This window comes from Chitinophaga sancti (assembly GCF_034087045.1).
Classification (GTDB): Bacteria; Bacteroidota; Bacteroidia; order Chitinophagales; family Chitinophagaceae; genus Chitinophaga; species Chitinophaga sancti_B.
The window spans coordinates 230,686-346,028 of record NZ_CP139247.1 but is presented as its reverse complement, the minus strand read 5'-3'; the positions used below and the strand labels follow the sequence as shown (position 1 = coordinate 346,028).

Sequence of the window (115,343 nt, the reverse complement as noted above, 5' to 3'; positions counted from 1 at the left end):
ACCGCACTTTTGAAAGATGCATAAACAGAAGATCCAGGGAATGATACACGTGTCAGGCCAGATGAGATATTTACGATACCACCACCGTCATTCAGAAGCGGGAGGAGTTTTTGTGTTAAGAAATACACGCCTTTGTAGTGAACATTCAGCAGGTCGTCGAAGAAGGCTTCGGTGACTTCGGTAATGGCGCTGTATCCACCCTGACCAGCGTTGTTGATCAGGTAATCGAAGTGGTCTGTACCGAAGTGGGTAGTTAAGGTGTTTTTTAGCTGTGTGGCGAAGTCTTCGAAGGTGCTGATCATGCCGGTGTTTAGTTGAAGAGTAGCGGCTTTTTGACCTTTTGCTTCGATTGCAGAGACTACGGATTGTGCATCTTCGATGCGGGTATTGTAAGTGATGATGATATCCAGTCCTTTATCAGCAAGGTTTAAAGCTGAGTCGCGGCCTATGCCGCGGCTGCCGCCGGTGATGAGTGCTATTTTGTTTGCCATTGTTTGTAATGTTTACAGCAAAGTTAACGGCGGATGGGCGGGTGGTGTTTAAAGGAATCAATCTGTTTTTTGCAAAAATCAAATCATTCTGGAAAATGATTTGATTTTTGCTTCAGTTATTGGAGGTAGAATTAAATAGTTTTTTGAGAATGGTCTGAATGTAACAGCAGTTCATGGCATTCATTCACTCATTTCCTGGGAATGGCCTGGATGCAGCAGCCGTTCATGGTATTCATTCAATCATTTCCTGAGAATGGCTTTGATACAGCAGCAGTCAGTACTATTTCTTGTGAATACTATACAACCTGCCCCCATCTGTAATCGCATACAAAGCTCCATCTTTCCCTTCAGTAATATCCCGGAATCGCTGTTGCTCATCAGCCAGCAACCTTTCCTCTCCTACTACTTTATTATCTTTAATCACCAAACGGGCAATGTGCATACCACTCAGTGCGCCAATGAAGAGGTTATTTTTCCACTCAGGAATCGCGCTGCCGGAATAGAAAGTAATACCACTTGGACTGATCACCGGATCGTAATAATAAACGGGTTGTTCCAGACCAGCTTTCTGCTGAATACCTTCGCCTACTTTTTCACCAGAATATTCAATACCGTACGTGATCGTTGCCCAACCATAGTTTTTACCTGGTTCGATGCGGTTTACTTCATCCCCGCCACGTGGACCAAATTCAGTTTCCCACAGATCGCCGGTTTCAGGATGGAAAGCTAATCCCTGTACATTCCTATGTCCATAGCTCCATATTTCCGCACGTTTATCAGTCTGACCGGCAAATGGATTGCCTTCTACAGCCTGACCATCTTTCGTTATGTGTAAAACTTTGCCAAGGGCGGAATTCAGTTGTTGAGCCTGTGGTCTGGTCTGAAGGTCAGAGCGCTCACCGGTGCTGATGAAGAGGTTACCGTTTTTATCAAAAACGATTCTACCGCCATAGTGGAGGGTGCCATTGTAGGCAGGTGTCGCTTTGTAAATAACGGTGGCACCTTCGATGGTTTTTTCATCGGCGGAGAGTTTGCCTTTGGCTACGGCGGTCAGGTTACCTTCTGGCAGTGGATCAGAAAATACCCAGTACACCATTCTGTTTTTGCTGAAATCAGGGTCTACCCGGATGCCTAAGAGACCTCCCTGGCCAGCAGAATTCACAGCTGGCAGACCAGTGATGGGAGCGCTGAGTTCACCGGTGGTGGTGGCTATGCGGAGATCGCCTTTTTTCTCTGTGATGAGGAAACGGCCATCTGGTAGTTGGGTGATGCCCCATGGATTCTCGAGTCCGGTAGTAAGGACTTTGAATTCGTAAGGGATTTGGGTTTTTACACCACCAATACGGGTTTGGCCTTTGAAGGCGGGTTTGTAATCGGAATTGGGTGCTTTGGTTTCCACAGGTGCGAGGAGGCTGTCGGTACCTGTACTGTCAGTTGGGTTATTGACATGCTCGCCAACTGAAGAGGAGCACGACACAAAGGTAAAAGCCAGTAGAGTCGCACAGAGTTGAATAGGTCTGATCATATTGATGGAATTTAAGTATGAAGTGTAGCAAAAATCGGGCTTATCCAATTACCCCCAAAATCTCCTCCGTCCAATTCAAATTATCTTCACTCACGATTATAGTCCGAAAATTAAAATGATTGCCTTCCATCTCCACTCCTTTTGAATCATCTATATGCAAATCAATATTAAACGCAGGTGGATATTTGGATGGCTTCGCCGGCAAACGTACAAATTTATTATGCACCTGCTGATTAATCACCCTGTCCAGTTTGATCCCATATAAGTAAAACATCCACCAGATCTTGCGCGGTGGCCGGTAAGATGTTGTGTATACATATACCTTATGCCCTTTGGCCTGACAGGTTTTCATCAACTCAATCGTACCAATACGCAGCCTCTCTGCTTTAAAGAGTTTCTGTAAAAATGTACGCTCCTGTGTATCGAATTGCTTATTACCGGGTATCAGCGTATCATCAAGGTCAAATGAGATAATCATATTGGGTCACCAGCTTTTATAGGGATGTGTGGTCAGGTTAGCGTTGTAGTATTTCTCCTCTCCTGTTACTTCTTTTGTTACCCATGCTGGCAGGTCGAATGCCTCGTCTTCACTTTGCAGTTCTATTTCTGCAACGAGTAATCCTTCGTTGGCACCAAGGAATTCATCTACTTCCCATATTTTATTGTGGTAATTGATGGTATATCGGATCTTGGAGAGTTCAGAAACAGCGAAATTATCCAGCAGCTCTTTGGCTTCGGTGAGTGGAATTTCGTATTCATATTCCAGTCGGGTGGCGCCAACAGAAATCCCTTTGATAGTGAGATAACCGGAGGTATCTGTCAGTCTAACCCGGATCGTTTTTTGCGGGTCGGTGACCAGGTAACCTTGTCTGAAATGCTCTCCCTTTGGCTTTTCAACTTGTTGCCATAGGGAGAGGTTGAGAAGGAATTTTCTTTCTATTTCTTGTGCCATGCTTACAAAGATAGGGCATCTTTGAAGAAGAAATCCCAGATAACGACTGGGACATCTATGTCTTTATTGATGTGTCCTAACTTGCTGATAGGAATGCGGAAATGCTTGTTTGGAATGTTATGACCACCGTCTTTTATAGTGACGAAACTTACTTTTTTGTTGTTAGCCTTGTTGTAGTAATTCGTTTGAACAGCGTTGTCACCATAGTGTATGGTTGATAGCTGCGATGCATTGCTGGCAGCGCGCCAGTGTTCGGCGGTGAATGGCGCACTTTCTGAGTAGCCGAAGCTTTTGCCATCGAGGGTGACTTCGCCGCCATCGTAAGGGACAATGTTGTCTTGCTGACCGTTGATCAGGATGATAGAGACGGGTTGTTGTGTGATGTCTGCACAAAGGTTATTTGCTGGTACAGGTAAGGTGGCGCCTATCGTGGCAAAGCCTGTGAATAGATCCGGAACGGTAGCAGCGAGTCTGAAGGCCATTTGTCCACCGTTGGAGAAGCCGATGGCGTAGACCTCGTTGATGTGGTATTGTTCTTTGAAGTAGTGAATGATTTGTTTTGTGAAAGAGATGTCATCTATATTGAGTTGTTTGGCGGGGAAAGGAGCGGTTTTCCTACTATCATTCCAGTTATTCAAAAAGCCTTGTGGGTAAACGATGATGGCATCCTGGGTTTTATCTGCTAAGAGATCGAATTCATGGCCGGTCAGGATTTGCATCATGAAGGATTTGAGGCGGGAGCCGTGGTAGACGATGATGAGTTTGGGATTGGGTTTTAGATGTTTGGGTACATGGTAGATGAATGTACGATCACCCAGGGTGTGAGATTTGTTGGGATGTAAGAGGTTCCATCTGTATGAATAGAGAAACAGGGCCGCGATGGCGGTAATTAATAGTAATAGAGCACCTAAGATCATTTTTTTCATGATTTTATAGGGATAGACGGGGAGCGGGGGAAAAAGACGCAGGATTTTGGAGATAATTTTTGGAGTGGGAGATTAAATTTTTTTTACGGGGTATAATTGGAGGGATTACCTGGATTTATTGGTATTAAATAATTGCATTTTAATACGGAATCTTTGAAAGCTTTAGATGAGATATAATGGAGTAGATTGCCTGGATTTATTGGTATTAAATAATTGCTGTTTAATACGGAATCTTTAAAATCTTTAGATGAGATATAATGGAGTAGATTGCCTGGATTTATTGGTTTTAAATAATTACTGTTTATTACGGATTCTTTAAAATCCTTAGATGAGATATAATGGATTAAATTGCCTGGATTTATTGGTTTTAAACAATTACAGTTTAATACGGATTCTTTAAATTCCTTTTGGCGGATTATAATCAGTCACATTCCCGAATTTATCCATTCTTAAATAACAGCTACTCATCACCGTTTCTTTGATTTTCTTTCTGGCCCTTTGTATACGGGATTTCACCGTACTGAGGGGAAGATTATATTGCTCAGCATATTGCACCTGGGATATACCTGTAACTTCTATCGCTTCCATAACGTGCTTTTGCTCGTCAGGGAGGCTTTTAATGAGCAGGGAGATGCATTTGATAAGGGATTCATTTCCTTCATTCAGGGTGTTTTCTGTATCGATAACAGGGGTAGCGCGATTCGTTTTTCTAAAATGATCGATAACGGCATTGTAGGTGATGACCTGCAGCCAGGAGATGATTTTGTTATGATCTTTGAGAGTGTCAATAGAATCATGGGCTTTGAGAAAGATATCCTGACGGATGTCTTTCAGGATACTTTCCTCTACTTTTAATTTTTGAAGATAAAAGGTGATGTGATCGTATAGTGCTATTTGAATCTCGTTCGTCATAAGATAATCTTTTAAGTCACTTGGACCTTCAAAGCAGATAATCATTTTTAGGTAAGTTGTATACGAAATTATGTCGGTTTGGTTGATCAGGGTAAGCCATATCTATTTCTGCTACTTTAATTGCACCAAGACGGGTTACAGCTATCTGCGAACGGAAATTTTGTGCGCCTACATGGAAGCCTACGTTATCTACAAATTGAAAGGCATAATCCAGCATGAGTTTCTTTACTGATTTATTAAAGCCGGTTCCCCAGTATTTGGTAGCGTAAAAAGTGTAGCCGATATGAATGATACTTTGGGCAGGATCGAATTCATAGTAACGGGTACTACCAGCTATTTCGCCAGTGGTTTTGTCTATGATTTTGAAAGCGCCGTGGCTTTTGATGGCTGTATCAAAAAAGTCACGGAAGACATCTTCTTTCCAACGGTCGTTTTGTGGGTGTTGTGCCCAGATTGCGGGGTCGGCAGCTACGGCGTATAAGGCGTCGTAGTCAGTTGGCTGCAAAGGTGCCAATAGCATCTGATCGTTTTCTAAGGTGGGTTGGATATTGAAACTCATGGGACAAATTTAATACTTGACTGCATGATTCATGTAGTCCATTTGTAATAATGGGCGTAGTCCAGATAGGAGATTGCTTTAGTTGTGCATGACAGATTTGGCTAAATTGTCCAGGTAGGTCGTCCAGACTAGAGATTGTATTAGTGGTGAATAGTGGATTTGGCTAAAAGTTCCAGGTAAGTCTTCCAGGTTAGAGATTATAATAATGGTGCATGGTGGATTTGGCTAAATTGTCCAGGTAAGTCATCCAGGTTAGAGATTATAATAATGGTGCATGGTGGATTTGGCTAAATTGTCCAGGTAAGTCGTCCAGGTTAGAGAATTCTATAAGTTCTATTTAGCGGATAAGGATTTCAATCTAAATAGTCCAGCTTAGTGAGATTGTTTCAGTTGGGCATGGCGGATTCTACTGAGGGTTTCTCTCGATACGCCGAGGAAAGAAGCGATCAGATGAAGCGGTACCCTATTAAGTAAATCAGGAAACTTATTCACAAACTCCTGGTATTTCTCTTCGGAAGTTGCACTGATATTACTCAGGATCCTTTCATAACTGGAATAGAGGCTTCGGCTGATGAGATCTTGCGTATAGGCTTTTAACCCCGAAATGGTGTTGACCAAATGGCTGATGTGCTCATGTGTCCATAATAAAACAACGGAATCTTCCATGGCTTCAATATTCAGCCTGGACACCGTTTGGTTCTTAAGACTTTGGCCGTCAGTAGTCCAGCTGCCTTCGTTGGCGAATCCGAGAATATGTTCGGAACCGTCGTCCTTTATATAATATGTCTTGAGCAGGCCTTCGGCCACAAACATTTTATAAAGACATATCTCTCCTTCCTGGAGCAGGAGTTGTTTTCTGCGTACTTTTCTGACCAATGTACGCGAATTGATTTCCTGCAACTCTTCAGGTGTAAAGGAATGTTGCGCAGTTAATAATGCTTCCAGACGATCAAACATACCTTGAAAGTAGTAAAATTGTGTCAAATGACCTTGTTTTGAGCACCTATTCTGTGTCAAATTTGTTGCATAAAATCAAAATTTTATGCGGGTATTTTTGACCGGGGCTACGGGCTTTATTGGCTCAGCCATTGTAAAGGAATTATTAAAGGCAGGGCATTATCCTATTGGATTGGCACGTACCGATGCCGCTGCGCAGAAACTGGAAGCTGCAGGGGTGGAGGTACATAGCGGACACCTGGAAGATCTGGAAAGTATTAAGCGTGGAGCGGCAAAGGCGGATGCTGTGATACATACCGGGTTTATTCATGACTTTGCTAATTTCAAGAAATATTGTGAGCTGGACCGGCAGGTGATTGAGGCAATAGGGGAAGTTGTAAAAGGGCCTATAGTTGTGGCTTCAGGAACGGCTTTGATAGCCCGGGGAACCGTGACGACAGAGCAAGATCAACCATTGGTGAGTACTGATGTAATTCCCAGAATTGCTACGGAAGAGGCGGTTGCTGCGGTGGTGGCCCGTGGAGGGAATGCTTCTCTCGTGAGATTGACACCGACTGTGCATGCTGCTGGTGATCAGGGATTTATTCCAATTATTATCAATGCCGCAAAGACAGGTGGTGCAGCTTTTTATATAGGTGAAGGGCAGAATAGGTGGCCGGCGGTACATCGGAATGACGCGGCGAGGTTGTTTGTATTGGCGATGGAGCAATCTACCCCAGGGGCGATATATCATGCAGTGGCAGAGGAAGGTATTACAACGAAGGAACTGGCGGGTGTGATGGCGAAGCACCTGGATATTCCTTCAAAGAGTATTCCAGCCGAAGAGGCAGGTGCGAGCATGGGATTTTTGGGGATGATGTGGTCTATGGATCAGCCAAGTTCAGGTAAGGTGACGCAGGAGAAATTGGGATGGCAGCCGAAGGAGGTGGGACTGATTGAGGATATGGAGGAGAATTATTTTAAGTAAAAGAAGCGGTAGGGACCTTTTAGGCAAATGAAGAGATAAAATCCTTTAACTAAAAGGGCTTTTTGAGAATAAAAGTGAAAATTCTGTTTCAGTAAATGCAAGGCCGTCTTTTATTTTAGACGGCCTTTTTTCTTCCTGCAAATCTTATTACTGTTCCCTCCCCATTGTGATATTTCCCTTCTTCCAATCCAACCACTTCTTCTTTCAACAGTAATATTTCATAACCAGGAAAATCCTGTTTTATTTCCTCTTCTGAGAAAAGCCATGCTATTTCTGTAGGGCCTCCTACCTGCGCATTCGCTTTGTGGTTTTTACTGAATGCTTCAAAGATGATCGTACCACCGGGTTTTAAATAAGTATCTAACTGCTGGTGTAAAAGTGATTTCTTTTCAGGAAGAAAATGTGCATAAATCAAACCGATGGCCTCAAATGATGCGGGTTCAAATTTGATAGTTTCAAGATCACCTACGATGTAGGTAAGATTCGTATTTAATTCACCGGCTAGTTGTAATGCTTTGATTTTCCCTTCCGGACTCAGGTCTGTAGAGGTTACCTGCCAGCCATTGGCAGCTGCGTATACACCATTTCTGCCTTCGCCATCTGCGGGCATGAGGAGGCTGCCTTTTTCAAGGCGATCTAACCATTCTTTGAAGAATAGATTCGGTGTTTTGCCATAGGCGAAATCAGCTTCGCGATAGCGGTTATCCCACCTGGTTTTGTATTGCTCGTTTGTCATGACACAAAATTACCCTTTGATGAGCGCTTGCTGATAGGACAAAAATGAAATTGAATCGGATCTATTTAAAGTTTTGGCGGAAGGATTCGGGGGTATGACCTGTATGTTTTTTGAAGAAACGAATAAAGTAGGAAACGTCTTCGTAACCTAGTGCCCAGGAAATTTCATTGACAAGGTTAGTCGTGGCGAGGAGTTGGCGTTTTGCTTCGAGGACGATGTGGTCATTGATCAGGGTAGAGCAGGTTTTGCCGAGGGATGATTTGGTAATGGCGTTGAGTTGATATGGGGATAAATGGAGCATGGTGGCGTAGTCTGCTACCTGTTTATGTGTGGTGATATTAGTTGCAATGAGCGTCTGTAAGGTTTGTAACTGATCATTGGTAGTGGGGGCTTTTTGTGTGCGAAGCAGGTGGATGAAAAATATATGTAGTAATGATTTGATGACATCTTCGTATTTTTCTTTAGCATGGGTAAATTCTTCAAAGATTTGTGTGCATACAACAAGTGTATTTTCCAGTTGATAAAAGTTTTGCTGTGCAGCAGTGTGCAATAAAGGACTGGGATCGAAGCTTTGATTGAATTGTAAGAGATACCCTGTGCTGCTGGAATGAAGGTGGATGGCATGCACCTGGCCGGGGCGAAGGAGGAAGATGGAATGGTCGGTAATCGTATAATCTGTGAAGTCAATACCATGTGTACCTGCACCTTTTTCCAGCACTAACAAATAGTAAAAATCATGACGATGGAGCGATTGAATCATATCCTGACCGGACATATACTCGTTGATATCCCGGATGCTAAAGCTTGTATTTGTCCTGATGGGGATGTGTTGCATGATGAGATAAAGATAGGGGAAATTTCACCTATCTTATATATTCGTGGAGAACGCCAGCTCTTTCTATGCAACCAGTACTTCGGGGCTGGCCGGATTGTCCATGCACTCATTCCATTTGTCCATGTACTGGTTGTGGTTATCGTTGCAACTTTGTAGCATGAAATTTACATTAGAAACAGCCTTACAAAAGGTACAGAAAGCAGAAGACGCCTGGAATTCAAAAGATCCTGAACGCATAAGTTTAGCTTATACCGTGGATACTGAATGGCGTAACCGGCATGAATTTATCAATGGCCGGGAAGCGGTCAAAGTATTTTTGCAGCGCAAGTGGGAACGGGAACTGGATTATAAATTAAAGAAGGAATTGTGGGCGTTTATGGATAACCGCATTGCTGTACGATTTGAATATGAATGGCATGATGCACAGGGACAATGGTTCCGGAGTTATGGCAATGAGAATTGGGAGTTTGATGAGAATGGTCTGATGCAAAGGCGATTTGCCAGTATAAATGATTTGGCGATTGCAGCATCGGAGCGTAAACTTTTCTAACTTTAGGGTATGTATACATTGATCAGTTCGCGGACGGGTAATATGGCTTTCAGGGTGTCTCGCCTTGAAGAAGGGGTGTTATTGCAGGAGCAGAAAGGATATAATTATTATTCTATCCTGTTGGTGACTAAGGGAAGCGGACAGCTGTATGAATATACTTTCCAGGAGAACGCGTTGTTGGCGTTGGGGTTATATCAGCCTTTCCAGGTGAAAGGGGATATGGAAGGTGTGTTGATCAATTTTCATCCTGACTTCTTTTGTATTTATCAACATGAGGAGGAAGTGGCTTGCAATGGTGTCTTGTTTAATAATATCTATGCGCCACCATTGATGCAATTGCAGGTGGATGAAATGGCGTCTTTGATGAATATTGTGAAACAGGTAGAACAGGAGATGTCCCGACCGGCATTGGCACAGTATGAGGTGGTGATGGCGTTTTTAAAGATCTTGCTGATCAATGCATCCAGGATGAAGTTGGATAGGCAGGAAGCCGTGGTGCCTGTAGGAAATGAGCCTTTTATTTTGCAATCATTGAAAGATGCGATTGAGCAATATTATAGGAAGGAACATAGCCCGGGGTATTATGCAGGGTTATTAAATATTACACCGAAGGCGTTAAATAAATTGAGCAAAACTCATTTTAATAGAACATTGGGTAACCTGATTGCGGAGAGGATTATGACGGAGGCGAAACGGGAATTGTATATGACTGCGAAACCGGTGAAGCGGATTGCATTTGAGTTGGGGTTTAATGATGAGTTTTATTTTAGCAGGTTTTTTAAGAATAATGCGGAGGTGTCGCCGGTGGTGTATAGGGAAACGCTCGTGTATGGAACGGGACAATAATATTATTGTTTATTCCATTCTAAAAGGTTGAAATCGTTGAGGAATCTACAGATTTCAACCTTTTCATTATAGCCTATATAATAACCATCGTCCAGGTCTTTGCTGAAAACAACCGTCCGTAAAAGTTCAGTCTACTTTTGGTAAGTTTTTCAAAAACCAAACCGGTATGTCACCTGCTGCTTATAAGCAAGGTTCCGACTTTTAACCCAATCTTCCCATCTTTCAGCCCTTATCAGGAAACCTATTTCGATAGATCTTTGTCCTATAAAAAATAATTCGCCATGCACATTGTTATCACTGGTTCCCTTGGGAATATAGGCAAGCCATTGACGCAGGATTTATTACAGCAGGGACATCGGGTTACTGTCATCAGCACGAATCCCGAAAAACAGCAGGATATAGCAGCGTTGGGTGCAAAGGCCGCTATCGGCAAACTGGAAGATGTTGATTTTCTTACAAAGACGTTGGAAGGAGCAGATGCGCTATTTGCCATGGAGCCGCCTAATTTCGGTGCACCTGATCATATTGAATATTATTCCACCATTGCGCGTAGTTATGTGGCGGCAGTAAAGGCTGCTGGAGTAAAACGTATTGTACACCTCAGCAGTTGGGGAGCGCATTTAGAAAAAGGAACTGGTTTTATTACGGGATCTTATCATGCAGAGCAGATTATTAATACGCTCAATGAGGTTGCTGTCACACATTTACGTCCCGGGTCATTTTTTACCAACCTGTATAGTTTTGTGGGCATGATCAAACATGCAGGATTTATTGGTTCTAATTATGGTGGTGATGATAAGGTCGTGATGGTACATCCAAGAGATATTGCCACTGTTGCGGTGGAGGAGTTAGTAAAAAAAGAAAGCGATCTGGTACGTTATGTAGCCAGTGTGGACATCACTGCCAGTGCTGCTGCAAAGGCGATTGGTGCAGCGATCGGGAAGCCTGATCTGCAAAGGGTCACTTTATCAGATGAGGAGGTAACAAAGGCGCTGTTAGAAAGAGGAATGCAACCATTCCAGGTAACGCCATTGGTAGAACTGGGCGCAGCGATTCACAGTGGTGCTATGAGGTCTGATTATGACCTGCATCCACCCAGGGAAATGGGCCGGACAACTATTGAAGAATTTGCAAAAGAGTTTGCTGCTGCTTTTTAAAAGTAGTTGCAAACTCTTTTGCAGAGAGGCATTTGTAGAAAGGATCCATTTCAGGAAATTTTTTATGCAGACCACCCTTTGAAGAAAGCAACTATCCCAGGTAATATTTATCCGCAGCAGTATGCTGGTAAACCGGCCAGGTTAAAAGCAATTATCCGGTTGGCATAAAAATTTTTATTTTTATGGTATGAAAGGATGTCCAATACAGGCAATGTTCAGTTCAAACAAGGACTGCAACCAACAACTGGGAGTCGCACACGATATCCTGGATGTGCTGAATGGCAAGTGGAGAATGGAAGTGATCCTCCAGCTCTTACAACATGAGAAGCGTCGTTTTAAAGACTTACAGACAGCCATTCCAGGTGGGGTTTCTGCCAAGGTATTGTCTACTGTACTGAAAGATCTGGAAGAACATCAAATTGTAAAACGCGGTCTTGACGATGTCACTGTAGAATACGAACTGACGGAGTATGGACGGTCAATGAGAGGAGTGATTACAAACCTTGTAGAACTGGGGTTAGCGCACAGAAAAGAAGTAATTGGAAAATAGGGAGGTTGTGGTGTTTGGTGCACCACAACCTTTGTTTTTTTAAAAGCTCCACATGGTGGTCTTCTCTTTCAGATATAAGTCTTTTTTCTTATGGTACTTCAATATGTGTATGAAGGGGTACATGCGGTGGTTTGGGTAGGTATTGGGGGGGTAGGTGGGGCGTTTTTGGAAGGGGTTTATTCGAACAAGCGTCGAACAAGCGTCGAACAAGCGTCGAACAAGCGTCGAACAAGCGTCGAAGAACACTCGAACAACACTCGAACAACGTTCGAACAACACTCGAAGCGCATTCGAACAATGGTCGAACAACACTCGAAGCGGACTCGAACAACATTCGAAGGATTAAGCGGTTATTTTGGATTGGATAAATGCCATTTGTTCGGGTGTGAGCAGGTCTTTATCGAAGAGGGTACCATTGGTTCTTGTTGTTTTGAAGAAAAGAAGGTGCTTCATTACCTTCACATTACGAATGGCAGACCATTTTAATTCGGTTTTAAAGTCTTCCCCCTGGATAAGTATGGCTTCGTCAGTAAAGGTATACTGTAATGGGGCGTAAACGTACCTTTTTACGCCTGGTTTCTTCAAAGTGAGGTATATCATCAAACTAGGAAAAATAACGCTGAAAATGATAAAATAAAACTCAAATGAAGGGATTCCTGCGGTGTCATTTATGATACGGGTAAGAAAGTAGAAAGCAAAGAGGTAAAGAACGAGGATTGTTGGCTTTTTATAGAACTGGGCATAGAGGAATTTTATATAGGCTGCAGGGGATATTTTAGAAGTATGTGAAAAAGACGTCATTCAAAATATTTTTAATAAAGGTAGAGAATTATGACAGAATTCTGGGAAAAGAGTTTTAATGAAAAGCAGGAGATGTGGGGCTTTGAGCCTGCTCAATCAGCTGTGTTGACAAAGGATTTCTTCCTGCAGCAGGGGGTGAAAAAAGTGTTGGTGCCTGGGTATGGTTATGGCCGGAATGCAGAGGTCTTCAGGGAGAATGGGATGAATGTGACGGGGATTGAGATCTCTCAGACTGCTATTGATATGGCGCGGAAGCATTATGGAACGGAGATGACGATTTATCATGGTTCTGTTACGGAGATGCCATTTGATCAGGAGAAATATGACGGGGTATTTTGTTATGCACTGATCCATTTATTGGATGGAAGTGAGCGGGAAAAATTGATCCGGGATTGTTATGAACAGCTGGAAACGGGTGGGTACATGGTGTTTACGGTGATTTCGAAAGCTGCGTCTACTTATGGGCAGGGTACCTGGTTGAGTGAGGATAGATATGAAATGTTTGGTGGAGTGAATATGTACTTTTATGACAGGGAGTCTATTCAGGCGGAATTTGGGAATGCGGGGTTGTATGAGGTCAATGAGGTTACGGAGAACTACCCGTTTTACCTGATAACGTGTAAGAAGTTATAGTTTTTTTTCGCGTATCATACTGAGGAATGCGGGGTTGTATGAGGTCAATGAGGTTACGGAGAACTACCCGTTTTACCTGATAACGTGTAAGAAGTTATAGTTTTTTTTCGCGTATCATACTGAGGAATGCGGGGTTGTATGAGGTCAATGAGGTTACGGAGAACTACCCGTTTTACCTGATAACGTGTAAGAAGTTATAGTTTTTTTTCGCGTATCATACTGAGGAATGCGGGGTTGTATGAGGTCAATGAGGTTACGGAGAACTACCCGTTTTACCTGATAAAGTGTAAGAAATTATAGTTTCTTTTCGCGTATCATACTGAGGAATGCGGGGTTGTATGAGGTCAATGAGGTTACGGAGAACTACCCGTTTTACCTGATAAAGTGTAAGAAATTATAGTTTCTTTCCCCGTATCATACTGAGGAATGCAGGCGTAATGCCGAGATACGAAGCGATTTGTTTTTGGGTGATTCTTTGTTCCAGGCCGGGGTATAGCTGACTAAAACGGGCATACCTTTCATCTGCCGCCAGAGATAGATTGGAGGTGATACGCATTTGATACATGCTGAAGCCGTTTTGAATTAATATACGAAAAAAGCGTTCGATCTTTGGAACGGTGAGATAGAGTTGTTCTAATTCATCATGAGTGAAGTAGAATATTTCTGAATCTTCTAGAGCGCTGATGCTATAGAATGCAGGTAGTTGTCCCGAAAAACTGGTGATGTCTGTGATCCACCAGTTTTCGGGACAGAATAAAATATTGTGATCTTCACCTTTGCTATCTGTGTGGAATAATCTGATACAACCTTCATTGACAAAATAAAATTGTCTGCAGATGTCTCCTTCCCGCAGGAGGTAGGTATTCTTTTTTACCTGCCGGGAATGGAGTTCGGCCAGGATGAGGTCTGTTTCAGATGGATCCAGGGAGATGTGTAGTGCTAAATTGGTGAGGAACCGGTTGTGCATGGAGCCTTTTAATTCAAAAGGTATTAAAAAAAGCTGACAAGGCGGGTGATCTGGAATTGGTCATTGAATTCAAAATAGTCGAGGCCTTGACGGGGCCCTTCCGGTAGGGCAACGGTCCAGTAATATCGGCCACTGTTGTGGTGGAAGACGGGGCGTTTGAGGATGTTGAATATTCTGCCGGGGACTTTGTTCCAGGAGCCTTGGGCGAGGTCGGCAAGGGCGTCTACACCTTGAATGAGGGCATGGTTGGGGTCGGTGTAAATGGCGTCCGGCGCCCAGCAGGAGGTGAAGCCTGTTTTGTAAGCGTCGAGGTTGGATGCATTCCAGGTGTTGACGTATTGCTCTATCATGGTTTCAACTGATGGTATCATGTGTTGTTGATTTTGTTAGGGCAAAGGACGGGAATGCGGCGGGGAGAAATGTTTAAGTAGTTGAATGGTTTTATGAGAAAAAGAGTTATACTAACAGATCTTCTATCTGGCCATGCGCCACACTATAAGTTTGATGTGCTGTAACCTCAAATGGCGGATTGATCAAAGGATCTATTATTTCAGCTACAAGTGGTATAGGATCGCCAATGTGTATAAAACGTCGATAGATGACCTGGTCATGCATACCATAGCCGGTGATAATTTCGAAATCATCTGTTGGTTCAAATGATGTCTGCATATGCACCAGAATGATCGTATCATCTGCTAATTGAAACAAATATAGGTCACCATCCCCCAACTTTTCTCTCACTTTTAAATATCGGGTGGCGCGGATAGGGAGTACTGTGATTCGATTTTTTTGTAAGAAACACCGGACTTCGCGGTAATGAAAATTGATAAAAAACGTGAGCCACGTACCGAGTGCCAGAAAAAAAATAATCCCTTGCCAGGCTTGTGTCAAAATACCTATTAATATGCCCAGTAATGGCCAGATGGCTATTCTGCAACAGTTGCGGTGTCTTAGTCTGCTTTTAAAGTAGGCTGCTTCCTGTTCGTTTAGTGGCCGTTCATAAGTCATCTTTCATCCATGATTTCTTTGATGGCGTCATGCAGATGTGGATTTTTTATCCGCTGAATCACCTGCGTTTCATATCGTTGATCTTTGCGCCTCAAAGCTATCAAATGTTGTGCGTAATATAAATGTGATTCATATCGCATGTCACCCAGATTAGAATCAATTTCATCGATGATCTCTGCCCCTAATTTGCCATCCATATAGAAGCGGGTCAGGAGGTCGAGGGCATTTGCCTGAATCCAGTCGTATTCGCCAAAGGCAATCTCCTTGAGCATAGGCACTGCTGGGGTGCCAATATGATAAATGACTTCAAAAATGGTGTACTGACAGGCGGATAACCATCCTGTGAGGCCCAGTTGTGACTGATCTACACCGTCGGGAACGGGTAAGTCAGCATGGAGGTGACTACGTAATAACGGGAGTGTTTGAGGAGACATTGTTGCTGCGACCGTTTTAGTCTGGGCAAAGAATTTGTCGGGGGCAGTAAACATCAAACCGGTCAGGTGGGGGATCACCTGATTGATGACAAGATTGTTGCTCATAGGAATAGGTCTTTATGGGGATAAATATATAAAAAAATGTAATACTGCGCAAAAAAGCTGCGCAGGAGGGGGGGATATTTGGGTATTAAAAATTTAATAAGATGAACAAATTTGAAAGATTAAAGAGTGAATTGGCCCAAAATGGGACGGGAAAGATGAAAGCCTTTGGCAGTTCGATGTTACCGATTTTGAAGAGTGGGAGTAATTTGACGTTTGAGAGAGCGGAGGGGTATAAGATTGGGGATATCGTGTTTTGTAAGGTGAAAGGGAGGTATATTGATGCACATAAGGTGATTAAGATAGATGCACATAAAGGATATTTGATTGCGAATAATCATGGGCATGAGAATGGGTGGACGAGGATTGTGTATGGGAAGGTGGTGCTGGGGGAGTATCAGCACCAGGTGATTTATAGGAGTGAGGTGAAAGGGGGGAAATAGCTGTTGGGTTAATTACATAAAGCTATTAACTACCAATGTGTTTCTGGAAATTTACAGGGAGTGAAGTGGCAGATACGAAATAGCTATTGGGTGATTTACACAGAGCTATTAACTACCAGCGCGTTTCTGGAAATTTACAGGGAACCAACACCATTCCGTTATTCCAGGAATTCTCTCAGTAAAATGCACTACTATTTCAGGAATTCTCTTAACAAATTCACCACTGCTACCGGCTGTTCTTCCGGGATATAATGCCCACAGTCCGGTATCACCACTGTCCTCCCCTCTTCTGACAACTCTTCCGCTACAGCCCGCATATTTTCTCCTACTGCATACTCCCCTCCTACAGCCATTACCGGTATCTTCAATTTTCTTAGCTGCGCCTTGTTTTGTTCTGCACTTGTATTGAATGCCCTGTAATAATTAAAACCTGCTGCCAGGCGCTCCTTTCCTTTGTAGGCATGGTAATAGACTTCATTGTCTATCGTACCTTTTACAAATGATTTGTGACTGAAATACCAGTTTAAATATTCCTCTTCTTTGCTTAGCACCAATATTTCCGGAATATCGGCCACCGCATGGAAATAGAACTGCCATACCTTTCCCGCATTGCCGGGTTGGAACATCTGCAAAGGCATCAATCCGGGAATTCCTGCATCCATCACTGTCAGTGATAAACAGCTTGATTCAAATTGTAAGGCAAAGGCGACGGCTACCCAGCCCCCGATATCATGGCCTACTATATGGCACTGTTTTACCTGTTGGGCATCGAGGTAATCTTTTATTAATTGAGCAATGTACCCAGTATCATACTGTGTTGCAAAAGGACTAGTGCCTAGTCCAGGCAGATCTGGTGCCAGTATACGGTATTGTGTAGAAAGTGTAGGTATTACATGCCGCCAGATATGCGAGGTCTGCGGCCATCCGTGTAGTAAAAGAATTGTATCCATGTAGCAAAAGTAAGGGGAACGATTGAATGGCAGGAAGACAAAGAACCTGCAATTCCTGCCAAAATGGTTATTTTTGTGTTTGTGAAGGGGAGTGCCAGGTGGGTAACTTTATGTTCGTAAGGCACATTCCTATCAACTACTTTTTTGTGAAGGACATTTCCAACCATTTACTTTTGTTTTCGTGAAGCACATTGTCTTATTAATTACGCACAATTCCACCCTGCTCGATTTTGCCGGGCCACTGGAAGTATTTACCAAAGCCATCGACAAGGCGGGGTCGATATACCAGACACATATTGTGTCTTTGGAAGCAACGAACCAGATCCGGACTTCATCGGGTATGCATATTACCTGTGAGCATAACTATGCGACCTTTCATCAAGCCATTGATACTTTGATTATAGCCGGCTTGCCTAAAGACCTGCCAGCAAATATTCATCCTAAAGCAATTGAATGGATTCAGCAGCAAGCTCCCCGGATCAGAAGAATTTGTTCTGTCTGCTCAGGAGCTTTTATTCTTGCGGAAGCTGGGTTATTAAATGGTAAAAAAGCGACTACCCACTGGAGCTTGTGTGAGCGATTAGCGGCAGCTTATCCTTCAGTTAGCGTAGATATTGCGCCGATTTTTGTCAAAGATGGAAATGTATATACTTCAGCAGGGATTACTACTGGTATGGACCTCGCGCTGGCATTGCTGGAAGAAGATATGGGGAAACGGTTTGCTTTGGAGATCGCCAGACAAATGGTGTTGTTTTTAAAAAGACCTGGTAACCAGGCGCAATATAGTATGGTACTTGCTGCGCAGGCAATCGATCATGCCCCTGTGCGGGAGGCAGTAGATTGGATCATGGATAATTTGCAGGTGGAAATAACTGTGGAAGAATTAGCAGAAAAAGTGTTGATGAGTCCAAGGAATTTTGCCAGGGTGTTTGTGAAGGAAATGAACATTACCCCTGTGAAGTTTATGGAAAAAATGCGTGTGGAGGCAGCGTGTAGGAGTTTGACAGCGCAACATCTGACCCTGGAAGAGATCGCTGTTGCATGTGGGTTTAAAAATGCGGAGAATATGCGCAGGGTGTTTTTGAAGGTATTTGATGTGACGCCGTCTGAATACAGGAAACGTTTTCAGACGGCGCTGTAGGAGGTCCACTTGGTCAATACTGAAATTCATATGGCGCTATGGGAGGTCCAATTCGCCAATATTAAAATTCATACGGCGCTATAATATTTACACCTCATCTTTATTAATCCACTTACCCACCGCAGGTGCCACATAATTCTTCATCTTATCCAACAAGGTATCAATATCATCACTCACCAAAATCATATCCTGATTGATCTCTTTCAAAAACCCTTTATCCACCATATTTTGCACTAATGTGATCATCGCATCATAATACCCGTTAGTATTCAATATGCCTATCGGTTTTTTATGCAGACCCAACTGCGCCCAGGTGAGCATCTCAAAAAACTCCTCCATCGTACCATACCCACCAGGCAGTGTTATCACCCCTTCGCACAATTCATTCATCTTTGTCTTACGTGTATGCATACTATCTACTATCAACAATTCTGTTAAACCAGTATGCGCAATTTCTTTTGCTCTCAGAAAGTCCGGAATCACCCCCGTCACCCTACCTCCGGCTGACAATGCACCATCTGCTACTGCGCCCATAAGGCCTACTTTTGCACCTCCATATATCAGTCCGATACTATTTTCTCCAAGTGTTTTACCCAGCTGAAATGCTTGTTCCATAAAGATGCTATCGGTACCAGCGCTGGATCCACAAAAGACAGTTATACTTTTCATTATTTTGAAGGGTTTGATGTGGCAAAGGTACTAGGATTTGTTGTATTTTAATTCCATTAAAATCACAACTTATGTCTGGAGGAATTGTTATCGTAGGCTACCAACCCAAACCTGGCAAGGAAAAAGAATTAGATACATTAACCCGTAAACATTACAGCTTATTAAAAGACGCAGACCTTGTTTCTGACAGAACTCCCATTATCATGAAAGCAAAAAATGGCACTGTCGTAGAAGTTTTTGAATGGAAATCTGCTGCTGCCATTGAACAGGCACATACTCATCCGGTCGTATTAAAATTATGGGAAGAATATGCCGCTGTATGTGAATATGTACCCGTAGGCGGACTGGAAGAGATGGGGGACCTGTTTTCAGCATTCACTCCTTTCGAATAGACGTAACCATGGCATAGTTTCTGCGCTTATATAGTATAGTCCTGTGTTTACTGAAACAAGTAATACTATGCAACGTCTCATTTTTCTTGCCGCCATTTTCTTTTATTTACCTGCATTTGCCCAGAATACGCCACAACTCTTTCATGTTACCACTGCTGCTACTGCACCCGGGGAAACTGTGTTAATTAGAGGAGAAGGTATTGACCTGATTTCAAAAATTGAAGTGGGCCGACTCACGGATGACCGGGTGGATAACTCACCTCCTGCATACGTGCCATTGCCGGAAGCAGATCATTTACCCGATTCCAAAGGAAGAAAGATGATCGCGGCCGACAGAATGATGCCTGTGGATAAGATACAGCAAAATGAAAAGTCTGTAAAAGTAATCATACCCGATGCATTCCAACAGGGAGTGTATTGCGTGCGTATGACGGACAATAAAGGTGCTGTCAGTGGTTTTTATGTAAATGTGCCGATTGTAAATTGGGTGATTAGTGAGGATGGATATAATGCAGCTGCTGCAGGAGATGTATTGCGGATACAGGGGAAGAACCTGTTTCGCAAAGGTGGTAGCGGACAGATGGTATTGGCTGGCAATGGGAAAATGTTTAAAGTAAAGGTAGATAGTATCTACGATGATTACTCTGTGAAAGTAACCCTCCCCGCTACTATCCAGCAAGGTAAATACCAGTTATATTATCACAATGGTCTTGGTGGCAAAACAGCATGGAGTGCACCGCTCACTGTCAATATCGTGAACAAAGCTATGTGGCCTGCGCAGGCATTCAATGTAAAGACATATGGTGCAAAAGGAAATGGCTCGCAGGATGACACCGAAGCTTTTAAAAAAGCATTGGCAGCTGCACATGATGGTGGCATTGTAAATGTCCCCACGGGCAACTATATATTATCAGAGGGTTTAGTTATCCCCAATGGGGTGATGGTAAAAGGACAAAAGGGAACGGTCCTCAATTTTGGACCTGTTGCCGCTGCAAGCCTTATCAGTGGCGCCGATCACTTTGGTCTCACGGATCTTACTATTCGGGCATCCCGTGCACTGGGCATTATTATGAATAGTGGCGATGGACATGTGATTTTAGAAAGACTCTTCGTACAACAAGACATTGGCAACGCCCTTGCTGAACTGGATAGCAAATGGAATAAGACAGGCATTCAGTTAAAAGGACATGATATCAGGGTAAGAGATTGTGTGTTTAAAACCGCGGGCATGTTTTCATTTGTAGGTGTGAGCGGATTTATTCAGCGTTGTAGATTTGAAAAAGCCGGCGGTAGTGTAAAGACGTATATGAAAATTCATCCGCAGGGTTTGATCTTCGAAGACTGTTATAAACAAACTAACGGTTATGGGTATGGAGCTACCATCAATGAAAGTTATGATCTGTACGAAGCCAGAAATGTGACTCCCTTCAATTATATCAATGACAGGGAAGTGATGACACTGGATGGTGGCAGTGGCGGGTATTTTGGAAAGGTCGGCGGCGCCAGTGGCAATCGTATTTCTCTCAGAAAAGATGGCAACACTTTTCAATGGACGGCTAATAAATGGATTGGTGGTGGGCTTTTTATCATCGATGGCAAAGGGTCGGGACAATTCAGAAGAATCGTACAGCATACGATGGACCAGATCGAACTGGATGAACCATTTCTTGTGCAACCAGATACCGGTTCAGTTATTAGTATCACAACAATCCGCGACCATTTATTTTTTGTGAATAACACCGCTACAGATGCAGGTGCTTTTCAATTCTATGGCTCGGCCCAAAACTGTGTGATAGCAGGATTGAAAATGCAACGTAGCGCAGGTATCATAGGCAAAGGCTCTTATGTGAATTATGGCAGACAACCGAATTGGTACATTGACATCGTGGATTGTGAATTGAGCGACGGTACCTATACTCCACAGTTAGATCAGAAAGATAGATTCCGTGGAGATCAACAGATTAACATAATTGGTTCAGGATGTTCCGGATTAAACATAGGATCTTTGGTCAGAAGAAATGTCTTAAGTGGTAAAAGCTATATCCGGGTATCTCCGGGTGGCGAAGTGAATGATGTACAGGATGCGATTATAGAGCGAAATAAAGTAAGTGGGGCTAAGAATGGCCTGGCCGTTTACGGCGTGGGGCGGGTGGTGAACAATTTATTTATCCATGATAATCAATTTGGTACGATGGATATCCAGAAAGCCTTGAAAACAGAGGGGTACCAGGTGAGGTAAGCTGATGGGTTCAGGTGTTTTATAATAGTATGTACCAGGCACTGCTTGTGAAATAACTGGGAGGTTACCCATATAGGATGGAGTTATAAAATAAATAAAAAAAAGGCGCTCGTGTGCCTTTTTTGTTGTTTATTTGTGCAAGCAAATGCTTGCGTATTTATGGAAGCCAGAAGAGATGTGTTTCAGGCAATAGCAGACCCTACCAGACGGGAAATCATTCACCTGATATCCCGCGAGCCCCGTCATCTCAACGCGATTGCGGAGAACTTTGATGTGAGCAGGCAAGCTATTTCCCTGCATATAAAGATCTTAGTAGAATGTGGTTTGATTGAGATCAGACAGCAGGGCCGGGAGCGGTATTGCGCTGCCCGGTTGGAGAAATTAGAAGAAGTACAGGAATGGATCCGTCAATATGAATCGTTCTGGAAACACAAGATGCAGGCATTAAAAAGCTTTCTTGAAGACAATTCATCACCCCGTAAATCCAAAAAGAAATGAGCAACCATGTTATTGTAATTGAAGAGACATTCAATGCACCTGTGGAAAAGGTGTGGGAGGCACTTACAGATAAGGATAAGATGAAACAGTGGTATTTCAACCTGGATGATTTTAAAGCAGAGAAAGGATTTCAATTTAGTTTTCCGGGACAGGGGCATAAGGGTGAGCAATACATTCATCTTTGCGAAGTAACGATTGCAGAGCCGCTACGGAAATTACAATATAGTTGGCAATACAAGGATTATGAAGGTTACTCTACTGTGACGTTTGAACTATTTGATGAAGGCGATCAAACAAGATTAAAATTGACGCACGAAGGATTGGATAGCTTCCCGCAGCATCCTGATTTCGCTGTAGACAGCTTCAGAGGCGGATGGACACATCTCATGACCATCTCTTTGAAAGATTATCTGAACAAGTTAAGTTAAATTATCATTAAACTTTCAGGTGTTTTGCATATCAAAGGTTCTTTAACAATTTGTTATGCAACTATACCGATTACCTTTTTATGTAGCGCTGTTTGCAGCAGCCCTTGTGTTTACTACCGGTTGCTCAAAGAACGACACAACAACGACATCTGGCTCCGGTTCCAGCATTGACAGTACATTTACGACAGGTACGGCCGAAGGCTCGACTGAGACGGCTGCTGATGAAGATGACCTGGTGGAAAATTCTACATTTTCCAGTACGGTGACTATTGACTTTGGAACAACCATTACAGTTACGAATCCGTTGGATGGCAATGGTGTGACAGTGACGACCAGTGGTAACGATGTAACCGTTACTGCCACGACTTCGAAAGTAGCGTTTGTTATTTCGGGTACTACTACCGATGGATCTGTGAAGATCTATAGCGACAATAAATATCAAGTGACATTGAATGGTGCGACTATTACCAATAGTGACGGACCTGCATTGAATTTGCAATCAAAGAAGCGTGCTTTTATCGTATTGGCAGATGGTACAACGAATACACTGGTAGATGGTGCGAGCTATGCTACTTCTACAGAAGATCAGAAGGGGACATTGTTTGCAGAAGGGCAGGTTATATTTAGTGGTACAGGAACATTGAACCTGACGGGTAAATATAAACATGCGATTTGTTCTGACCAGTATGTACGTATTCGCGAAGGGAATATTACGGTGACAAGTGCAGTAGGTGATGGTATTCATACAAATGATGCATTCATTGCGGATGGAGGTACCGTGAATATTACATCCAGTGATGATGGTATTCAGTGTGAGGAAGGGTATATCGTGGTGAATGATGGTACGTTTGTGATTAATACTGCCGGGAAAGGTATTGGTGCTACTTATGAGGATGGGGATGAGACCATAACGCCGTATGTGACGATCAATGGTGGAAACATTACGATTACGACAACAGAGGGTGAGGGTATTGAGAGTAAGAGTGTGTTGACGATCAATGATGGGTATGTGTCAACTAATACAGTGGATGATGGGATGAATGCAGGTACTGCTATGTATATAAATGGGGGGCATATTTATAGTATCAGTTCTGGTAATGATGCAATGGATTCTAATGGGACGTTTACGATTACGGGTGGTATTGTAGTGGCGGCAGGTAGTGAATCGCCCGAGGCGGGGATAGATGTGGATGCACGTACATTAAAGATAACTGGTGGTTTGGTAGTAGGTATTGGTGGTGCGACGAGTGCGCCGACTGCAAGTGTGTCTACAGTGAATTCATTGGTGATGGGGAGTGGTAGTGCGAATAAGATTGTGCATATAGAAGCGGCGGATGGAACAGAGGCGATGACGTTTTTGGCACCGAAGGCGTTTAGTACTTTGTTGTTTGCAGGGAGTAAGTTGAAGTCTAATACTACTTATACGGTGTATACAGGTGGGAGTGTGACGGATGGAAGTAGTTTTAATGGGTTGTATTTGAGTGGTAGTTATTCAGGGGGGACGAGTGGAACGACGTTTACAACTAGTAGTACGGTGACGCAGATTGGGGGTAGTATTTCGAAAGGGTAAATATTTTAAAAATGGCTTTCACCTTCGGCGAAAGCCATTTTTATGTGTGGCGCTACAATTCCACGTTACTGTACCTGCGATATTTTGTATAATAAAGCAGTTAGTTCTTTTGGCATTGTTATCATCGCATCGTGCCCGGTTGGCAATTCATAATAACTCCAATCCTTACTGCTTTTTGTTTTATCTCCGAATACCTTTAACTGCGCCATTTGTGGCTTTATACAGGCAATGTAAATGAGTGGCAGATGATTGCCGTAAACATGCTTTAATGATAATGTTTGATCAAAGCTTCTGAATGGTTGTGGTGTCAGTCTTTCACTCACCCATTTGATCTGTGCAGGATCAGTTACCCCAAAGACTTCAGGAGACCATACGGGTACTGATAATCCATGACTGGATGCGGTGGCTGCTCTTACATTGTCAGATAGATTGGAGGGTTGTGATGTGAGTGCACTCTTCCCGTTTTCAATGAGCATCGCATCTAAGAATATTAGCTTTTTCAGTCTTGCCGGAATGCGATCTGCCACACCTGCGATGACGGCGCCTGCATAGCTATGGCCTACCAATATTACATCATGCAGATCCTGCATGTTAATAAAATTGACAATATCCTGGATATGTGTTTCCAGGTTAATGCTGGTATCGAGTACATTTTGGTGCTCCCCCAATCCGCTTAAGGTGGGTGTGTATACTTCTGCTCCTTGTGCCTGCAATTCTTTGGCTACTTCTTTCCAGCACCAGCCCCCATGCCAGGCACCATGTACCAGCACGAAAGTCTGGGCATGACTTAACCCCGTCACTGCAAAATATAGCAGTAGACAATAGAAAAATTTTCCTTTCATTTTTGTGATATTTTTGTACCTCAAAAGTAGACGTAGTCATTTGGGTATTCAATAGCTCACCCGAAAGTGAGTCGCACAATGAATGATTTAATTATGGCAACAAAAGTCAAGACCAGCTCCATGAATGCTCACAATCTGCAGGTACTGGCAGAACATTGTCAGGTGTCGGAGGTATTGGAGCTGATTAGTCCAAGATGGAAAATGCAGGTGCTATTTTGTATTTCCCAGGAGGTGTACCAGTTTAGCCAGCTGAAAAAGGTGTTTCCTACTATTTCGGACCAGGTACTGTCAAAGCGGTTGGGAGAGATTGTGACGGAAGGGCTGGCTGTAAAGTTGAATGTGCCGGATACGATGCCTTGCCAGGTGAAGTATGAGGTGACGGAGAAGGGGGCGGCGCTGTTGGAGATTGTGCAGGATTTGCATGAGTGGGGAAAAAGGGAGTGGGAATAATAACTTTTAATTTTTCGCTTAGAAAATTCCCATTTCGTTTGTAGTTTTAGCGCCTGTTTCGGGGAGCTACCCCCACTGAGCGTAGCTTTAAACCAATTGATCTGTGAATAAAAACTATTACATTATTGATTTCGACAGCACTTTTACGCAGGTCGAAGCATTGGATGAGCTGGCGCGCATTTCATTACAGGACCACCCGGAGCGGGAGGCCATCTACAAGAAAATTGAAGATCTGACCAACCTGGCCATGGAAGGGAAACTTTCTTTCAGGGAGAGCCTTTCCGGCAGGGTCAAGCTCCTGGAAGCCAGCAGAGAGCACCTGGGATTGCTGATTAAGCACCTGAAAAAGCAGGTATCTGTCTCTTTTTCCAGGAATAAGAAGTTTTTCAAGCACCATGCGGACGATGTATTGATTGTATCTGGTGGGTTCAAGGAGTTCATTACCCCTGTAGTACTGCCCTATCATATCAAAAAAGAGAATATATACGCTAATACTTTTGTGTTCGATGCTGATGGTAAAATCATTGGTTTTGATGAAACCAACCCGCTTTCTGACGAAGGTGGTAAGGTAAAGCTGTTGAAAGACATGCAATTATCCGGCGATATCTATGGTATTGGGGATGGGCATTCTGACTTCCAGCTGAAGGAGTTTGGGATGATCAAGAAGTTTTTTGCCTTTACGGAGAACATCCGGCGTAAGGCAGTGGCGGAGAAAGCGGATCACGTGACACCGAGCTTTGATGAGTTCCTGTATGTGAATAACCTACCAAGTGCGTTGTCTTATCCAAAGAATAGGATTACCTGTGTGGTAGTGGGTGAGGTAGAGCAGGAACCTGTACATTTTCTGAAAAAAGATGGGTTTGCTATTGAGACATCTCAGGAAGCGATTGGCGATGCAGGAATACTTTTATTAGCAGCAGGTGTAAAGGTAGATCAGGCACTGTTAGACCAGGCTCCTAAGCTGAAAGTAATAGGTTATATGGGAAATGGTAGTGCACACATTGATTATGATGCTTGTACGACCCGTGGGATTGTGGTATTTGATAACCTGAAGAAACCATTGTCAGTAGCAAAACGCGTAGCAAAGTTTATTAATAATGGCGATACTTTCAAGAGTAGTAACTTCCCTCATCTGCAATTGCCGGCGGTGGAGAATGCACATCGTTTGATTGGTATTCACCGGAATGTACCGGGTATGATTGCGAAGGTGAACCAGGTATTTGCGGAGAGAGGTATTAATATTATCAGTCAGTTCCTGATGACGAATGATAAGATCGGGTATGTGATTACGGATGTGACGGCGGAGTATGATAAGCAGGTACTGAAGGGATTGAAGGAGATAGAAGGAACGATTAAGTTTAGATATTTATATTAGGATGCAAGCTGAATATTGAAAAAGCTCTTGTCGTAAGACAGGAGCTTTTTTTTTCTCAAATATAGTACTGTTGCCCCTCTCGTACGACTACTGTGCATACTCATAATAACCATTCCTAAAAAACCAAATAAATGACAGCAAAACAAATGATAAGAGCAGGAATACTATCCTGTTTGTTACTTATCACCTCCTTTTTGTCCCATGCACAGTTCAAAGTAATCGGTTACATGCCCTCCTGGCAGGGAGATGTGAACACTGTACAGTACAGCAAACTGACGCACATCAATTACGCCTTCTTATTACCTACCTCCACGGGTGGATTACAATCCATTGATAATCCGTATAAATTACAGAGCCTTGTATCACTGGCACATGCCAATGGTGTGAAGGTGCTGATCTCTGTAGGTGGCTGGAACAATGGCGATGACAGTGGTTTTGAGACACTGGCTGGCAACAGTACTTACCGTTCTGCATTCGTGACGAACATCATGAACTTCGTTAACCAGTACAACCTGGATGGCGCTGACATAGACTGGGAATACCCGGATGCAGGTACTTCTGCGAACAACTATGTATCTCTCATGACAGCGTTGGCGACATCACTGCATGCACAGGGTAAATTATTAACCGCTGCCGTAGTAGGTACTGGCGGCGATGGTGTATTGAGTAGCGTATTTTCACAGGTAGATTTTCTGAACCTGATGGCGTATGATTACAATAATTATGATCACTCTACCTATACCTATGCTTCTCAATCTATTTCTTACTGGAAAGGCAAGGGTTTGCCAGCAGCTAAGACAGTATTAGGTGTTCCTTTTTATGGACGTCCTTCATGGGAAAGTTATGCTGCGCTGATCGCAAGAGGAGCCAGCCCTTATGCTGATACTTATAATGGTGTGGGTTATAATGGTATTACTACCATCAAGAGTAAAACTGACCTCGCTTATGACCAGGGAGGTGGAATCATGATTTGGGAATTATCTATGGATGCAACGGGTACCTATTCATTATTGTCTGCTATTCACGATGAAGTGTTGGTGAAAGGCGGTGGCAATACTGGTAACAAGTATCCAACAGTCAGCATTACCTCTCCTGCTAACAACGCTACTTTTACAGCTGGTGCTACAGTCAGCATTACTGCCACTGCTGCTGATGCAGATGGTAATGTAACGAAAGTGGAGTTTTACAATGGATCAACCTTATTAGGTACGTCAACCGCTTCTCCTTATACTTATAGCTGGGCAAATGTAGCAGCCGGCACTTATTCCCTGACAGCCAAAGCGACTGATAACAGTGGTGCAGCTACAACCAGTTCTACAGTAACGATCACCGTGGGTGGTGGTAATACAGGTAATTGTAGTGGCGTAGCTACCTGGACGGCGACAGATGTTTACCTGGGTGGTGCACAGGTCGTATACAATAGTAAATTATATACTGCTAAATGGTGGACACAGAATGAACAACCTGATACACATACGGGTGATGGTCAGGTGTGGTCTTATGTAAGTGATTGTGGTTCTTCTTCAGGTTCAAACAAAGCACCTACAGTGAGTTTGACGGCTCCTGCATCAGGTGCTTCTTACACAGCGCCTGCATCTGTGAGTATTACAGCAAGTGCTGCCGATGCGGATGGTACCATTGCGAAGGTAGAGTTCTACAATGGATCTACCTTGTTAGGTACATCTACCGCTTCTCCTTATAGCTATAGCTGGACGAGTGTAGCAGCGGGTACTTATTCGCTGACAGCAAAAGCGACTGATAATGGGGGTGCTGCTACTACCAGCAGTGCGGTGAGTATTACAGTTTCGGGTTCTACCAGCACGGGTAATTGTGCAGGAGTGGCTACTTACCAGCCTTATCCTGCTGTGTATAATGCGGGTGATAAAGTGGTGTACAATGGTTATCTGTATGTGTCACTGGCCAATGGTTTGTACAATGTAACACCAGGTACTGCTGATTATTGGTGGCAGCCACTGGGTGCTTGTAGCAGCAGTGCAAGAGTAGCGAATACTACTTATGAAACAGCTGATTCTATTCCTGTGACGGTGTATCCGAATCCTGTGACAGGTAGTACGCTGCAGGTGAAAGTAAGTGCGGCGGCTGGAGAGCAGGTGGTGCTTGAGTTGTGGAGTGTGGATGGTACTGGACCTGTGGTGAGAAAAATTTATACAGCAGGTGCGAAGGGTGCACAGATGATAAGTGTAGATATTAGTAAGGTACCGGTAGGTACATGGATAGTGAAGCTTTCTAACGCAGTGGGTACGCGGAAAGAGAGTGTGAAACTGATACGATTGTAATCTTAATTGACAAAACCCGGAAGCGCTTTTGCCGTATGGTGAAAGCGCTTTTTTTTCTGAAAATGGTTTTCATTCCACGTTGGTGAATGCCCTTTTTCATGAATGTTTTATTGGGGGATGCTATCGTTTTTTCTCTACGAGTATCACAGTCAGAATGCCTAAAGTATATGCAACCAGGTCACTCCATGCAAAGCTGGTGCCTATAATGATTCTGGCGGCTTTGTTGTGTTGTAGTCCCAGCATGCCTACGAGATTGAAGTATTGACCGATCTCAATCAGGTAAGAAAAGAGTAATACTCCCAGGGCAACACGTTTTACAGGCGCCTGGTAGATGCTTCTTACTACGCAGTAAATGAAGATAACAACGAGATAGTCACCTACATAGGGGCGAATGAAGGAGTCGTGTACATATAGGGCTATTAATACCTCGGTAATAAAGAGAGCAAGGGCCAGCAAAAAATACTTTAGACTAAACTTTAACATGGGTGCTAAGATAGGAATATAATTGAGCGGATGTATCAGGATTAACGGGAAGGGGTATCTTGGGGGGGACGGTTTACAGCGTAAGTTTTTAGTATTAGCTTATACTGGGTCTCCTGATAAAGCCTATCCTTCAATGGGCGTTCTCGTTCCGGACCGAAAGGATGAAAATTCGTAACTTTATTAAAAATAACGGAATTATGAGAGCATTCTTAGGTATGGGCCTTTTAGGATCAAATTTCACGAAGGCTTTAATTAAAAAGGGAGAGCAGGTACAGGTATGGAACAGAACGACTTCGAGAGCCACTGCGATGGAGGCTTTTGGAGCAAAGGCTTTTACGAATGTGTCTGATGCTGTGAAAGGTGCAGATTATGTGCATATAGTTGTGAAAGATGATGCAGCGGTGAATGAAGTATTGGCAGCAGCGCAATCTGGATTAAAACCGGGAGCTGTGATTATAGATCATACTACCATTACCGTAGAGGGTGCGAAGGCACGTACAAAAGAATGGAAAGAGAAAGGGTTTACTTATCAACATGCACCTGTGTTTATGGGACCGGGCAATGCGTTGGAAAGTACTGGTTATATGCTGGTGTCTGGTGATGTTGCTGTGTTGAGTAAGTTGGAGCCAGTGTTAGCACCGATGACGGGGAAGCTGGTGAATTTTGGAAATGAAGTTGGGAAGGCGGCTGCCATGAAACTGGTGGGGAATTCATTTTTAATATGTTTGACAGCAGGTTTGACAGATATGCTTTCAGTGGGTAAGGCATTGGGTGTAAATGGGGATGATATTCTGACTTTATTAGGAGATTGGAATCCGGGATTGTCTGTAACATCCAGGTTGAAGCGGATGTTGTCAGCGCCTTATGATGAGCCATCATGGGAGTTAAATATGGCGAGGAAAGATGTGGGGTTGTTTATGGATGCGACAGCGAGTGCGGGAACGAGTCTGAATGTGATACCGGTGGTGGCGAAGGTGATGGATGAGTGGATAGAGAAAGGGTTTGGGAATAAGGATTGGACGGTGATTAGTAAAGATGTGTTATAATAATTGAAGAGAGGAGATCAGAAATGGATAAACCTCTTCAAAAGTGCTTAAAATGCCTACCTATCTACATTAGGTACCCGAATAAAGGGGTCGTTTCAAAACTTCGGGACGACCCTTTTTCATTGAAAATAGTTAGTCTGTGTCATAATTTTGATATGACTCTATATGCTTAAAATTTTCATTTCGTGCTTATAGCAACAATCGTTTGTACTTAGAGTCTTAAATCAGTTTTCTTTACAGGCTTAAAAAGCACCAATAAGAGGTCGATTTTTGTAACTTAGTAATCTTATTGAGATGGGGGTAATGCCTCAAGCTCGCGCAGGCGCCTGAGATAATTATTTATCTGCGCCTGCTTTCTTTTTTTAAGCCACTCCTGATTATCCGGTTCCATATATGGCACTCTATTTTTGAGTATAAAATAAGTGGCAATGAGGATTTTGTGTGCAATGGCGATAAGAGCACGTTTTTTACCTCTTCGCACACTTAAAGAGTAATATCTTCTTTTCAGATAAGATTCCTTTGTATGTACAGCGGCCCAGGCCGCCTCCACCAGTGCTGTTTTAAGAGAACTGTTGCCATGATTGATACGTTCACTTTTCTTTTTTCCGGCACTTTCATTATTACCCGGACATAAGCCACACCAACTGGCTAAATGATGCTGATTTGGGAAGGCATGCATATCTGTACCTATTTCGGCTAAGATGGCTGTAGCTGTTTGTTTTTGTACTCCGGGAATAGTCTGAAGTAATTTTACTTCTTCTTCCCATTTTCTTAAGTACTGATCAATACGGTTATCTACCTGACAAAGCAGTTCATTTAGCTGTAAGATAGCAGCTTTAGACAGGTTGAGCATAAAACGGTGATGCTCATTAAGATTACCTTCTAAAGCAAGAATAAGTTCTTGCTTCTTGATTTTGAGCCTACCTTTGGCCAGATTGGCCAATATCATGGGATCCTGTTCTCCATCAATAATAGCAGAGATCATTGACCAGCCGCTTATGCCGAACACATCACTGACAACGCTGCTCAATTTGATATTGGCAGTCTCTAAAATGTTCTGTAATCGGTTATATTCACTGGAGCGTTGGCCTATTACTTTACGTTTGTATCGGTACAATTCCCGTAATTCACGAGTGTATTGGGGTGGAATAAAACTTCCTTTTAGTAGCCCGCTTAGCAATAATTTTGCAATCCAGGCACTGTCATTACGATCAGTCTTATGACCCGGCACATATTTAATATGCCGGGCATTGACCAAAATAAGTTCAAAGTGAGGTTCTAGTATATTAAAAACAGGCTTCCAGTAAACACCCGTGCTCTCCATTGCGACATGTGTAATGCCCGATTCTTCCAACCAGGCTACCAGGTCCTTAAGTGAACTTGTGAAGGTGCTAAAAGTGCGGGTTTGTTCCTGCAAATTATCACCCCTGATGGTAGCTACTACATTCTCCTGGTGAACATCGAGGCCACAGCCACGACTCACAACCTGTTCAAAACTGATATGTGATTGTTCCATGGTAGTACTTTTGTCGAAGGTACCACCATTTTCATAGTCGTTTGTGAATTCGGTTCATGAGGGTTTTCTTTGAAAATGGTTTTCATTCCCCATTGGTGAATTCCCTCTCTCATGAATGTTTTATTCGGGTACCTGGTGGAGATAATTTTCGTTCATGCTATTCTCATGGTCTTCCTGTTACTTATGATACATCCCCCTTTAATGAGGTTTGTGATTGGCGGGTTTAATGATTTACCGGGTAAGGACCTTCTGAGAATGATGCTGAATGATAGCCCTTAGCACCAATCATATCTGCCAGTTTACTTTTTATAGATTGCCCTTGTTTTAATTTTTGTAATAAAGAACCAAAGTCGTGTTGTGGCTGCCAGTGTAGTTCTCTGCGTGCTTTTTCATTGACATATACCCTGTCAATTTTCGGGAGGAATTGCCAGTTGTGCTGAGCGAAAATGTTCGCAGCTTCCGGATAAATTTGTTTTATTATTTGTGGTGCATGCTCTCTTAATACAGGAAGGTCTGCTGTTGTAAAAGGCGTCGTTGCACTGATAATGTATTTCCCGAAACCAATCTCTGGCGCTTTATGCATTGCAGCGATATGTGCGGATACTACATCTTCCACATCTACACGGCGGTACAGGTATTCGAGCGCTTTTAGATTATCATCTGCAAATGCATCGCGCATACCTTTATTATCATCCTGTTCCGGGAAGAAGCGGGAAGTACGCAGGATCAGAACAGGTAATTTTTGATTGCGGTGAAAAAGCTGGCAAAGATCTTCGGCAGCAGTTTTTGTGACGCCGTAGATGTTCTTGGGTTGAGGTATTACATCTTCTGTAATCCATGCCGCAGGTTGACCAGGAGGCGGAATCAGGGCGTCGCCGAATACGCTGGTGGTACTGGTGAAGATGAAGGCTTTTACCTTATTGGCAGTCGCTGCTTCCAGCAGTTGCAAGGTACCAGTGATGTTGGTGTCGATAAATTCCTGGCGGGAGTGAGTGTCTACATGTGGTTTATGCAGGGTGGCAGTATGGAGTACGATATCCACGCCTTCCATACAGCGTTGTACAAAGGTAGCATTGGCTATATTGCCAACCTGGTTGGTGAAAGAGGAAGGCTGTATATCGATGGCCACGATCTCATGCCCTTGCGGAGAGAGGGTTCTGACCAATGCTTCGCCTAGATGTCCGGTGCTGCCAGTGATGAGTATTTTCATATAATCAATTGAGGATGTAAATTTACTTTGGGTAAAAATTAATCGCGGGACATTTGTCCCAATTTACAATATGATCCAAACAAACCTCGCATTATTACAATTAATCAATGACATTCTGCCGGCAGCGGGTGGTGCAATTACCATGAGACAGTTTGATGCCGGCCAACGATTTATATTCCAGGAGCAGGAGATACTGCAGGTATATATCATCCGATCTGGCGTGGTGAAGCCCGTGATTACGGAAGAGAATGGCAAGGAGTATATACTTGAATTCCTGGGTGAAGGTGAAATGCTGGGCGAGGTGGAGGCGATTCGTGGTACAAAAACCGTTTGTAGCGTAGATGCCGTGACGCCTGTGAGTCTGTATGCGATGGGAGTCGGGCAGTTTCATTATTTTTTACAAACTATTCCTGCTTTTAATAACCTGGTGATGCGGTTGCTGGCTACGAGGGTAGCGAATTCTTCTGTGAAGATGGCGAGGCAACAACTATATACGATGGCAGAATTATTGCCTCAATTGCAGAAAATGCTGGCTGCGCAGCAGATTGCTTTTACAAAGCAGGATCTGGCGGGGTATATGGGGATTAGTGTAAGGAGTTTGAACCGGATATTAAAGGATAATGTAGGGTAAGCAGATTGTTTGCAGCAGGGTAATCATTCCATTAAAGCTATGGTAATCGATTCTTTGCAGGAAGGTAAGCAGATTCTTTGCAGCAAGTAAGCAGATTCTTTGCAGGAAGGTAAGCAGATTCTTTGCAGGAAGGTAAGCAGATCCTTTGCAGGAAGGTAAGCAGATTCTTTGCAGCAAGTAAGCAGATTCTTTGCAGGAAGGTAAGCAGATTCTTTGCAGGGAGGTAAGTTGATTTTTTGCAGAAGGTAAGCTGATCCTTTGCAGGAAGGTAATCGATTCTTTGCAGCAAGTAAGCAGATCCTTTGCAGGAAGGTAAGTTGATTTTTTGCAGAAGGTAAGCTGATCCTTTGCAGGAAGGTAATCGATCCTTTGCAGGAAGGTAAGTTGATTTTTTGCAGAATGGTAAGCAGATCCTTTGCAGAAATGTAAGCTGATCCATTAAAGCAAGTTAATCCTATCCTATCCTTTTTGGCAGTGCAACTTTAATTTATTGTACCATGTAACCTGACCCTTATAACAAAGTAATTTGAGCTTTAGAACAAAACAGCGTGACCCCTTCTCTCCCTACCTTTGATCTATCAAAATATCAATTATGAAAACGATAGATAAAATTTATATCAATGGGGCATTTGTAACCCCGCATGGACAGGAAATGTTTGAGCTGATTAATCCAGCTACAAATTCGGTCATTGGTCAGGTAAGACTTGGTGATGAAACAGATACACAGTTGGCGATAGCAAGTGCAAAGGAAGCATTTAAGACGTTTTCTATTTCTTCGAGGGAGATTCGTATTAAATACCTGCAAAAATTACACGATGCACTTGCTTTGCGTATTGATGATCTGACTGCTGCTACTATCCAGGAATATGGTGCGCCGGTGTCACGTGCAAAGGCAAGTACAGAGATGGCGCTGGCCGCTTTTCTGCATGCACAGGAGGTATTATTTGATTTTGAATTTGAGAGAAAGGTGGGTCGATCAGTGGTGAGAATGGAGCCGTTGGGAGTGGTAGGCATTATTACACCATGGAATGCAAATGCAAACTTCATTTGTGGAAAGCTGGCTACTGCGATTTCTGCTGGTTGTACAGTGGTAATTAAACCAAGTGAAATGAGTGCATTGCAGACACAGGTAGTGCTGGAAGCATTTCATGAAGCCGGTTTGCCGGCAGGGATTTACAATGTGGTGAATGGCCTGGGGAATGTAGTAGGTGCTGAGTTGACACGTCATACGGATGTGGCGAAGATTTCTTTTACTGGTTCAACAGCTGTGGGAAAAACGATCGCCAGAGGAGCAGTAGATACGATGAAGAGAGTGACGTTGGAGTTAGGAGGAAAATCTCCCAATATCATACTTGATGATGCTGATTTTTCAAAGGCAATTCCGATGGCGGTGGCAGCCGGTTTTATGAATAGTGGACAGGCATGTATAGCGGGTACGAGATTGTTGGTGCCGGAGGCGCGTTTGGATGAAGTGAAGGCATTGTTGAAAGAGGAGGTGGCGAATGTGAAGGTGGGTGATCCTACAGATGCAGGTACTGCCATCGGGCCTATGGTAAGTGTAAAGCAATATGAGCGGGTACAGTCCTATATTCAATTGGGTATGGAGCAGGGTGCTGAGGTATTAGTTGGTGGAACAGGGCATCCGGAAGGATTGGAAGGTGGTAACTTTGTAAAGCCAACAGTGTTTACAAATGTAACGCCTGGTATGCGGATAGCGAGGGAGGAAATATTTGGACCGGTGATTTCTGTGTTGACATATAAAACAGAGGAAGAGGCGATAGCGATGGCGAATGATACGACATATGGATTGGCAGCGTATGTGAGTAGTACGAATGAAGAGAGAGCGAGGAAGGTGGCGGAGCAGATAGTGGCAGGCAGAGTGATGGTGAATAGCTTGCAGCATGATCCTTTGGCGCCGTTTGGAGGGTTTAAACAGTCAGGGATAGGGAGAGAATATGGTACCTTTGGATTGGAGGAGTATGTGGAGCCGAAGACGATTATTCGGGATTGAGAGATATTGAAGCAATAAGTACGGCTGATCGCTATGTTCAGAGAATGAACAGATCAGAATAACGCTTGAAATAATGAACAAGAATGACCGGCAGGAAGTGAAATTCCTGCCGAAATTTAATTGTAACTTATGTTAGAAAAGGATAGAATACTGGTGTCATGTTACCATCACGTGAGTAGGGAGGGGGAGAATTTCATTGGAGAACATTCGTTAGGTTATGTAGTCGCAGGTACGCAGGAGGTGTATTTAGATGGCGTGCATTATGTGTTTAAAGAAGGTGATTTCAGGTTCTTTGCGAGGAATCAATTGGCGAAGTTTGTAAAGATTCCGCCAGTTGGAGGAGGTGATTTTAAGACAGTGGGGATAAGGATAGATCAGGAGTTGTTACATAGTTTAAGTCAGGAGACCGGCCTGAAGGCAGATGGCATTTTTCGTGGGGAGAAGAATTTCCATTTGCCGGAGCACCAGTTATTGACACATTATAGGGATTCATTGCAGCCTTATATAGATGGCCAGGGTGTACATAACCCCATGTTGACAATGATGAAGGTGAAGGAGGCGGCAATGCTATTATTGCAATTGAAGCCTGAATTGAAGAATTTGTTGTTTGATTTTAGTGCGCCGGGAAAAATAGACCTGGAAGCGTATATGAATGAGCATTATAAATTTAATGTGGATATCAGCAGGTTTGCGTATTTGACAGGGCGGAGTTTAGCAACGTTTAAGCGGGATTTTGAGAAGGTGTTTCATACCACCCCCGGGAAGTGGTTGCAACAGAAGCGATTGGAGGATGCATATTTTTTGATAAAGGAGAAAGGTTGGAAATCTACTGATGTGTATTTGGAAGTTGGGTTTAAGGATCTGTCACATTTTTCGTTTGTGTTTAAGAAAGCATATGGTGTGGCGCCATCGAGGGTGAGTGCGTAAGTTGAATGATGTCCTGTCCAATAACGGAGCTTTAAGGAAATTCATGGCTATTCAGCAGTAAGAATTATAATTTTATTTTATTAGATTGTCCTCTTCAATAGAGGACTTTTCTATTTTTACCACATGAAAAAACAAAACTATCAAAACCACATCCGGTACTACCCACCTCATCACTTCGTATTCTACCCTGTCCTTTTAGTAGGTATTATATGCAGTATCTTCTTCGCCATTAAACATCCGGATGCATCATGGGAATGGATATTCATTACCCTCCTATTACTCCTCATCGGTTGGCTCGGCTTCATGCTCAGACAGCATTACGCCCTTACAACCCAGGATAGGATTGTCAGATTAGAAGTAAGATTCAGATATTTCACCCTCACCGGCCAGCGGTTTGAGCTATTAGAAAAGAATCTTTCCCTGGGTCAGATCCTGGCCCTCAGGTTCGCATCTGATGGAGAATTGCCTGACCTGGTGAAAAGAGCCGTTGCCGAAAACCTCCCCCCTGACCAGATTAAGCGTGCAGTTGTGGATTGGCAGGGCGATTATATGAGAGTATAACAAAGAATATTTGTACATTTCTCCCATGTTGGATCAAACATTCCTGCTCTATGGAGCAAATGGCTATACCGGAGAATTAATAGCACGCTACGCGGCAGCATTTGGCTTGCAACCTATATTGGCTGGTAGAAATAAACAGGCTTTGGAGAAATTAGGGGCAGCGTTGAACTTGCCTGTCAGGGTATTTGCATTGGATGATAAACCTGCTATGCAACAGGCTTTGCAGGAGGTCGCTGTTGTTGTAAATGCTGCCGGACCGTATGACTTTACAGCAAAGCAACTGGTCGAAGCATGTATTACCGAAGGTCGGCATTACCTGGATTTGAATGGTGATGCGATTATTTATGACATGATCCGCACTTACGATAAGGCGGCCCGCGATAGTGGTGTGATGCTCCTGCCAGGTGCAGGTTACGATGTAGTACCGACTGACTGCCTTGCACTATGGTTGAAGCAACAAATGCCGGATGCGACTTCATTGAAGATCGCATTTGCTATATTGAATAGTGCTTTATCAAGAGGAACGGCTATTAATACCGTGCTTAAATTGGGACTACCCGGTTTGTCAAGAGTAGATGGGAAATTGGTGGAAGAACCTGTTGGAAAAAAGGGGATGTATGTGCAATTCCCCGGGGTGCAAAAGAAGCTGTTTACCATGAGTTTGCCATGGGGCGATTTGAGTACGGCTTATGTTTCCACTGGTATCCCGAACATTGAGACGTATATTAATATCAACAAAGCAGCCTGGTTTTTCCTGAAAGGACAAGGTGCTTATAATTGGTTGCTGAGGACACAACTTGTACGTGGCATTGCCAATGCAATTGTGAAAAGTCAATCACCGGGGCCGGATCAGGTAATGCGGGATAAAACAAATACACTTATCTGGGCACAGGTGAGTAATGCGAAAGGAGACGTACTTACTGCAAATATGGTAGTGCCTGAAGCTTATACATTGACTGCATTGGCAGCATTGTTGATTACAAAGAAAGTATTGAATAAGGAATTTAAATCAGGATATCAAACACCTGCTACGGCCTATGGGTCGGAATTAATTATGGAAATAGAAGGTGTAAAAAGAGAGCTTGTCGCATAAACCCACATCAGTTCAATAGTGAATCGTACCGGGACTAGCCACACCTTCCCCGGTACTGATTTTAATCATATTTCCCCTCCATATATTTAGTAATTTTATTCCCTCGAAAACCATGATCGCATTCCATTAATTAGACATATCCATAAAAACTCAGAATGACCATGAAAAACCTTTACCTGTTAGCAGTCGTGCTATCTATCAGCACATGGCAACTACATGCCCAATCACCTGTATCTGTCGGTGCAGGTAGCTACGCCTCTTTTCCTCCGGCCACTGAACTCGACGCCTCCTTACAGGCATTCGTGTACACTGCGCCCATTTACGTAGCCGAAAATAGAAAACATCAGGGCATTCCTACCAACGATTGGTGGACTGACCTGATCGTATCTCAGTATGCCGGTATGCTCTGGGCGTACCCACTCTCCGCCGATCCGGAAAACTTTGGTACCAAACTTTATTTCGCCAACAGCTTTGTCGCCGATGGTTCTAACCTCGAATATGGTGGATACATGAGCATCAAAGCAGATGGTTATGCACCCGAAAAAGCCATTGCCAAAGACTGGTCCGATTGGGGTGTCGTGATGTCTCTGCCAGATAGTACACACAACAAAAACATGGATGTCACCATGTATCACGGCATCCCGTTTTTCTGGTTTGAAACTCAAGGTATCAATCCGGAAATCGCGCTCGAAAAAGGCGGCTCCTACCTCACCAGCACCGGCGATGCCCTGGAGCTCCCCACTAATAAATCTTTTGTCATCAAAACAGATGGTCGTTATTTAGGTATCCACCTCGATGGCAATACTACCGCCGCCATTCAGGGACAACAATTCGTAAGAATTGACTTAGGTACCTCTCAAAACATCAACGCTGTCAGGTTAAGCTGGGAAACCGCTTACGCGTCTGGCTACAGTATCCAGGTATCTAATGATACCACTACCTGGGCTACCGTAGCTGCTGTGATCAGTGGTGATGGTGGTACCGACACTTTGTCTTTTAAAGATACCACTGCCCGCTATGTGCAAATCGTTCTCAGAGAAAGAGGTACTATTTATGCCTACTCTCTTTGGGAAATGCAGGTATTCAACAATGCCACATTACTCTCTCAGAACAAGAAAGTTACTGTCTCTTCAACAGAAGCAAATTTTGTAGCTGGGAATGTAAACGATGGTAACTTGGGTACCCGATGGGCTTCTGACGGTAACCAGGCTGAAAAACTGGTTCTGAATACGAATAACGGGCATGCATATTTTGTAGTCTCTGCTTTACAGGCAGCTACCGATTTAAATACGTATGAACAATATGCTTTTAACAAGCCAATCAATTCAACCGTATCTTATGATTATAATACCAGCGCAGGCAAGGTCGTTGTGAACTGGAACCTTACCACTACCAACCTGAAAGGTGCCGCCGCCGGTCCTACTATTCAAGGTTTCCTGCCCCACCTCTATGACGATGCCACACACAATGTTACTTTCAGTGCCTATAGTTATATAAGTCCACGCGGTACGATGAAAACTTCTATCGGCAATAGCTGGTCTTTCACTTATGACTTCGGAGGTATACTGCCTAACTTCAATGCACCCTATAAGCGTGACGGCGATGCTGCACCTTACAATGCCAGTGACATGTATAACCTGTTGACGCAGTTCTCTAAAAAGAAGGACTACGGCGGGGATACCTACTGGGGAGGTAAAGACATCCTCAACTTTGCAAAGTATACGGTGATGGCAAAGGAACTGAACCATCAGGCCTATGCATCCTTAAAAGCAAAAACAAAAGAAGCACTCGTGAACTGGCTCATCTATACACCTGGTGAGACAGAAAAGTTCTTTGCTAAATATGATCGATGGGGTGCCCTGGTAGGTTTCAATGAATCATATACTTCTGCTTACTTTACTGATAACCATTTTCATTATGGGTATTTTACATTAGCAGCGGCATTATATGGTATGGTCGATCCTGACTTCCTGAGTGAATACGGAGACATGATCAAACTGATTGCTAAGCAATATGCGAACTGGGATAGAACTGATACCACACTGCCATTCCTGCGTACCTTCGATCCATGGATCGGCCATAGTTATGCCGGTGGTACCAGCTCTTCTTCAGGCAATAACCAGGAATCTTCTTCAGAGGCGATTCAATCATGGATTGGTCTGTTCCTGCTTGCTGATGAACTGAATGACCCTGCTATGCGGGCAGCTGCTGCCTTTGGGTATAGTAGTGAAACGTATGCTGCACTTGAGTACTGGTTTGACTGGAAGAAACGTAACCTGCCTTCCACGTATAATCATTCTGTAGTAGGCATCCTTTCTAACCAGGGGTTTGCTTATGGGACTTATTTCAGTGCCAGTCCTATGCATATTCATGCTATTCAATACCTGCCTGTCAATCCAGGGTTTAAATTTGCCGCCAGGGATACTGTATGGGCACAACAGGAATATGCGAATATGATGAGTGAAACACTTGCAGTAGATGGGCACAAAGATGAAACTGATTTTGGGGATGACTGGGCGCATGTGGCTTTAGGCTGGAAACAAATATTCGATCCTACATATGCAGCGGCGTTTATGGCGAAGAATTTATTGTTGCCAGTAACAGATACCGACTACATTATGGATTACGAGGTGTCTGGTATGACTTATTATTATACACATGCACATCAAAATCTGGGTGATTTCTCTTTTAAATATCATACGAATTTCCCAAGTAGCAGTGTGTTTGAAAAGAATGGTACTTTCAGTCATGCGGTGGCTTATAACCCTTCTGCAAGTGCCAGTACCTGTAAGGTGTATGATGCCAGTGGCGGTGAGGTGGCTTCCTTTTCAGTGCCTGCAAGGACATTGTTGACGTATCCGATATTACCTGATTCAGGGTCAACGCCTACGGGTTGTTACAACCTGGTGCCTGCATCAGCTACAGCTTCTTCTGGTACAGCAGCTGCGGCGATTGATGGGAACCAGGGAAGTCGTTGGGAGAGTCAGTTTACCGATCCGCAGTGGATCACGGTAGATATGGGTGTGGTGTCGCATGTTAATAAAATCATGCTTACGTGGGAGGTCGCGAATGCGAAAGAGTACTATATCTTAGGTGCTAAAACGGATACGCTTACCTGGGATACGATCGGGCATTATATAAATACTACTACAGGCAATCGTACAGATTTGATTGATAATATCGGTAAAGATTATCGGTATCTCAGGATGTATGGTGTGCAAAGGAATACGCCTTATGGTTATTCTATTTATGAATTTGAAGTTTGTGGTACGGCGAGCGATGCGACGACTACGGCAAGTGTTGTAAGTGCTGCTAAGGCGACTACAACATCACTTGTATATCCTAATCCTGCGCAGGATCAGGTGTATGTGAGTGCGACTGCCAGTGGGTATTATACTATTACCGATTTGAAGGGGAATGTGATACAGGCGGGTAAAGTGACTACGGGTGTGAATACTGTATCTGTTACCGGGTTGACACCTGGGGTGTATTTAATTCGGATGGGTGCTAAGACGAGCAAGTTTGTAAAGCTATAAGAATAAATGTGTGAAAAAAGCCGGCCTCTTGTATAGATGCCGGCTTTTTTTTAAATTGAGGATATGAAAAATAAGATTCTATTGTTGCTGTGCATGGTTCTTTGCCAGTTAACCTTCGCCCAAAAGTCCAGATACGTTCCTAAAGACAAGGCATTGTATGATACGATTGCACATATGGACAGTGTGATGTTCAATGCATTTAATACGCATGATATGCCGGTACTTGAAAAGGTATTTGCGGAAGATGTGGAGTTTTATAATGATGGTGGTGGGGTGAGTGATTATGGGACTACTATGAAGAATTTTAAGTCGATGTTTGAGCGGAATGCTGCGAGTGGGTTGAGGAGGGAGTTGGTAGAGGGTTCATTGGAGGTGTATCCTATGCCGGGGTTTGGGGCGATTGAGGTGGGGGAGCATCGGTTTATTCATAAGGAGAATGGAAAGGAAGAGGTAGGGTTGATGAAATTTGTGCAGGTATGGCGATTGAAGGATGGGCAATGGAAGGCAACGAGGGTGATTAGTATGGGGCATTGATGGGCATGTTGAAAAGAGAATTATTGAGTGTCATTTTGCAAAGGTGGGTAAAAGAGGATTTGTCCGGGTTATTGGGTGGCATTTGCCAATGCGATTAATTTGCAAAGATGGGTAAAAGAGGATTTGTTGGGGTCATTGGGTGGCATTTTGCCAATGCAATTAATTTGCAAAGGTGGGTGAAAGAGGATTCGTCCTGGTCATTGGGTGGCATTTTACTAATGCAATTAACTTGCAAAGATGGGTAAAAGAGGATTTGTTCTGGTTATTGGGTGGCATTTTGCCAATGCAATTAACTTGCAAAGATGGGTGAAAGAGGATTTGTCGGGGTCATTGGGCGGCATTTTGCCAATGCAATTAACTTGCAAAGATGGGTAAAAGAGGATTTATCCTGGTCATTGAATGGCATTTTACTAATGCATTCAACCTGGTTGATTGGCATCGGTCATTAAGTTACATTTTTCAGTAACTTAGGGTTCGCACAAGATGACCTACAACCATGAAACACATATCTATATTAATCCCCAGAGGTGCCGCGTCCCTGGGCTGTATTGAAGGCACACACAAAATGTTCTTTAATGTGAATCGCTTCCTGACCGACCGGGGAGAAGATCCATTATTCACTATCCAACTGGTAGGCTTGACCCACGATGCTATGGTATACGATGGATTTTGTAAAGTAACCCCGGATCTGAGTATACAGGATAACTTCACTACTGACCTGATCATTATCCCTGCGGTAAATGGGGAAATGGACAAGGTCATTGCCGCCAACAGCGATTTCTTCCCCTGGATCAGGGCACAGTATGAACGTGGAGCGGAAGTTGCCAGTCTATGTGTAGGCGCATTTTTGTTGGCAGCCACTGGTTTGCTGGATGGTAAGAAATGCAGTACTCACTGGCAGTCTGAGCACCTGTTCAGAAAAATGTTTCCTGATGTGGAAATGGTATCTGACAGGATTATTACCGATGAGAACGGGATTTATTCCAGTGGAGGGGCAAATTCTTTCTGGAATTTACTCCTGTACCTGGTAGAAAAATATACTGATAGGGAAATGGCAATCTTCTGTGCAAAATTTTTTGCTATTGAAATTGATAGGTTTAGTCAGTCACCATTTATCATGTTCCGCGGACAGCGGGATCATAAGGATGATGATATTAAGCGGGCACAGGATTTTATTGAGCAAAATTTCCAGGAGCGGATTACGGTTGACCAATTGGCGTCGCTTTGTACGATGGGGAGAAGGAGTTTTGAAAGGAGATTTAAGAAGGCGACCAGCAATACGGTTTCAGAATATATTCAACGGGTGAAGATAGAAGCTGCTAAGAAAGGGTTTGAAACCAGCCGTAAAAATATCAATGAGGTGATGTGTGAGGTGGGGTATGCGGATAATAAGGCGTTTAGAACTGTATTTAAGAGGAAGACGGGGTTATCGCCGGTGGAGTATCGGAATAAATATAATAAGGAGGCGATTGCAGTGTAATGGCAGCAGTAGCAGAATCAAGAGACGATTGTAGAATAAAGCATGTAGTCGGATAATGGCGGCTATTGTAGAATAAAGCAGGCAGTCGGATACTAGCGGCTATTGTAGAATAAAGCAGGCAGTAGGATAATGGCTGCGAATGCAGAATAAAGCAGGCGGTAAGATAATAGCTGCGAATGTAGAATAAAGCAGGCGGTAGGATAATGGCTGCGAATGTAGAATAAAGCAGGCAGTAGGATAATGGCTGCGAATGCAGAATAAAGCAGGCGGTAAGATAATAGCTGCGAATGCAGAATAAAGCAGGCGGTAGGATAATAGCTGCGAATGTAGAATAAAGCAGGCAGTAGGATAATAGCTGCGAATGCAGAATAAAGCAGGCAGTAGGATAATGGCGGCTATTGTAGAATAAAGCAGGCAGTAGGATAATAGCTGCGAATGCAGTATAGGTAGGCCGTTGTAGGGTAATGGTGACGTTTGTAATATACAGTATACCGAATGCAGTCTTTGTATAAAGTAAAAGGTTGTATTAAAAATAAATGAACCTCCTGGGTATCGCTTAAATGAATAGTTGATTCCTTCAGGTATCTGAATGATGTTTCCATCGCACTGAATGAAACAGGCTGTATCATAAGTTTGATACAGCCTGTTTCATTCAGGTTCTTGATGGCGCAAGGAAGACCTTGATATAATCTTGATTTTTGTTGTTTTAGGAAACCAGATTCTAATTTTATTGCTTTACAGCCAGGTTTTAATTGTTATTGCTTTACAACCAGTCCTTCGCCTGGCACCCATTTATCATATTCCATATGTTTCGCAATCTGTACCGCCGCATCATGTCCGCGTAATTTCTCTACCAGGTGCAGCGCCCCATCTATACCAGCAGAAATTCCTGCGGTTGTTAATACATTTCCATCCTCTACAAAACGTTTATCAGCCAATACGGTGCTGTTAGGCAATGCTTTTCGCAGGTTTTCAATGCTGTTGTGGAAAGTGGTCACTGTTTTATGATCCAGGATACCGGCTTTGCCAAGGATAAAGGCACCGGTACATACGGACATAAAGTATTTGGTATTAGGAATCCGGGATTGAATCCATTTAATCACTTCCGGGTCATTAGCCGCTACATCATCATTGCCTCCAAAGGTGACAAAGATATCAGCAGGAGGGGCATTTTCAATACTGTAGGTAGGTAATACCCTGAGTACACCCTGGGCATGAAGCGGGTCTGTAGTCTTGGATACGATATAGATATTGCAGCCTGCATAGGAAAATACTTCCAGTGGGCCTGCAAAGTCCAGGACTTCAACGCCGTCATAGAGGTAGAAGCAGACGTTTAGTCTCTTGATTTCATCTCCTTTTTTAATCAACTTCATGCCACAGTGGGGACAGTTGCCGGGATTGGTGAAGGTGAGGGTGTCGCAGCTGGGGCCATTGCAGGGTGGGCAAATATAGGTTTGTGCACTGGCAAAGGCGGTCAGCATGGTAAAAAGCACGATTGAAATGATCCGTTTCATAATGGCGGTAAGTTTATGGGGCAAAGGTAGGAGGTGAATAAAGGAGGAAGAAGGACAAGGAAGGAAAGAATCGGGACATCTTTGACATCACCACCCACCTGATTACACCTTAGACGGCAACGCTCCCGTATGTTTTTTCACCATCGTCCTCAACTGCACCACACTTTTAAACCCACATTGCTGCGCCACAATCGTAACCTTGTTTTTCTCCTTTAATAAATTAACCGCCTTTTCCACCCTCAGTTTATCAATATACTGCCCAATAGTAATCCCGGTTGCAGCCTTAAACATCCTGGTCAGATTCCGTGATCCAGTATGCACCTGCGCTGCCAAAATATCAAGAGATAGCTTCTGGTCAAGATGATGAATGATAAAATCCTGTACCTGATGAATATGATTATTAATATGCCGGCGATATTGCAGATAGACGCTTTGCTGGGAATCATCGCCATCACGGCGAATATACACTACCAGCTCAGCAGCCAGTTGCCAGGCAAAAGCAGGACCATGGCGTTCTTCAATAATAAAAAGTGCCAGGTCGATACCTGTGGTGATGCCGGCGCTGGTGTAGATATTGCCACTTTTTACAAAGAGGCGGTTCGTGAAAACCTTTGTATCCGGATATTCCTCCTGGAGGCGTTGGGTATATTTCCAGTGGGTTGTACAACCATGTCCATTGAGAATACCGGCGGCGGCCAGGGCAAAAGAACCTGTACATACAGAGCAAAGGGTGGCGCCAGTATGAGCGATGTGGATCAACCAATCCCGGAGGCCATGATTGTCTGCCTGCAACTGAAACCCGGGAATAAAAATGATGTCATCCTGCCGGATCGTAATATCATGAATGTGCTGGAGCTGGCCAATCATCAAACCGGAAGAGCAGGCTTTTTCCGGTTGATCGGAGAGATAAATAATTTCATAGGGATGCCCATATTCTGTTGCCTCGTAGAACACCTGTACTGGTCCGGCGAGATCGAGAATATGTGTTTGACTGGCTATGAAAAATATGACCCTGTTGACCATCAGGGTAAAGGTAGCCGATTTTTGTTATAACTTAGAGTTATGAAAACTTTATATCCCTATTTGCTGGCGGCCATGGTGCTGATGATCGCCTGTAAAAAAACAAGATATTATTCGAGATCACAGATTGTTCCCAATATGCTGACGCCGGTGGATGTGAGTAAGAATATTGCGTTTTCGGCAAGTTTTACATTGGCATGGAATGAAATGAGGAAACAGGTAGGTGCGCCAATTAATAATAAGGCGAAGGCGGTGAAGTGGATGAATGATAGTCCGTTATCAGGGGATTTGTTAGGGCCTAAGGAGTATAAAAAGGATGTGAGGATAGATGGGGAGCAAATTACTTTACTGGTTAATTTTCAAAAAGATTTAGGGTTTGAAGTGCCAATGCAACCACTGCATCAGCCATTTAATTTTAATGGTAAGCCAGTGAAAGCCTTTGGTATGATAGATTATGATCCGGAAATTATTGGAGAAGCGCACCTTATTTATTATAGAGATGAAGATCATTTTGTGATGAATTTAGATTCAAAGGATAAGTCTTCCGATATGATATTGGCAAAGGGATTTAATAAGGGTGCTAACCTACATGTCATCCTGCAGCAGGTTCAGGGGGCTATCAGGAAGGGTACAAAGATTACGGAGTATGCTTCATTGCAGATACCGGTATTGAAATTTATGGAGGAAGAGCACTTTAAGGAACTGGAAGGAATCGATTTTAAGGCAAAAGGACAGCCCTATAAAATAAAAACTGCCCGTCAGAAGACCTCTTTTACATTGGATCAGGATGGCGCGAAAGTAGTTGATTCAGCAGAATTGACCGTAGCTGCGGCTGCATTGGATTCAGGAGAGGTGAAGCGTCCACCCAATCTTATTTTTGATAAACCATTTGTCGTGTTGTTGCAAAAGAAGAAATCCGCATTCCCTTATTTTATGTTGAAGGTGGAAAATGATGAAATCATGGATGCCAATAAGGAAGAGTAGTTTAGGGCAATAAATTACTGGATGGCCAATTTATGTAGGTGGGTACTAATAAAGAAAACTAGTTTACGTCAACAAATTAAGGCTGCAAATTTTATAATGGTGTATCCCAATAAAGAAGGTTGGTTTACGTCAACAAAATTAAGGCTGCAAATTTTATAATGGTGTATCCCAATAAAGAAGGTTGGTTTACGTCAACAAAATTAAGGCTGCAAATTTTATAATGGTGTATCCCAATAAAGAAGGTTGGTTTACGTCAACAAAATTAAGGCTGCAAATTTTATAATGGTGTATCCCAATAAAGAAGACTAGTTTACTTCAATCAATTAAGGCTGCAAATTTATGATGGTGTATCCCAATAAAGAAAACTAGTTTACGTCAAAAAATTAAGGATGCAAATTTTATAATGGTGTATCCCAATAAAGAAGGTTAGTGTACGTCAACAAATTAAGGATGCAAATTTTATAATGGTGTATCCCAATAAAGAAGGTTAGTGTACGTCAACAAATTAAGGTTGCAAATTTTATAATGGTGTATCCCAATAAAGAAGGTTAGTGTACGTCAAAAAATTAAGGCTGCAAATTTTATAATGGTGTATCCCAATAAAGAAGACTAGTTTACGTCAACAAATTAAGGCTGCAAATTTTATAATGATGTATCCCAATAAAGAAGCCTAGTTTACGTCAATAAATTAAAGGATACAAAAACAATGGTGATACTGATGCACACCAGAGCGGCCAGAAAGATATAATCAGCTGCCGTTTCCAGTTTTTCACTCCACTGTGGCCTGGAAGAACGCAGGGATAGGAAGGAAAACAGGCAGCTGGCCATCAGCAATATAGCTGCTACACCTGTTACATCATCAATCACCGTGACGTGGTTGAACCGCGCTACCTTGATAGATGTCAATACGATCAGGCAAAAGCCTAACAAATTCGTAGAGGTATTTAGTATATGTGGTGATTTCCGATCCTTAGTCATAACAGTAAATTACGACAAAATTAAGGGTATTGATAATCAATGCCCCCTATGTGGATTTTGTTTTCATAGATATTCTTTATATATTTGCACCATGTTTACTCATAACTCATATCGTACAGTAATAAGGGCAGTAATTGCCAGTACTTGTATCGTCTTTATTTAAGACGGGGAGGCAGCCTTGCACCCGGATATGTTGTATTATCTACTACACACTCCCACAATCGCTTTTATTGTTTTTCAAGTAAGCCTTGTCTCCCCCGTGAGTCAAATTAATCTTTTAGCAATTATATTATTTAATAGCATGATGCTCCTGACAATTAAATTATTGATTATCGTAATTACCAGACTAGTCCGGTAACAGGGAATGCATTTGCACATAGCAAGCGCCTCTCGTTACCAAACGGGAGGCGCTTTTTTTTATCATTTATTTTATGAAACGTTTATCTCAATATAGGAATATAGGAATCATGGCCCATGTCGATGCTGGTAAAACTACCGTCAATGAACGTATGTTGTACTACACGGGTTTGACGCATAAATTAGGTAGTGTCGATGAAGGGAATACTGTCATGGATAGTGATCCGCAGGAAGAAAAGCGTGGTATCACGATATCTTCTGCTGCCATTACTACTTATTGGAAAGATCATCAGATTAATCTGATTGATACCCCCGGTCACATTGACTTTACGGCGGAAGTAGAACGTTCGCTGCGTGTGTTGGATGGTGGTGTCGTGGTGTTCTGTGCGAAGTCCGGTGTACAACCACAATCTGAAACGGTGTGGAGACAAGCGGATAAGTATGGAGTGCCGAGAATAGTGCTCATCAATAAGATGGATAGACAGGGTGCGGACTACCAGCATGTAGTCCGGGAGATTAGAAATATGTTGCAGGCGAATGCTGTGCCGGTGCAGATACCAATTGGTGCAGAGGATAATTTTTCTGGTGTGATTGATCTGGTCACTATGCAGGCATATGTATGGAATGGTGATGATGGTAAACAATTTGTGGTTACTGAGATACCTGCTACTTTGCAACAGGCTGCCTTGCAAGCAAGGCAAACATTGCTGGAAGAGTTGTCATTGGTTGATGAGTACATCTTTGAAAAGTATACAGATGATCCGGCTAGTATAACGAATGAGGATTTGTATACTGCTATCAGAAAGGCGACACTGAGTCGTGTGTTGATACCTGTGCTGGCAGCGGCGGCGTATCGGAATAGAGGTGTACAGCCTTTGCTGGATGCGGTGGTGCGTTATTTGCCTTCTCCTGCGGACATCGAAAGCCCTTTGGCGGCGTTAGCATTCAAGATCATGGCAGATGAGTATGCCGGTAAGTTGACTTTGGTGAGAGTGTATACTGGTGCGTTGCGTACTGGTGACATGGTGTGGAATAGTCGTACAAATAAGAAAGTACGTGTCAGCAGATTGCTGCGTATCATGTCAGACAAGTTTGAAGCTGTGGAAGAAATTGGTGCTGGTGATATTGGGGCGGTAGTAGGTCTGAAAGAAGTGCGTACGGGTGATACGCTGTCTGATCCTGCACATCCTGTTTCTTTGGAAAGCATTCATTTTCCTGAGCCAATGATTGGTTATGCGGTGGAAGCGAAACAGGCGAAAGATGCGAACAGGTTGGGTGAAGTGCTGGCAAGATTGGTGGATGAAGATCCTACATTGCAGGTGAGTGTGGATGCGGCTTCCGGACAGACGATCCTGAAAGGTATGGGTGAGTTGCACCTGGAAGTGGTCCTTGAAAAGATAGCGACGAATTACCAGTTAGAAGTGAGTAAAGGTCAACCGCAGATTGCTTATAAGGAGGTGTTTACATCTTCAGTTATCCACAAGGAAGTGTATAAGAAGCAGAATGGTGGTAGTGGTAGTTTTGCGGTGATCCAGTTTGAACTAGGACCTCGTGAAGATGGGTTGGCTGGATTGGAGTTTGTGAATGAGATTAAGGGTGGTGCGATTCCCAGAGAATATATTCCTGCTGTGCAGAAAGGTTTTGAAGAGTCGATGAAGACGGGTGTATTAGCTGGGTATCCAATGCAGTCTATGAGAGTGCGGTTGTTGGATGGTGTGATTCATGATAATGATTCTCATGCATTGGATTTTGAACATGCTGCGATTATTGGTTTTAAGCGTGTGGCGGCGCAGGCCAGGCCAAGGTTGTTGGAGCCAGTGATGAGTGTGGAGGTGACTACGCCTGAGGAGTATACAGGTGTGGTGACGGGGGATATGAATAGAAGGCGCGGTATGATAAGGAATATGGAAATGAGAGGGAATGCGCAGGTGATTACTGCAGATGTACCGTTGGCAGAGTTGTTTGGGTATGTGGATACGTTGAGATCGTTGTGTGCGGGAAGGGCTGCTGTGTCGATTACGTTTGAAGGGTATGAGCTGGCGCCGGCTAGTGTGGTGGTGTGATGGGGAATGAATGCCGTAAATGACTTTATTTCTAGTGTCCCGCGAGTGTGGAGAGGTGATGGAATATCGTTCCGGATTATGGAAAATCCCGAAAAATCAGGAGGTCAGCCGAATCTTTTTGGCTGGCCTCTTGTATATTGAATATGAGGGTATTATATTTGTCTTCCTAGCTAGCCAACTTTTATTAGCATGATTGTTGTTTAATGTCAGCCAAATATATGCATTCTATGAAACGGTATATCTATGCTCTAATCCCTATATTGTATATACTTCCAGCCTGCCAACCGCATAAACAACCTATTGTCCATAATGATAGCACAATTACAGATACCATGGTAGCTGCAGATACTGCAGAGACTTATCCTGCTGTTGCACGTGCTGCATTTAATATGAGCAAGGTACCAAAGACGAATTTAGATTTGGGAGATTTCCCTTTTTTCCCAGCGCCGAAAGGGTATCAGTATAGGAATGTGAAGTGGAAGTATAGTGGTGAGGAATATTTTCTCGCTGATGGGAAGTTGATGCCGGTGGAAGGGAAGACGTTTAAGGCGGAGTTGGTGAGGGAGGAAAGTAGACCGGCCATGTTTAGTATTTCGAAGGTGGAGAAGAGTTATGATAAGATGATAGCGAGTGTGGGAGGCGTGAAGGTGAGTACGGATATACCGACGAAGGCAGAGATGGAGAGAGTGGGTGATGCGGAGATTTATGATAAGGAAAGAGGCTTTACTGTGGGATTTGGAGGGATTGAGTTGAATACGTATGTGTTGAGGAATAGAGGTGCAGAAGTGTGGGTACAGTTGAGTATGAATAATGTGTATGGGGCAATATGTATTATACAGAAAGGGGAATTTGTGAAGGGGATGAAAGAGGGCGATGTGAGTAGGGATTTGTCGGAGACGAGTAGGATTGAGTATAATGATTTGATGGTGGATAGCCAGGGGGTGGTACCGGAGGTGGATACGCTGTTGCAAAAATAGATGGGGGGATTGAGAAGAGAGGGGAGTAATGTTTTGATTGATAAAAAGTGTATAAAATAGTTTAGGTTATAGAAGAGCGCATTTGCCCGAAAGCAAATGCGCTCCTTTTAATATGGGTAAACTAATATTTCTTTCCCATTTGGTAATATGAACTTTCCCGGAGTGATTTTACCAGTCCAGAAATTAATAAACCCAAGTTCTACCTTAACCTGCTGGTCTTCAGGAATACCAAAGAACATGGTTCCTGTATTAGGTTCAGGATTTGAGTTCGGTTTAAGTTTTGAAATCTTTACTTCATTCATTTTATTGTTTTTTATTTATGACTTAAATAGAATATGACGCATATGATGAATGGGAATATGCAAAATATTGCATGTTTTAATGCTTTGTTGTAATATCCTTGTTTGCGTGTAACAACTTCACTATTGAAATCAATGGAGCCTTTTAATTCCTCTAAATACGAGTTTTTTATCTGTTGATTTATCCGCTCTTTTATATCATCTGTAAGCTCAGACTCATTAGAAAGGGTAGCTTCCAGTTCTGATCGCAATTCTCCGAAGTACTTTTTGGGTGCCCTGAGAAATGGAATGACGATTGGAAATAAAAATCGAATCGCATACACAAATGATATCAGGAAAAGAATCCCAAATAACATCAATGCTGTAAAATACCAGATATTAAATGGGAAGGAAAAAAAATCTTTGCATATTGAAACCAGAAATGCAGATATGCCTGTATAAATAATTAAAATATTTGATACCCGACTAATCGTTTTATCATATTCGGTTCTTATTGCTGTATCCCGTTTTTCATTTGCTTCTATGTAATGATCAAAATTGTAAAATGAGGTTGACATGTTGTGGATTTTGGTTTTTCTACAATGGAATTGTCTATCTAAAGCTAACGAATATAGGTTGAAAAATCACGCAATTAATTCAAAATTTTTCTCACTTTATAATGTGGTTTTTTAAATGATAATACGATTGTTATTTATAAAAAAAGCGTTACTCACTGCACGTGAGTAACGCTTTTTTTATAAGGTATATCGACTAATATTTATTTCTGCAAAACCATCATGTTGTTCATAATAAACGTTCCCTCTCCTTCTGCTACGATATTATATACAGGCTGCGTACCATTCGCTTTTTCTGTTTTATTTACCACTACATAAGTGAGTACCTGTTTACTTTGCTCATCTATACACAACAACTCTTCTCCATCACTCACCTCTCCCATCTTCTTCTTCCCTGCTGATGTTTGTATGGGATGATTTGGTGTTGCCTGTAATATTTTCCCGGAAATACTCACTACATGTGCATCCTGTGTATCATTCGCTACTATATGTACCGCCAGTAATTGCGTAATTGCATAATTCGCAGGTTGATGTACCACCAGTTCTTTTACTTTCATAATACTGGTCGTATGTGTCACCGCATCGAGACTAATGATTTTATCCCCGGGGAGAATGTTCTTCAGTGTCTTCTGCGAACCATCGGCCAGTGTCACCTGTTCATCTCCTGGAAAACAAATGTCGGTGCCATAGGTCGCGCCTTCTGCTTTTACATCTTTCCCCCCATTCATGGATTTATATAACTGGAAACTAAACTCGCGTGAGAGCACGTAGGATAATTTTAACACATAGTTTTTCTCTACTTTGTCTATCGCATGAATATCTTCAAAGTACTTATTCCAGATTTCAGGATTACTGTTGAACAAAGGCAATACCGCTGTGTACAAAGTGCCTTTCTCATTTGTGTAGAAAATAACAGTCCCAATATCCATCATACTGTCTTTGGCGACTAAGCGATAAAGGTCGATGCGCTTCTTCAATCCATCATCTCCCGTGATGATATATGGCTTGCGCATTTCATAACGATCCAGTACGTACGCGTTGTTGAACTTTACATACGTATCGTTATCCAGGTCTTTTACTGTAAATGTCTTTGCTTTGTCGTATTCGTCCGTGCGAATGGGTCTTGATTGTGCGAATGCTGTGTATATCCAACCAAAACAAAAATATAATAATAGTAGTGTGCGCATAATTCTATTTAAGATAATTCTTTAAAAGCAGCTGCAAATGCCTGCATTTCATCCAGACGGCCAATGCTGATCCTGCACCAATCCTCGTTATTTAGTTTCCAGTTGCGCAGCCCTACACCCCGTTTACCCATTTCTTCTACAAAACGCTGGCCTTCCATTTTTAATGGGAACATGACGAAATTGGTATGTGAAGGAATATATGTATAACCCTCTTTTTTCAGTGTTTCATACAAGAAGCTTTTACTGGCTTCCATTTTCTTTTTCACATCATCTATATAAGGCTTGTCATTATAACTTGCCAATGCAGCAGTTATAGCTGGTAATGACAATGCATATCCACCGGCAGCGGAATAATGGCCTAACAGATCGATCATAGCTGGTTGGGCAATGACGTAACCAATACGAAGTCCGGCCAGCCCATATACTTTTGAAAAGGTGCGCGCGATAATGAGATTCTGCCCTTTCTTTACACTTTCTATGAGTGTAGTAGCGGCTGGATCAGGGAGGTAATCAATGTAGGCCTCATCAACAAAGACGGGGACTTTTTTTGATACCCGCTCGCAGAAGTCTTTTAATTTTGCTACGTCTACAATAGTGCCCGTAGGGTTGTTGGGATTGCAGATGTAAACGAGTTTTGTGTCTTTATTTATCGCCTTTTCCATTGCATCCAGGTCATGGGTGTAATCTGCTTTTAACGGCACTTTGATCCAGGTGGCTTTTATTTTTTCGCAACGGGTAGGTAAGTCATCGTAAGTAGGGTCTGCACTCACGACATTTCCACCATTACTTAATAATGTAATAGCGGTACCTAATAATAAAGGAGAAGAACCCGCACTTGTCATGAGCATTTTCGCATCGAGACCTTCATAGGCGCAAATTTTTGCTTCCAGGTCTTTGAGTAGCATGAATGGATATTGATAGCCATTGTCCATACTGTCCATCATTGCTTTTTTAGCAACTGCCGAGGGGCCGAATGGGTTTTCATTGGCAAATAAGCGGGCTTTGAGTATGCCGGGAATGCGGGGCTCAATAGCAGCATCGGCATGTAAGCCCGTAAGAGGAGAGGCTGTTTCTGCAGAGAAACCGGTCAATGAGGTGGCAGTTAACCCGGAATGACCTAAAGCTGAAACAGGCGGTTCTAAAGTTGTAACAGCAGCCTCCGCTGGAGGCGCCGCCTGCAACCCCTGCAACACAGGTGGCAACATTGTCAATCCTCCGGTAAATAGCGCGGTGGCCTTTAACCAATCCCGCCTGTTAATTGATTTGTTGGTGGTACGCATCATCATAAGTTTTTAGATGTTGGTTGTAATAGGATAAGAGATCCGTTGTTCTGATACTCTCGCATGTAAATCCGTCACTGTCCTTCTTGCAGATTCTAACGCTCCTGCCATCCATGCATTCAGATAAGTAGTATGTTCGCCTGCAAAGTATACCCGCTTATCCGCCTGCAACAGGCTTTTATAATGTGATTGTCTGGTAGCGCTATTATACAAGGCCCATCCGCCCATGCTATAAGGCGTCTTATGCCAGCTCACTGAAAATGAACTTTCAAATTCTTTATCATATTGCGGATGTATCAACCTTCCCTTATCCATCGCTAATTTTTCCCTTTGCTGGTGCGACAGACTCCCTGTCTGTCTGGCTTTTTCATTAAAGTTGTAATATCCTAGCAGTATGCCTTTTTTCGATAGATAATCATAAGAGGGATAAAAGATCTGGGTGAGTTCATTGTTCGTATGTGTAATACCTCCGTAGATGTGTTCATCTTCTTCCCAGAATCTTCTTTTAAACTGCATCCCTATCTTGCCCGTGATCATATAAGGAATGTAATCTATCGCACGACTCACATCAGAAGAGAAGTTGTTATCTATATTACTCAGCACTGGTGTGGGAATCGTACAAATACAATAGTCGGCAACGATTTCTTTGGCGCCTTTCGCATCTTTATAACTAATCTTCACACCTTCTGCCTGGTTGTGAATTCCCGTTACTTCGCAACCAAAATGTATACATTGTCCTACCTTCTTCTCAAAGGCTTTTGGAATCTGGTCATTGCCGCCAATCGCCTGGAACATGGTCATCTGTAGTTCATATACATATTCAGATACATTGTAGAAGTCAGGATCAGCAAGACCGGAATTGATAATATCCGCCAGACTATGTGCTGGTGCGATTTTGCCGGGAAGTTCGCCAGCACCGGGTCCTTCGATGTACCCTCTTCTGTCGGAGGCTTTGTATAGTTTATCGATGTCCAGCCCTCCTTCTGCCCTTAGGTATTCCAATATTTTCTGGGTATCTTCAGTTGTAAGACCTGTGTCGAGTTTGTGCTGATCTATCGCTTTGGCAAGTAGTTCTGCAGTATACCCCCGGAGGTCGTTGTGAATTTCCCGGACCCGGATCTTCCTGTTGGAAAGCGCCCCTTTGCCTTCGGCGAAGAAATAGGCCGCTTCGTTGATGTTGTTATACACCTGGATCGGCACCTGCAACTCTCTACAGTAATGTAATGTCAATGCATGGTGATGCGGGATACGCGATGGCCCCGCATTGAAATAAAGCCCTTCGTCGAATGTAGCCGTTTGTACAGGAAGATCGGTTTCAGTATGGGTCGCTCCCTTTCGGATACTCCATACACGCCCTCCTGACCGCTGACGGGCTTCAAGAATGGTGCATTGATAGCCGAGTTTTAATAGTTCATAAGCCGCTGCCATTCCTGCAAGACCGGCGCCTAGAATGATAATGTGTTTGCCCTTGCCACTGCCATTGAGCGAAAAGGCATGCGCAGGCGCTTCCTGTAACATCCCTAAAGCCAGCATGGCCGGATAGGCGGCAGCCATTGTTCCTGTTCTGGTGAGGAACTCCCTTCTGGAAATTGACATTTTGGTTGATATATGGGTTGTTCTGGTAATACTTCCTTGCTGCTATTAAAATAAGAATAATTAGGGAGGATTTATAGTAACTTGATTGTATGATTTAAATTTATATATATGGTAGATGAGATTCTTGGTACCTGGGAAAATGACCTGGACGATGGGAGTGGTTTACATGGCATTTGGGGATGGGCTTATGAATTTAAAGCCGATGGGAGTGGCACTTATTATTCCTGGGATAAACAAACACTGACTCACCAGGACAAGTTTTCCTGGGAACGGATCGGTGATAAGGCTATTAGGAAGAAAGATACTGATGATTATCAATGGGAAACGATCGAATATTCTATTACAATTGTATCCGCACCTTATAGCGGCAGGTTGCGAAAACTGACTTATGGGGAGGTGGAATTGTTTCAATATGTAAAATAGAAACCTCCACTTGCGAAGACTTACAGAGGGGGGAAGAAATCCTTTCAATGCATAAAAACAAAACCTCCACCTGCGAGGGCTTACAGAGGGGGAAAGAAATCCTTTCAATGCATAAAAACAAAACCTCCACCTGCGAGGGCTTACAGAGGGGGAAAGAAATCCTTTCAATGCATAAAACAAAACCTCCACTTGCGAAGACTTACAGAGGGGGAAAGAAATCCTTTCAATGCATAAAATAAAACCTTCCACCTGCGAGGGCTTACTGAGGGGAATAGAAATCCTTTCAATATGTAAAGTACCCCCACCTGCGAAGGCTTATCGACCGTAAATGAAATCCTTTCAATACGTAAAGTAAACCTCGCCCCTGCCAACAGGCAAAAGGCGAGGTCTGTCAATTATTGCTTGATCAGTTTCAGGGTATTACTACCTGCTGAATTTTCTACTTTTATTAAATACAGTGATTGCGGCAAACTACTCACATCCACCGTCAACTGGTTATTACCTGCCGGCAACTCTTTATCCACTACTGTCTTTAACAATTGCCCATTCGAACTGTACATCCTAACCTGTACCCGATCTGTCTTTTCATTATAAAAACTAATAACAGCGGTCTGGGTAGCTGGATTAGGGTATACTCTTGTATCTGTCAATTCCAGTTTCGCCGGTGCGACTGCTCTTGCTGATGAGCTACAAGCACCTGCTGTCGGCGTTGTGCCTGTTACTTCCAACCAGTCTATCAATGCAAATTCTGTAGAAGAAAGTGTTTCTATTCTAATCGTATTCACACCCGCTGCCAATGTCGCTGTTACTGCTGCTGTCGTGGTCCATGCCGTCCAGCTACTGGTTTTGGGGAATGATACACTTGATACTGCGGTGCTGCCATTGACCAATAACTTTGCAGTAGTGGATACAGTCGTACCTCCATTCGAATACCGCCATACAAAAGAATAAGTTCCTGCTGCAGGCACGCTCACACTATAATTCACCCCTTTGCCACTTGCGTTACTCAGGTTGATATAATATCCGCCATCTGCACCTGAATAAGTATTTTGCCTGCTACCATCTGCACTACAATATCCACCGGTACTTGTTGCAGCATCGTCAATATGCAGGGTGGCACCTCCACCGGTACTGGTGCTGTTGAAACTGGCGGTTACTGATAAGTTTGAAGTGACAGTTACTGTAGTCGTAGTAGATGTGCCACTCGCACTACCTCCCCAGCTACTAAATGTATACCCACTGGCAGGTGTCGCCGTCAGTGTTACGACTGTGCCTGAAGTGTATGAGCTTCCACCTGGACTCAGGGTAACTGTACCCCCTGCTGATGGAGATACTGTTACACTCACCGTATAAGTAGAAGGATTGGTACTACCACCGGATTCACGTGCGCCAATATCAGGTGCTGAACCGGAATAGGTAATGCCTGTAGTAGTTACACCTTTGTCTATCAAATCACTACCACTTGCCAGTGCGAGGAAGGTGCCAAAGTTTGGACTACCATCACTGTTTTTAGTTACCGAAGGGGAAAGACTCTGGAAGTCGGCACTGCTTACTACCAGGCCGCCTGTGTTAGAGCTGGCGCCACTCTTCCACCATACGTTCGTTGGCGTTACATCTGTACCATTGGTGGCGTCAGATGCACCTGCATTGTAAGAAAGGTTGTTTTTGAAAGTAGCTGTACTACCCGTGCGGAAGTTGAAGTTAGATTCCGCATTGTTGTAACTGGTGTTGTTAGTCATTTCGATCGCACCTGGGTTGTTGTTGTCCGTAAAGCCATGGTGGCCATTGTTGAAAGATACACAACGACGCACGATATGTGCTACTGCAATACCGCTGCCACCTAATTTAAATCCATTCTTATCACCATCGCCGGAGGTATTGCCGCTACTCAGTGTTCCATTTCCATAAGCGACACAGTTGATAAGCGTAACAGGGCCAATAGGGCCTGTGTCATCTTTTGCATAGAGATCGTATCCATCATCAATGTTGTTGTGAGAGATACAGCCATTGAATACATTGCCTGTGCCACAGGTGAGTTTAGCGGCAAATCCATCGGCGTCTTCATTGTCAGGGTCCTGGTTGTCGTACGCTTCGCAATTGAGGATGGTGTTGTTCGTCGGCCATGAAGCCAGGGTAGTGTTTGAAGTCACATAGCGACTCAATTGCAGACCGCTGTCGTGGTTACCTTTAAAGATACATTTTTCGATGATGTTGCTATTGCCCGCCAACAGCATACCATTGTCACCAGCACCCTGGATGGTGATGCCTGTCCAATGCCAGTAGTCGCCATCGAGGATGACGCCACGATTGGCATCGGCAATCGCCATGCCTGAAAAATCTAATACAGGGGTTTCGCCAGTATAGGCAACGACACTCTTGTACGCGGAAGCAGTACCATTGTTACTGGCAGTGATAATTACGGAGGCTGATAAACTATAGGTGCCTCCTCTTAAGTAAATAGTGCTGCCGGCGGTTACAGTTGCCAGTGCGTTGGCAAGTGTAGTCGGGGCACTGATGCTGGTACCGGTGTTCGAGGCAGATCCGCTGGGGGAAACATAGAGGGTTTGCGCATAGGAGAGGTTAGCTCCTGCCAAACATAGCAGCGCTAGTAAAAGTGTTTTCATAACGGAGAGTTATTTTACCTGAATTTACATGGATTTGTTTGGCAGGTGATCAGGTATGGGGAGATATATTTACGCAAACGTTTGCGGGGAAAGGGTTTTCGATGATAACCAGGGCGCAGTGAGATGCGGGTATTGCATTGAGCGATAAGGGCATGAAAAGGAAGCATTCATCTGCATGAAGTGAAAAATCATGGATATGCAATAGGTGATTTCAAAAAAAATGGGCGTAAATAGGCAGTGTTAAAAATCCAATAGCCTCCTGTGATAATTTACCTGGCCTAAATGGTACATTAAATGTCCGCTTAAGTGTACTAAAAAATGCCCTGTGTATATTGGTCCGCCAAATACTTCTATCGGGTATAATGCTTCTACCTGTTCGGGTGTCAGTTCATCCATTACTTTATCTATCACCACAATTGTATCCTCAATCATTTTAATCAATGTAGTTCTCGCTACATCTTTCTGAGAAAATTCCAATTCACGGTTACGGACATACCCTGTGTTCCCCAGGTGTAAACCTATATATGTATTCAGATTGCCAACCAGGTGCAATGCGAGGTTCCCCGCACTATTACTGATCCCTATCTCTGTATACCAGATTTTACTTTCATTAGTATATTGCGATAGTTCCTGAACCAATTTTTCAAGGTCTCTGCGAAACAGGGCTTTAAGAGTAGTCGTGAGCATATGTATTATGTATTATCAAAATGAAATTAATACTTTTGCCTGAATAAGCTAGATTCATGTATAAAAACCTTCTTTTTATCCTTCTTGCAGGTGTAGTCGCATGCAACTCTGCTGGAGAAAAATCAGCCAATAGCCCGGATTCGTTTTTAAGTTATTCAGCAAAAGTCGATACCGGCATTATGACTGAAGGCGCGCCTCCTGTAAATCCGGAAGCTGTACCTGATACAGTCAGGGTTGAAGGTGATTTTAATGGAGATGGAAATTGGGATTCGGCATATGGCGTATTGTACAGAAAAGCAATGGAAAAAGAAGGTCAGGATGAGTATGTGATCCGGTTTTCAAATCCGGATATCAAACCTTTGGTAAAAGGTTTTGGGGAAATCAGGTTGATTAATGAAGGGGATTTAAATAGTGATGGCAGGGATGATATTTCTGTATACCAGGCCCCTTTGCATGGCTGTACTTATGTGATGAGTAGTTGGGCGTTTACGAAGAATGGATGGAAACAGGTAACAGATCCATGGCTGGTGTATAACGGGTGTAATTATTTAAGTGATGAGGATTTGCAGAACAGGATTGTGTTAGAAGATGGGATAGTATATTATTATCAGGAAGATCCGAATGATGAGCACCTGACATTAGTTAAGAAAGAAATGGTGATAAAATAAAAGACGGGTGCCCGTCTTTTATTTGTTTCGACCTTTTTCTCCCGGGTAAAAAACATAGGCGGGTTCACTCTGCCAATACTCTTTTGTATCGATATCCATGGCAGAGATCCTTCCCATAAATGCCGCGCCTGTATCCACATTCCACACATTGCAGGCATTCATTGGTGTGGTGATATCATAATTCACCGTGGGAGTATGGCCAATGAAAATCTCTTTAAATAATAATAATCTTTTCGGGTAAAGTATTGAATCTTTTTTGATCCGCGTATCCATACACAGCGCCATTTCCCACAGTGAGCGGTCCCAGTAAAAGTTTGTATCGTAATGTTCTTTCTCAGGACCATGCATACTTGCAAAACCAGCATGCAGGAATAACCTGTTCTGATCATCTATATAATAAAGGGTCAGCCTTTGCAACCATTCCAGGTGTACTAACCTACGTTCAGGAGATACATTTTCATAGCTGGCGATTGTTTGTTTGCCACCATTCCTGTACCACACAGGGTCTGGTTCTTCCCCATTCAGCCAGCGTTCGCACCAGGCATCGTGATTTCCTTTGATGACAAGGCAGTCATATTTTTCCTGGAGCACCATCAGGTATTCAATCACCTGTGCGGATTGCGACCATCCATCTACATAGTCGCCCAGGAATATAAGTCTGTCCGTCGGTTGCAACAGGAGTTGACCTAGCAGTTGTTCCAATGCTTTCAATGCACCATGAATATCTCCAATTACAAACGTCCGGGTCATTAGATATTGAATTTGACCTGCAAGTTAGTAATCAGTTCTTCAATTCTATCCTTTCCTGCTAAAATGTTTAACCATTCAGCTGGAATTTCTTCCCAACCGTAGTGCATGCCAGCGAGTCCACCCGTCACTGCTGCGGTAGTATCGGTGTCATTGCCGAGATTGACAGCGGTAAGCACAGCCTCTGCATATGTCTTTGTATGGATGAGTATCCAGATAGCAGCTTCGAGTGTGCGTACCACATAGCCGGTACCGTGAATCTCACTGATCGGTTTATCTACCAGGGAGCCGGAAAGCGTAGGTGCCAATATGCCCTGTTCTTTCTCGTCGGGTAAATTATTCTCTTTGAAGTATTTGTTTACTGCAGTGATGGCATTGAGATAGGCATCTTTAGGTGGCTCGCCATTCATAATAAGGAGAGCGATTTCCAGGTAAATAAAGCAACAGAAAATGGAACGAATATGACGGTGGGTAAGACTCGATACATCCCGTACATGACAATAGCGGTCATGAATATCCAGGTCCTTTATATAAAATAAGAGGGGAAGCATACGCATGAGAGAGCCATTGCCATTACTATCTTCTTCGTTACCTCCTGCAGTGGTGGGAGGAGCACCTTGTGACAAATAATATATAGCGGTATGCGTGGCGTTACCTACGTCAAAGACTTTGCCGTGAGCCGTCCAATAGCCATGGTAGCGCCAGTTGACAAAGCGGTTCGCCAGGTCCTGGAGGTCATATCCTTTCACGAGTGTTTCTGCAAGACAGAAAGTGAGCGAACTATCGTCGGACCATGTACCTGCGGGTTGGCCGTGTGTGCCAAATTCCCGCATATGGGTGACAGGGAATTTTTCAAGTGTGTCGCGTGACTGGAATTCAACGGGTACGCCCAGGGCATCGCCGACAGCGAGGCCCAGAAGGGCGTTTTTAATGTGAGCACTCATTGTGAAATGTATTTAGCCGGTACATGGTCCGTCAACCATACACCATTAGCAGATATAAAAAATGGGATGCCGTCTCTGTGCATGTCACCGCTCCGGATTGTTAAAATAACAGGTACACCTCTGCGGCTGCCTACTTTGGTGGCAGTGGTTTTGTCGATACTGAGGTGAACGTGTTGACGGCTCATTTTTTTAATGCCGGTTTTCAGGATTTCGTTCACGAAGGCGCCGGTGGTACCGTGATAAAGGAACTCCGGTGGCGTGGTGACAGGCAGTTCAAGGTCTACCTGAACAGAATGTCCCTGGTTGGCTCTTATTTTAGAATGGTCTTCATTAAAAGCAAAGCGTTGTTTATCGCTTTCGGCCACGATAGTTTCGAGTTCTTCCCTGGTAATGTGTTTACGGCGTGCGGCGAGGGCAAGCAGGGTCTCTACATCTGCCCAGCCGTTGTTATCGAGTTGCAGTCCGATGAGCTCCGGTTGATGGCGGAGGATGAGACTGAGAAATTTGGATGTTTCTTTTTGATTCATGGTATTATTATTTAAGTAGATCCCGCACGGCCATGAGTGCATAGCCGAGGAGATTCTGTCCCCGCCATTTTTCAGGGTATGGGGCGTTTACATTTGTAGCGGCCATGCCGATGCCCCAGATTCTATCCATGGGACTGGCTTCGACGATCACTTCATGGCCTGTGTCGAGCAGGAATGCTTTGAGATCCGGGTGTTGGGAGAATTTGTGAAAATTCCCCTGGGTCACGATCTCTCTTTTGGCAGCATCCCATTTAGCAGGGTCGAAGTTGGCTACTTTTCTTCCGAGTGCTTTTACTGAAGCAGGGGAAGGGGTGTTGAGTATTTGTTTTTCAATTTCAGTATCACCGAATAGGGTGGCTTTGCCAGCCATCATCCAGTGTTCGGCGGTGGGGTATGTCTTTTCATCTACGGTAAAAGGGGCATGCCACCATTGGCTGAAACAGGATTTGGTAATACTGCCATCTTTGGAGGGTTGGTGGCCCCAGAAGAAGCAGAGGGTTGGGGTTGGTTTTTGGGCGATGAGCCAATTGTTGTCGTATGTCATCTTAGTAAAATTTTGAAAGGGTGTGTGGGCTTAACCAAAACTCAGGTGAATACTTTTTAGTTCCTTATTAAATTGATAGAGGTCGGGGTGGCGGTTGTGCAATCCTTCTCTCTTATTGCCTGTATTAATAATGTATCCGGCATCGAGAATTTTGCGGCGAAAGTTCCTTCTGTCAATGTTGATATCCAGGATGCATTCATACAGTTCGTGCAGTTCCGGCATGGTAAAGAGGTCGTTGAGCAGTTCGAAGCCTACAGGGTAATAGAGTATTTGGTGCTGTAGTCTTTTCAAAGCATCGGCGGCGATGATATCATGGTCAAAGCCGAGGGGTGGTAACTCTTTCACATTGAACCATTTCACATCATTGGCCATCGTACCTGCGGTGATAGCGAATCGCGCGGGGTTGACCAGGGCATAGTGGGCAACAGCGATGGCGCGGCCTCTTGGGTCACGGTCGGGTTCGTCGTAGGTGCAGAGTTGCTCGAGATAGAGGTCGTCCATACCTAGTTTGGTTTTCAGAATGCGGGCACAGGTGTCACGGAGCCGTTCTTCCATGAGGAGAAAGGCGCCGGGGAGTACCCATTGATCTTTGAAAGGCGCAGTATTCCTGTTTAGCAGCAGGATGGAAAGGGTGCCTTGTTGATAACCAAACACAACGAGATCCGCTGCCAGCGATGGGTTTCTATAACTATGAAATGATGGCATGTGGCCTTTGTGTTATTTTGACGCAAAGGTAGGGTGAGATTTTGATATAGAGAAATTATTTTATGGAAGGGCGTTTTTAAAGAGGGTATAAAATACACTTATTGAAATGAAGAATTCCTGGTTGGGTGCATGCGGTGGCATTGCCGTGAAGCTCAATATTATTCCGTTTTAGCCGTGAAGGCCCGACATAAAAAGTTAAAAATAATTATTGCCGGGTACTGCGGCAGCATTGCAGCAGACTCTTATATCTTCGTTATATTGTTTTACGGCCTTGATCATCCATATTTTAAAGTACGTACCCAGTTTTGTTAACCCTGTCACCCGCAAAATGTAAACCCATGACTCAAAATTTAAAATTATCGTTAATGACACTGGCTGTTGTAATTGGTGCCGGTTCCGCTATTGCCAGCTCTCTCACTAAAGATCACCGTGAGGAAACTCAATATTACAAGTACGGTAACAATTATTACGAAGCAGGTATAGAAGGTTATGACTACGAATGCCAATTCGATCACTTTGGTACCTGTACGTACTATTATGATGCTGCTACCGGCACTTACAAATCCAGCAAGGCTGGCAAGATCGTTTGGATCAGATGATTTAATTACTGTAACCTATATGACAGCTAGCGAAATTGATATGTAAGTAGCATTACCGATGACTTATATATCTGGTGGGCTATGCCTTATGGTGTAGCTCGCCTTCCATTGATTTGTTGACCCCATATTTTGCGTATTTCTACGTTGTGAAAACAGGTGTTTTTCTGCTTGTGGGCAAGAGGTAATTCCATGACTTTTGTGCGGTAAACAATTGTTATTAAAAACCTCAAACCCCAAAAGATGAAACGCACACTATTAGCGGGTGTAGCTGGATTAGCTGCACTGACTTTGTTTTCCTGCACAAAAGAGAAAGCTTCACTGCGTCCGGATTCGGAATTGGCTGTGGCTGCTGCCGCAGGCAGTGATGAGATGGATGCCATATTGAAAGACCTTTCACCGGAGACCTATTTGCTTACATTTGACGGATTACCGGGAAATAATTACATCACCAAAGCAACTTATGGAGGTCTATCCGATGAAACCCAATTCGGCGTTGGCGGTATTCCTATCCCTTATTTAGAGAGGATTGGGTATACCAAGGCACCGTTTAAGAAGATCTGGATAAAGACGTGTCCTACCATGATTCCCTATTTGGATATAGCTAAAAGAGCGGCTGCGTTAATACAAAAAGTTGATAGTAAGACTTTTGCTGATCTGACGATTACGGAATTGTCTACTAAGCAGCAGGTGTTGGCGACAAAGACGTTTTTGACAGCAGCGGGCAGGTTGCAACCGGATGTGGTAGATACGAAGGTATTGGCGAAGTCTCCGTTGGAGCAATTTAGGTTATCAATACCACAGGGTACGGCGCTGCCTTATTTTACGAGAGGATTTTATGGATTGGGAGATATTACACAGGTGCCAGGCGCAGGGAGTAAGCTGACGATTTATACCAGTTTGAGATGGGAGGATATTTTGAGGAGAAAGTTCCCGAATATGATTGGCTGTTTTGATCCGCAGGTGTTGAAAGATATCAGGGCGAATTTTGTTTTGCTCGATAGAGGGTTTGAGAAGTTGAATGTGGAGGAGGTAGCTGGAGGAGCGATATTGGGGATTAATTAGTTCATCAATGATGAATGGTCGGGAATAAATTGGTATAGATCGAAGTTGAGTGGGGATGGGGTGCCTGAAGAAGCATGAATATTTGGTTTGAGTGGATTCGTTGCTTTGATGTAATTGGACTTATTGAGGAGATTGACTGTATTGAGGTAACTGATTTTATTGTGTTGATTGGTTGTATAGAAACACTTTGGGCCAGCTTTTTTCATTAACCCCTTTAAGCTGTTGTTGTTGATGTCGGCCTTTGATTAACCCCTATTACATTTTTGGCCCTTCATCCATTTATTACTACTTAACCCGGGGCCAGCTGGAAATCTTACACGCTGTTTTCAGCTGGCTCCTTCTTTTAACTTTTTTCCTGCTTCATTTTAACCTTTTTTATGATAACGTGGAAGCATATTTGTTGGATGAGCATCGCGCTGTTCCACTTGACGGTTGCTGCTTTGCATGCAGCTCATTTTAAGGAGTGGACAAAGCATGCTACCTGGTTATCCAGGTATGGCGACTTTACAGGTGCGGGGAACATTTTTAGTTTTTTCGCTCCGCATATTGGAAATGAAATTGCGGTATTGTATACAGTGGCGGATGGAAAATCTCAGCATGTGATGAGATTGGAAGGCCAGAATACCGAGTGTAACAGACGGATACAGACGATCTATAATTTTTTCAGTATTGAGGAAGCGCAGCCTTTACTGGCGCGGAGTTGTGCGGCATATGTGTTGAAAGAATGTGCTGATGGAACGATGGTGAGGGTGACGGTGATTAGTAAACTGGTGCCGGAGATGAAGGATTTTAGAGAAGGGGTGCCGCCAAAGTGGGAGGCGTTTTTGGTGAAAGATTATAGGAAGAACAGTCAATAATTAAACATGTCGGGTAGGAGGATTAGGGATGGCCTGATGATTTTTTGAAGGTTGCCAAAAGGTTTTCTGAAGATTCCTTAAAGATTTCTTAAAGGCTTTTTAAAGGTATCCTGAAGGTTTTCTGAAGATTCCTTAAAGGTTTTCTAAAGGTATCCTGAAGGTTTCTAATACCCCCTGCCGGGGATGATTATTTCATCTATAAATATATTTTATGAACAGGTATTCCGGTGTGTTACAGCGATTTTTTTTATCGCCTGCGTCTGGCGAGCCATTGGCGTTTTTTAGAATTGGGATCGCTTTTATTGGATTGGTGCAGGGATGTTGGTTGTTGGGAAATGTAGTGATGTTGTATGGTGTGAATGGGTTAATTCCATGGGCATTGAGTAAGGGGATTGTGTCTCCCCTGATGCCACAGTTATCCTGGTTACAGCCACTGGCGGCAGCCACGGGGATACCTGGGGATAGTATGGTGTATCTCTTGATGGGGGTGTATTTGGTTTGTCTGATCTTTTTGTTGATGGGGATGTTTACAAGAGTGGCCGCCATTGTAGCATGGGGCTTGCACCTGATGTTTATTAATACAGGATTTATGGCGGCGTATGGGGTGGAGACGTTTTTACATATTGCGCTATTTTATTGTATTCTCATGCCGGTGGGTGAGTCATTTACGTGGAAGAATAATGAGAGTAGTGTAAGTGAGTGGAATAGGTTGTCGATAAGGGTTTTGCAGATACATTTATGTATTGTGTATCTGGCTTCTGGTGTGGAAAAGGCGATGGGTGCACAGTGGTGGAATGGGGAGGCGATCTGGCAGACATTTATGCAGGGGCAGTTTGCGAGATTTGATATGAAGTGGCTGGCAGGGTATCCATGGTTGGCGAAGTTGATTTGTTGGAGTACGTTGTTGATTGAGATGGGGTATCCTATATTTATCTGGTGGAGAAAGACGAGGGTGTATGCGTATGTGGCGGTGGTTTTGTTGCATGTGGGGATATCTGTGATGATGGGATTGCAGTTGTTTGCAGGGATTATGATTGTGTTTAGTACGGCGGCGTTTGGATGGGAGTATATAGCGCAGGTGTATTGGGGGATAGTGAGGCCGTTGAGGGAGAGGAGAATGTTGAGGAGGGCAGAGGTGCTGGCGACACAGGCGTTTTGGAGTTTGGAGTGAGGGCTAATTGCTTAGCCCTGTTAGTGTTAATTGCCTGGGCTTGTTCCGGTTAATTTCTTAGCGCTGCTAGTGTTAATTCTTAGCCCTGTTAGTGTTAATGGCTTTGGCTTGTTCCGGTTAATTTCTTAGTCCAGCTAGTGTTAATTCTTAGCCCTGTTAGTGTTAATTGCTTTGGCTTGTTCCGGTTAATTTCTTAGCGCTGCCAGTGTTAATTGCTTAGTCCAGCTAGTGTTAATTGCTTTGGCTTGTTACAATTAGTTCCTTAGACACTACTAGTGTTAATTCCGTAGTCATGTTGCCTGTTTATTGCCTGGGCTTGTCGTTGTTAATTCCTCAGCCCACCTACCAGGTTTATCGTTAATGCTACTACAAATGTATTCAGGCCGAAGGCCAGCAACCCATGGAGTAATGCAATTCTTCTTAATTTTTTATTGCTGATTTCTACATCAGATACCTGAAATGTCATGCCGATTACGAAAGAGAAATAAGCAAAGTCAAGATAATCAGGGTTCTTTTCTTCCGGAAATTCTAATCCACCTACATGTCGGGTATTGTCATCTTCAGCATCGTCATAATAGATATGGGCGTAGTGAATGGCGAACATACAGTGGACCATGGCCCAGGAGAGTAGTATGCCGGCCACGGCTACAGGGAGGTAAATTGCGAGTCCGGCTTCCCTGGATTCTGATGATAGCATGAGTAGTAGTACCATGAGCATGCTGGCAAAACAGGCGAGGATGATTAAGATGAATACCATGAGACGGCTGCCATCTTCCTGTCTGGCGTATTCACGAATTTCTTTGGTGGTGCGGTTGAAGAAAATGTATAGACATTCTATGCAGAAGACGAAGGAGAATACATCCCAAAGGATCATGGTTTTGAGAAGGGTAGTGATGTCTCCGTTTTTGATAAAGAGCCAGACGATGGTGCAGGAGAGCAGGGCGATGAGGACCCTTTTGAGTGGGTGGAGGTTGATGAAGAATCGGGAGAGGGGAGAGCGTGATGGTAAGCCAGCGTCTGTTTTTGCCTTTGCCAATGTGGGAGAGTTTTGTGAATGAGCAAGTTAGGCATTATGAGGGAGAAAAATTAGGGGTTAAATGCTACATTTTTCACTATTTTTTAGTTTTTACCTTCATCGTCGGAGGCAAAGTGTTCTGCAATGTCCTTATTATTAATGGCGTGGATGCACCTGTATGGAAATAAATTGACGTATTGCTAATAAGCGGTACATTTTGAAAATATACATAGCCAAGAATACCAGCCAATATAAGTCCTAATATACCTCTGATGTAATACAGCGGTGATAGGTAATCCGGCCTATCTTCCAGTTTTAATTTAGAGTCATCAATAAACTGCAATATTAATACTGCCAATGCGCCTAACATGCAATAAGGCACGGAAATAGAGATATTAAACATACTCTCCTTTTAAAAAGTCATAAAATTTTTGCCAGAATGGAGATCTTGCCTTATATACCTTCCGGGATGTAAACATGGGCAATCCATCATCACTTCTAACAGTGCATTTCATAAATTCACGGGAATTGTACACAATCCTTAATACATTTTCGAGATTGACGCCTGAATACCCGGCAATTTCTGGCGCCGTAGCCCACACACCACTTCGGGTGCGATCCAAGGCATCTAAAATTATCTGCTTTTCTTGTTGCAAATTGACATTCATAATTTAATTTGTTTTTTATTTTAAAACCTTTACTGCTATTGAATTTACAGCGATTGTTCTGAATAAAAAAACAAAAATTATCCCTTTCTCAACCTGATTTTTTCGCATTCAAATTGACTAAAAATCATCTCAGATCCAACCCCCGAAAACCACTTTTACCCCCCACATTCGGTACATTCCCCCTACAGCCATATCTTTGCACTATGAAATTTGAACAATATCGTATTTCCCCGGAGATTAAAAGAAGCCTGGAGGAATTGGGATTTAAACGCCCTACAGATATCCAATTTAAGGCGATCCCATCTATATTGAAGGGGGACGATGTAATGGCGATAGCCCAGACCGGTACCGGAAAAACCGCGGCTTTTGCCATCCCGGTGCTGCATCTGCTGCAACAAAAGCTCGATAGGCTCCCCAGAAAGACGAAAGGAGAGGTAAGATGTGTCGTGATGGTGCCTACCCGTGAACTGGCGATCCAGATCGCCGAGGTATTTACTGTAATCGCTAAGTATACCAAACTGAATATATTAGGCCTTTTCGGTGGTGTAGACGAAGGGCCCCAGCTGAAAAAGCTGGCGCAGGGGGTAGATGTATTGATTGCCACCCCAGGTAGGATGTTTGACCTCATCAGCAGGGGATTTATTGACCTGAGTTTTACCGAGACCCTGATTTTGGATGAAGCAGATCATATGCTGGATATGGGCTTTATCAGGGATATCAGAGATGTATTGAAACATATGTCCCGCAGGCACCAGACGTTGTTCTTCTCTGCGACTATTGACAAGGATATCAAGGATCTGGCTTATTCTGTGGTGACGAATCCGATCAGGATCCAGATTTCCCCTGAAGATCCGGTGTCTAAGAATGTACAGCATGCGGTAGCGTTTGTGGGCATGGATGATAAGCGGTTCTTCCTGGAGCGGTTGGTGAAGGAGTTTCCGGAAGGGAAGATCCTCGTGTTTGTGCGAACAAAGGTGCGTGCGGAACGTGTGCAGGCAGCGATGGCAAGGGTAGAGGTGCCGGCGTTGGTGATGCATGGTGGTAAGGAGCAGGAGAACAGGCTGGAGGCGATGGAGGATTTTAAGACGGGGAAGGTGAAGTTGTTGATTACTACTGATGTGAATGCGAGAGGAATTGATATTCCGAATGTGGATTATGTGGTGAATTATGACTTGCCGGATGTGCCGGAGAATTATGTGCATAGAGTAGGGCGTACGGGTCGTGGAGTGCAGAAAGGACAGGCGGTGTCTTTTTGTAGTGATGAGGAAAAGCCGGTGCTGGAAGAGATTCAAAAGTATTTAGGGAAGGAGATTACGGTGATGAAGATTGATAAGAATGATTATAGGGAGACGATTAAGTTTTCTGAAGATATACCGAATGATAACTGGCAGTTGTTGATTGACCAGCATCATGCGGAGATGGAGAAGGTGAAGAAGAAAAAGAAAAAAAAGTAATAAATCGGAAATCAGATTAAGGAATCAAGAATCAGGAACCAGCATTCAGGAACCAGGGCCAGAATGAGGCACCAGAGAATCAGATTCAGCATTAATGAAAAATAATATTTCGGCCCCCTCTCACAGAGGGGGCCGAAATATTAAAAAGACGATCGTCTCGTTCTCCTTGGCCGTTCCTCCGGTTTTATCATCTTCAACAACTCCTGCCCTATCCCGGCTATCCTATTCAATGTAGTATTCGTCACCTCCTTATATTTGGCCCTAAAAATACTCTCTGTAAAAGGCTCATTCCTCCTCGCCGAAAAGTACTTCGGCAATAACCGAAACACCTCCTCTGTATGCTTATGCGACAGTTGTCCCATTGCTCTTAGCAGCCTTACTATCAGCGCCATCATCGATACGGACATATTCGTCCGGATCTTCTCCGGTGCTATCAATACCCCCGGTTCCTCTTTCATCTTCCGTTCCAGAAAATTGATCTCTACAAACAGCCATTCCTGCAATAGATCCCTGATCGCCGGTGCATCCGGACAATACGCCTGCCCTGATCGTAACTGCAACTGTTGCATGTCACTATACGCCTCTTTCAACAGCTTCATCTGCTCTTCAAATGAATTCGCCAGGTGCATTTGCCTGGTCAGCCAGATCGTACAATAGTGGTAAAAATCCGTGGTATTACAGTTCAGGCAAAATAACACATACTGCAACTGGTGATGCTGTAAATTATAATTCTCCTGTTCCAGTAGTCGTAGTAAATGCTGGTGTAGCTGTACTAAAAACTGCAGCTTCGCATCATTCAATTGATAAGGCAATGCCGGATCCAATTGATCGAACAACTGCATAATCAAATTCTGCAGGTCATGACAGCTATCATCCGTTATCTCAAACCACCTTTTAATCAGCGGAATGCCGGGTAGCAATTGTTGCCTGATGATTTCCCTGTGAATATTCGGTAACGGTAGCAACCGGTTGAAATATTGAGGAAACGTATCTCTCAGGTAAATCAGAAATTCATCCAGCTGAAAACAGATATCCGCACGTAACAGGGCAGTGTTCTCCTGTATAGTATGTGATGATGATAGTTCTGTATTCAACCAGGTAGTCGGCAATTCAGCAATTACGGTGCACAGCCTTTGCTGACAGATTAGGATGTAACGTTGCATGGCCTGTTCATGCAGCCCGTTTAACCGGCATGTTTCGAGTGCTGCTTTCAGATGACTGATAGCATTGATGGTACCCTGGTGTATGGTAGCGATCAGTTCATACGGTGTAATATTGTCCTCGGGCTGTTTAAGGAATTGCAGGCTTTCTACCAGCTGATTCAGCGGGTTCAAGGGCGTTTTCATAATGTGTTAGCGCTAATGGTTAACAATAGTAAATTTTAGTCATAGTTATTTGGAGGGTATCAGGTATAGGTGATCCTGATAATAAATGCAATATATGAAAATATCGATCATACGGACTGTTCATTTCGTTCATTTTTTCCTAAGTAGCAGTAGGTAGATGGTTTACTGGTAATGACTCGTATGAACAACAATTATTTACGAATAATAAATAATATGAGTAAAAGGGAAAAAATATGAGATCATTAACTCCGCATTAACCGAATTCTGAGAACAATAGTCTAGCATTGCACATTGATTGAATTTTTTAGTCTATATCCATATGGCCGGGCATTCTTGCCCGGCTAATTTAATTATAATCATTGATCAGGTTTACAACTACCTGTGCCATGATATCTTTTTCATCCGGTTTACTTTCTGCTATCATCAGTGTGAGTGCTACCAGGGCATTGTCTGCAATTCTTTTAGAACCGTCAGTCCGGTAGAGGATACCATTTTTTTCTAAGAACCATACGAATAGAAAGGCTGCAATGCGTTTATTTCCATCGGAAAATGAATGGTTTTTTACTACGAAATAAAGCAAATGCGCGGCTTTTTCTTCTATACTTGGATAAAGGTCATTGCCACCGAAAGATTGGTAAATATTGGCGATGGAACCTTTAAAAGAGTCATCTTTTTCATTGCCAAAGAGGCTGCTGCCACCGAATTTGTCACGAAGACCTTTGATGGCGTTCATGGCGGAGTCGTAGGTGGCGATGAAAGATGAGGCTCTATGAACACCCTCTATTGTAAGGGTACGGTGATCGTATTGATCAAGAATATCGAGTGCGTAGGTGTAGTCGGTGATCACTTTGTGCAATCCATCCGCTTCGTCACCCACTGGGGAATTCACAAATTTTATTAAGATCTGACTGGCCCAGCTGCGGAATGCCGGGTCGTTGGCAAGCTTTGTTTCTATATCAATGATCTCCATTTTGGCTTGTTTATTCTATAAAATTAGAAGAAATGAATAGATAAGCCAAAAAATAATCATACGATCAATCTGGTAAAACCCAATACCATCAAGCATCTCCTACTGCTCCCTTCGCATCAGCATCACATTACACTCATAGTACGCATCTACCTCTTTCAACATATCTATCGCATTCCTATATCCCGTCGCCGCCGCTATCATCCTCAAGGTAAACGACTTCTTCATAATACTATCATAAATATGCATCATCCTCACCATATTAATAAACGGCGTGATCCCTATGCAGAAATGATGTCTGAACCCCTGTGCCAACTGTGCTCCCGGCATATTAAACATATTCGCCAGTTCCGCTACACTATGCCTCATCTGCGGGTTTGTGGTCACATAATTAAACACCTGGTGCAACATCACCGTCTGTATCGGCGTAAACAACTGTAACGATGGCGGTGGCGTGGCATCCTGCAAGGCGAAGTTTAGAAACAAATCCACACAACACCTATGCAAATAATACTGCGCCATCTCCTCTACATACTTACAGGATATGATATGCTGAACAAGATAGTTACACACGGCATTGATCCGGTAAGGTCTGTCATTAATCACACCACTGATCTTCTCCAACCGCTTATTCGCCAGGTTGTACAACCCCGGATACTGTTGCACCAGCTTCGGAATATTCGCCGGCATGATATTGATATGAAACGATAATACCTTCTGCCCCGCCTTCATAGGCACCCGGTGCATCTCTGAGTAAAGATTGAATAAATTACACTGCCGCTCTTCCAACATAAACTCCGGTATTGTGATCGTTTCCGCCCGCAATGAGTCCTCATACATAAAATGCAACGCCCACAAATGATAAGGGGAATATGGACAAAGAACAATATCTTTCTTCGCAAATATATCATGTAACCACACTGAAAAATACCCCAGCTGCATATGCTGAGACAACATATCAAAGTCATTATCCGACTCAAAATATAGCCCTCCACTCGGAATTACCAATTGTAAATATTCCGTCGGCACATGACCTGCATGCACATATTCTGTAATGAACCGGTCAATTAAAAGCAGCTTATTTTCGTCGTGCAATACTGGGTACATAATCGTGTTTTTTAACGGCGATTTTGTTTACACCTTAAAAGGTCGTTAACACTTTCACATGAAACATGAGATATGAAACATGAATATGATGATCAAATTGCCAGGTAGTTTGTCAGCAGGGTTTGAACAATGCCAGGTATTCAAACGGTGGGGTGTAAGACGCTCCATTACAGCAAAATCGTATTTCCAATACCGGAATAGTTAGTTATCTATACCTTCTCATGACTACCTTTCTTATCTGCATTGACCAGCATTTTGCTAAACTAACAAAATGATTGGGGTAAGTGGTTAATGACTTGTTAATAAAACAAAAAAGATAAAAATGTTAACTGAAGACTGCTTGGTGAGTAAGGGGTTTCCGATGTAAAAGGAGATGTTAATTAGTTGATTATGATTAGGATAGGCCGGGTACTGTCACCTTGTATACCTGTGCCTGACCACACAATGTATGTAGAAAATCGTATACCTGTTGGAGTGCATCCACGATCTTATCGTGTTGATCTCCTCCAATGGTCGCTACCCGCAATACCGTCTTTTGCATGGCAATCACTGGCTCATAACTGGTATACTCCTGCAGCAGCTTGTCTTCGTAATGATTCCATGCCTGTATACCGGTGGTGGTTACATTGATGACAAACTCTCCCGCCGGTTGTGTACGCGTAGCTATGAACCCTGCTTCTATGTTGACAGCAGGTACGTCTGGCCTGGAAAACTGGTAACAAATATCCAATCCGTCAATATCGGTCCAACCATGATCGGCTGTGCGCTGGCGAATCCCTTTTTTGATTTCGCGAATGCGGTGCATCTGTTGGCGGGTATTTTCCAGGTTCCACGCATCGTACTGCTGAATCAGCTGGTCTATGGCGATGGCATTGTCGTAAAAGAAATGAGATAATTCGTTGGGAGCCTGGTGTTCAAAAATCTGAATAAGGTCTTTGTGCATGCTGGCAAGTTTGATTTCTTACACTAAACTAATAAAGTAAAATTTGGGTTTAGTTAAGAATTGGTTAAAGGTGCGTTTTATTTTTTTAATGATTGTGCATCACGCTTTTCCGGGATCTCCTAACTTTATATTAAATCAAATGATTAAATTCCTGCCGTATGATGAGAATGCGATACCATTACTGTTTCTTAGCAGGAGTTACAATGGTCCTGCAATTTATTTTGATCAAATACCTGTATCCGTATCCCAATTTTATGCAGGACTCCTACAATTACCTGCGGAGTGCGGCTACCAATATCGATGCTAATTTATGGCCGGTAGGGTATGCAAAACTGATCCGTTTTGCCGGGTTCTTTTCTCATAGCGATACTTTGCTGGTTTTTATTCAGTTCTTCATCTACCACATCTGTGGACTGTACTACTTTTACACCTTACTGGCATTACGACCTTGTAGCAAATGGCTGCAATGGACCATTTTTGCCATTATCTTTTTAAACCCCGCTATCCTCTACTTAAGTAATTATGTAACCAGCGATGTGTATTTTATCGGGATTAGCCTGGTGTGGATGGCGCAGTTATTCCGGCTGACTTATAAACCTACCTTCCCTTTATTGTGCGTGCATCTCCTTGTACTCTTACTGGCATTTACAGTACGTTATCATGCTTTGATCTATCCCGTGATCAGTATGACGGTGATTGTGTTTTGCCAGTATTCAAAGTGGGTCAAAGTGTGGGCGGTAGGAATGGCGGTATTCCTTGTAGGCGCGTTTATTCTGTATACGACGCGACAGACGGAGACTCATATGGGCAGGCGACAATTCTCTGTTTTTAGTGGCTGGCAAATGGCGAATAATGCGGTGTATGCTTATGTACATATGCCGGTAAGATCCAAAGATACGGTGCCTAAGCAGTTCACCGACATCCAGGCACGCGTGGATCAATGGCTGGATTCTGTGCCGATGGCTGATAGACCCAATCGACCTATTATGGCTTACTTTATCTGGGATCCGGGATCGCCACTACAACCAGAACCCGGTGCTCAGCATATCTCTGACAATGCAGGCCACCTGCGCAAAATGGCGGAGATCGCACCGTTGCTGAATGATTATGGTAAGTACCTGATTGCACGGTATCCTGTGCCTTATATCCAGTATTATATCTGCCCGAATTTATTGCAGTATGTTTTCCCTCCTGCGGAGAACCTGGGTGTGTATAATGATGGCGTAGATACTATTCTGCCGGTGGCAAAGGAGTGGTTTCAATATAAGGATACACATGTGTATAAGCGTGCGGGACAAGAACTCCGGTTGTTTAATTTTTATCCTTACCTGATGGTGATCACCATGCTTGTTTTTCTCATCGGTTGGATCCGGTATTTATACCAGGAAGGTCGTGCTATTGCCAATGAACATTTCAGGTATGCGTTGACAATCGTTACCTATTACTGGTTGGTCAATGTTGGATTTAGTGTGCTGGCTTCGCCGGTAGTGCTGCGGTACCAGTTATTTAACCTGATTGTAGGGGCTACGTTCGGTGGAATGCTGTGGGATATGAAGGTGTATGGAAAGTGATGGTCATTACCCCACTCATCCCAAATGTTTGGAAATACAGGATATTCCCACTACCTTATTGTCGTAATGAAAATCTAACGCGCCAATGCTTGTATCCAGACGAACCGTTTTAAAACAGGTCCTGTTCGTATCTGCCGGTCTTGCTATTTTACCCTCATGTTTCAATGAGAAAAAGCCACCGGGAAAAAAACTCAATAATTTTGTACTTAGCGCTGAGGAAACAGGCGCTCTTGCAGCACTTGCCGATACCCTGATACCTGGCGGAGATAAACCAGGTGCTATCCAGGTAAAGGCTGATCAGTATGCACTCACACTAGTCGATGATTGTTTCACGAAAACAGACAGGGAAAAATTCCTTACCGGTATGAAAGCCTTCCAGAAAGACTGGGAAAAGGGAGATGTCGCTTACCTGAAAAAAATGGAAGAGACTGCTGCTGAGTCAGGAGATGCTTCCGCTTTCTATCACACTTACAAAGGCTTATTAATCCAGGGTTATACCGGCTCTGAATATTATCTCACAAAGGTATTCCCCTACGAGCTTGTGCCAGGGCGATTCCACGGAAGTGTATTGGTCAATAAAGGATAAATTGTATGCCAAATATAAATACTGGCGATACCAGCCACAACTTTGATGCGATTGTGATCGGATCGGGTATCAGCGGCGGCTGGGCAGCCAAAGAGTTCACGGAAAAAGGATTGAAGACTTTAGTACTCGAAAGAGGTAGAGATGTTAAACACCTGAAAGATTACCCCACCACCAGCATGATGCCATGGGAATTTGCGCACCGTGGGCAACTCACCGCCCAGCAAAAGGAAGATAACCCGGTGGTGAGCAAATGTTATGCATTCAAGGAAGATGCCCTTCACTTCTTTGTAAAAGATAAGGAACATCCATATGTACAGGACAAACCATTCGATTGGATCCGCGGCTACCAGGTGGGTGGTAAATCACTCCTGTGGGCAAGGCAGACACAGCGATGGAGTAACTACGATTTTGAAGGCCCTGCAAGAGATGGTTTTGCGGTTGACTGGCCTATCAGGTATGAAGATATTGCACCCTGGTATAGTTATGTGGAAAAGTTTGCCGGTATTTCCGGGAACAAAGATAACTTACCCGGTTTACCGGATGGGGAGTTCCTCCCTCCCATGGATCTGACGAAAGTAGAGCAATACTTCAAGGACTTTGTAGGCAAAAACTATAAAGACAGGCATGTGATCTATGGACGTTGTGCACACGTAACTGAGCCACAGGAAATCCATAAGCAGCAAGGTAGAATGCAGTGTCAGAAGCGTGACCTGTGTCAGCGGGGCTGTCCGTTTGGTGGCTATTTCAGTAGCAATGCTTCCACTATTCCATGGGCGGAGAAGACAGGGAATCTTACTTTGAAACCTGATTCTGTCGTACATTCTATCATCTACGATGCACAGAAAGGCAAAGCCACTGGTGTACGTGTGATTGATGCAAAGACGCATGCTGCTACTGAATATTTTGCACCTGTGATATTTGTGAATGCCGCTGCGGTGAATACAAATATTATCCTCCTGAATTCTACTTCTGATCGTTTTCCGAATGGTATTGGTAATGACAATGGTTTGTTAGGAAAGTATTTTGCTTTTCACAATTACCGTGCTGTGATCACTGGCAAGTATGAAGGCTTGCTGGAATATACGACTGATGGCAAACGCCCTACCAGTGCATATATTCCCCGGTTCAGGAATCTTGTAAAACAGGAGACTGACTTCCTGAGAGGTTATGCTGCAGGCTTCCATGCCATGCGTCCTTCGTTTTCAAAACCAGATGGATTTGGTACAGCGTTGAAAGATAATTTGTTCAAAAAGGAGTTAGGTCCGTGGAGTGTGGGTTCTCATATGATGGGAGAGACGATTCCGAAAGAGCAGAGTCGTTTATACCTGGACAAGGATCAGAAAGATGAATGGGGTATTCCATTATTACATACTAATATTGGGTATGATGATAATGATGAGAAGATGGTGAAAGATTTCTTTGAGCAGATGACGGATATGTATACAAAGGCAGGTTTTACTGATTTGAAAACGCGTGACTCCAAACAGGCGCCGGGATTGGATATTCATGAAATGGGCGGTGTGAGAATGGGGCATGATCCAAAGACGTCTTTATTGAATAAGTGGAACCAGCTGCACCTGGTGAAGAATGTGTTTGTGACAGATGGGGCGTGTATGACATCGACCAGTACGCAGAATCCGAGTTTGACCTATATGGCGCTCACGGCAAGAGCGGTGGATTATGCGGTGAAGGAAATGAAAAAAGGAACGATATAATGATACAAGGCCTGTGAGCATTGCTCACAGGCTATCATCTTCTATCTCGCCATGTAGTAATTCTATATCTTGTTGGGTAAAGTCCATTGATTTAACACCACCACCCAGCCATCTTAATTTAAATAACCCAAGGGCAATGATGCCCGCCTTTCCATGCATTTCTAACCCCATTTCTTTTGAGGTATTTACATTGATATTTGCAGCGCCTAAATTCAGGGCTTTCAGTGCTTTTACATCGCCACTAAAGGTGAGGTCGGTATCTGCGGCAATGGTAGAGAAGATGGCTGCATCCTGAGCGTTGTATAGCTGGTGTACGACTTTCCATTTTCTTTTCCAGCCTTCAGTGGCTTTGAGCTGTGTGCCTATCTGGTGAATGTTCTGCATTACTTTTACCTGGATCACGGGGGATTTTACAAAGAAGGAACCTTTCCGGCCGAATTTCATGGTCACTTTTGCATCGATGGCTGTGGGCGGGATCACGTCTACCTGTACGTCTCCTGAAAAGTTGATTACACTGGTTTCGGAAGAGGTGAAGTTGATGCTGCTATCCGGGCCTTCGGCGGTTTCATATTGAATACCAAATTCTTTGATATTGCCTAGTTGCATAAATACGCCGTTGGAGAAGATGCCATAGTCACCTAGTTGAAACGTGTTAGTAATCGGTAGCCAGGCGGCATTGACATTGAGGTGGTCTTTGATGATGTCGTTGAATGCTTCAGGGATCTTCATGGGTTAAAATTTCTATTAAGATAAATATAAAATTATTCCGGGGGATATTAATTGTTGGTGATAACTTTCGAATCGATGATGCGTTGAGGTGATCTCTTATAATCCTGGGCAAGCAGGCATTGGCTTTAGTGAGCAGGCATACTTATGGAAGGTGGCAGTTGGTGAGAGTGAAAGAATAAGATATTAATTACTTTGTGCCTAGTCTCAGGATTGTGGATAATGGAGGGGGATTTGTGATGGTGGGAAGGAGATCTTGCATACAGAGATTTATTTAAAACAGCTAAAGATGTCGTTTTTTGTGAATGATGGAAATGGTTGAGTTATTCCCTACTTTTATACCATGGATTCCATCCTTCATCTACATACACAAAACAACAAACTCCCCATCCGTATTATCTCCCCTACTTTCGGGAGCCTTCCACCAGAAATGTTGGGGACCTATTCTCCTGCTCATCGCAAAACACATTACCTGTTCCTCTTTGTGCTGGAAGGCATTACCCGCCATGGCGTGGACTTACAGCATTTCGATATACAGGCAAACGAGCTCCTCTTTGTGTTACCGCATCAAATCCACCATGTACCTGATTCTAAAAAAGGGATTAACTTTTTCAAACTAGGCTTTGAGGAAAGTAGTCTGTCGCTCTTACCAAGACAATACCCTTTCCTCATCAATCCTCTCAACAACCAGAAAATCAAGTTTACCCCTCCAGCTGCTGCCAGGCTGAAATCTATCTTTGAAATGCTACTCGGATTGCTCAGTACGATGGATACGGATCCAGACCTTATACTGGCGCACCTCAATAGTTTATTAACAGAAATTAATTCCGCTTATTTCGCTGTGGATAAGCAGCCTGCGGATGACAAGCTTGCTAAGTACATCAATTTTAAATTATTGATAGAGAACAATCTCACTGATCATCCCAGCATCATTGAGATTGCGGAAGAACTTGCTTTGAATACAAACAGTTTGTATAGCATAGTAAAGCAATATTCAGGCTTGAGTCCGAAAGAGTTTATTACCAACCGGCTCATACTGGAGGCAAAGCGTAGGTTGTTTTATGCAAGAAACTCTTCTATCAAGGAATTGGCTTATGACCTGGGGTTTAATGATCCCGAATACTTCTCCCGCTTATTTAAAAAGGTCACTGGTCAGACGATCGCAATGTTTATTCAGGATTTGTGAGGGGGCTGTTCCGGTAGGTACTATCCTTTTTTGGTCAGGGAACTTTGATGGGCTGCTGGGTTAAGACCGTTATCACTTTTATACAGGATTTTTGAGAGGCTGTTCCGGGAGTTCCTATCTTTCTTCTTTATTCAGGATTTGTCAGGGAACTAATACGTTTTGTCCGGCTCCTCTTAAGTTGTTCTACAGAAATTTGTGCCATGAATAGAAAACTTGGAACAAACGGACCACTCGTATCATCCATCGGTCTTGGATGTATGAGTTTATCAGGCGCCTACGGCGCAGCAGATGACCAGGAATCAATTAAAGTGATTGAAAGAGCACTTGAGCTGGGACATAACTTTTTAGACACCGCTGATTATTACCGTACCGGTCACAATGAAGAATTGATCGGCAAAGCGATCAAAGGCAAGCGGGACAAAGCTTTCCTTTCTGTCAAGACAGGGCAAATGTTCGCCCCGGCAGCGAATAAAGGATTTGGTTTTGGCCCTGTCAATGCCCATCCTGATTATTTAAAGAATGCTATTCTTTACAGTTTACAAAGATTAAAAACGGATTACATCGACCTGTATACTCCTGGTCGGGTAGATCCGAATGTACCTATTGAAGATACGGTGGGTGCACTGGCGGATATGGTGGATAAAGGCGTTATCCGGTACATAGGTCTTTCTGAAGCATCTGCGTCTACCATCAGGAAAGCGGCGGCTGTAGCGCCTATTACAGCATTACAAATTGAATATTCTCTTTGGAGTAGGGAGATTGAAGCAGAAGTGCTGCCTGTTACCCGTGAATTGGGGATTGGTATTGTTGCTTATTCGCCTTTGAGCAGGGGATTTTTGACTGGTGATATAAAATCACCTGGGGATCTGAAAGATAACCGGCCAAATATGCCGCGTTTTCAGGGGGAGAATTTTTATAAGAATCTTGAACTGGTGGAGCAAGTTAAGGTATTGGCTGCACAGAAAGGGTGTACAACTACACAATTAGCACTGGCATGGGTGTTGGCGCAGGGGGAGCATATTATTGCTATTCCGGGGACGAAGCGGATACATAAACTGGAAGAAAATATTGCAGCAGAGCAAGTGCAGCTTACGCAAGAGGATTTGCAAAGTATAGAGGCGATTATGCCGGCGGGAATTGCAGCAGGGAAGAGGTATCCGGAGTTTTTGATGAAGGCGTTGAATCGGTGATCTGAATGACTGGTGAAAGTGTTGAAAGGATAATCCGAGTGACTAATGAAAGCGTTGAATGGCACCGACGTTCTAAGACTTGACGATTTCTACGAAATGTTTAACACTATTCATTAATCTTTAACAACTCAAACAGTTTTTCTTTCCTGTTCCTGGCGATAGGGAGTTCCACGCCATTCGTGATCTGCACGGTATTGCCAAAAAGGGTTTCAACCTTTTCAATAGCTACTATGTACGAGTTGTGGATACGGAAAAACTTATTGGCAGGTAACCGCTCTTCCATGGCTTTCATGGTCGAAAAGTAGAGATAACTCCCTTCGGTCGTATGGATCTTTACATAATCACTGAGTGCTTCTATATATAATATTGAATGGAACCGGCATTTTCTAAACTGACCATCTACTTTGATGAAGATCGCATCTTCTGCAGGAGTGGCCTCCGGCATTTTGCGTGACAGCACTTTCTGAATCGCTTTCTGAAACCGTTCGTAAGAAAAGGGTTTCATGAGGTAATCTACTACATTCAGTTCGAATGCATCCAGTGTATATTCTGAATAGGCGGTTGTGAATATGATATTGGTAGAATTGTAGGGGAGTAATTTGGCGAGGGTCAGACCATCCATCTCCGGCATCTGGATATCTAAGAGCAGGAGGTCGTATTGTTGCTGTTTGATCATCTCAAAAGCTTCAATCGCATTGTCCGCTACATCAGGCGTGGATAAAATGGAGATCCTGCCACAAAAGTCCAGTAATATATTCTGGGCGATGGGTTCATCTTCTACAATTAATACTTTCATCTCAGTTGTATTTCCAGGTCAATTTCAAATATATCAGATTTCGTTGAGTTCAGTACGAATTTACCCGGGAATTCCAGTTCTAGTCGCCTGCGTACGTTTTTTAAACCGATGCCACCGGCTTCTTTACCCGCGTTTTTCGGTAAGCTGTTTTGTACTTTGAAAGATAAGCTGCCATTGGTTTCATGTAAATGTATTTTTACCCACGACTGTTGTATGGTACTGTTCACGCCATGTTTAAAAGCATTTTCTATGAAGTTGATAAATAGCAGTGGCGGCAAGGTGTATTTATCACTTATGCTATGTTCAAAAAGAATAGAAACACGGTTGGGTGAATGGCGCATTCTTTCAAAGCCGATATAGCTTTCCAGGAATTCGATTTCTTCCTGTATGGTAACAGTTTTATTTTGACTTTTATAAAATGCGAAGTCGAGTAGTTTAGTGAGTTGGGTAGTCGCTTGTTGCGCGTTTTGATTGTCTTGTAGTTTTTCCTGTACCAGGTTTAATGTGCCAAAAATGAATGCTGGTGGTAAGTTGGAATGCGCCTGTGTCCTGGCCATTTGTTTATTGTACAGCAGAATGTCTTTTTGTCGTTGAATATGTCTGTAGGTTTCTAATAAGAGCTTTATCATTATCGGGGGCAGTAGTCCCCACATCACTCCTCCGAATAAATAAAACGCATTCGTAAATGCTGCAAAGTTATTCCATTGGAATATTTTTATAATCTCGGGATAAAACGAATGATCCCACAGTAAACTCATCAATGAGAACGCCATGGTTAAGACTACCCATAGCGGAAAGATAGCCAGTAGGAGTAAAATACACGTGGTGGTACGCCCTTTTCTATACAGGGGAGGAATAAAGTATGCGAGGTAGAAAAAAAAGAAAATGTTTAATAACAGTATATATAATGTATTGTAAAATGCATATAACAAACTTAAACCAGGAACCCCATATCGTAAAATGAATATCCGGAAAATGCTATACAGCAACCAGTATGAGACATGAAAAAGTAGTCTCCTGCGGGTGATGAGGGCAATGAGTTTTTCAATGTTCATTTAAAATATAGTTTATCGCTTTCCTGTATTAAATTATATTCTTTTTGTATTGTTGGCACATTTGTGAATATGTGTTGTACTTGAGTAAATAAGTCATATTTTTTGATCGTACAATTAGCCACCTTATCAAAATGAAAAGTAATATTGAGTGCCGGATTGATCTGGCGATTGATGTGTGCGTATATCCTGATAATGTCTATTTCTTCTTCCAAAGCGACCCGATCGTCACTATTGTATAACAGGTATCTTAATAGTTTGGAGAATTCGAGCAGGATATTGATCGCTTCCTGGTCGTTCAATGCGATGCCATAAATGGAGTTCAAGGCATTGAATAGAAAGTGAGGTTTGATCTGCGATTTCAAAAATTCTACCTCTGTTTCGTTTCTTAGCTGAGATAATAATAATGTTTTTTTAGAAGTTGTATAATAGCTCAACGCAAGTTTTAAGGTGATGGATGTAAATGTGATATATATGGTCACATTTGAGAAGAAAAATAAATTTTTGATGGTGAAGAGCTTCTCGGAATAATATAAACTTTCTGGCTGCAGACGATGGTCGTATAATAAGTGAGTCAATAAAAAATGGCTGAGCCAAAATGTGCTAAATAAAAATAGTATCGTCAGCACAATTCCGCTGACGATACTATTTTTATAGACTGGCATGATCGCATGTACGGCACCATAGTGGAGGTATATGCTGACCACCAGCATTATCCCGCAGAGTGAGAACACCTGGCCATGGTTATTCAAATGGAAGGAGCTGCCGATTAAGTTGATGTTCCAGAAATATAGGAGCAGGAAGCCGTAATACAATCCCCAGAAAAGGAGGTGCAGCCAGATCCTATATCCTGTTTTGTTCCTGCTGATTGCCGCTATCATTTGAATTAAATTTCTTCATTTTCTTGTTACCGAATTTTTTCATCAGCGATACGCGTACCATGCGGGTGCTACTTTTACTGACAGCTGTGTTGATCATTTGGTCATTGGGGAGTGTGTGGAATCTGAAATAGCTGGTGTATAATATATCATCTACTGCGAGACTCACTTTTATAGCTGGTTTAGGAAAATTCTTACTCACACCGATGTTGATATTACCAAATGATTTGATCAGCATATTCGCCTGTGCATATTGATTAAAGTAACTTCCGCTCACGGTGGCGTCGATGCCTGTGTGCGCGATATTAGAGAAATTATTGTTAATATTCAACATGTAGAGGGGATATGTATTTTCAGATGCTACGCCATTGGCGGTAACATGGAGGGTGCGCCATTCGAGGGCGTTGGTCATGCTGGCAGTCCAGCAATCTTTTAAAATGGTTTTATTGATCACGGAGGTGAGTGCAAGGGATTTGGAGAAACCGTAGTTGTTCCAGTAATAGATGAGTGTGTCAGGTTGTATTAGCGTCACGACTTGTTGGAAGAGGTTTTTCTCTTTGCCATAACTAGCCATGAAGATATAATGCTGGTGGTGGACGTAGGTGAGTTCTGCGTGAATGCTTTGAGTAGGTTTGATAAATGGATTGCCTTGTACACCTGATTTATTGCTGGTGTAGGTCATGAATGGATTCATTTGCCAGAAAGCGGGTCTGTTAAAATCGCTTTTCAGTGCAAATGATAGGTTGTGGTTGTCGTTGATGGCATAGTTGAGCATGGCGGATGGAAGCCAGCGGGTGTAGTCGTTTTTGTTTGTGATTTTCTGTATGTTGGTGGTGCTGGTTGATTCCATGCGTACACCGGCCTTCAGGGATATTTTTTCTGTAAAGCTCTTTTGCAAATTCAGGTAAGCGGCGATGATCTTTTCCTGGTAGATGAAATAGTTTGAGATACCTGGATTGAAGATGTATTCGTTGGAGGGGATGTCTAAGTTATAAAAGTTATATGGGTTCTTTGTTTCGGTGTAGGTGTATTTACCACCGGCTTCCAGCGTTGTTTTCCAGATGAATTTCTGGGCGTAGTCGGCTTTGAAGGAGTAGTTGTGGATTTCCTGTTTGATATTGGATTTGTAGCCGTTGAAGATGTCGGATGGTTTGTTCCTGTAATAGGAAAGGAATTCGCTATTATCGTTGTTGTTGTAGATAATGCCATCTGCATTGAGATCCAGGGAACGACCTTTTTTAGCGTCATTGAATTTGAAATAGAGGTTGCTGTTGAGAATGTTGTTGTTACCGGGTTCCTTACCGTGGTTCAGTAAGGAGTCGGTGTAGGTGGGGTATTGGATGTTGTTGAGTGTTTGTTGTATGGCTTTATTGGTATTGCGTTTGTATTCAACGGCGCCGCCGATATTTATTTTGGAAGAGCATTCGTAGTCGATGGCGGTTTTGGCATAAATGTCTTTGTTTGTGGAGTTCACTTCGGTGTTGAGTGATTCTGTCTCATTTATCTTTGGGTAGAGGGTGGTGGCGTTTAACTGGATGAAGTTTTTGCTGTTGGTAGCGGTTAATTGAAATTGTTGGGCGTATCTTCTCTTTTTGTAGTTAAGTAACCCGGAGATGCGTTGTTCGTTGAATTTGTTTTGACGGTCTGATAAGGTCAGGGTACCGTTTAAGCCTTCGTCTTCTGTTTTTTTCAATAAGATATTGATGATGCCACCGGAGGCCCCTGCTTCGTACTTAGCGGAGGGGTTGGTGATCACTTCAACACTGATGATATTGTCGGCAGACATGCCTTTGAGGTAGGTCATGAGGTCATCTCCTGTTAATAAAGATTTTCGGTTATTGATGTAGACGGTGGCGCCTGCGGGGAAGCCGGCGATGTTGAGATTGCCGTTAGTACCGGGGATTAATAAGGGGGTGTGGGTGAGTACGTCGTAGGCGGTACCACCGGCAGTGATGGTGGAGTTGGCGACGTTGAAGACGAATTTGTCAGTGAGTTTTTGAAAGGTTGGTTTTTGGCTTTTTACGACGATTTCGTTTAGTTGGGAGGAGGAATCGGTCATAATGATGTTCAGTTCTCCTGGTAGAGTCACTTTATTGGTATAGGTTTTTAAGCCTAAGAAGTTAGCGCGAAGGTAGTATTGACCGGCTTTTATGTTTTGAAATGAATAGGTGCCGGATTCGGTAGTGATGGTTGATATTACATCTTTGGTGTAGGTGCTATCGGTGGCGAGGACGACCAATACGTAAGGGCGTGGTTGGTTTTGTGGGTCGGTGATGGTGCCGTGTAATTGTTGGGCGTGTAATTGAGTGATGGCTAGCAGGCAGAAAAGCAGGTTGATTAGTTTCATGAGTTTTTGTTGGTTAGGAATGTAAAGGTGGGAGAATGGGGAGGGAGGGGGAAAAGATTTCGGTAGTAGGGAGGATGGAGGGGGTAGATTGAATGGTTTGGGGGATTTTTGGTAAAAGGGCTATTCGGCTCAAAAAATGGGTGTTTCGTGAGCCGAATAGCTGAATTAATCGGCTCAGAAAAAAGGTATTTCATGAGCCGAATAGCTGAATTAATCGGCTCAGAAAAAGGGTGTTTCGTGAGTCGGATAGCTGAATTAATCGGCTCAAAAAATGGGTGTTTCGTGAGCCGGATAGCTGAATTAATCGGCTCAAAAAATGGGTGTTTCGTGAGCCGAATAGCTGAATTAATCGGCTCAGAAAAAGGGTGTTTGGTGAGCCGAATAGCTGAATTATTCGGCTCAGAAAAAGGGTGTTTCGTGAGCCGAATAGCTGAATTAATCGGCTCAGAAAAAGGGTATTTCGTGAGCTGAATAGCTGAATTAATCGGCTCAGAAAAAGGGGATTTTCATGAGCAGAATAGCTGAATTAACCAGCTCATGAAATATTCAGCAACAACCAGATTAAGCTGAATTTCTGTAAAAAATTCAGAATCTCTTAAGATATAAGAGATTGAGCGCCAAACGATGGTAGTATTAAAATATGCTGGATGCTAATCCTGAAGACTTTGAAGAAGGGATGAATGCGAAAGATATATATGTTACCAATGCATTGGAGTATTTGACACAAATCAATAGCGCCTGCATTGGTAAATGCAGGCGCTATTGATAATATTTATATTATGAATTTAATCTGAGAAATAAAAAGTATCTGCAGATTTATTGCTTTGCAATAAAAGCATTTGTAGATGCAATCATTATATCAATTGCTTCGGATTCCACTTTATAAATGTAAGAGAGCGCTCTGTAGTATCTGTCCATTTTGTTTACCAGCGCGTCTGTTTTTTTAAAACCTCTAGGAACTCTTCTGTTTTTCTTTTTAGAAATTTTCCCGGTCATAATATTCTTTTGCATATGAAGCCAGTTTGGTTAAAAAAATCGATTTTGATTAAGTTTATATTTTTTAGCCGGATTATCTCCTTTTAGATCAATACATTCAGGGGCTTCGTTTAGAATAACATCAGTACTAATAGCTCCAAAGCTGCTAAAAAATTCCTGCCCTTTCTCTTTCACTAAGTAATATGTCAGCAGCGGGTCGTTTCCAACCTGATCAAATATATACCCCAGTGGAACATACCTTTTGGTAGCATTAAAACGATGTAATGCCCTGATGGTAGCTTCTCTCCGTTTTAGAGAAACTAATGTTAAGTTGACCTGATAGTCAATTTTAGTCAGCGTTTCGGCGAGTTTAATTATAGATTTTGGATCTGGTCCAACTTTAGGAATTACCAAATTGTTCCCATTTTCAATAGCCCGGTTATATAATGATTGAATGTTTTGTGGATTATTTTCTCCAAAGCCAAAAATAATTTTATTTGATTCTTCCTGAACAAGTGTGGCCCCGCAGTCATATTCAAATTCAGGTAATTTCCTTTTGGCGAAATCAGAATCTAAGATGATAGCACCTTCATCTTCAGATATAGCATTTGCTATTGAAGATTTTCCTGATGCCGGTGGCCCTATCAGTATGAAGGCCCTTCTTTCAGATCTTACAGGTGTTCGAGGTAAGGCACCTCCTGCCCCCAGTATTGTTTCATCGTCATTCTCCAATCTTTGTAGTGTGTACAATTCGGAAATGATACGTTCTCTTAAGTTCCATCTATCCAGTTCACTTACATAATCTCTGTCTCTATGCTTTGTACTAATTAACGTGTTTTCTTCCTCCTTAAAATCCATCAACATTTTCTCACTTGTCACAATTTTCCTGATGATTTTTGGAGTAGTTCTGAATTGAAGAACTTTTTCAATAAAATGTTGTACTAAGTCGTCATCCCGAAGGAGTCGAGAATAATTTGCACTCATAAATCGTGGTGTATTGGCTAATGAACCCTATTGCAGGGCCATTACAATATTAAGTTACATCAGGAAATTCAATAAAAAAGGGAATTTTTACATTTTTATTGTGATTAAGAATTGCATGATTAATAATGATGTAAGAGTGAGAAATCTGACCTTAGTAGTGCACAAATGATATTTCTGGTAAAGCTTCCAGATTCAAACTCATTGCTCCCATTTTTACATTCTTTATTATTCCTCTTGTGATGCATTGTTAGTTTTACCCGCAAAAGATGAAACAAACATTGTCATTAATCAGGGAGATCATACTCCATAATGTCATTAAAAGTGAGAAGGAAAATAAAGGATTAAAGAACCTGCTGCAGATATTGGTTCATAAATAGACGGCTATTTGACGAATCGGATAGCGCATCTAATTGTATTTAAATGATATGCTTATAAGCAGGTTTGGATTTACCAGATGGCATTTAATAAATAAGTTGCATGTAAGCAGTATTCTGGGATTGAACTATACAGAGAAGGAGATTCCTGTATCTAAGCATAGGAAGAGTGTGGTAAAGACAATGTTAAAAACCTAAACACAAAGGCATTGCTAAAAACATAAACGTGAAACCATCACTCCACTAGAACATTAATTAAAGGGGGGGCTCTCCCCTTTAATTATTCTTGTTCTTTATCTTCTTTTTTAACTTTCTCACGTTCCTCTGGCGGAACCGTGGTCAGGTTGCCATCTTCATCCAGGTAAGCCATCATACTTTCCAGGCCTTGTCCTTTTGCAGAATTCGCTTTCCTCTCCTGTTTCCTGTCCTCTTTCTGCTGCTTTGCAACCTTCTTTTTATTCTCTTTTGTCTTTTTATTCCAGCTTATTGCCATAGTAAAAAAAATTGGTGATAGAATAGATCAAAAGGAATTGATCGATGTTAGTAATAAAATTAATAGAAAATGGCATCCCCATACGAGGCTAACTATCATCTCAATTGATAAGTAATAGCAAGGTGTAGTATTAGTCTGGATCGCTGTTAGTGTTGGATATTTAGTATTGTGTAATAGTGCCAGACAGATGCTAAATTACAGCAAAGGTACGGTTTATTTTTGGCTATAAAAAACATAAGCGCTGTTGCCAGCGCTTATATTAACTAAATATCGTTCTTATAGGGAGAACCAGTCACTGTCTGCCCGATAGTCGTCTACCGGAACTGACAGGTTCGAAATCCCCAGATTGGATACCAGGTGCGCTATTTCCATCCGCACGTTGCCAATACAGTTCTCTACCAGGTCTTTCCTGAACCCTGCATCCTCCATTTCCAGTGTATAATCTGTACAAATGAGTCTGCTGATGATCTTACCCAGGTCCACCATCTTACGTTGGGTCAGGGTAGTGGATACATCAACGGCAAGCTGTTCTTTAAAGTATTCTGAAGATCGCTGTGTCAATGGGAAGGTAGACAGGAAGTCGTACAGGCTGCTGGTATGATGGCGTTTCATCTTCTTCATCACCACATCCGCAATCTGTGTGTACAACATCTCGTTGGAACCTTCAAAGATCTGGAAAGGCCGGCTGTCTACGATACCTCTACCCGCGATATGACTGATCTTATAGCCGTTGGCGCCGGACAACTGCAAACACAGCTGGGCGGACTCGTGCATCAGGTCGGTCACGAGGGCCTTCATACTGTTCGCTTCCAGTCCTTCTGTAGCCAGGTTATTTTCAATACCGCTGATCTTGCTGCTTTTGTAACACATCGCAGAGCAGATGGTAAAGGCTGTTTGTATACGTGACAGCTGGAACTTAATGGAGTCCATGGCGTAGAGGTTGCCCGCACCTACCATCCTGTTCTTGGTATGATCCAGTGCTTCGTCCAACATTCGTTTGATAAAGCCCATACCCATTCCCGGGAACTGCATCCTGCTTCTGTGCAGGATGTCCAGCATCATCTTGATACCGGTGCTTTCCGGAATCAATATCTGTTCCTTAGGCACCTGGATGTCGATTTTATTCAATCCATAGGGAATCATGTACAAACCAAGATTATTGTAATATGACTCCACGATGATCTTTTGCTCTTTCTTACAGTTGTCTGCCATGAAGAAATCCACGTCTCTTGACAAACTGCCATCTTCCTGTTCTTTCCTGGCAGCAATCAGCCAGTAATTTGCCTGGCCGGTCAGACCTTGCCAGTGCTTAGAACCTTTGATGGCGAAAGTGTCAGTCAGCTCCTTGTAAGCCGTCATCATATTCAAGGCATCACTCCCAAAATCGGGCTCCGTGATCATGAGGCCCCCCATACTTTGGTTGTGGAGGAAGTTGTCAAATACTTCCTTCTTTATTTTGTCATTACCGTATTTGGCCAGCGGCTCCAGGAACAAAGCGATATTAATCCCAAAGGTCAGCGATAGCGGCAAAGACTCATATGCCGCGGCAGACAATAATGAAAGACATTCTTTTACCACCGCTCCTCTACCTCCGTATGCCGTTGGTATGGCTACAGAAAGAGGCGCCATGTCCATAATATCCTTCCATATATTATCGGGTAAGCCCCGCTGAAGACTTAACTGATTAATATCATTTTGTTCATAAAATATTCGTCTAAGCGCCCGCTCAAAATCAGCGATAAACTCTGTTAGACTCCTTGAATTTTCCATATTATCATCCTTTAAAAAAAGCAATCGGGGCCTAAATATAGGATTTTGACCGTTGTCTTGCCAATATTAATCGATGATTATCCGGAGATAATGTCTACTTATTTGTGGTATTGATAGTGGATTCATAGTGGTATTTACCGCTTCCGACTTCCTCTTTCCCTTCTTTTCCAGGTACATAGATTTCGGCAGTGGTGTTAACAGGTATCTCTACATCCATCATAAATTTATTGTCCTGGATTTTCCAGTCTACGCCAATTTTGCCGTATCCACTCTCATAACCGGCCTTTGCATAAGTCAGGTTACCACCCGGTCTTGGCATAATTTTGATCTTTTTAAAGCCGGTGGTGGTGGAGTCCATATTGATGCCAGTGATGTTCTTATACATCCAATCTCCGATCGCGCCATAGGCGTAGTGGTTAAAGGAGTTCATATCTGTTGTCTGGAAAGTACTGTCAGTCTTCATGCCGTCCCAACGCTCCCATATCGTGGTCGCACCCATTTTTACAGGGTATAACCAGGACGGATAGGTCTCTTGCAATAAGAGCTTGTAGGCAACATCGGTATAGCCAAACCTGGTCAACGTGTTTGACAATAAATAAGTGCCCAGGAAGCCGGTGGTCAGGTGATTATTATAGCTGGCAATGTCATCCACAAGGTTTTTTGCCGCCATCGCCCTGATGTTTTCTGGTAGCATGTCAAATGCCAGCGCCAGTACATAAGAGGTCTGGGTATTCGACATGATACGACCATTGGGGGTCACATACTCTGCACAAAAGGCGTCTTTGATTTTTTTCAGTAAGGCGGAATATTTTTCCACATCATCCTGTTTGCCGAGCACTTTGGCGGCATTAATCACGAGTTGTGTGGATAACGCATAGTAACATTGGGTGGTGATATAAGTATAGGTATCGGCATAGCGGTTCTCTGATTTATAAGATAACCAGTCGCCAAAGTGATAGCCACTCGCCCACATGTTATTGGGAGATTGCAGTTGGATGAAATCAACCCATCCCTTCATGGAAGGATATTGTTGTTCTAAGAGCCGTTTATCGCTATATACCTGGTACATCGTCCATGGCACAACGGTGGCGGCATCTCCCCAGCCGGCAGAACCCGTGGCGTCATTGCCCAGTACGTTTGGAATCACGTAAGGCACGGAACCATTTTGTAACTGATCAGCTGCCAGGTCACGGAGCCATTTAGTAAAGAAGGTATTGACGTTGTGATTGAAGGAAGCCGTTTGCACAAAGGCCTGGGCATCGCCTGTCCACCCAAGACGTTCATCACGCTGTGGGCAATCGGTCGGTATGTCTACGAAGTTGTCCACCTGGCTCCATTGAATATTATGCTGGAGTTGGTTGATCATCGCGTTAGAACATTCGAAAGTGCCGGTAGCGGGCGTATTTGAATAAATGGCCACCGCTTCGATGCCGGTCATTTTCGCTTTGGTCTTCACTCTTACGTATCTGAAACCATGGAAGGTAAAATGTGGTTCGAAGAATTCTTCGCCTTTGCCGCTGAGAACGAAGATGTCTTTAGCAGCAGCGGTGCGCAGGTTGGCATTGTAAAAGTTGCCTTTCTTGTCCAGGATCTCACCATGTTCGAGGATGATGCTATCGCCGGGTTGACCGCTGGCTTTGAAGTGAACAAAGCCGGAGAGGTTCTGGCCAAAGTCGATCACATTTTCACCGGCCGGCGTTTTGATCATCTTGATATTGCTGAACACCTCGTGTTTGGTAACAGGAGGCGCCACGCTTGCTACCAGGTTGTTCAGGGGAACGTCGATCACTTTCACCCCCGTCCAGGTAGTTTCTTTGCGGTTATCCTGCCATTCGCCGTTATAGATTTCGGAGTAGGTGATCTTGCCAGTGCCTGATTTCCAGTGCTCGTCGGAGATGATGGTTTCTTTAGTGCCGTCGGTGTAGGTGACTTCCATTTGGTATAACACGCCCAGTGTCTTACCATATTTATTCTCGCCCCAGCCGATGGTGCCCCTGTACCAACCGGAACCTACGGTGATTTCAATATTGTTATCGCCTGATTGCAGGAGGTTGGTGACATCGTATGCCTGGTATTGCAGGCGTTTGTTATAGCTGGTAAAACCAGGCGTGAGGAAACCGTCACCTACTTTTTTATCGTTGATACGGGCTTCGTACAAACCATGACTGGTGATGTACGCGATGGCCGAAGCTATTTTCTTTCCATTACGATAACTGGTTTTGAAAATAGGACATGGGCGGTTAGTGGCTGGTTCGGTGTAACCGGGTTCTATCCATTTTGCTTTCCAATCCGTAATTCCCATGCGGAAGTAAGCGGGTTCGGTAGAAGCGCTGTTATGACCATGGTTATCCCACACCTTTACTTTCCAGCTATATAGTTTGCCGGGCGTGAGGGCGTCACCTTCATAGGGGGCATGCAAAGACTCGTCGGAGGTGATCTTACCACTCGTCCATGTGGTCTTCTTTCCATCCATTACGGTAATTTCATAGGCCGATTGAAGGGTATTCTTTTGCTCCGTGCTGAGTTTCCAGCTGAAGCGGGGATGTGCATTATCAATAGTTTGTGGATCTTTTAAACCTTCCGTGAGCAGTTGTTTTACCTGGATCTGCGCGGAAAGGGAAAGACAGAGCGCCTGGGCTAAGAAAATAAGGCTGATTCGCTTATTCATAAGTGCATGAAGTGGAATGTGTGAATGAATTTAGACCTGTGGAGATAAATTTATCAAAATGAATTAGAAAATTATAATTTTTTCTGTGCGGTGAACATATTCTTTTTCGAGACGTTAAATATGCTGATTATGGAAGCCCTCATGTGAATAATGATCAATTAAGGCAGCATTTTATAACATTTTTATAACCACAACTCAATCACCTCCACGACCCTAACTATTTCATTCTATGAGAAGTAGCATGCAGCGACATTTGTCATTTCTGCTGGATCAGGCACGTCCTGAAAGAAGGGGTGTCACCGCCCTGAGAGCAGCAGCGTTTATTAGTACGGAAGGTACGGCCGAAGGTATCTCCGGATTTATTGCGGGAGATAGCTCTACATTTAGTGCGGAGGGTATTACCGCAGGCCCGCTGATTCCGCCGGAGTTCAATCCTAAAGACTGGTTAACTTATATGCTCCATGTAGATGCGGAGTTAGAGCACAGTCTCATGGTGCAATATTTGTATGCCGCGTACAGCCTGGGCGGCGATCATGTGCCTGATGCACAGAAAGACCTGGTGAAGAGTTGGCAGGAAGTCATCATGGGTATAGCAAAGGAAGAGATGGGGCATTTTGTATCTATTCAAAATGTACTGCGGGTGATTGGTGCGCCATTGAATTTTGCCAGGCAGGATTTTCCTTATGATTCATCTTTGTACCCGTTTGATTTTACGTTGGAGCCATTGTCCAAAGCTTCTCTGGCCAAGTATGTGTATGCAGAGTCACCTGCAGGGTGGCTGAATGTACAGGATAGTGATGATGCAGAGACAAAGGCGATCAAGCAGGAGATTAAAGCGTTGCTACCTTCGACGAATATAGGCGATCCGATTAGTGTGTTGTTTGAAAGCATCATTGAATTGTTGGAAAATGAAGAGATGATACCAGATGATGTCTTTGGTGTGGAAACATATCCTTTTCAGGCAAAGCAGGATGAATGGCAGCGTGGGTATGATCATGGCGCGAGGGGGAATTCAACGCATGCGAGTCCGGCGAATACACCGAATGTGTTGGTGGTGCCATTAACCTGTCGTACAGATACCGTTGCTGCTGTGAAAGCGATTGCAGAGCAGGGGGAGAACCCGGATGCGGATGATGCAGATGAATCGCATTTCCAGCGGTTTTTAAATATTTATAAAGCATGGCGGAAATTGCCTGCAACGTTTAATCCTTCTAAGAATATTCTCACGAATCCTTATGTTTCTCCTGAGCAGAGTGCGATACCGAGTGATGGGGTGAGTATGATTACGGATTTTCAGACGAAGTTCTGGGCGAATTTATTCGATGTGCGGTATCGGATGTTGTTGAATTTTTTAACGCATAGTTTTTTGTTGGGAGATGGGTATAATGATATGGTGAATTCACCGAGGGGTATGATTATACATGCGACGTTTGGGGAGATGTATAATTTGCGGACACTGGCGAATGTGTTGATGAATTTGCCTGCGGGTGGGGGAACGGATAAGAAGGCGGGGCCGCCGTTTTTGTCGCCTTATACGTTGGATTTACCTTTTGGGGAGAAGAATAGGTGGCGGGTGCATAAGGATTTGCTGGATGCTTCGTTGGGGATTATTTCAGCGTTACTGGCGTTTGGTGATCAGCAGTATAGTACTTATTTGTATTCATTGCAGGCGGCGGATAGGAAGTTGATGGAGGTGGCGGATGCGATATTGGCGGGGGATAAGGTGTGTATGAAGTAGGGATGGAGGTGATTGAGGCTGTTTAGTTTATTAGGAAGGAATTGATTCTGCGTAACTGTTTTATTTTTTACCAGAAGATTGATCGCATTTCCGAATGTCATCATTCTCGAAACCATTTAATTCACCCACATAAACATATTGTATGCAAATTTCTGGTTTAAGGATTTTGCCTCCTATCGCTATTGGGCGATTGGGTTCCTCTTCATTGCCTATGGATGCTTTTAGGCTGGATGTAGACCCGACAAATCCACTTGATTTTAGAAAAATTACAGTAGAGGAATCTTATAAAGTAGATCCCACCACAGGGATCATGACAAAATTCACACCTGATAAAGTCATCTTCAAAGATGCAACTAACATAGATGTGAAAAATGGTACGGTGCGGCCTGTAGCACCATTCCTGGAAGTGTTTGCCATTACAACAGACAATCCGGATCAGTTGGTTCCTCTCACGACAGACCTGTTGACAAAAGCAGGTTTGAACCTGGATAGTATTTCATGGCATGTCCACCTGGCGAACATTAAATTGTATCGTCGTACACAGAGTGAGAAGGATAAGATCAATGCGGAGATCACTTATATACAGTCGCATCAATTGATACCCGTAGAAGGAGAGTGTGATAACTTTGTTTCGGGTAGAAAATTACCACTGGGCCATGTGCAGTTTATTCAACCGACGACTGATTTTCCCCAGATTCGGTTTAGGTTCACACCTGGGCCTGGCAGGATCTATGGTTGTTCTACTACGAGGATCCCTGCTGACGGTAGTGCGCCGGAACCAGATCCATTGTATTTAAAATATGGAGATGATTTCTTATTGTATAGTAAGGATGGAGACTGGTTCAATTATGTAGAGGGTAACCAGGAAAGACCCATCTTAACGAATCCTGCGGGAATATTTGCGGGATATGATCAGGGAGATAACAGGGTGAGTTGGGGATATGTGGATGATGAGTGTGATGGCAGAATCACGATTGAGTTGAAGCAAACAGATGGTACTTTGTTGACGGCAAGTGCGCATGTATGTGCAGGACCACCAGCGTATGCACCGGATACATTACCGGTACGTGTGGTGACAGATGAGATTGAGCAAATATTATTAGGTCCGGATGTGGATAAAGAAGTGCCTATAGAAGAGGCGCAGGAGATTGTAAGAAGAGCGCTGGAAACGGTACGTCTCATGAATACCGCTATCATGAATGGGAATAACTATTATGGTAGACCCCGACCAGCGAGTATGATGCCTGCACAGGATTCGAATGACTTTGGCAGGATGTATGAGCCGATCATGGCCACTTCTATTGTGGATAACCTGGCGGTGAGAGCAATTCATGAACGGGTGTTTAATGGTATTGGTACACCATCTACAAGTACATGGTTTGACAGTGCATTGCGCAGACCGGATACCATTGGTAACTTATCCAATGAGGAAAGACGTAAAATGCCGGCTATGATGCGTGGGGCGGATGGCAGGGCGTTGTGTTTTACTTACAGGCAGATTCATACGATTATCCAGAGTGCAGCGTCGGCTATGTTTCAGGCAGGTGCGGCGAAGTTGAATACCAGTACGACGACCAGTATTCCTGTGGCGGATGTATATGGTCAGTTACATTATAAAGGGAATGGAAATCCTTATTCTGTGATGGCAAGGAGCGCGATTTCAAATTGTTTTCCTGGGTTGGAGATGGACTTTAGAAACTTGTGGAGACGGGCGTTTAAAGGGATCACTTTGATTGAGAATAACAACTTCATCGTGGAAACGGAGGAGGAATTTTCACATCTCTTGTATCATCGGTTAGTAGGGGTACAGGGTAAACCGACCATGGTGCCTACACAAGGGCCTACTTTCCCACGGAGCGGAAACCTGCCCTTGATCAATACCTTCAATCCAAATGGGGTGTCTTTTATGGAGTGGTCTAACGGGTTGGCATATGTATTACAGCACCAGGGTACGGAAGTAGAGTGCTACTTTACGAAAGATGAGTCGAATACGGAGGTAGTGGTGAGCGCTGCGGATCTGAATACAAGTAATGCTAACCTGGTGCGCGTGGTGATGACGGTGAATAATTTCTTTGAGGAGAATAGTACGGCGATAAATAATGATATTATCAATGCGGGGGAATTGACACAGGGGTTATGTGCGCCATGGCAGAATGATTACAGAGAGTGTGCTTGTTATTACTGGGCGGCGTCACGCCCTGATTATGTGAATGTGGTGCCGGGTCCGGATGGTATTAGTCGGGGGGATAACTGGATGGCGAAGAAGCGGAGTGGGAATTATATTCCGGATAATAGGGCAGATAGTCGTTTGCTGACTTATGATGATTTGTTTTTGGATTGGGAAGGGGAGTTGAATTTTTTGGTGAAGGGGAATGATGCGTTGGATTCTGATGGGGGTAAAAAGAGTGTGTGATGGGGAGAATACAAGAACACAGATCCTACAAAAACAGGCATAATGGGTACATATAATAAGCTCGCCACTAAGCTGGCGGCCAAGATTGCAAAAGATGCAGCTCCTGGATCTGCGCATGTCCATATGATACCAGGTAGTGGTGAGCCTTTAATCTTTTTACCAAATGGCAGCCGTTTGTTCAGGGGAAACCCTGAGCAGACGGCTTTTATATCTTCATTATTATCTTCTAAAGATGATGCCTCTATAGCTTTAGGGCTATTAGGTATGGAGATAGATGGACCTGTTTTGATAGATGATACGATTCCTGATCCTCCTTTGCATGCGTTGTCATTGGCGATATCGCAGAGTTGTAATATGGGATGTAGTTATTGCTATGCGGGGCAGGGAGAGTTTGGTACTGGCGCAGCGAGTAGTATGAATGCGGAGATGGCTTTTAAGGCTGTGGATTTGTTATTGAAAGATAAAGTTGCTGGTGATAAGGTGCAGTTATCTTTTTTAGGTGGTGAGCCACTGATGAACAGGGCTGGGATACGAATGGCTACTGCGTATGCTGCGAAGCAGGCTTTGGCACGCGGAGTGGATATTGGATTTTCGATTACTTCTAATGGTACTTTGATCAGGGAAGAAGATGCTTCTTTTTTTGAAGAATATGGTTTTGCGGTAACGATTAGTTTAGATGGATTGAAGGAGGAACATGATCGGATACGAACTTTTAAAAATGGCAAGGGTACTTATGACCAGGTAATGGCGAATATCGCGCCTTTGTTATCATTACAAAAGCGCATGCAGGTATCTGCAAGGGTGACGGTTACGCCCATGAATATGGAATTGCATAAAGCGTTGGACACGTTTATTAATATGGGATTTCATAGTGTGGGATTTTCGCCATTATTGCGGGCAGATAATGGAGCGAATGAAATGAGTGCTTATGATCTCGAACATTTATTAGCGGAGATGATTGCATGTGGGTTACAGTTTGAAGAGGCGGTGTTGAATGGCCGGCGATATCCGTTTTTGAATATGGTGAATGCTTATAAAGAAATTGCGAAGTCTACACATCGGCCTTATCCATGTGGAGCTGGTGCGGGGTATTTGGGGGTATCTGCAAATGGGGAATTGGCGGCTTGTCATAGATTTGTGAATGACTCCCGGGCGGAGATGGGTAGTGTGGATAAAGGTGTGGATGCTGCTTTACAACAGGCATGGTTGACAGAGCGACATGTACATCATCAACAGCCATGTAGTGGTTGTTGGGCGAGGTATTTATGTGGAGGAGGTTGTCATCATGAGGTATTGGAAAGAGGCAGAGGTGCTTGTGATTATATCAGGGGATGGCTGCATTATACATTGCAGTCTTATGAAAGGATAAACAGATTGATGCCTGGTTATGACAAAGTGTGACATTTGTATTTTCGGTGGAGGACCAGCGGGAAGTGCGATGGCAAAGCGGCTGATTGAGTTTGGGTATAGTGTGGTGGTAATAGAGAAGATGCCGTTTCCAAGATCACATGTAGGGATTTCGTTATCACCAGGTGTGGAGCATTGGTTGAAGGTATTGGGGGTGGATGTTGGTGTAGGTGTGGGTATGGGTGCAGGTATGGGTGTGGAAAAGCGTTTGTCTCCCCGCTCTTTATTATTATGGGAGCGTAATGAAGTGGTGGAAAAAGAAGGTGGTTGGCATGTGGATAGAGGATGGTTTGATCAGTTATTATTGAATGCATCAGGTGCGCGTGTGATTTTTGGTAATGCGTATCCGATAGAGAATATACAGGGTGAGTGGGATGTTTTTATAGAACAGGAACAATTATTTTCAGCAAGATTTCTGGTAGTGGCTACAGGACGGCGACCTCTCTTAAAGGGGCGCCGTCGTGCTATATTGCCGGTAACGGTGGCGGCGTATGCGAGGTGTTCTTCATCTATTGAAACTTTTATTGAGGCCGGGGAGAGTTGTTGGTATTGGGGTGGAGGGGGAATGGGATTTGTGTTTGCAGATCCGGGTGAGGTGCAGAGATATAATTCAGTGCAAGCGTTTTTTGTGGATAAGATGGGACGTTCTCAATTGATGAAGCCAAACAACTTTGGCGAAGTCAAGATGTGTACCGCTACTGCTTATGTAGATGAATCGCCCGTAGGGAAGAATTTTATAAAAATGGGAGATGCGGTATTTACCATGGATCCTTTATCAGCACAAGGGGTGCAAAAGGCATTAAAAACTGCCGTGCAGGGAGCGGTAGTCGTAAATACAATATTAAAAGGAGATGCAGCAGCGGGGATAGCGTTTTATGAGAACATGGTTGCAGATGAGGTGAGTAAGCATGTGAAATGGACGCAGCAATTTTATCAGTCACAAAGTATTTATGACAGTCCGTTTTGGGAGAAACGAAGCAAGGCGCTTTTTATTGAACAGGACCAGGTATTGAAATTAAGTCTAGATGATCTGTTAATAACAAACCCTGCTGCTATTGTAGAACAAATCCCTGTATTAGGAAAAGAGCTCATTCAGTATGAACATGGCATCAGGATACCTGGTCATGAAGCGCCTTTTGTATATGTGAATGAAAAGCCGGTAGTAGAGATGGTTCATCTCTTGGACAGGCGAACCGCTAAAGAAGGCATCCAATTATTAGGAATGGACCTTATTCGATGGTTAGTATATAACAGGGTGATGATGAAGGCTGATCAATAAAATTTCGTATCTTTTTATTGTTAAACCTCCAGCATGCCCAAACAGCGTCAACAACCCAATTCAACCTTTGCCAACCGCAGTAACTCCGCCAATATTAGCACCAAAGGTGCGCAACGCCCGGCGCAACTTCGCCTGAAAGCAAGGACATTCAGCGATTTAATGGCAGAGCAACAGGAATTGCAGGAGGATGCCCAGGAAGAACCTCAAAAATATGCAGGTAAATATGTGACAGTCGGATTTGAACACGAGTTCGCCGGTATGGCAGATCCTGCTTTACATGGAGTTTCTCATTTGCAATTGGGACAGTCTACCACCACATTACCTTATACAGGTCTCCCTTTTTCACTGGAAACGGATGCTGACAATGAAATAGAGCTGGTCAACCCACCTTTCCTCATAGAAACGACCGCTCCAGGTCAGCCGGTTCCTCACCCTGTTGATGTGGATATTGCGATCAGGGTGATCGAGAATAGGTTGTACGATATTGTGCAGCAATTCCCCACCATACAGGACCTCATTAGTATGTTGCGTGCAGACCCAGGTATTAATTTTAACAAAGTCAAGGCGAACCTGCTGCCACATCATCTCTCTCATGCTACCAAAGGAGAATATAATAAAGATAAAAACGAGATCCCTGAATTCGACCTGCGTAATATTCGTTTAAGACCTTCTGAGAAACATAAGTCTATCATGACGCAGATCAATTTTGCGACAGATGCAGCTACATATGCTGAAATTGTGCAAAATAATATTCCCCAGGGAGGACGCGCCCGGCAGGCGGAAAGTGAGGAAATGGTGAAAGAAATCAGCGAATTTTTGTTGAGCACTAAGCAAAATAAGGCACAGGAGATTTTCTTTACCCTATTAAAACGGAACCTGAGTGAGCAAATGGCTGTGACGGCAATGACTGTTGTGAGGAATATGCAAAACAGAGAATATTTTGAGGATGAGAAAATAAAAGACAGTCAGCATGTAGGAGCCTTTGTTGAATTGGCCAGCTATACCAGCAATCTCAAAGACAGGCATCGGATTTGGATCAAGGATTCCCTTATGAGTATTGGTGCTGGTATTCTTTCTCCTGATGATTGGGTCTACATTATGGCGGTTATTGAAAAAGCCCTAACATTTACTGTCAAATTTACTCCTGGAGATACCTTAAGTGAACGTGCTGCTGCCAATGTCAAGGCGGCATTAACGGAAATTCATAGCCAGATATCGGAGGGCAAGACCCGACCTGATAATATTTACCGTCCTCAGCAAGATGTTGAATTTTTAGCGCATGACCCTAAACTCATTGGTGCCAGGCAGGATACTTACGTATCTCCTGATAAAGCACAGATGCCTGGTATCTGGCAGCAGCGATTGCATGTAGTAGAAACCCGTAGTCAGGGTGTGAATACCCTGGCCGGTTTGCAGCATGGAGATTGGGATAGAGCCAGGTCTGAAGCGGATGATCATGATTATAAGAATAAGAATGTACCATATAACTTTGGCCGATATGGTTACTTTTACAAACCTAAGCATGATGCATTTATGAAAAACAATCCGGCAGCTGTGATTTATGATCCTGTGCACGGTCAACTTAGGAATTTTTCAGGTAATCCTATAGATCAGTCATTTACGGCCTTGCCCAAAGAGCCGTTCATGCATTATAATCCCAAGCTGGATATGCATTTTGATCCTCATACTGGGATGTACTGGGATAAGGAGAAGCAGCTGTATTTTAATCATACTATTGGCATGTACTTTAATGAAGCGGAAAGAAAGTTTGTTTCTCCAGATGGCCAGGAATTATTGCAGCATGTGGCAGTTGGTAAGTATAAGAGCAATGTGAGAGATGAAGTGTATAATTCGATTTCCCGTATTTGGGAAACGCCAGGTGGCCAATTTTTGCGGGTGGCGACTAATACAGAGTTTTCAAATCCTTCCAAAGGGATTAAATATAATCCTGCCCAGGAAAGGAAGTCGCTGACCCGGATTGGAAGGCCGGTGACATTGCTGGTGGATACAGGATCCCGGTTCCGTGAGGTCGTTGTGAATAATGGGGTTTATATGCATGAGGTACCGTTTCCGGATCAGAAGAAAGGAGAGCCGTTGATGAGTTTAACGAAGTATAAGTATGTGAAGATATTGGATGCTGAATATAATCAGATCGCGGAAGGGGAGACGATAAAGTAGCCTTTGATGGATAAAAAGATACCTGTCAGGAGAAGGAGGATGATAATCAGCGTTGAGATGCTATTTTTTGGAAGTTGTTTTTGGGTGGGGAAGAACATGCGAACTACGCCGGCTGCTAAACAAAGCCAACCCAGTATAGTGATTAGTACAGGCCACCCAGGCACCCATACATTATGAATGCGTATTACTATTAGCCCTCCTGTTAATAAAAACAACCCATTCAGGTAAACGAGTGTAGGGTGGACGTTTTCCCAGATTTTAAAGTTTAGGTATTCGGAGATGGATAGGATGATTAGGATAGGTCCGATGATGCTGGCGAGGAGGTATGACTGATGCATTTGTCAAATTATGAATGATCGTTTCTTAACTTATTTAGTAAATCATTTAAAAAAGCCTCCTTCTGACTCTTTTTTCCAATCTCACATGTCCAAATGATGATCACCCTCCAACCAAGACTCTCCAACTTCGCAACATTTGTATCATCCCTTGCTATATTCCTTGTAACTTTCTTCTCCCAATACTCTCTATTACTACTGGGAAGATTCGAATGTCTACAGTCCTTATGCCCATGCCAAAAACAACCGTTCACAAATATCGCCGTCTTATATTTCGGTAACACAATATCCGGCGATCCAGGTAATGTCGTCACATTTTTCCTGAATCGAAAGCCGTTTGCAAATAAAAATTTTCTTACTATTAATTCGGGTTGAGTATCCTTTTGTTTTACCTTAGACATTATCGCAGCCCGCTTCTCCTTATCAAATACATCTGCCATAATCTACTATTTAATTATTCCAATCGCCGCTTGACGATCTCCTGAATTTTCGGCTCAAAGAAATATTTCTCTAACTCATTACTAATTATCAATTCTATGGCGGTTACTATTACCTTCAGTGGAATTGAAAACCATTCCTTCGGTATATATAAATTCCCTTGTATGTCATTCAATTCAACTTCCAATCTCGCTGCCTGAAAAAAAACATGTATTAAATTCTCGATCGCCGCAGTTTTTATATTCAAACAGCGATATGTCGCTATCACTTCCACATCGGAAAAAAGATAAGTCGCTTCATTCTTCGCATTGTTGATCCTTTGTGTTACGCTATTTGTCGTATAGCCAATTTTATATAAATTCTCAATTGAGGAAACATGCGGATTGGTCGATTTGGATTTTAGCACATATAGATAACCATTGAAAATGTCATTAACTTCCTCTACCTGATTTTTAACTCGTTTTACTGGTTCGCTGACCATGAACCCGTCCAAATTCATCGCCTTGACCAGAGACCTATAAAGCATGTCGGACTCTGTCCCATTATCAAATATGCATAACGTATTACCGTCAAATCGATTTCTACCACCGCTTTTAAAATCATTCATTTCTGTCTTACCGTCAATGGTTTTCAGGAAAAACGTCACCCCGTTCAATATGAAGAAGCGGCCAGGTAGTAGAGATTTCTCATTAAATTCTATCAATCTCCGCTGCCCCGATTTCAGATCTCCATGAATTGTTTTAAACATCCCTTCATACAAATCAAAATCCTTGCAAGCTTTTCTTCTAGACAAGTAATCAGGCTTTATCCTTTCTGACGGCTTGGCAAACTTTAATTTAAAAATATCCGATTCGTCCTCTTCATCCAAAATGCCGAGACTGTCATTTTCTAATATATCATTCACACCTACGTCTTTTACACCAGCCCCAGCCAATAGGCCATAAAAGTCATATTTTTTTAAAAAACGTACTTTGTTTGGATTGGAACGAATCGCATCCAGTCTGGACTTAAGCTGGAATTCAACTATGTTTCGTGTATCAGGCTCTCGCTCATGTTCACTGTAGAACTGGCTGATTTCTTCGAATGAATCGATTAGTCTATTATCTTCTCTCCTCTCACTGTTATTCGCTGCGTTAGCGTTCAACAGTCCAAAAGGATCGTTGTCAAATATGGTGGATATCTTATCGTTACTTTTGGGCATTGGTCGCGTTTAATTTTAACTGCTTTAAATAAATGATCGCTTCCGCCATGCGTCGTTCTGCTGGATCTAAACTATCGATATTCGGTTGTTTCCCCGTAATGCGGACGAACTCATTGATCTTAGGCCATAAATAAACAGCCTCATCATCTGTCATTTTAATTTTTAGCGCCCTGATGCATTGTTGTATCGCTTTAAATACTTTAGGTGTCAGTGATTTTGACAATACCTCGAATGCATTTTGGAATGGATTGACTGACATAATCAGATCTATGTCCAGTTCATCGACGTTTATAAATTTATCGGCGAGTTGAATGAATTTCTTATTTCCAACTTGTGATATAGACGATGTATTTAATACAGTTTGTGCAACTATATACTCGCTTAAGGTAGTGTTTTCCTCCTCATCCAATTCTGGGTATACCTCACGGATGATTTTTGGAATCATCACCTTGTTGATTGTTTCAGCAGGCACATTGCCAGGCAGGGCCTTTGAGATTTCACTATCCTGCAATATCCGTGCTTTTAAGTCTGTAAGGTCGTTCATGATAATGTTCTTTACATTATCCGTCAAATCCCCATTCAAGCCCTTTATATTGATGGTGTGCTCATCTTGGTGTTCTAACTTATTTATTTTCGGATTGAATTTGAATTTAGGAGCTAGCACTTCTTCCATCAATAACGAAGCGGTTATCGCCTTAAGTATATTATTGACGCTGTTAGTAATCTCATCGCTTTCTGCATCAGGTTCGGCAATTAGATTGGTAAATTGTGCATGTTCCTTATTCATACTGTCACGTGTACATCTGCCAATGATTTGTATGATTTCAGTCAATGAACCTCTGTAGCCGATGGTCAATGCATGTTCACAATAAGGCCAATCGAAACCTTCTTTCGCCATTCCTAGCGCAAGTATAATATCGATATCCTCAATATTATTGATGTTCCTTAAGTAATTGATCGTTTTGGATCTTAACATCGGATCGTCATTGACCAGGTCCGCTACTTTCAGGAGGCGTCCGTCCGCAGTTCTTAGATGGAATATATTGTTCTCGGCGTCGATGTGCTCCACTGTACCGATGATGTCGAATATTTGATCCACTTCCCTGAGTTTCTCTTTTGTAGACTCTCCGGAATTCACGCTAGGGATATGTATGATTGTTTTCTTATTCAGGTCGAGTACATATTTGAGGGCGCCGATGTATTTCTCCTGGTAAAAGTGAAAGCCGATCCCTAAGGACTTCATGTACTTATACCCGTCTAATTGCTCATAGTAGTTGTAGGTTACTTTTGTGAATTTGATTTCGTCTTCAGGCATCAATACTGGGATGGAATCTCCACGGAAGTAGGAGCCCGTCATCGCGATGATATGTGCATTGGTGTTTCGCATAATGTCTCGCAACAACTCACCCAGCTTATTTTCATAATCGGCGGAGACATGGTGAAACTCATCGATGGCTAACAGACAATTATTAAAACTTTCAGATCCAATTTTGTCAAATGCAAAGCGAAGGGTCGAATGTGTACAGATCAGAATTTTCTCATCTTCCAGTCGCATGAATTCTTTGAACGCCTCTACTTTCCTACTTTCTCCGCCTGGCGAACACAAATTGAATCTTTCATTCGGCTCCCAATCTGAATGAAACCCTTGTAGGGATAATTTGTTAGCAGAGAAGGATTTAGCGATTGATCTTTCTGGAACTGCTACAATTACCTTTTTTATATTTTGATTTTTCAATTTCTCCAAACCGATAAACATTAACGCCCTGCTTTTACCGGATGCCGGTGGCGACTTTAGTAGAATATATTGTGATTGATTAGCCGCATAAGCTCTTTGCTGCATTTCACGCATCCCATTATTGTCGGTCAACTGGCTTTTGCCAGTTTGATTATATTGAACGTTTATAATATTCATTTTTGCCTAGTTTCTTTACTTAGTAACAATGCCTTCATATAAATTGAACAGACAGGTGATTCGATCGGTTTCACTTTCAAAAGGTTCGTCGCTATAACATTTGTCGACGAATAAATCTAATTCCTGGTGTACTACTCTCAAATCACCAGGCATGTTCTCCTCTTCATACATTTTCCCGAGCGTCATTTCAGAGTAGCATTCCCTTATTCTAAGGATGTTAAATACAAGTTTGGATAATTTTTCTTTCTTGTCTTCGCTCAACTTCGGGAAGGGGAAGTTATTATAGCCAAGTTCGGAGCTATATCGAATCCTGGTTTCTAATTGGCCGCATACTGTTTTAATCCAGATCAAGTGCATTTTGGAAGTCAATATTCCCAATATCCATGGCTCGCAATCATACACGATAAATGCCAGATTCGACACGATCGTATCAGGACCAATAAAGCCCATCGGGATATACACTCTATTTTCGGAAGATACTGAGGGGACTACGATAGATTGAGTGGTCGTAAATAACACCTCCCGAAATTGATGTGGCCTTCCAGCCATTCTTTGCACATTTTTATCAGAGCTTTTGCTTCTGTAATCTCTTACTGCATCTATCTGTCTTCTTATAGGTACTACTTGAAGTGCATCCGCTAAGTCCTCATCTTTTACCCAGATACACCATCTGCCGATTGAATTAATAAATTCATCAGAACCGACTATTTTTTTGATAAATCTTTTGGCGGAAGGATCTTCTTGTAATATAGCCATCAATTCTTTTTTGTTAAGAAGTAAGTGGCCTTCTTCATAGGGCATATTCCCTTTTGATAATTTAGGATAGTGTGTTACCAAACATTTTTTTCTCCTTTGAATGATGGTTACAGAACCAATATTGAGGTAGGGACCTATTATCGGCGTTGTATATACTTTCGCTCCTGAATACAATCGATGTGTAGCCCCGTTCTCAGCTGAGCTGAGCCCAATAATCACTACGGTAACACCTGTATTCTGAGAAATGCTATTCTTCCACTTGAAAGACGTATATCCAAAATCTATCACACACCCGTTATCAAATATTTTGGGCCATAATACGCTTACCTGTTCGCCTTGTGTTAAACTGTTCGTAACAGCAAATGCCGCCTTTGACGAAGTGTGACCTATGTATTGTGATGCTTTGTATAACCAGGCGGAGCAGTAGTCTAGCGAGGAAATATTATCTGATCCGTTAAAAGCGACTTTAAGATCCGCCTTTTCTTTGTCACTCAATTTTTTGGCGCCCTTAAATACCGGACTACCGACAATATAAGTCGCTCCCTCATTCGGGCATACCTTTTCCCAACTCCACTGAAGCGGATTCCCGTGAATGATATGTGGGGAGTTGTAAATGGTCTTAAATTCCTCGCTGCTATATTTGTCCCGGAAGTATTGAAAATAAGTCACCGACAACGTAAACCTTGACAGATGAACGCCGAAGAGGTTACTGATGATCCCATGGAAATTTTTTAATGAATCAAGGATGGTCACACCACTTTTAGTCGAGAATTTCTCGAACTCAATCTCCACATTATATAGAAATGTGAATAACTCTTTAAAAGCAATGTTTAAGTAACAACCTGGTCCGTTGGTCGGATCTAATATTTGGATAGCGTTGATTCTTTTGACTAATGCTTGTAAAGCGTCTTCGTTCTCCTTGGATTTAGAAAGTGTAAGGTATAGGTCGTCCAGTAATAATGGGTTCAATATCTTATTCACATTCGCGGTGGAGGTATAATGAAGTCCTGACGTTTCACTACCGCCAACGAACTTATAAATCAAACTGCCAATCGTATCGGAACTGAGATCATTCCATTCAATACACAGGAGGGAAACGATCAATCCTGCTGCTTTTTTATCGATTGTGAATTCTTTAATCGTATCAAATAGATCAACCTTGATGGTTGGTATAGACCCTATGAATGTGGGCAATTTTGATTGATCTTCGCCTTTCACGTATCGCAGCAGGTCAAAGGTATATTGTGTGATCTTTTCACCTGATTCGCTTGAAATGTGTTTGTAGTACTTCTCGATCGACCTATTAGCTTCTTTATCAAAGGAATTAACAAATGACATCACTAACAATTGCAACAAGAATAGCTGCAAACCGTCGTCTTGATTTTTATTGCACAGTCTCAAAGCATTGTATAGTCCTCCAGCTATTTCGGCGACGTTGACATCCTTATTGATTAACTTTACCTTCGGCGCAGATAGACCTGCTAAGGGCAATAGTAGTTCAAGTTGTTTAAATAGCTCCGCATGACTAGTAATCACATAGTCTTTGGACTCTTTTAAGAAAACCAACGTATTCGTCGAATTAAAGATAAAGACGAATGTGACTGCGGTTTTGATTTTCCCTTTGGTTAACAAGTTGTTGAGCGTCTCCGATAAGTGGTGATGTGGAATGTATTTGAATAGGTACTTCCCATTCACGATGTGTTCGTCTTGTGGATTCGCAGCGGCTTCGTAGCCTGAGATTAACTTGTCGATTGTTGATTGGGGAAACTGTAAAGCCCGAAGAAAGTCTAATATGAACTCAAGCGGGCTCGTATTATATCTCAGGGCTTTAAGCTTAGATTCTATCTGACTATAGATGTCGATCATAGCATATTAATCAGCTGTTTCGTCAAATTTCAATATACTTTTCGCTATATAGTTTGCCATTGATACAGGAACGGCGTTCCCGATCAACTGTTCGTTTTCTGTTTTACTTCTATTCCATTTGAACGATCGGGGGAAAGTTTGTATCAAACTACGTTCAATGGTCGAGAGTGATTTCACTTTTTTGATATCCGCTGTTTTATCAGCTGGGTGAGGCTGATAGTTCTGTGGGATGGGTCTATTTACCCCACGAATTGTCGAACTAGGTTCATGAACACTAAATACGGCTCTTCTAGCATAACTTCTGGGATGCATATAATAGTATTCGGTCTCTAACAGATCTCCTAAATATTCATGCACAGTCATCGGCTTCTTACTCAACTGGGAATCTAACACATCCAATATGAAATTGTCATCGGCGTTTAGTTTACCTATCATGAAAAAGCGCTTTCTTGCCTGGGGTACTCCCATTAAGCTGGCGTCAAATACTTTATAAGTCAACCCATAGCCAGCTTCTTTAAAGTTACGTTTAGCTTTTTCCAATATAGCCATTTTTTCAATATTGTATACGTTTTCCATGACAAAGTATGTAGGCCTAATGGTACATACTATTTCAGAAAAGGTAGCCGTTAAGTTGGCCCTTTCTCCGTTGTGATTCCCTTTCCCTGCAATACTGAAATCCTGGCAGGGAGGGCCTCCTATGATGATATCAGCCCCCATTGCCCTCAGCTCATTGACCAGTTCCGGATCCGTGATATCTCTTAAATGAGCGGCGTGGTCAAAATTTTCATTATATGTTTCTACGGCTGCCTTCCAGTTGTCATAAGCAGCAATCATCTCGAACCCGGCCTTTTGAAATCCTAAACTCATTCCTCCGCAGCCACAGAATAAATCAATTGCCCTCATCTACCTAAATTTTGATGATATTCTAATAACGAAGTGGCGATGAATTCCGCGAGTTTTACAGGAACCGCATTACCGATCATTTGATTCAAATTAGTTTTTGATCCAGTGAAGTTAAAGGTTGTTGGAAAGGTTTGAAGATAGCTTCGCTCGATTGCGGTCAGCCCTCTCAGATCTTCAGTTACCGCGATAGGATCGTTCGGGTGTCCGGGATATCCTTTAGGAACGGGTCTGTCCACCCCTCTAATTGTCATTGAAGGTTCATGAATGCTAAATATTCCGCGTCTGGAATAAGATCTTGGCACCCTGAAGTAATATTCCAATCCAAGGCTATTGCCCAGGTAATCGAAGATAGTCATGGGTTTTTTGCCCAGCTTTTTGGTCAGCGGCTCGTATAATACATTATCTTCTGCGCCTTGTATTCCAATTAAAAAGAATCGCTTTCTTTTTTGGGGTACGCCGCAGAAGCTAGCGTCTAAGGTAATTTGAGTCAGTCCGTAACCGGCCCCTTTCAATGTGGAGACTATTTTAGGAAGGATAGGGCTCTTAGTAATGGTGGATACGTTCTCCATTACAAAATAGTTTGGCCGTACTTCTGAAACGATATTTGCAAAAGCTACTGTCAAGTCCGCGCGTCCTAATTTCTCATTTCTATGACCGGCGCTAGAAAAGTCCTGACAAGGAGGACCGCCGACAATTAGATCAGGATTCAAATTTCTTATATCAGTAATAGCTTCTTCTGAAGAAAGGTCTACATTATGAATCGGATGATCGAAGTTTTGTTCGTACACGTCAATCGCAGGCTTCCAGTTATCATAAGCCGCTAAAATCTCAGCCCCCGCATTTTGAAATCCTAAAGACATTCCGCCACATCCTGAAAATAAATCTATAGTTCTCATTAAGTTTATAAATTTCTATTATATCTACCGTTTTTACACGCCTTTGTTCAACTGACTAATTAATTCGCTGTGCGCAGCTTCCAGCGCTTCAATGGCAACCGCTTCTCCTTTGGCAATATTACATAGTTTATCTGCCAGCCAAAGAATCAGCAGTTTATTTTCGTCTACTTCCAGATAGACGGCCAGTTTGGTAAGATTGGTTCTACTTACCGGCTTTTCATTACTTTCCATTTTGCTGACGTAAGCAGTATCGATGTCAAGCTCCGCAGCTACTTGACGTTGCATGAGTCCCCTAGCTTCTCTTAATTCTTTAAGTTTTTCGCCCAGCATACTTTACTACATTTGGTCTTGTCCTTGAAAGGACAAATTTAAATAAAATGACTGATTGTGAGAATAGCAGTTTCAATCATTAAAATTGCCGGGGTCGGTGGGATTAATCTCTTTTTAGGCTGATGACTGGGTTTACTACTGCCGCTTTCAATATTTCAAAGCTAACGGTCATCCAAGCGATGATTAAAGCAGCCAGTGGCGCTAGCACAAATGTGAGCCAGCTCACCTGAATGTGATAAGCAAAGGTTTCCAGCCAGTTATTGATGGCGAATATGGAAATAGGGATGGCGATGACAATTGCGATGAGTACTAATCGGGTAAATCCTGTGGTTAATAGGTAAATGATATTTAGGATAGAAGCGCCTAATACCTTTCTCACCCCAATCTCTTTAGTCTTTTGTTGTGCAAGGAAGGCAGAAAGACCATATAATCCCAGGCTGGAAATGAAGATCGCCAGCATGGAAAATAAATTGAAGATCTTGCTCATCTGCTGCTCTCCTTTGTATTGATTAGCCAGGTCCTGGTCCAGGAAGCTATATGTGAAAGGATAGGAAGGGTTCAGGTCTGTGCTTATTTTCTCTAAGGCTTTGATGGTCGCTTCCGTACTACCTGGTTGGCTTTTGACTACTGCATACCCGCCATATTTATTGAGCCCTAAGATGAGTGGTTCAATGACCTGTTGTATAGGTTTGAAATTGAAATCTTTTATCACACCAATGATTTTGCCATTAGTACCATTTAATGATAGTGGTTTGCCTATGGCGTTATCGGCTGTCATACCCATTAGTTTCACAGCCGTTTCATTGATCACATAATTGCTTGAGTCATTAAATGCGGTAGAGAAGCTTCTCCCTCTCAACACGTTTATTTGAAAGACCTTTGTAAAGTTTTCACTTACGCCCATGCTGGGGATGACCACCTGCAAATTAGGATCTCTCCCTTCCCAGGTTACATCCAAATTGCCGCTGTAGATATTGATAGGTAGTTCAGATATGATCGTATAATTAGCGGTATGTGGATTTTGTTCTAATGCAGTTCGTAATGCGTGTGTTTTGCCTGACATTTCGCCATTGATAGGTATATAGACCAGGTTGGATTTGTCAAACCCAAGGTTGCTGTTCCTGATGTATTGGAGTTGTTTATACACGACTACTGTTCCTATTAATAAAACAATAGATACTACAAATTGCACGATCACCAGCCCATTGCGGAAGATCAGGTTGCCTCCGGGGAGGTTGTTATTCCCTTTTAATACTTTGATTGGTTGGAATCCTGAGAGAATAAGTGCAGGGTAAATGCCAGACAGCAGGCCAGTGAAGAGTGCGATACCTGATAGGATACCTACATCCTTTAAATGGAGTGTTAGATCTTTATCCGCCAGTAAATTGAAGACAGGGAGGAATAAGCAGACTATTATTAAAGCCAGTATCAATGAGAAGAAGGATATTAATAATGACTCAGCCAAAAACTGCCTGATCAATTGACCTCTTAGCGCGCCTATTACTTTACGTAATCCTACTTCTTTAGCTCTTCTTGCAGAACGGGCTGTGGCCAGGTTCATGAAGTTAATACAGGCGACTATCAATATGAATATTGCTACTATAAAGAAGATATTCACATATTGTACATTTCCATGACCAGGCAAATCTACCTGGGCTGCAGGCGATAAGTGAATACTGGTCAGGGGTTGTGCCATGTATTCCGCTTTCATGGTGGGTACGTGTTGTTTAAATACCTGGGTCATGGCGGCGTTTAATTTGCTTAACGCGCCTGGTGTAGGGATAAAACTTTTATCCAATTGGATATAGGTATAGAAGTTAAAACTTGTCCAGGTGTTGTTGATTAGGTCTGAACTGGTATTCGCTATTGCAGACATTGGCAAAATGAAATCAAATTGCAAGTGGGAGTTAGAAGGAATATTAGCCAATACCCCTGTTACTGTGATTGTGCTGCCATTATCTATTTTGAGCGTTTTCCCAATTGCATTCTCCGTACCGAAGTACTTTTGGGCCATATCCTGGGTGATGAGGACACCGTCAACACTATTTAGTGCTGTTTTGGCATCTCCCTTTACTAAGCCAAAGTTGAAGATCTCCAAAAAACTCGGATCCGCATAGAATACCCTTTTCTCTGCGAATTTCAGTTCATTGACCTGGAAGAGGTGTTGTTCTAAATGGCTCAACCTTACTGTATTCTTTATCTGGGGGATCACCTCCTTTAACCCTTCAGGCATCCCGGCAGGGTTTACTGCTGCTATAAAGTCGCTGGCATTGACAATGACCC

Annotated in this window: 110 protein-coding genes (2 of these 110 only partly in view); 47 read left to right on the top strand and 63 right to left on the bottom strand. The window is 43.1% G+C overall.

Translation table 11 applies throughout. The features are described 5' to 3' along the window. From SIO70_RS01410 to SIO70_RS01375, 8 genes are all read right to left on the bottom strand, one after another. Positions 1 to 491: the 5' portion of an SDR family NAD(P)-dependent oxidoreductase gene (locus tag SIO70_RS01410; protein ID WP_320578773.1), read on the bottom strand. Its footprint begins 268 nt before the window's first position; the window shows 491 of its 759 coding nt (coding positions 1-491); it begins with the start codon at positions 489 to 491; its stop codon lies off the left edge, out of view. Between the two features lie 280 nt (positions 492 to 771). Further along, complete coding sequence (locus SIO70_RS01405; protein WP_320578771.1) at positions 772 to 2,016, bottom strand: PQQ-dependent sugar dehydrogenase; 1,245 nt, start codon at positions 2,014 to 2,016, stop codon at positions 772 to 774. 40 nt (positions 2,017 to 2,056) lie between these two features. Continuing rightward, positions 2,057 to 2,494 (bottom strand): hypothetical protein, encoded by a 438-nt coding sequence (locus SIO70_RS01400; RefSeq protein ID WP_320578768.1) that lies wholly within the window; start codon positions 2,492 to 2,494, stop codon positions 2,057 to 2,059. Positions 2,495 to 2,500: 6 nt separating this feature from the next. Further along, complete coding sequence (locus tag SIO70_RS01395) at positions 2,501 to 2,968, bottom strand: CYTH domain-containing protein (protein WP_320578766.1); 468 nt, start codon at positions 2,966 to 2,968, stop codon at positions 2,501 to 2,503. A 2-nt stretch (positions 2,969 to 2,970) separates the two neighbouring features. Beyond that, positions 2,971 to 3,894 carry an alpha/beta hydrolase family esterase gene (locus SIO70_RS01390; RefSeq protein ID WP_320578764.1) on the bottom strand — a complete coding sequence of 308 codons (924 nt, stop codon included), beginning with the start codon at positions 3,892 to 3,894 and terminating at the stop codon, positions 2,971 to 2,973. 396 nt (positions 3,895 to 4,290) lie between these two features. After that, positions 4,291 to 4,806 (bottom strand): sigma-70 family RNA polymerase sigma factor, encoded by a 516-nt coding sequence (locus SIO70_RS01385; protein WP_320578762.1) that lies wholly within the window; start codon positions 4,804 to 4,806, stop codon positions 4,291 to 4,293. A 28-nt stretch (positions 4,807 to 4,834) separates the two neighbouring features. After that, entirely contained in the window at positions 4,835 to 5,365 is a 531-nt protein-coding gene (locus SIO70_RS01380; RefSeq protein ID WP_320578760.1) for a GNAT family N-acetyltransferase, read from the bottom strand. A 372-nt stretch (positions 5,366 to 5,737) separates the two neighbouring features. Beyond that, positions 5,738 to 6,322, bottom strand: coding sequence for a Crp/Fnr family transcriptional regulator (locus tag SIO70_RS01375; protein ID WP_320578757.1), 585 nt, complete (start codon positions 6,320 to 6,322; stop codon positions 5,738 to 5,740). An 85-nt stretch (positions 6,323 to 6,407) separates the two neighbouring features. On the opposite strand from SIO70_RS01375, the gene SIO70_RS01370 reads away from it, so the two are divergent. Next, on the top strand, positions 6,408 to 7,289 hold the full coding sequence (locus SIO70_RS01370) for an SDR family oxidoreductase (RefSeq protein ID WP_320578754.1): 882 nt from the start codon (positions 6,408 to 6,410) through the stop codon (positions 7,287 to 7,289). Between the two features lie 115 nt (positions 7,290 to 7,404). Here SIO70_RS01370 and SIO70_RS01365 read toward each other — a convergent pair whose 3' ends face one another. Next, the gene (locus tag SIO70_RS01365; RefSeq protein WP_320578751.1) at positions 7,405 to 8,025 is read right to left on the bottom strand and encodes a class I SAM-dependent methyltransferase; all 621 of its coding nucleotides are present in this window, start codon (positions 8,023 to 8,025) and stop codon (positions 7,405 to 7,407) included. Positions 8,026 to 8,086: 61 nt separating this feature from the next. Continuing rightward, the gene (locus tag SIO70_RS01360; RefSeq protein ID WP_320578750.1) at positions 8,087 to 8,860 is read right to left on the bottom strand and encodes a helix-turn-helix transcriptional regulator; all 774 of its coding nucleotides are present in this window, start codon (positions 8,858 to 8,860) and stop codon (positions 8,087 to 8,089) included. 157 nt (positions 8,861 to 9,017) lie between these two features. Between SIO70_RS01360 and SIO70_RS01355 the strand changes: the two genes are divergently transcribed. From SIO70_RS01355 to SIO70_RS01340, 4 genes are all read left to right on the top strand, one after another. Then, complete coding sequence (locus SIO70_RS01355) at positions 9,018 to 9,410, top strand: nuclear transport factor 2 family protein (protein ID WP_320578748.1); 393 nt, start codon at positions 9,018 to 9,020, stop codon at positions 9,408 to 9,410. 9 nt (positions 9,411 to 9,419) lie between these two features. Beyond that, positions 9,420 to 10,256 carry a helix-turn-helix transcriptional regulator gene (locus tag SIO70_RS01350; protein WP_320578746.1) on the top strand — a complete coding sequence of 279 codons (837 nt, stop codon included), beginning with the start codon at positions 9,420 to 9,422 and terminating at the stop codon, positions 10,254 to 10,256. 281 nt (positions 10,257 to 10,537) lie between these two features. After that, positions 10,538 to 11,413 (top strand): NAD(P)H-binding protein, encoded by an 876-nt coding sequence (locus SIO70_RS01345; protein WP_320578743.1) that lies wholly within the window; start codon positions 10,538 to 10,540, stop codon positions 11,411 to 11,413. Positions 11,414 to 11,600: 187 nt separating this feature from the next. Beyond that, on the top strand, positions 11,601 to 11,963 hold the full coding sequence (locus SIO70_RS01340) for a helix-turn-helix domain-containing protein (protein WP_320578741.1): 363 nt from the start codon (positions 11,601 to 11,603) through the stop codon (positions 11,961 to 11,963). A gap of 342 nt (positions 11,964 to 12,305) precedes the next feature. Here the strand turns inward: SIO70_RS01340 and SIO70_RS01335 are convergent, their stop codons facing one another. Beyond that, the gene (locus SIO70_RS01335) at positions 12,306 to 12,764 is read right to left on the bottom strand and encodes a YcxB family protein (RefSeq protein ID WP_320578739.1); all 459 of its coding nucleotides are present in this window, start codon (positions 12,762 to 12,764) and stop codon (positions 12,306 to 12,308) included. A 30-nt stretch (positions 12,765 to 12,794) separates the two neighbouring features. Between SIO70_RS01335 and SIO70_RS01330 the strand changes: the two genes are divergently transcribed. Then, positions 12,795 to 13,397 carry a class I SAM-dependent methyltransferase gene (locus SIO70_RS01330; RefSeq protein ID WP_320578737.1) on the top strand — a complete coding sequence of 201 codons (603 nt, stop codon included), beginning with the start codon at positions 12,795 to 12,797 and terminating at the stop codon, positions 13,395 to 13,397. Between the two features lie 394 nt (positions 13,398 to 13,791). On the opposite strand, the gene SIO70_RS01325 is transcribed toward SIO70_RS01330, so the two are convergent. From SIO70_RS01325 to SIO70_RS01310, 4 genes are all read right to left on the bottom strand, one after another. Then, complete coding sequence (locus SIO70_RS01325) at positions 13,792 to 14,364, bottom strand: Crp/Fnr family transcriptional regulator (RefSeq protein ID WP_320578736.1); 573 nt, start codon at positions 14,362 to 14,364, stop codon at positions 13,792 to 13,794. Positions 14,365 to 14,387: 23 nt separating this feature from the next. Further along, entirely contained in the window at positions 14,388 to 14,735 is a 348-nt protein-coding gene (locus SIO70_RS01320) for a nuclear transport factor 2 family protein (RefSeq protein ID WP_320578734.1), read from the bottom strand. Between the two features lie 85 nt (positions 14,736 to 14,820). Next, positions 14,821 to 15,372 carry a hypothetical protein gene (locus tag SIO70_RS01315; protein ID WP_320578732.1) on the bottom strand — a complete coding sequence of 184 codons (552 nt, stop codon included), beginning with the start codon at positions 15,370 to 15,372 and terminating at the stop codon, positions 14,821 to 14,823. Next, complete coding sequence (locus SIO70_RS01310) at positions 15,369 to 15,911, bottom strand: hypothetical protein (protein ID WP_320578730.1); 543 nt, start codon at positions 15,909 to 15,911, stop codon at positions 15,369 to 15,371. The genes SIO70_RS01315 and SIO70_RS01310 overlap by 4 nt, the downstream gene beginning before the upstream one ends. 101 nt (positions 15,912 to 16,012) lie before the next feature. Between SIO70_RS01310 and SIO70_RS01305 the strand changes: the two genes are divergently transcribed. Continuing rightward, positions 16,013 to 16,351: a S24 family peptidase gene (locus SIO70_RS01305; RefSeq protein ID WP_320578729.1), complete on the top strand. Its 339-nt coding sequence runs from the start codon at positions 16,013 to 16,015 to the stop codon at positions 16,349 to 16,351. Between the two features lie 191 nt (positions 16,352 to 16,542). Here the strand turns inward: SIO70_RS01305 and SIO70_RS01300 are convergent, their stop codons facing one another. Then, on the bottom strand, positions 16,543 to 17,301 hold the full coding sequence (locus SIO70_RS01300) for an alpha/beta hydrolase (RefSeq protein WP_320578727.1): 759 nt from the start codon (positions 17,299 to 17,301) through the stop codon (positions 16,543 to 16,545). Positions 17,302 to 17,482: 181 nt separating this feature from the next. Between SIO70_RS01300 and SIO70_RS01295 the strand changes: the two genes are divergently transcribed. After that, the gene (locus SIO70_RS01295; protein ID WP_320578725.1) at positions 17,483 to 18,442 is read left to right on the top strand and encodes a GlxA family transcriptional regulator; all 960 of its coding nucleotides are present in this window, start codon (positions 17,483 to 17,485) and stop codon (positions 18,440 to 18,442) included. Between the two features lie 87 nt (positions 18,443 to 18,529). Here SIO70_RS01295 and SIO70_RS01290 read toward each other — a convergent pair whose 3' ends face one another. Beyond that, positions 18,530 to 19,111, bottom strand: a complete 582-nt coding sequence (locus SIO70_RS01290; protein ID WP_320578723.1) for a TIGR00730 family Rossman fold protein — start codon at positions 19,109 to 19,111, stop codon at positions 18,530 to 18,532. A 71-nt stretch (positions 19,112 to 19,182) separates the two neighbouring features. Between SIO70_RS01290 and SIO70_RS01285 the strand changes: the two genes are divergently transcribed. The 5 genes from SIO70_RS01285 (at position 19,183) to SIO70_RS01265 (ending at position 24,238) form a co-directional block, all read left to right on the top strand. Continuing rightward, a complete protein-coding gene (locus tag SIO70_RS01285) occupies positions 19,183 to 19,503 on the top strand; it encodes a hypothetical protein (protein WP_320578721.1) in 321 nt (106 codons plus the stop codon). Positions 19,504 to 19,570: 67 nt separating this feature from the next. Then, on the top strand, positions 19,571 to 21,742 hold the full coding sequence (locus SIO70_RS01280; RefSeq protein ID WP_320578720.1) for a glycosyl hydrolase family 28-related protein: 2,172 nt from the start codon (positions 19,571 to 19,573) through the stop codon (positions 21,740 to 21,742). Between the two features lie 159 nt (positions 21,743 to 21,901). Beyond that, positions 21,902 to 22,240: a metalloregulator ArsR/SmtB family transcription factor gene (locus SIO70_RS01275; protein ID WP_320578718.1), complete on the top strand. Its 339-nt coding sequence runs from the start codon at positions 21,902 to 21,904 to the stop codon at positions 22,238 to 22,240. Next, on the top strand, positions 22,237 to 22,668 hold the full coding sequence (locus SIO70_RS01270) for an SRPBCC domain-containing protein (protein ID WP_320578716.1): 432 nt from the start codon (positions 22,237 to 22,239) through the stop codon (positions 22,666 to 22,668). The genes SIO70_RS01275 and SIO70_RS01270 overlap by 4 nt, the downstream gene beginning before the upstream one ends. Positions 22,669 to 22,723: 55 nt before the next feature. Further along, the gene (locus SIO70_RS01265; RefSeq protein ID WP_320578714.1) at positions 22,724 to 24,238 is read left to right on the top strand and encodes a carbohydrate-binding domain-containing protein; all 1,515 of its coding nucleotides are present in this window, start codon (positions 22,724 to 22,726) and stop codon (positions 24,236 to 24,238) included. A gap of 65 nt (positions 24,239 to 24,303) precedes the next feature. Here SIO70_RS01265 and SIO70_RS01260 read toward each other — a convergent pair whose 3' ends face one another. Then, a complete protein-coding gene (locus SIO70_RS01260) occupies positions 24,304 to 25,080 on the bottom strand; it encodes an alpha/beta hydrolase (RefSeq protein ID WP_320578711.1) in 777 nt (258 codons plus the stop codon). A gap of 93 nt (positions 25,081 to 25,173) precedes the next feature. Between SIO70_RS01260 and SIO70_RS01255 the strand changes: the two genes are divergently transcribed. The 3 genes from SIO70_RS01255 to SIO70_RS01245 all read left to right on the top strand — a co-directional run bounded on the left by SIO70_RS01255 (position 25,174) and on the right by SIO70_RS01245 (position 29,202). Beyond that, positions 25,174 to 25,530, top strand: a complete 357-nt coding sequence (locus tag SIO70_RS01255; protein ID WP_220388829.1) for a winged helix-turn-helix transcriptional regulator — start codon at positions 25,174 to 25,176, stop codon at positions 25,528 to 25,530. A 103-nt stretch (positions 25,531 to 25,633) separates the two neighbouring features. Further along, positions 25,634 to 26,905, top strand: a complete 1,272-nt coding sequence (locus tag SIO70_RS01250) for an HAD-IB family phosphatase (protein ID WP_320578710.1) — start codon at positions 25,634 to 25,636, stop codon at positions 26,903 to 26,905. A gap of 131 nt (positions 26,906 to 27,036) precedes the next feature. Then, the gene (locus tag SIO70_RS01245; protein ID WP_320578708.1) at positions 27,037 to 29,202 is read left to right on the top strand and encodes a glycosyl hydrolase family 18 protein; all 2,166 of its coding nucleotides are present in this window, start codon (positions 27,037 to 27,039) and stop codon (positions 29,200 to 29,202) included. A gap of 120 nt (positions 29,203 to 29,322) precedes the next feature. Here the strand turns inward: SIO70_RS01245 and SIO70_RS01240 are convergent, their stop codons facing one another. Then, a complete protein-coding gene (locus SIO70_RS01240; protein ID WP_320578706.1) occupies positions 29,323 to 29,685 on the bottom strand; it encodes a DUF2809 domain-containing protein in 363 nt (120 codons plus the stop codon). Between the two features lie 197 nt (positions 29,686 to 29,882). Here SIO70_RS01240 and SIO70_RS01235 point away from each other — a divergent pair, with 197 nt between their 5' ends. Then, positions 29,883 to 30,731 (top strand): NAD(P)-dependent oxidoreductase, encoded by an 849-nt coding sequence (locus tag SIO70_RS01235; protein ID WP_320578704.1) that lies wholly within the window; start codon positions 29,883 to 29,885, stop codon positions 30,729 to 30,731. 286 nt (positions 30,732 to 31,017) lie between these two features. Here the strand turns inward: SIO70_RS01235 and SIO70_RS01230 are convergent, their stop codons facing one another. Beyond that, a complete protein-coding gene (locus SIO70_RS01230; protein WP_320577102.1) occupies positions 31,018 to 32,247 on the bottom strand; it encodes an IS110 family transposase in 1,230 nt (409 codons plus the stop codon). A gap of 223 nt (positions 32,248 to 32,470) precedes the next feature. Next, positions 32,471 to 33,457, bottom strand: coding sequence for an NAD(P)-dependent oxidoreductase (locus tag SIO70_RS01225; protein WP_320578702.1), 987 nt, complete (start codon positions 33,455 to 33,457; stop codon positions 32,471 to 32,473). Between the two features lie 70 nt (positions 33,458 to 33,527). Between SIO70_RS01225 and SIO70_RS01220 the strand changes: the two genes are divergently transcribed. Next, the gene (locus SIO70_RS01220) at positions 33,528 to 34,088 is read left to right on the top strand and encodes a Crp/Fnr family transcriptional regulator (protein ID WP_320578700.1); all 561 of its coding nucleotides are present in this window, start codon (positions 33,528 to 33,530) and stop codon (positions 34,086 to 34,088) included. Between the two features lie 37 nt (positions 34,089 to 34,125). Here the strand turns inward: SIO70_RS01220 and SIO70_RS01215 are convergent, their stop codons facing one another. Beyond that, the gene (locus SIO70_RS01215) at positions 34,126 to 34,527 is read right to left on the bottom strand and encodes a hypothetical protein (protein WP_320578698.1); all 402 of its coding nucleotides are present in this window, start codon (positions 34,525 to 34,527) and stop codon (positions 34,126 to 34,128) included. 153 nt (positions 34,528 to 34,680) lie between these two features. Between SIO70_RS01215 and SIO70_RS01210 the strand changes: the two genes are divergently transcribed. The 7 genes from SIO70_RS01210 to SIO70_RS01180 all read left to right on the top strand — a co-directional run bounded on the left by SIO70_RS01210 (position 34,681) and on the right by SIO70_RS01180 (position 44,230). Continuing rightward, positions 34,681 to 36,099 (top strand): aldehyde dehydrogenase family protein, encoded by a 1,419-nt coding sequence (locus SIO70_RS01210; protein ID WP_320578696.1) that lies wholly within the window; start codon positions 34,681 to 34,683, stop codon positions 36,097 to 36,099. A 129-nt stretch (positions 36,100 to 36,228) separates the two neighbouring features. Continuing rightward, positions 36,229 to 37,026, top strand: a complete 798-nt coding sequence (locus tag SIO70_RS01205; protein ID WP_320578694.1) for an AraC family transcriptional regulator — start codon at positions 36,229 to 36,231, stop codon at positions 37,024 to 37,026. A gap of 123 nt (positions 37,027 to 37,149) precedes the next feature. Next, positions 37,150 to 37,587: a DUF6526 family protein gene (locus tag SIO70_RS01200; protein ID WP_320578692.1), complete on the top strand. Its 438-nt coding sequence runs from the start codon at positions 37,150 to 37,152 to the stop codon at positions 37,585 to 37,587. 25 nt (positions 37,588 to 37,612) lie between these two features. Beyond that, positions 37,613 to 38,680, top strand: coding sequence for a saccharopine dehydrogenase family protein (locus SIO70_RS01195; RefSeq protein ID WP_320578689.1), 1,068 nt, complete (start codon positions 37,613 to 37,615; stop codon positions 38,678 to 38,680). A 161-nt stretch (positions 38,681 to 38,841) separates the two neighbouring features. After that, positions 38,842 to 42,216 (top strand): glycosyl hydrolase, encoded by a 3,375-nt coding sequence (locus tag SIO70_RS01190; RefSeq protein WP_320578687.1) that lies wholly within the window; start codon positions 38,842 to 38,844, stop codon positions 42,214 to 42,216. A 63-nt stretch (positions 42,217 to 42,279) separates the two neighbouring features. Continuing rightward, positions 42,280 to 42,750, top strand: a complete 471-nt coding sequence (locus SIO70_RS01185) for a nuclear transport factor 2 family protein (RefSeq protein ID WP_320578685.1) — start codon at positions 42,280 to 42,282, stop codon at positions 42,748 to 42,750. Positions 42,751 to 43,246: 496 nt separating this feature from the next. Further along, positions 43,247 to 44,230, top strand: a complete 984-nt coding sequence (locus SIO70_RS01180; RefSeq protein WP_320578683.1) for a GlxA family transcriptional regulator — start codon at positions 43,247 to 43,249, stop codon at positions 44,228 to 44,230. Between the two features lie 755 nt (positions 44,231 to 44,985). On the opposite strand, the gene SIO70_RS01175 is transcribed toward SIO70_RS01180, so the two are convergent. After that, positions 44,986 to 45,744 carry a DJ-1/PfpI family protein gene (locus tag SIO70_RS01175; RefSeq protein WP_320578681.1) on the bottom strand — a complete coding sequence of 253 codons (759 nt, stop codon included), beginning with the start codon at positions 45,742 to 45,744 and terminating at the stop codon, positions 44,986 to 44,988. Between the two features lie 102 nt (positions 45,745 to 45,846). Then, positions 45,847 to 46,767 carry a GlxA family transcriptional regulator gene (locus SIO70_RS01170; protein ID WP_320578679.1) on the bottom strand — a complete coding sequence of 307 codons (921 nt, stop codon included), beginning with the start codon at positions 46,765 to 46,767 and terminating at the stop codon, positions 45,847 to 45,849. Between the two features lie 39 nt (positions 46,768 to 46,806). Here SIO70_RS01170 and SIO70_RS01165 point away from each other — a divergent pair, with 39 nt between their 5' ends. Beyond that, positions 46,807 to 47,748 carry a hypothetical protein gene (locus SIO70_RS01165; RefSeq protein WP_320578677.1) on the top strand — a complete coding sequence of 314 codons (942 nt, stop codon included), beginning with the start codon at positions 46,807 to 46,809 and terminating at the stop codon, positions 47,746 to 47,748. 675 nt (positions 47,749 to 48,423) lie between these two features. Here SIO70_RS01165 and SIO70_RS01160 read toward each other — a convergent pair. Then, positions 48,424 to 48,726 (bottom strand): hypothetical protein, encoded by a 303-nt coding sequence (locus SIO70_RS01160; RefSeq protein ID WP_320578675.1) that lies wholly within the window; start codon positions 48,724 to 48,726, stop codon positions 48,424 to 48,426. A 431-nt stretch (positions 48,727 to 49,157) separates the two neighbouring features. Here SIO70_RS01160 and fusA point away from each other — a divergent pair, with 431 nt between their 5' ends. Continuing rightward, complete coding sequence (gene fusA / locus SIO70_RS01155; protein WP_320578673.1) at positions 49,158 to 51,146, top strand: elongation factor G; 1,989 nt, start codon at positions 49,158 to 49,160, stop codon at positions 51,144 to 51,146. Positions 51,147 to 51,373: 227 nt separating this feature from the next. Then, positions 51,374 to 52,123, top strand: coding sequence for a hypothetical protein (locus SIO70_RS01150; protein ID WP_320578671.1), 750 nt, complete (start codon positions 51,374 to 51,376; stop codon positions 52,121 to 52,123). Between the two features lie 107 nt (positions 52,124 to 52,230). Here SIO70_RS01150 and SIO70_RS01145 read toward each other — a convergent pair whose 3' ends face one another. The 5 genes from SIO70_RS01145 to SIO70_RS01125 all read right to left on the bottom strand — a co-directional run bounded on the left by SIO70_RS01145 (position 52,231) and on the right by SIO70_RS01125 (position 57,039). Further along, entirely contained in the window at positions 52,231 to 52,425 is a 195-nt protein-coding gene (locus tag SIO70_RS01145) for a hypothetical protein (RefSeq protein WP_320578670.1), read from the bottom strand. An 11-nt stretch (positions 52,426 to 52,436) separates the two neighbouring features. Then, positions 52,437 to 52,979 carry a hypothetical protein gene (locus SIO70_RS01140; RefSeq protein WP_320578667.1) on the bottom strand — a complete coding sequence of 181 codons (543 nt, stop codon included), beginning with the start codon at positions 52,977 to 52,979 and terminating at the stop codon, positions 52,437 to 52,439. Between the two features lie 200 nt (positions 52,980 to 53,179). Beyond that, positions 53,180 to 54,163 (bottom strand): Hint domain-containing protein, encoded by a 984-nt coding sequence (locus tag SIO70_RS01135; protein WP_320578665.1) that lies wholly within the window; start codon positions 54,161 to 54,163, stop codon positions 53,180 to 53,182. Between the two features lie 8 nt (positions 54,164 to 54,171). Further along, a complete protein-coding gene (locus SIO70_RS01130) occupies positions 54,172 to 55,449 on the bottom strand; it encodes a histidinol-phosphate transaminase (protein WP_320578663.1) in 1,278 nt (425 codons plus the stop codon). Positions 55,450 to 55,455: 6 nt separating this feature from the next. Beyond that, positions 55,456 to 57,039 (bottom strand): flavin monoamine oxidase family protein, encoded by a 1,584-nt coding sequence (locus SIO70_RS01125; RefSeq protein ID WP_320578661.1) that lies wholly within the window; start codon positions 57,037 to 57,039, stop codon positions 55,456 to 55,458. A gap of 108 nt (positions 57,040 to 57,147) precedes the next feature. Between SIO70_RS01125 and SIO70_RS01120 the strand changes: the two genes are divergently transcribed. After that, complete coding sequence (locus SIO70_RS01120; RefSeq protein ID WP_320578659.1) at positions 57,148 to 57,462, top strand: hypothetical protein; 315 nt, start codon at positions 57,148 to 57,150, stop codon at positions 57,460 to 57,462. Between the two features lie 395 nt (positions 57,463 to 57,857). On the opposite strand, the gene SIO70_RS01115 is transcribed toward SIO70_RS01120, so the two are convergent. Beyond that, positions 57,858 to 60,086: an InlB B-repeat-containing protein gene (locus SIO70_RS01115; protein ID WP_320578656.1), complete on the bottom strand. Its 2,229-nt coding sequence runs from the start codon at positions 60,084 to 60,086 to the stop codon at positions 57,858 to 57,860. Positions 60,087 to 60,326: 240 nt separating this feature from the next. Then, positions 60,327 to 60,773, bottom strand: a complete 447-nt coding sequence (locus tag SIO70_RS01110; RefSeq protein WP_320578655.1) for a DUF1572 family protein — start codon at positions 60,771 to 60,773, stop codon at positions 60,327 to 60,329. Between the two features lie 56 nt (positions 60,774 to 60,829). On the opposite strand from SIO70_RS01110, the gene SIO70_RS01105 reads away from it, so the two are divergent. Beyond that, complete coding sequence (locus SIO70_RS01105) at positions 60,830 to 61,441, top strand: hypothetical protein (RefSeq protein ID WP_320578653.1); 612 nt, start codon at positions 60,830 to 60,832, stop codon at positions 61,439 to 61,441. Between the two features lie 18 nt (positions 61,442 to 61,459). On the opposite strand, the gene SIO70_RS01100 is transcribed toward SIO70_RS01105, so the two are convergent. The 5 genes from SIO70_RS01100 to SIO70_RS01080 are packed head-to-tail and all read right to left on the bottom strand — an operon-like array spanning position 61,460 to position 64,908. Continuing rightward, positions 61,460 to 62,191 (bottom strand): metallophosphoesterase, encoded by a 732-nt coding sequence (locus tag SIO70_RS01100; RefSeq protein WP_320578651.1) that lies wholly within the window; start codon positions 62,189 to 62,191, stop codon positions 61,460 to 61,462. Then, positions 62,191 to 63,132 (bottom strand): ADP-ribosylglycohydrolase family protein, encoded by a 942-nt coding sequence (locus SIO70_RS01095; protein ID WP_320578649.1) that lies wholly within the window; start codon positions 63,130 to 63,132, stop codon positions 62,191 to 62,193. The genes SIO70_RS01100 and SIO70_RS01095 overlap by 1 nt, the downstream gene beginning before the upstream one ends. Then, a complete protein-coding gene (locus tag SIO70_RS01090; protein ID WP_320578647.1) occupies positions 63,129 to 63,659 on the bottom strand; it encodes an RNA 2'-phosphotransferase in 531 nt (176 codons plus the stop codon). The genes SIO70_RS01095 and SIO70_RS01090 overlap by 4 nt, the downstream gene beginning before the upstream one ends. Before the next feature lie 7 nt (positions 63,660 to 63,666). Further along, positions 63,667 to 64,203 (bottom strand): NADAR family protein, encoded by a 537-nt coding sequence (locus SIO70_RS01085; protein ID WP_320578645.1) that lies wholly within the window; start codon positions 64,201 to 64,203, stop codon positions 63,667 to 63,669. A 30-nt stretch (positions 64,204 to 64,233) separates the two neighbouring features. Further along, a complete protein-coding gene (locus SIO70_RS01080) occupies positions 64,234 to 64,908 on the bottom strand; it encodes an NUDIX hydrolase (protein ID WP_320578644.1) in 675 nt (224 codons plus the stop codon). 338 nt (positions 64,909 to 65,246) lie between these two features. Here SIO70_RS01080 and SIO70_RS01075 point away from each other — a divergent pair, with 338 nt between their 5' ends. The 4 genes from SIO70_RS01075 to SIO70_RS01060 all read left to right on the top strand — a co-directional run bounded on the left by SIO70_RS01075 (position 65,247) and on the right by SIO70_RS01060 (position 68,597). Next, the gene (locus SIO70_RS01075) at positions 65,247 to 65,507 is read left to right on the top strand and encodes a hypothetical protein (RefSeq protein WP_320578642.1); all 261 of its coding nucleotides are present in this window, start codon (positions 65,247 to 65,249) and stop codon (positions 65,505 to 65,507) included. 240 nt (positions 65,508 to 65,747) lie between these two features. Next, a complete protein-coding gene (locus SIO70_RS01070; protein WP_320578639.1) occupies positions 65,748 to 66,569 on the top strand; it encodes a hypothetical protein in 822 nt (273 codons plus the stop codon). A 377-nt stretch (positions 66,570 to 66,946) separates the two neighbouring features. Next, positions 66,947 to 67,426, top strand: coding sequence for a hypothetical protein (locus SIO70_RS01065; RefSeq protein ID WP_320578637.1), 480 nt, complete (start codon positions 66,947 to 66,949; stop codon positions 67,424 to 67,426). A gap of 211 nt (positions 67,427 to 67,637) precedes the next feature. After that, on the top strand, positions 67,638 to 68,597 hold the full coding sequence (locus SIO70_RS01060) for an HTTM domain-containing protein (RefSeq protein ID WP_320578635.1): 960 nt from the start codon (positions 67,638 to 67,640) through the stop codon (positions 68,595 to 68,597). A 325-nt stretch (positions 68,598 to 68,922) separates the two neighbouring features. Here the strand turns inward: SIO70_RS01060 and SIO70_RS01055 are convergent, their stop codons facing one another. The 3 genes from SIO70_RS01055 to SIO70_RS01045 form a co-directional block, all read right to left on the bottom strand. Beyond that, positions 68,923 to 69,633, bottom strand: a complete 711-nt coding sequence (locus SIO70_RS01055; RefSeq protein ID WP_320578633.1) for a DUF1345 domain-containing protein — start codon at positions 69,631 to 69,633, stop codon at positions 68,923 to 68,925. Positions 69,634 to 69,709: 76 nt separating this feature from the next. Next, positions 69,710 to 70,015: a hypothetical protein gene (locus SIO70_RS01050; protein ID WP_320578631.1), complete on the bottom strand. Its 306-nt coding sequence runs from the start codon at positions 70,013 to 70,015 to the stop codon at positions 69,710 to 69,712. Then, complete coding sequence (locus SIO70_RS01045; protein ID WP_320578629.1) at positions 70,008 to 70,280, bottom strand: hypothetical protein; 273 nt, start codon at positions 70,278 to 70,280, stop codon at positions 70,008 to 70,010. Before SIO70_RS01045 ends, SIO70_RS01050 begins: the two co-directional genes overlap by 8 nt. A gap of 203 nt (positions 70,281 to 70,483) precedes the next feature. Between SIO70_RS01045 and SIO70_RS01040 the strand changes: the two genes are divergently transcribed. Beyond that, entirely contained in the window at positions 70,484 to 71,734 is a 1,251-nt protein-coding gene (locus SIO70_RS01040) for a DEAD/DEAH box helicase (RefSeq protein ID WP_320578627.1), read from the top strand. A gap of 140 nt (positions 71,735 to 71,874) precedes the next feature. On the opposite strand, the gene SIO70_RS01035 is transcribed toward SIO70_RS01040, so the two are convergent. From SIO70_RS01035 to SIO70_RS01020, 4 genes are all read right to left on the bottom strand, one after another. Then, positions 71,875 to 73,080: a hypothetical protein gene (locus SIO70_RS01035; RefSeq protein ID WP_320578625.1), complete on the bottom strand. Its 1,206-nt coding sequence runs from the start codon at positions 73,078 to 73,080 to the stop codon at positions 71,875 to 71,877. Between the two features lie 346 nt (positions 73,081 to 73,426). After that, positions 73,427 to 74,050 carry a Fic family protein gene (locus tag SIO70_RS01030; RefSeq protein ID WP_320578623.1) on the bottom strand — a complete coding sequence of 208 codons (624 nt, stop codon included), beginning with the start codon at positions 74,048 to 74,050 and terminating at the stop codon, positions 73,427 to 73,429. A 99-nt stretch (positions 74,051 to 74,149) separates the two neighbouring features. Continuing rightward, positions 74,150 to 75,154, bottom strand: a complete 1,005-nt coding sequence (locus SIO70_RS01025) for a hypothetical protein (RefSeq protein WP_320578621.1) — start codon at positions 75,152 to 75,154, stop codon at positions 74,150 to 74,152. A 394-nt stretch (positions 75,155 to 75,548) separates the two neighbouring features. After that, entirely contained in the window at positions 75,549 to 76,097 is a 549-nt protein-coding gene (locus SIO70_RS01020) for a hypothetical protein (protein WP_320578619.1), read from the bottom strand. 158 nt (positions 76,098 to 76,255) lie between these two features. On the opposite strand from SIO70_RS01020, the gene SIO70_RS01015 reads away from it, so the two are divergent. The 3 genes from SIO70_RS01015 (at position 76,256) to SIO70_RS01005 (ending at position 79,969) form a co-directional block, all read left to right on the top strand. After that, entirely contained in the window at positions 76,256 to 77,668 is a 1,413-nt protein-coding gene (locus SIO70_RS01015) for a hypothetical protein (protein WP_320578617.1), read from the top strand. A gap of 85 nt (positions 77,669 to 77,753) precedes the next feature. Beyond that, positions 77,754 to 78,254, top strand: coding sequence for a gluconate 2-dehydrogenase subunit 3 family protein (locus SIO70_RS01010; RefSeq protein ID WP_320578615.1), 501 nt, complete (start codon positions 77,754 to 77,756; stop codon positions 78,252 to 78,254). A gap of 5 nt (positions 78,255 to 78,259) precedes the next feature. Next, positions 78,260 to 79,969, top strand: coding sequence for a GMC family oxidoreductase (locus SIO70_RS01005; RefSeq protein ID WP_320578613.1), 1,710 nt, complete (start codon positions 78,260 to 78,262; stop codon positions 79,967 to 79,969). A 24-nt stretch (positions 79,970 to 79,993) separates the two neighbouring features. Here the strand turns inward: SIO70_RS01005 and SIO70_RS01000 are convergent, their stop codons facing one another. Beyond that, entirely contained in the window at positions 79,994 to 80,698 is a 705-nt protein-coding gene (locus SIO70_RS01000) for a hypothetical protein (RefSeq protein WP_320578611.1), read from the bottom strand. 340 nt (positions 80,699 to 81,038) lie between these two features. Between SIO70_RS01000 and SIO70_RS00995 the strand changes: the two genes are divergently transcribed. Together SIO70_RS00995 and SIO70_RS00990 are read left to right on the top strand one after the other, a co-directional pair. Next, a complete protein-coding gene (locus SIO70_RS00995) occupies positions 81,039 to 81,881 on the top strand; it encodes an AraC family transcriptional regulator (RefSeq protein WP_320578609.1) in 843 nt (280 codons plus the stop codon). Between the two features lie 200 nt (positions 81,882 to 82,081). Continuing rightward, positions 82,082 to 83,071, top strand: coding sequence for an aldo/keto reductase (locus SIO70_RS00990; RefSeq protein WP_320578607.1), 990 nt, complete (start codon positions 82,082 to 82,084; stop codon positions 83,069 to 83,071). Positions 83,072 to 83,177: 106 nt separating this feature from the next. On the opposite strand, the gene SIO70_RS00985 is transcribed toward SIO70_RS00990, so the two are convergent. From SIO70_RS00985 to SIO70_RS00970, 4 genes are read right to left on the bottom strand one after another with little or no spacing between them, the layout of a single operon-like run. Then, positions 83,178 to 83,867, bottom strand: a complete 690-nt coding sequence (locus SIO70_RS00985; protein WP_320578605.1) for a LytTR family DNA-binding domain-containing protein — start codon at positions 83,865 to 83,867, stop codon at positions 83,178 to 83,180. Further along, a complete protein-coding gene (locus SIO70_RS00980) occupies positions 83,864 to 84,922 on the bottom strand; it encodes a sensor histidine kinase (protein ID WP_320578602.1) in 1,059 nt (352 codons plus the stop codon). Before SIO70_RS00980 ends, SIO70_RS00985 begins: the two co-directional genes overlap by 4 nt. Next, a complete protein-coding gene (locus SIO70_RS00975; RefSeq protein ID WP_320578600.1) occupies positions 84,919 to 85,800 on the bottom strand; it encodes a histidine kinase in 882 nt (293 codons plus the stop codon). The genes SIO70_RS00980 and SIO70_RS00975 overlap by 4 nt, the downstream gene beginning before the upstream one ends. Beyond that, the gene (locus tag SIO70_RS00970) at positions 85,763 to 88,144 is read right to left on the bottom strand and encodes an outer membrane beta-barrel family protein (protein WP_320578598.1); all 2,382 of its coding nucleotides are present in this window, start codon (positions 88,142 to 88,144) and stop codon (positions 85,763 to 85,765) included. Before SIO70_RS00970 ends, SIO70_RS00975 begins: the two co-directional genes overlap by 38 nt. A gap of 192 nt (positions 88,145 to 88,336) precedes the next feature. On the opposite strand from SIO70_RS00970, the gene SIO70_RS00965 reads away from it, so the two are divergent. Both SIO70_RS00965 and SIO70_RS00960 read left to right on the top strand, forming a co-directional pair. Next, the gene (locus tag SIO70_RS00965; protein ID WP_320578596.1) at positions 88,337 to 88,615 is read left to right on the top strand and encodes a hypothetical protein; all 279 of its coding nucleotides are present in this window, start codon (positions 88,337 to 88,339) and stop codon (positions 88,613 to 88,615) included. Positions 88,616 to 88,784: 169 nt separating this feature from the next. Further along, the gene (locus tag SIO70_RS00960) at positions 88,785 to 88,910 is read left to right on the top strand and encodes a hypothetical protein (protein WP_320578593.1); all 126 of its coding nucleotides are present in this window, start codon (positions 88,785 to 88,787) and stop codon (positions 88,908 to 88,910) included. Between the two features lie 50 nt (positions 88,911 to 88,960). Here the strand turns inward: SIO70_RS00960 and SIO70_RS00955 are convergent, their stop codons facing one another. The 5 genes from SIO70_RS00955 to SIO70_RS00935 all read right to left on the bottom strand — a co-directional run bounded on the left by SIO70_RS00955 (position 88,961) and on the right by SIO70_RS00935 (position 95,408). Beyond that, the gene (locus SIO70_RS00955) at positions 88,961 to 89,155 is read right to left on the bottom strand and encodes a hypothetical protein (protein ID WP_320578591.1); all 195 of its coding nucleotides are present in this window, start codon (positions 89,153 to 89,155) and stop codon (positions 88,961 to 88,963) included. 15 nt (positions 89,156 to 89,170) lie between these two features. Then, positions 89,171 to 90,103, bottom strand: a complete 933-nt coding sequence (locus SIO70_RS00950) for a zeta toxin family protein (protein WP_320578590.1) — start codon at positions 90,101 to 90,103, stop codon at positions 89,171 to 89,173. 654 nt (positions 90,104 to 90,757) lie between these two features. Further along, on the bottom strand, positions 90,758 to 90,970 hold the full coding sequence (locus tag SIO70_RS00945) for a hypothetical protein (RefSeq protein ID WP_083729295.1): 213 nt from the start codon (positions 90,968 to 90,970) through the stop codon (positions 90,758 to 90,760). 276 nt (positions 90,971 to 91,246) lie between these two features. After that, entirely contained in the window at positions 91,247 to 92,740 is a 1,494-nt protein-coding gene (locus SIO70_RS00940) for an acyl-CoA dehydrogenase family protein (RefSeq protein ID WP_320578586.1), read from the bottom strand. A 94-nt stretch (positions 92,741 to 92,834) separates the two neighbouring features. Next, on the bottom strand, positions 92,835 to 95,408 hold the full coding sequence (locus tag SIO70_RS00935) for a glycoside hydrolase family 78 protein (RefSeq protein ID WP_320578584.1): 2,574 nt from the start codon (positions 95,406 to 95,408) through the stop codon (positions 92,835 to 92,837). Positions 95,409 to 95,637: 229 nt separating this feature from the next. Here SIO70_RS00935 and SIO70_RS00930 point away from each other — a divergent pair, with 229 nt between their 5' ends. The 5 genes from SIO70_RS00930 to SIO70_RS00910 all read left to right on the top strand — a co-directional run bounded on the left by SIO70_RS00930 (position 95,638) and on the right by SIO70_RS00910 (position 104,423). Next, positions 95,638 to 97,146 carry a ferritin-like domain-containing protein gene (locus SIO70_RS00930; RefSeq protein WP_320578581.1) on the top strand — a complete coding sequence of 503 codons (1,509 nt, stop codon included), beginning with the start codon at positions 95,638 to 95,640 and terminating at the stop codon, positions 97,144 to 97,146. 142 nt (positions 97,147 to 97,288) lie between these two features. Further along, complete coding sequence (locus SIO70_RS00925) at positions 97,289 to 99,559, top strand: hypothetical protein (RefSeq protein ID WP_320578579.1); 2,271 nt, start codon at positions 97,289 to 97,291, stop codon at positions 99,557 to 99,559. Between the two features lie 42 nt (positions 99,560 to 99,601). Continuing rightward, a complete protein-coding gene (locus SIO70_RS00920) occupies positions 99,602 to 100,960 on the top strand; it encodes a radical SAM/SPASM domain-containing protein (RefSeq protein WP_320578577.1) in 1,359 nt (452 codons plus the stop codon). Further along, positions 100,947 to 102,245 carry an NAD(P)/FAD-dependent oxidoreductase gene (locus SIO70_RS00915; protein ID WP_320578575.1) on the top strand — a complete coding sequence of 433 codons (1,299 nt, stop codon included), beginning with the start codon at positions 100,947 to 100,949 and terminating at the stop codon, positions 102,243 to 102,245. Before SIO70_RS00920 ends, SIO70_RS00915 begins: the two co-directional genes overlap by 14 nt. A gap of 33 nt (positions 102,246 to 102,278) precedes the next feature. Continuing rightward, the gene (locus tag SIO70_RS00910; RefSeq protein ID WP_320578573.1) at positions 102,279 to 104,423 is read left to right on the top strand and encodes an OCRE domain-containing protein; all 2,145 of its coding nucleotides are present in this window, start codon (positions 102,279 to 102,281) and stop codon (positions 104,421 to 104,423) included. On the opposite strand, the gene SIO70_RS00905 is transcribed toward SIO70_RS00910, so the two are convergent. From SIO70_RS00905 to SIO70_RS00865, 9 genes are all read right to left on the bottom strand, one after another. Continuing rightward, the gene (locus SIO70_RS00905) at positions 104,393 to 104,761 is read right to left on the bottom strand and encodes a hypothetical protein (RefSeq protein ID WP_320578570.1); all 369 of its coding nucleotides are present in this window, start codon (positions 104,759 to 104,761) and stop codon (positions 104,393 to 104,395) included. The two genes, SIO70_RS00910 and SIO70_RS00905, sit on opposite strands and share 31 nt — an antisense overlap. 8 nt (positions 104,762 to 104,769) lie before the next feature. Continuing rightward, positions 104,770 to 105,198, bottom strand: coding sequence for a DNA mismatch endonuclease Vsr (locus tag SIO70_RS00900; protein WP_320578568.1), 429 nt, complete (start codon positions 105,196 to 105,198; stop codon positions 104,770 to 104,772). Positions 105,199 to 105,212: 14 nt separating this feature from the next. Continuing rightward, entirely contained in the window at positions 105,213 to 106,397 is a 1,185-nt protein-coding gene (locus SIO70_RS00895) for a GIY-YIG nuclease family protein (protein WP_320578566.1), read from the bottom strand. Then, positions 106,384 to 108,309: a DEAD/DEAH box helicase gene (locus SIO70_RS00890; protein WP_320578564.1), complete on the bottom strand. Its 1,926-nt coding sequence runs from the start codon at positions 108,307 to 108,309 to the stop codon at positions 106,384 to 106,386. The genes SIO70_RS00895 and SIO70_RS00890 overlap by 14 nt, the downstream gene beginning before the upstream one ends. 15 nt (positions 108,310 to 108,324) lie before the next feature. Further along, the gene (locus SIO70_RS00885; RefSeq protein WP_320578562.1) at positions 108,325 to 110,931 is read right to left on the bottom strand and encodes a class I SAM-dependent DNA methyltransferase; all 2,607 of its coding nucleotides are present in this window, start codon (positions 110,929 to 110,931) and stop codon (positions 108,325 to 108,327) included. Between the two features lie 6 nt (positions 110,932 to 110,937). Next, complete coding sequence (locus SIO70_RS00880; protein ID WP_320578560.1) at positions 110,938 to 111,834, bottom strand: DNA cytosine methyltransferase; 897 nt, start codon at positions 111,832 to 111,834, stop codon at positions 110,938 to 110,940. Continuing rightward, on the bottom strand, positions 111,831 to 112,730 hold the full coding sequence (locus SIO70_RS00875; RefSeq protein ID WP_320578558.1) for a DNA cytosine methyltransferase: 900 nt from the start codon (positions 112,728 to 112,730) through the stop codon (positions 111,831 to 111,833). Before SIO70_RS00875 ends, SIO70_RS00880 begins: the two co-directional genes overlap by 4 nt. A 33-nt stretch (positions 112,731 to 112,763) precedes the next feature. After that, positions 112,764 to 113,015, bottom strand: coding sequence for a helix-turn-helix transcriptional regulator (locus SIO70_RS00870; protein ID WP_320578556.1), 252 nt, complete (start codon positions 113,013 to 113,015; stop codon positions 112,764 to 112,766). 148 nt (positions 113,016 to 113,163) lie between these two features. Continuing rightward, positions 113,164 to 115,343 carry the 3' portion of an ABC transporter permease gene (locus SIO70_RS00865; RefSeq protein WP_320578554.1) on the bottom strand. Its footprint extends 175 nt past the window's final position, so the window shows 2,180 of its 2,355 coding nt (coding positions 176-2,355); the start codon falls outside the window, past its right edge — the gene reads right to left on this strand; its stop codon occupies positions 113,164 to 113,166.

Excerpts from the sequence above, each read along its gene's own strand:
- SIO70_RS01170 (WP_320578679.1), bottom strand. The coding sequence starts at position 46,767 with ATGGTCAACAGGGTCATATTTTTCATAGCCAGTCAAACACATATTCTC.
- SIO70_RS00965 (WP_320578596.1), top strand. The coding sequence starts at position 88,337 with ATGAGCCGAATAGCTGAATTAATCGGCTCAGAAAAAGGGTGTTTCGTG.
- SIO70_RS00905 (WP_320578570.1), bottom strand. The coding sequence starts at position 104,761 with ATGCATCAGTCATACCTCCTCGCCAGCATCATCGGACCTATCCTAATC.
- SIO70_RS01330 (WP_320578737.1), top strand. The coding sequence starts at position 12,795 with ATGACAGAATTCTGGGAAAAGAGTTTTAATGAAAAGCAGGAGATGTGG.
- SIO70_RS01070 (WP_320578639.1), top strand. The coding sequence starts at position 65,748 with ATGAAACGCACACTATTAGCGGGTGTAGCTGGATTAGCTGCACTGACT.
- SIO70_RS00895 (WP_320578566.1), bottom strand. The coding sequence starts at position 106,397 with ATGCCCAAAAGTAACGATAAGATATCCACCATATTTGACAACGATCCT.
- SIO70_RS01090 (WP_320578647.1), bottom strand. The coding sequence starts at position 63,659 with ATGAATCAAAAAGAAACATCCAAATTTCTCAGTCTCATCCTCCGCCAT.
- SIO70_RS01225 (WP_320578702.1), bottom strand. The coding sequence starts at position 33,457 with ATGAAAATACTCATCACTGGCAGCACCGGACATCTAGGCGAAGCATTG.
- SIO70_RS01145 (WP_320578670.1), bottom strand. The coding sequence starts at position 52,425 with ATGAATGAAGTAAAGATTTCAAAACTTAAACCGAACTCAAATCCTGAA.
- SIO70_RS01105 (WP_320578653.1), top strand. The coding sequence starts at position 60,830 with ATGTATAAAAACCTTCTTTTTATCCTTCTTGCAGGTGTAGTCGCATGC.
- SIO70_RS01020 (WP_320578619.1), bottom strand. The coding sequence starts at position 76,097 with ATGCACAAAGACCTTATTCAGATTTTTGAACACCAGGCTCCCAACGAA.
- SIO70_RS01110 (WP_320578655.1), bottom strand. The coding sequence starts at position 60,773 with ATGCTCACGACTACTCTTAAAGCCCTGTTTCGCAGAGACCTTGAAAAA.
- SIO70_RS01095 (WP_320578649.1), bottom strand. The coding sequence starts at position 63,132 with ATGAGTGCTCACATTAAAAACGCCCTTCTGGGCCTCGCTGTCGGCGAT.
- SIO70_RS00870 (WP_320578556.1), bottom strand. The coding sequence starts at position 113,015 with ATGCAACGTCAAGTAGCTGCGGAGCTTGACATCGATACTGCTTACGTC.
- SIO70_RS01400 (WP_320578768.1), bottom strand. The coding sequence starts at position 2,494 with ATGATTATCTCATTTGACCTTGATGATACGCTGATACCCGGTAATAAG.
- SIO70_RS01030 (WP_320578623.1), bottom strand. The coding sequence starts at position 74,050 with ATGGAGATCATTGATATAGAAACAAAGCTTGCCAACGACCCGGCATTC.
- SIO70_RS01270 (WP_320578716.1), top strand. The coding sequence starts at position 22,237 with ATGAGCAACCATGTTATTGTAATTGAAGAGACATTCAATGCACCTGTG.
- SIO70_RS01365 (WP_320578751.1), bottom strand. The coding sequence starts at position 8,025 with ATGACAAACGAGCAATACAAAACCAGGTGGGATAACCGCTATCGCGAA.
- SIO70_RS01175 (WP_320578681.1), bottom strand. The coding sequence starts at position 45,744 with ATGAAACGGATCATTTCAATCGTGCTTTTTACCATGCTGACCGCCTTT.
- SIO70_RS00950 (WP_320578590.1), bottom strand. The coding sequence starts at position 90,103 with ATGAGTGCAAATTATTCTCGACTCCTTCGGGATGACGACTTAGTACAA.
- SIO70_RS00875 (WP_320578558.1), bottom strand. The coding sequence starts at position 112,730 with ATGAGAACTATAGATTTATTTTCAGGATGTGGCGGAATGTCTTTAGGA.
- SIO70_RS01395 (WP_320578766.1), bottom strand. The coding sequence starts at position 2,968 with ATGGCACAAGAAATAGAAAGAAAATTCCTTCTCAACCTCTCCCTATGG.
- SIO70_RS01025 (WP_320578621.1), bottom strand. The coding sequence starts at position 75,154 with ATGTACCCAGTATTGCACGACGAAAATAAGCTGCTTTTAATTGACCGG.
- SIO70_RS01310 (WP_320578730.1), bottom strand. The coding sequence starts at position 15,911 with ATGAGCAACAATCTTGTCATCAATCAGGTGATCCCCCACCTGACCGGT.
- SIO70_RS01140 (WP_320578667.1), bottom strand. The coding sequence starts at position 52,979 with ATGTCAACCTCATTTTACAATTTTGATCATTACATAGAAGCAAATGAA.
- SIO70_RS01230 (WP_320577102.1), bottom strand. The coding sequence starts at position 32,247 with ATGGAACAATCACATATCAGTTTTGAACAGGTTGTGAGTCGTGGCTGT.
- SIO70_RS01165 (WP_320578677.1), top strand. The coding sequence starts at position 46,807 with ATGAAAACTTTATATCCCTATTTGCTGGCGGCCATGGTGCTGATGATC.
- SIO70_RS01210 (WP_320578696.1), top strand. The coding sequence starts at position 34,681 with ATGAAAACGATAGATAAAATTTATATCAATGGGGCATTTGTAACCCCG.
- SIO70_RS01130 (WP_320578663.1), bottom strand. The coding sequence starts at position 55,449 with ATGATGATGCGTACCACCAACAAATCAATTAACAGGCGGGATTGGTTA.
- SIO70_RS00920 (WP_320578577.1), top strand. The coding sequence starts at position 99,602 with ATGGGTACATATAATAAGCTCGCCACTAAGCTGGCGGCCAAGATTGCA.
- SIO70_RS01060 (WP_320578635.1), top strand. The coding sequence starts at position 67,638 with ATGAACAGGTATTCCGGTGTGTTACAGCGATTTTTTTTATCGCCTGCG.
- SIO70_RS01120 (WP_320578659.1), top strand. The coding sequence starts at position 57,148 with ATGGTAGATGAGATTCTTGGTACCTGGGAAAATGACCTGGACGATGGG.
- SIO70_RS00880 (WP_320578560.1), bottom strand. The coding sequence starts at position 111,834 with ATGAGGGCAATTGATTTATTCTGTGGCTGCGGAGGAATGAGTTTAGGA.
- SIO70_RS00925 (WP_320578579.1), top strand. The coding sequence starts at position 97,289 with ATGCAAATTTCTGGTTTAAGGATTTTGCCTCCTATCGCTATTGGGCGA.
- SIO70_RS00890 (WP_320578564.1), bottom strand. The coding sequence starts at position 108,309 with ATGAATATTATAAACGTTCAATATAATCAAACTGGCAAAAGCCAGTTG.
- SIO70_RS01065 (WP_320578637.1), top strand. The coding sequence starts at position 66,947 with ATGATAACGTGGAAGCATATTTGTTGGATGAGCATCGCGCTGTTCCAC.
- SIO70_RS01390 (WP_320578764.1), bottom strand. The coding sequence starts at position 3,894 with ATGAAAAAAATGATCTTAGGTGCTCTATTACTATTAATTACCGCCATC.
- SIO70_RS01195 (WP_320578689.1), top strand. The coding sequence starts at position 37,613 with ATGTTGGATCAAACATTCCTGCTCTATGGAGCAAATGGCTATACCGGA.
- SIO70_RS01205 (WP_320578694.1), top strand. The coding sequence starts at position 36,229 with ATGTTAGAAAAGGATAGAATACTGGTGTCATGTTACCATCACGTGAGT.
- SIO70_RS01000 (WP_320578611.1), bottom strand. The coding sequence starts at position 80,698 with ATGAAGATCCCTGAAGCATTCAACGACATCATCAAAGACCACCTCAAT.
- SIO70_RS01125 (WP_320578661.1), bottom strand. The coding sequence starts at position 57,039 with ATGTCAATTTCCAGAAGGGAGTTCCTCACCAGAACAGGAACAATGGCT.
- SIO70_RS01305 (WP_320578729.1), top strand. The coding sequence starts at position 16,013 with ATGAACAAATTTGAAAGATTAAAGAGTGAATTGGCCCAAAATGGGACG.
- SIO70_RS01185 (WP_320578685.1), top strand. The coding sequence starts at position 42,280 with ATGAAAAATAAGATTCTATTGTTGCTGTGCATGGTTCTTTGCCAGTTA.
- SIO70_RS00960 (WP_320578593.1), top strand. The coding sequence starts at position 88,785 with ATGCTGGATGCTAATCCTGAAGACTTTGAAGAAGGGATGAATGCGAAA.
- SIO70_RS01015 (WP_320578617.1), top strand. The coding sequence starts at position 76,256 with ATGATGAGAATGCGATACCATTACTGTTTCTTAGCAGGAGTTACAATG.
- SIO70_RS01215 (WP_320578698.1), bottom strand. The coding sequence starts at position 34,527 with ATGGATCAGCTTACATTTCTGCAAAGGATCTGCTTACCATTCTGCAAA.
- SIO70_RS01370 (WP_320578754.1), top strand. The coding sequence starts at position 6,408 with ATGCGGGTATTTTTGACCGGGGCTACGGGCTTTATTGGCTCAGCCATT.
- SIO70_RS01345 (WP_320578743.1), top strand. The coding sequence starts at position 10,538 with ATGCACATTGTTATCACTGGTTCCCTTGGGAATATAGGCAAGCCATTG.
- SIO70_RS00945 (WP_083729295.1), bottom strand. The coding sequence starts at position 90,970 with ATGGCAATAAGCTGGAATAAAAAGACAAAAGAGAATAAAAAGAAGGTT.
- SIO70_RS01300 (WP_320578727.1), bottom strand. The coding sequence starts at position 17,301 with ATGGATACAATTCTTTTACTACACGGATGGCCGCAGACCTCGCATATC.
- SIO70_RS00990 (WP_320578607.1), top strand. The coding sequence starts at position 82,082 with ATGAATAGAAAACTTGGAACAAACGGACCACTCGTATCATCCATCGGT.
- SIO70_RS00995 (WP_320578609.1), top strand. The coding sequence starts at position 81,039 with ATGGATTCCATCCTTCATCTACATACACAAAACAACAAACTCCCCATC.
- SIO70_RS00910 (WP_320578573.1), top strand. The coding sequence starts at position 102,279 with ATGCCCAAACAGCGTCAACAACCCAATTCAACCTTTGCCAACCGCAGT.
- SIO70_RS01275 (WP_320578718.1), top strand. The coding sequence starts at position 21,902 with ATGGAAGCCAGAAGAGATGTGTTTCAGGCAATAGCAGACCCTACCAGA.
- SIO70_RS00955 (WP_320578591.1), bottom strand. The coding sequence starts at position 89,155 with ATGCAAAAGAATATTATGACCGGGAAAATTTCTAAAAAGAAAAACAGA.
- SIO70_RS01340 (WP_320578741.1), top strand. The coding sequence starts at position 11,601 with ATGAAAGGATGTCCAATACAGGCAATGTTCAGTTCAAACAAGGACTGC.
- SIO70_RS00975 (WP_320578600.1), bottom strand. The coding sequence starts at position 85,800 with ATGATAGCGGCAATCAGCAGGAACAAAACAGGATATAGGATCTGGCTG.
- SIO70_RS00900 (WP_320578568.1), bottom strand. The coding sequence starts at position 105,198 with ATGGCAGATGTATTTGATAAGGAGAAGCGGGCTGCGATAATGTCTAAG.
- SIO70_RS01375 (WP_320578757.1), bottom strand. The coding sequence starts at position 6,322 with ATGTTTGATCGTCTGGAAGCATTATTAACTGCGCAACATTCCTTTACA.
- SIO70_RS01315 (WP_320578732.1), bottom strand. The coding sequence starts at position 15,372 with ATGACTTATGAACGGCCACTAAACGAACAGGAAGCAGCCTACTTTAAA.
- SIO70_RS01235 (WP_320578704.1), top strand. The coding sequence starts at position 29,883 with ATGAGAGCATTCTTAGGTATGGGCCTTTTAGGATCAAATTTCACGAAG.
- SIO70_RS01355 (WP_320578748.1), top strand. The coding sequence starts at position 9,018 with ATGAAATTTACATTAGAAACAGCCTTACAAAAGGTACAGAAAGCAGAA.
- SIO70_RS01080 (WP_320578644.1), bottom strand. The coding sequence starts at position 64,908 with ATGCCATCATTTCATAGTTATAGAAACCCATCGCTGGCAGCGGATCTC.
- SIO70_RS01405 (WP_320578771.1), bottom strand. The coding sequence starts at position 2,016 with ATGATCAGACCTATTCAACTCTGTGCGACTCTACTGGCTTTTACCTTT.
- SIO70_RS01240 (WP_320578706.1), bottom strand. The coding sequence starts at position 29,685 with ATGTTAAAGTTTAGTCTAAAGTATTTTTTGCTGGCCCTTGCTCTCTTT.
- SIO70_RS01335 (WP_320578739.1), bottom strand. The coding sequence starts at position 12,764 with ATGACGTCTTTTTCACATACTTCTAAAATATCCCCTGCAGCCTATATA.
- SIO70_RS01360 (WP_320578750.1), bottom strand. The coding sequence starts at position 8,860 with ATGCAACACATCCCCATCAGGACAAATACAAGCTTTAGCATCCGGGAT.
- SIO70_RS01285 (WP_320578721.1), top strand. The coding sequence starts at position 19,183 with ATGTCTGGAGGAATTGTTATCGTAGGCTACCAACCCAAACCTGGCAAG.
- SIO70_RS01150 (WP_320578671.1), top strand. The coding sequence starts at position 51,374 with ATGAAACGGTATATCTATGCTCTAATCCCTATATTGTATATACTTCCA.
- SIO70_RS01200 (WP_320578692.1), top strand. The coding sequence starts at position 37,150 with ATGAAAAAACAAAACTATCAAAACCACATCCGGTACTACCCACCTCAT.
- SIO70_RS01325 (WP_320578736.1), bottom strand. The coding sequence starts at position 14,364 with ATGCACAACCGGTTCCTCACCAATTTAGCACTACACATCTCCCTGGAT.
- SIO70_RS01320 (WP_320578734.1), bottom strand. The coding sequence starts at position 14,735 with ATGATACCATCAGTTGAAACCATGATAGAGCAATACGTCAACACCTGG.
- SIO70_RS01135 (WP_320578665.1), bottom strand. The coding sequence starts at position 54,163 with ATGCGCACACTACTATTATTATATTTTTGTTTTGGTTGGATATACACA.
- SIO70_RS01160 (WP_320578675.1), bottom strand. The coding sequence starts at position 48,726 with ATGACTAAGGATCGGAAATCACCACATATACTAAATACCTCTACGAAT.
- SIO70_RS01045 (WP_320578629.1), bottom strand. The coding sequence starts at position 70,280 with ATGAATGTCAATTTGCAACAAGAAAAGCAGATAATTTTAGATGCCTTG.
- SIO70_RS01280 (WP_320578720.1), top strand. The coding sequence starts at position 19,571 with ATGCAACGTCTCATTTTTCTTGCCGCCATTTTCTTTTATTTACCTGCA.
- SIO70_RS00935 (WP_320578584.1), bottom strand. The coding sequence starts at position 95,408 with ATGAATAAGCGAATCAGCCTTATTTTCTTAGCCCAGGCGCTCTGTCTT.
- SIO70_RS01075 (WP_320578642.1), top strand. The coding sequence starts at position 65,247 with ATGACTCAAAATTTAAAATTATCGTTAATGACACTGGCTGTTGTAATT.
- SIO70_RS01350 (WP_320578746.1), top strand. The coding sequence starts at position 9,420 with ATGTATACATTGATCAGTTCGCGGACGGGTAATATGGCTTTCAGGGTG.
- SIO70_RS01385 (WP_320578762.1), bottom strand. The coding sequence starts at position 4,806 with ATGACGAACGAGATTCAAATAGCACTATACGATCACATCACCTTTTAT.
- SIO70_RS01380 (WP_320578760.1), bottom strand. The coding sequence starts at position 5,365 with ATGAGTTTCAATATCCAACCCACCTTAGAAAACGATCAGATGCTATTG.
- SIO70_RS00930 (WP_320578581.1), top strand. The coding sequence starts at position 95,638 with ATGAGAAGTAGCATGCAGCGACATTTGTCATTTCTGCTGGATCAGGCA.
- SIO70_RS01050 (WP_320578631.1), bottom strand. The coding sequence starts at position 70,015 with ATGTTTAATATCTCTATTTCCGTGCCTTATTGCATGTTAGGCGCATTG.
- SIO70_RS01255 (WP_220388829.1), top strand. The coding sequence starts at position 25,174 with ATGGCAACAAAAGTCAAGACCAGCTCCATGAATGCTCACAATCTGCAG.
- fusA (WP_320578673.1), top strand. The coding sequence starts at position 49,158 with ATGAAACGTTTATCTCAATATAGGAATATAGGAATCATGGCCCATGTC.
- SIO70_RS01040 (WP_320578627.1), top strand. The coding sequence starts at position 70,484 with ATGAAATTTGAACAATATCGTATTTCCCCGGAGATTAAAAGAAGCCTG.
- SIO70_RS01035 (WP_320578625.1), bottom strand. The coding sequence starts at position 73,080 with ATGAAAACGCCCTTGAACCCGCTGAATCAGCTGGTAGAAAGCCTGCAA.
- SIO70_RS00940 (WP_320578586.1), bottom strand. The coding sequence starts at position 92,740 with ATGGAAAATTCAAGGAGTCTAACAGAGTTTATCGCTGATTTTGAGCGG.
- SIO70_RS01010 (WP_320578615.1), top strand. The coding sequence starts at position 77,754 with ATGCTTGTATCCAGACGAACCGTTTTAAAACAGGTCCTGTTCGTATCT.
- SIO70_RS01115 (WP_320578656.1), bottom strand. The coding sequence starts at position 60,086 with ATGAAAACACTTTTACTAGCGCTGCTATGTTTGGCAGGAGCTAACCTC.
- SIO70_RS01005 (WP_320578613.1), top strand. The coding sequence starts at position 78,260 with ATGCCAAATATAAATACTGGCGATACCAGCCACAACTTTGATGCGATT.
- SIO70_RS01260 (WP_320578711.1), bottom strand. The coding sequence starts at position 25,080 with ATGAAAGGAAAATTTTTCTATTGTCTACTGCTATATTTTGCAGTGACG.
- SIO70_RS01245 (WP_320578708.1), top strand. The coding sequence starts at position 27,037 with ATGACAGCAAAACAAATGATAAGAGCAGGAATACTATCCTGTTTGTTA.
- SIO70_RS01265 (WP_320578714.1), top strand. The coding sequence starts at position 22,724 with ATGCAACTATACCGATTACCTTTTTATGTAGCGCTGTTTGCAGCAGCC.
- SIO70_RS00885 (WP_320578562.1), bottom strand. The coding sequence starts at position 110,931 with ATGATCGACATCTATAGTCAGATAGAATCTAAGCTTAAAGCCCTGAGA.
- SIO70_RS01220 (WP_320578700.1), top strand. The coding sequence starts at position 33,528 with ATGATCCAAACAAACCTCGCATTATTACAATTAATCAATGACATTCTG.
- SIO70_RS00980 (WP_320578602.1), bottom strand. The coding sequence starts at position 84,922 with ATGAACATTGAAAAACTCATTGCCCTCATCACCCGCAGGAGACTACTT.
- SIO70_RS01290 (WP_320578723.1), bottom strand. The coding sequence starts at position 19,111 with ATGAAAAGTATAACTGTCTTTTGTGGATCCAGCGCTGGTACCGATAGC.
- SIO70_RS01100 (WP_320578651.1), bottom strand. The coding sequence starts at position 62,191 with ATGACCCGGACGTTTGTAATTGGAGATATTCATGGTGCATTGAAAGCA.
- SIO70_RS00970 (WP_320578598.1), bottom strand. The coding sequence starts at position 88,144 with ATGAAACTAATCAACCTGCTTTTCTGCCTGCTAGCCATCACTCAATTA.
- SIO70_RS01085 (WP_320578645.1), bottom strand. The coding sequence starts at position 64,203 with ATGACATACGACAACAATTGGCTCATCGCCCAAAAACCAACCCCAACC.
- SIO70_RS00985 (WP_320578605.1), bottom strand. The coding sequence starts at position 83,867 with ATGAAAGTATTAATTGTAGAAGATGAACCCATCGCCCAGAATATATTA.
- SIO70_RS01190 (WP_320578687.1), top strand. The coding sequence starts at position 38,842 with ATGAAAAACCTTTACCTGTTAGCAGTCGTGCTATCTATCAGCACATGG.
- SIO70_RS00915 (WP_320578575.1), top strand. The coding sequence starts at position 100,947 with ATGACAAAGTGTGACATTTGTATTTTCGGTGGAGGACCAGCGGGAAGT.
- SIO70_RS01180 (WP_320578683.1), top strand. The coding sequence starts at position 43,247 with ATGAAACACATATCTATATTAATCCCCAGAGGTGCCGCGTCCCTGGGC.